The sequence below is a fragment of the Pseudomonas sp. PA15(2017) genome (assembly GCF_001945395.1).
Taxonomy (GTDB): domain Bacteria; phylum Pseudomonadota; class Gammaproteobacteria; order Pseudomonadales; family Pseudomonadaceae; genus Aquipseudomonas.
In genome coordinates, this window is the sequence record NZ_MSXV01000007.1 from 55,157 (window position 1) to 169,643 (window position 114,487).

The 114,487-nt window shown below is 63.3% G+C and carries 102 protein-coding genes and 3 pseudogenes (2 of these 105 cut by a window edge); 77 read left to right on the plus strand and 28 right to left on the minus strand.

Features of this window, described 5'->3' with window-relative positions:
* The 8 genes from BVH03_RS02395 to BVH03_RS02430 all read left to right on the plus strand — a co-directional run.
* Positions 1-2,163, plus strand: partial view of a chemotaxis protein CheA gene (locus tag BVH03_RS02395; RefSeq protein ID WP_075959704.1) — the 3' portion only. It extends 105 nt beyond the left edge of the window; only the last 2,163 of its 2,268 coding nucleotides appear in the window; its start codon lies beyond the left edge, outside the window; its stop codon occupies positions 2,161-2,163.
* Positions 2,164-2,205: 42 nt separating this feature from the next.
* Positions 2,206-3,324, plus strand: a complete 1,119-nt coding sequence (locus BVH03_RS02400; protein WP_075959705.1) for a chemotaxis response regulator protein-glutamate methylesterase — start codon at positions 2,206-2,208, stop codon at positions 3,322-3,324.
* Positions 3,324-4,064, plus strand: coding sequence for a flagellar motor protein (locus BVH03_RS02405; protein WP_075959707.1), 741 nt, complete (start codon positions 3,324-3,326; stop codon positions 4,062-4,064). The genes BVH03_RS02400 and BVH03_RS02405 overlap by 1 nt, the downstream gene beginning before the upstream one ends.
* A gap of 2 nt (positions 4,065-4,066) precedes the next feature.
* On the plus strand, positions 4,067-4,951 hold the full coding sequence (motD, locus tag BVH03_RS02410) for a flagellar motor protein MotD (RefSeq protein ID WP_075959708.1): 885 nt from the start codon (positions 4,067-4,069) through the stop codon (positions 4,949-4,951).
* Between the two features lie 40 nt (positions 4,952-4,991).
* On the plus strand, positions 4,992-5,780 hold the full coding sequence (locus BVH03_RS02415) for a ParA family protein (protein ID WP_075959710.1): 789 nt from the start codon (positions 4,992-4,994) through the stop codon (positions 5,778-5,780).
* A 91-nt stretch (positions 5,781-5,871) separates the two neighbouring features.
* Positions 5,872-6,723: a CheW domain-containing protein gene (locus BVH03_RS02420; RefSeq protein WP_075959711.1), complete on the plus strand. Its 852-nt coding sequence runs from the start codon at positions 5,872-5,874 to the stop codon at positions 6,721-6,723.
* 85 nt (positions 6,724-6,808) lie between these two features.
* Positions 6,809-7,288 (plus strand): chemotaxis protein CheW, encoded by a 480-nt coding sequence (locus BVH03_RS02425; protein WP_013791056.1) that lies wholly within the window; start codon positions 6,809-6,811, stop codon positions 7,286-7,288.
* A 1-nt stretch (position 7,289) separates the two neighbouring features.
* Entirely contained in the window at positions 7,290-7,688 is a 399-nt protein-coding gene (locus BVH03_RS02430) for a DUF2802 domain-containing protein (protein ID WP_027911376.1), read from the plus strand.
* Positions 7,689-7,842: 154 nt separating this feature from the next.
* On the opposite strand, the gene BVH03_RS02435 is transcribed toward BVH03_RS02430, so the two are convergent.
* Complete coding sequence (locus BVH03_RS02435; RefSeq protein WP_075959712.1) at positions 7,843-8,184, minus strand: EscU/YscU/HrcU family type III secretion system export apparatus switch protein; 342 nt, start codon at positions 8,182-8,184, stop codon at positions 7,843-7,845.
* A complete protein-coding gene (locus tag BVH03_RS02440; RefSeq protein WP_075959714.1) occupies positions 8,181-9,728 on the minus strand; it encodes a flagellar hook-length control protein FliK in 1,548 nt (515 codons plus the stop codon). Before BVH03_RS02440 ends, BVH03_RS02435 begins: the two co-directional genes overlap by 4 nt.
* Before the next feature lie 129 nt (positions 9,729-9,857).
* On the opposite strand from BVH03_RS02440, the gene ccmA reads away from it, so the two are divergent.
* The 14 genes from ccmA to BVH03_RS02510 all read left to right on the plus strand — a co-directional run bounded on the left by ccmA (position 9,858) and on the right by BVH03_RS02510 (position 21,266).
* Positions 9,858-10,481: a cytochrome c biogenesis heme-transporting ATPase CcmA gene (gene ccmA / locus BVH03_RS02445; protein ID WP_075959716.1), complete on the plus strand. Its 624-nt coding sequence runs from the start codon at positions 9,858-9,860 to the stop codon at positions 10,479-10,481.
* Positions 10,478-11,149, plus strand: coding sequence for a heme exporter protein CcmB (ccmB, locus tag BVH03_RS02450; protein ID WP_075959717.1), 672 nt, complete (start codon positions 10,478-10,480; stop codon positions 11,147-11,149). The genes ccmA and ccmB overlap by 4 nt, the downstream gene beginning before the upstream one ends.
* 56 nt (positions 11,150-11,205) lie before the next feature.
* A complete protein-coding gene (locus BVH03_RS02455) occupies positions 11,206-11,964 on the plus strand; it encodes a heme ABC transporter permease (protein ID WP_177344884.1) in 759 nt (252 codons plus the stop codon).
* Complete coding sequence (ccmD, locus tag BVH03_RS02460) at positions 11,961-12,137, plus strand: heme exporter protein CcmD (RefSeq protein WP_075959721.1); 177 nt, start codon at positions 11,961-11,963, stop codon at positions 12,135-12,137. The genes BVH03_RS02455 and ccmD overlap by 4 nt, the downstream gene beginning before the upstream one ends.
* Positions 12,134-12,598, plus strand: coding sequence for a cytochrome c maturation protein CcmE (gene ccmE / locus BVH03_RS02465; RefSeq protein ID WP_075959723.1), 465 nt, complete (start codon positions 12,134-12,136; stop codon positions 12,596-12,598). The genes ccmD and ccmE overlap by 4 nt, the downstream gene beginning before the upstream one ends.
* Positions 12,595-14,568 carry a heme lyase CcmF/NrfE family subunit gene (locus BVH03_RS02470; protein ID WP_075959724.1) on the plus strand — a complete coding sequence of 658 codons (1,974 nt, stop codon included), beginning with the start codon at positions 12,595-12,597 and terminating at the stop codon, positions 14,566-14,568. Before ccmE ends, BVH03_RS02470 begins: the two co-directional genes overlap by 4 nt.
* Positions 14,565-15,101: a DsbE family thiol:disulfide interchange protein gene (locus tag BVH03_RS02475; protein WP_013791066.1), complete on the plus strand. Its 537-nt coding sequence runs from the start codon at positions 14,565-14,567 to the stop codon at positions 15,099-15,101. Before BVH03_RS02470 ends, BVH03_RS02475 begins: the two co-directional genes overlap by 4 nt.
* The gene (locus tag BVH03_RS02480) at positions 15,098-15,583 is read left to right on the plus strand and encodes a cytochrome c-type biogenesis protein (RefSeq protein ID WP_075959726.1); all 486 of its coding nucleotides are present in this window, start codon (positions 15,098-15,100) and stop codon (positions 15,581-15,583) included. Before BVH03_RS02475 ends, BVH03_RS02480 begins: the two co-directional genes overlap by 4 nt.
* Complete coding sequence (ccmI, locus tag BVH03_RS02485) at positions 15,580-16,791, plus strand: c-type cytochrome biogenesis protein CcmI (RefSeq protein ID WP_075959728.1); 1,212 nt, start codon at positions 15,580-15,582, stop codon at positions 16,789-16,791. The genes BVH03_RS02480 and ccmI overlap by 4 nt, the downstream gene beginning before the upstream one ends.
* Positions 16,788-17,138, plus strand: coding sequence for a hypothetical protein (locus BVH03_RS02490; protein WP_075959729.1), 351 nt, complete (start codon positions 16,788-16,790; stop codon positions 17,136-17,138). Before ccmI ends, BVH03_RS02490 begins: the two co-directional genes overlap by 4 nt.
* Before the next feature lie 211 nt (positions 17,139-17,349).
* The gene (locus tag BVH03_RS02495; RefSeq protein WP_075959730.1) at positions 17,350-18,189 is read left to right on the plus strand and encodes an IclR family transcriptional regulator C-terminal domain-containing protein; all 840 of its coding nucleotides are present in this window, start codon (positions 17,350-17,352) and stop codon (positions 18,187-18,189) included.
* Between the two features lie 206 nt (positions 18,190-18,395).
* Positions 18,396-19,223 (plus strand): SDR family oxidoreductase, encoded by an 828-nt coding sequence (locus tag BVH03_RS02500; RefSeq protein WP_075959731.1) that lies wholly within the window; start codon positions 18,396-18,398, stop codon positions 19,221-19,223.
* A 270-nt stretch (positions 19,224-19,493) separates the two neighbouring features.
* The gene (locus BVH03_RS02505; protein WP_075959732.1) at positions 19,494-20,657 is read left to right on the plus strand and encodes a CynX/NimT family MFS transporter; all 1,164 of its coding nucleotides are present in this window, start codon (positions 19,494-19,496) and stop codon (positions 20,655-20,657) included.
* A 174-nt stretch (positions 20,658-20,831) separates the two neighbouring features.
* Positions 20,832-21,266, plus strand: a complete 435-nt coding sequence (locus BVH03_RS02510; RefSeq protein ID WP_075959733.1) for a hypothetical protein — start codon at positions 20,832-20,834, stop codon at positions 21,264-21,266.
* Positions 21,267-21,328: 62 nt separating this feature from the next.
* Here BVH03_RS02510 and BVH03_RS02515 read toward each other — a convergent pair whose 3' ends face one another.
* On the minus strand, positions 21,329-21,562 hold the full coding sequence (locus BVH03_RS02515) for a YheU family protein (protein WP_075959734.1): 234 nt from the start codon (positions 21,560-21,562) through the stop codon (positions 21,329-21,331).
* 304 nt (positions 21,563-21,866) lie between these two features.
* On the opposite strand from BVH03_RS02515, the gene ihfB reads away from it, so the two are divergent.
* The 3 genes and pseudogenes from ihfB to BVH03_RS02530 all read left to right on the plus strand — a co-directional run.
* Positions 21,867-22,154 carry an integration host factor subunit beta gene (gene ihfB, locus BVH03_RS02520; protein WP_074884791.1) on the plus strand — a complete coding sequence of 96 codons (288 nt, stop codon included), beginning with the start codon at positions 21,867-21,869 and terminating at the stop codon, positions 22,152-22,154.
* A 214-nt stretch (positions 22,155-22,368) separates the two neighbouring features.
* Complete coding sequence (locus BVH03_RS02525) at positions 22,369-24,009, plus strand: methyl-accepting chemotaxis protein (RefSeq protein ID WP_075959735.1); 1,641 nt, start codon at positions 22,369-22,371, stop codon at positions 24,007-24,009.
* A 168-nt stretch (positions 24,010-24,177) separates the two neighbouring features.
* Positions 24,178-24,597, plus strand: a pseudogene (locus BVH03_RS02530) (MBL fold metallo-hydrolase RNA specificity domain-containing protein); the annotation flags it as partial.
* 122 nt (positions 24,598-24,719) lie between these two features.
* Here the strand turns inward: BVH03_RS02530 and BVH03_RS02535 are convergent.
* Entirely contained in the window at positions 24,720-27,812 is a 3,093-nt protein-coding gene (locus BVH03_RS02535) for an autotransporter domain-containing protein (RefSeq protein WP_083639982.1), read from the minus strand.
* 991 nt (positions 27,813-28,803) lie between these two features.
* Here BVH03_RS02535 and BVH03_RS02540 point away from each other — a divergent pair.
* The 10 genes from BVH03_RS02540 (at position 28,804) to BVH03_RS02585 (ending at position 40,517) form a co-directional block, all read left to right on the plus strand.
* On the plus strand, positions 28,804-30,090 hold the full coding sequence (locus BVH03_RS02540; protein WP_075959736.1) for a Wzz/FepE/Etk N-terminal domain-containing protein: 1,287 nt from the start codon (positions 28,804-28,806) through the stop codon (positions 30,088-30,090).
* A gap of 307 nt (positions 30,091-30,397) precedes the next feature.
* Positions 30,398-31,570 carry an O-antigen ligase family protein gene (locus tag BVH03_RS02545; protein ID WP_075959738.1) on the plus strand — a complete coding sequence of 391 codons (1,173 nt, stop codon included), beginning with the start codon at positions 30,398-30,400 and terminating at the stop codon, positions 31,568-31,570.
* 10 nt (positions 31,571-31,580) lie between these two features.
* Positions 31,581-32,783 carry an oligosaccharide flippase family protein gene (locus tag BVH03_RS02550; RefSeq protein WP_075959740.1) on the plus strand — a complete coding sequence of 401 codons (1,203 nt, stop codon included), beginning with the start codon at positions 31,581-31,583 and terminating at the stop codon, positions 32,781-32,783.
* Positions 32,784-33,566 (plus strand): glycosyltransferase family A protein, encoded by a 783-nt coding sequence (locus tag BVH03_RS02555; protein WP_075959741.1) that lies wholly within the window; start codon positions 32,784-32,786, stop codon positions 33,564-33,566.
* Positions 33,566-34,648, plus strand: a complete 1,083-nt coding sequence (locus BVH03_RS02560) for a glycosyltransferase (protein WP_075959743.1) — start codon at positions 33,566-33,568, stop codon at positions 34,646-34,648. Before BVH03_RS02555 ends, BVH03_RS02560 begins: the two co-directional genes overlap by 1 nt.
* Positions 34,649-34,675: 27 nt before the next feature.
* Positions 34,676-35,827, plus strand: coding sequence for a glycosyltransferase family 4 protein (locus tag BVH03_RS02565; RefSeq protein WP_075959744.1), 1,152 nt, complete (start codon positions 34,676-34,678; stop codon positions 35,825-35,827).
* A 2-nt stretch (positions 35,828-35,829) separates the two neighbouring features.
* Complete coding sequence (locus BVH03_RS02570) at positions 35,830-36,771, plus strand: UDP-glucose 4-epimerase family protein (protein WP_371915334.1); 942 nt, start codon at positions 35,830-35,832, stop codon at positions 36,769-36,771.
* Between the two features lie 46 nt (positions 36,772-36,817).
* Positions 36,818-37,831: a glycosyltransferase family 4 protein gene (locus BVH03_RS02575; RefSeq protein ID WP_256574603.1), complete on the plus strand. Its 1,014-nt coding sequence runs from the start codon at positions 36,818-36,820 to the stop codon at positions 37,829-37,831.
* On the plus strand, positions 37,828-38,403 hold the full coding sequence (locus BVH03_RS02580) for an acetyltransferase (protein ID WP_075959747.1): 576 nt from the start codon (positions 37,828-37,830) through the stop codon (positions 38,401-38,403). Before BVH03_RS02575 ends, BVH03_RS02580 begins: the two co-directional genes overlap by 4 nt.
* A gap of 185 nt (positions 38,404-38,588) precedes the next feature.
* The gene (locus BVH03_RS02585) at positions 38,589-40,517 is read left to right on the plus strand and encodes a nucleoside-diphosphate sugar epimerase/dehydratase (RefSeq protein WP_083639988.1); all 1,929 of its coding nucleotides are present in this window, start codon (positions 38,589-38,591) and stop codon (positions 40,515-40,517) included.
* Positions 40,518-40,578: 61 nt separating this feature from the next.
* On the opposite strand, the gene BVH03_RS02590 is transcribed toward BVH03_RS02585, so the two are convergent.
* From BVH03_RS02590 to mnmC, 6 genes are all read right to left on the minus strand, one after another.
* Entirely contained in the window at positions 40,579-40,845 is a 267-nt protein-coding gene (locus tag BVH03_RS02590; protein ID WP_075959749.1) for a LasR-specific antiactivator QslA, read from the minus strand.
* The gene (locus BVH03_RS02595; protein ID WP_075959750.1) at positions 40,838-41,113 is read right to left on the minus strand and encodes a hypothetical protein; all 276 of its coding nucleotides are present in this window, start codon (positions 41,111-41,113) and stop codon (positions 40,838-40,840) included. Before BVH03_RS02595 ends, BVH03_RS02590 begins: the two co-directional genes overlap by 8 nt.
* Positions 41,114-41,653: 540 nt before the next feature.
* Positions 41,654-42,844: an osmoprotectant NAGGN system M42 family peptidase gene (locus BVH03_RS02600; protein ID WP_075935000.1), complete on the minus strand. Its 1,191-nt coding sequence runs from the start codon at positions 42,842-42,844 to the stop codon at positions 41,654-41,656.
* Positions 42,845-43,108: 264 nt separating this feature from the next.
* Complete coding sequence (gene ngg / locus BVH03_RS02605; RefSeq protein ID WP_075959751.1) at positions 43,109-44,851, minus strand: N-acetylglutaminylglutamine synthetase; 1,743 nt, start codon at positions 44,849-44,851, stop codon at positions 43,109-43,111.
* Positions 44,852-44,982: 131 nt separating this feature from the next.
* A complete protein-coding gene (locus tag BVH03_RS02610) occupies positions 44,983-46,752 on the minus strand; it encodes an N-acetylglutaminylglutamine amidotransferase (RefSeq protein WP_075959752.1) in 1,770 nt (589 codons plus the stop codon).
* A gap of 326 nt (positions 46,753-47,078) precedes the next feature.
* Complete coding sequence (gene mnmC / locus BVH03_RS02615) at positions 47,079-49,037, minus strand: bifunctional tRNA (5-methylaminomethyl-2-thiouridine)(34)-methyltransferase MnmD/FAD-dependent 5-carboxymethylaminomethyl-2-thiouridine(34) oxidoreductase MnmC (protein WP_075959753.1); 1,959 nt, start codon at positions 49,035-49,037, stop codon at positions 47,079-47,081.
* A gap of 148 nt (positions 49,038-49,185) precedes the next feature.
* Between mnmC and pap the strand changes: the two genes are divergently transcribed.
* Positions 49,186-50,679 (plus strand): polyphosphate:AMP phosphotransferase, encoded by a 1,494-nt coding sequence (gene pap / locus BVH03_RS02620; RefSeq protein ID WP_075959754.1) that lies wholly within the window; start codon positions 49,186-49,188, stop codon positions 50,677-50,679.
* A 289-nt stretch (positions 50,680-50,968) separates the two neighbouring features.
* Here the strand turns inward: pap and BVH03_RS02625 are convergent, their stop codons facing one another.
* Both BVH03_RS02625 and BVH03_RS02630 read right to left on the minus strand, forming a co-directional pair.
* Entirely contained in the window at positions 50,969-51,370 is a 402-nt protein-coding gene (locus tag BVH03_RS02625; RefSeq protein WP_075959755.1) for a YbaN family protein, read from the minus strand.
* Between the two features lie 16 nt (positions 51,371-51,386).
* A complete protein-coding gene (locus BVH03_RS02630; protein WP_013791085.1) occupies positions 51,387-51,974 on the minus strand; it encodes a YecA family protein in 588 nt (195 codons plus the stop codon).
* A 237-nt stretch (positions 51,975-52,211) separates the two neighbouring features.
* Between BVH03_RS02630 and recQ the strand changes: the two genes are divergently transcribed.
* The 8 genes and pseudogenes from recQ to BVH03_RS27135 all read left to right on the plus strand — a co-directional run.
* The gene (gene recQ, locus BVH03_RS02635) at positions 52,212-54,335 is read left to right on the plus strand and encodes a DNA helicase RecQ (RefSeq protein WP_075959756.1); all 2,124 of its coding nucleotides are present in this window, start codon (positions 52,212-52,214) and stop codon (positions 54,333-54,335) included.
* A gap of 110 nt (positions 54,336-54,445) precedes the next feature.
* Positions 54,446-54,880: a MarR family transcriptional regulator gene (locus BVH03_RS02640; protein ID WP_075959757.1), complete on the plus strand. Its 435-nt coding sequence runs from the start codon at positions 54,446-54,448 to the stop codon at positions 54,878-54,880.
* Positions 54,880-56,280 (plus strand): DHA2 family efflux MFS transporter permease subunit, encoded by a 1,401-nt coding sequence (locus tag BVH03_RS02645; protein ID WP_075959758.1) that lies wholly within the window; start codon positions 54,880-54,882, stop codon positions 56,278-56,280. Before BVH03_RS02640 ends, BVH03_RS02645 begins: the two co-directional genes overlap by 1 nt.
* A 236-nt stretch (positions 56,281-56,516) precedes the next feature.
* Positions 56,517-58,625 carry a FimV/HubP family polar landmark protein gene (locus BVH03_RS02650; RefSeq protein WP_256574604.1) on the plus strand — a complete coding sequence of 703 codons (2,109 nt, stop codon included), beginning with the start codon at positions 56,517-56,519 and terminating at the stop codon, positions 58,623-58,625.
* 158 nt (positions 58,626-58,783) lie between these two features.
* Complete coding sequence (locus BVH03_RS02655) at positions 58,784-59,077, plus strand: SelT/SelW/SelH family protein (RefSeq protein WP_075959759.1); 294 nt, start codon at positions 58,784-58,786, stop codon at positions 59,075-59,077.
* Positions 59,078-59,344: 267 nt separating this feature from the next.
* The gene (locus tag BVH03_RS02660; RefSeq protein WP_075959760.1) at positions 59,345-60,169 is read left to right on the plus strand and encodes a UDP-2,3-diacylglucosamine diphosphatase; all 825 of its coding nucleotides are present in this window, start codon (positions 59,345-59,347) and stop codon (positions 60,167-60,169) included.
* On the plus strand, positions 60,166-61,209 hold the full coding sequence (locus BVH03_RS02665) for a glycosyltransferase family 1 protein (RefSeq protein ID WP_075959761.1): 1,044 nt from the start codon (positions 60,166-60,168) through the stop codon (positions 61,207-61,209). The genes BVH03_RS02660 and BVH03_RS02665 overlap by 4 nt, the downstream gene beginning before the upstream one ends.
* Positions 61,210-61,326: 117 nt before the next feature.
* Positions 61,327-61,419: pseudogene (locus tag BVH03_RS27135) on the plus strand (hypothetical protein); the annotation flags it as partial.
* Here BVH03_RS27135 and BVH03_RS02670 read toward each other — a convergent pair.
* The 3 genes and pseudogenes from BVH03_RS02670 to BVH03_RS02680 form a co-directional block, all read right to left on the minus strand.
* Positions 61,403-62,611: pseudogene (locus BVH03_RS02670) on the minus strand (adenylate/guanylate cyclase domain-containing protein); the annotation flags it as partial. The pseudogenes BVH03_RS27135 and BVH03_RS02670 sit on opposite strands and share 17 nt — an antisense overlap.
* Before the next feature lie 176 nt (positions 62,612-62,787).
* Positions 62,788-63,105, minus strand: a complete 318-nt coding sequence (locus tag BVH03_RS02675) for an Mpo1-like protein (RefSeq protein WP_075959763.1) — start codon at positions 63,103-63,105, stop codon at positions 62,788-62,790.
* A gap of 69 nt (positions 63,106-63,174) precedes the next feature.
* Complete coding sequence (locus BVH03_RS02680) at positions 63,175-64,629, minus strand: TrkH family potassium uptake protein (protein WP_075959764.1); 1,455 nt, start codon at positions 64,627-64,629, stop codon at positions 63,175-63,177.
* A 168-nt stretch (positions 64,630-64,797) separates the two neighbouring features.
* On the opposite strand from BVH03_RS02680, the gene BVH03_RS02685 reads away from it, so the two are divergent.
* Both BVH03_RS02685 and BVH03_RS02690 read left to right on the plus strand, forming a co-directional pair.
* On the plus strand, positions 64,798-65,169 hold the full coding sequence (locus BVH03_RS02685; RefSeq protein WP_075959765.1) for a YkgJ family cysteine cluster protein: 372 nt from the start codon (positions 64,798-64,800) through the stop codon (positions 65,167-65,169).
* 318 nt (positions 65,170-65,487) lie between these two features.
* Entirely contained in the window at positions 65,488-66,060 is a 573-nt protein-coding gene (locus BVH03_RS02690; protein WP_075959766.1) for an NAD(P)H nitroreductase, read from the plus strand.
* Positions 66,061-66,264: 204 nt separating this feature from the next.
* Here BVH03_RS02690 and BVH03_RS02695 read toward each other — a convergent pair whose 3' ends face one another.
* Positions 66,265-67,311, minus strand: a complete 1,047-nt coding sequence (locus BVH03_RS02695) for a LacI family DNA-binding transcriptional regulator (protein ID WP_075959767.1) — start codon at positions 67,309-67,311, stop codon at positions 66,265-66,267.
* A 286-nt stretch (positions 67,312-67,597) separates the two neighbouring features.
* On the opposite strand from BVH03_RS02695, the gene BVH03_RS02700 reads away from it, so the two are divergent.
* The 5 genes from BVH03_RS02700 (at position 67,598) to BVH03_RS02720 (ending at position 74,576) form a co-directional block, all read left to right on the plus strand.
* Positions 67,598-69,847: a TonB-dependent receptor gene (locus BVH03_RS02700; protein ID WP_083639984.1), complete on the plus strand. Its 2,250-nt coding sequence runs from the start codon at positions 67,598-67,600 to the stop codon at positions 69,845-69,847.
* Between the two features lie 92 nt (positions 69,848-69,939).
* The gene (locus tag BVH03_RS02705) at positions 69,940-71,280 is read left to right on the plus strand and encodes an LLM class flavin-dependent oxidoreductase (protein WP_075959768.1); all 1,341 of its coding nucleotides are present in this window, start codon (positions 69,940-69,942) and stop codon (positions 71,278-71,280) included.
* Positions 71,277-72,584 (plus strand): dienelactone hydrolase, encoded by a 1,308-nt coding sequence (locus BVH03_RS02710; protein WP_075959769.1) that lies wholly within the window; start codon positions 71,277-71,279, stop codon positions 72,582-72,584. The genes BVH03_RS02705 and BVH03_RS02710 overlap by 4 nt, the downstream gene beginning before the upstream one ends.
* 13 nt (positions 72,585-72,597) lie before the next feature.
* Entirely contained in the window at positions 72,598-73,641 is a 1,044-nt protein-coding gene (mgrA, locus tag BVH03_RS02715; RefSeq protein WP_075959770.1) for an L-glyceraldehyde 3-phosphate reductase, read from the plus strand.
* Positions 73,642-73,643: 2 nt separating this feature from the next.
* Complete coding sequence (locus BVH03_RS02720; protein ID WP_075959771.1) at positions 73,644-74,576, plus strand: sulfonate ABC transporter substrate-binding protein; 933 nt, start codon at positions 73,644-73,646, stop codon at positions 74,574-74,576.
* 175 nt (positions 74,577-74,751) lie between these two features.
* Here BVH03_RS02720 and BVH03_RS02725 read toward each other — a convergent pair whose 3' ends face one another.
* The 4 genes from BVH03_RS02725 to BVH03_RS02740 form a co-directional block, all read right to left on the minus strand.
* Positions 74,752-76,077: a HAMP domain-containing sensor histidine kinase gene (locus BVH03_RS02725; protein WP_075959772.1), complete on the minus strand. Its 1,326-nt coding sequence runs from the start codon at positions 76,075-76,077 to the stop codon at positions 74,752-74,754.
* A gap of 94 nt (positions 76,078-76,171) precedes the next feature.
* The gene (locus BVH03_RS02730; protein WP_075959773.1) at positions 76,172-76,582 is read right to left on the minus strand and encodes a Spy/CpxP family protein refolding chaperone; all 411 of its coding nucleotides are present in this window, start codon (positions 76,580-76,582) and stop codon (positions 76,172-76,174) included.
* A 133-nt stretch (positions 76,583-76,715) separates the two neighbouring features.
* Complete coding sequence (locus tag BVH03_RS02735) at positions 76,716-77,399, minus strand: response regulator transcription factor (protein ID WP_075959774.1); 684 nt, start codon at positions 77,397-77,399, stop codon at positions 76,716-76,718.
* 21 nt (positions 77,400-77,420) lie between these two features.
* On the minus strand, positions 77,421-77,720 hold the full coding sequence (locus BVH03_RS02740; RefSeq protein ID WP_075959775.1) for a YciI family protein: 300 nt from the start codon (positions 77,718-77,720) through the stop codon (positions 77,421-77,423).
* A 115-nt stretch (positions 77,721-77,835) separates the two neighbouring features.
* Here BVH03_RS02740 and BVH03_RS02745 point away from each other — a divergent pair, with 115 nt between their 5' ends.
* The 6 genes from BVH03_RS02745 (at position 77,836) to rluB (ending at position 82,539) form a co-directional block, all read left to right on the plus strand.
* A complete protein-coding gene (locus BVH03_RS02745) occupies positions 77,836-78,699 on the plus strand; it encodes a PHP domain-containing protein (RefSeq protein ID WP_075959776.1) in 864 nt (287 codons plus the stop codon).
* A 12-nt stretch (positions 78,700-78,711) separates the two neighbouring features.
* The gene (locus BVH03_RS02750) at positions 78,712-79,338 is read left to right on the plus strand and encodes an L-threonylcarbamoyladenylate synthase (protein ID WP_075959777.1); all 627 of its coding nucleotides are present in this window, start codon (positions 78,712-78,714) and stop codon (positions 79,336-79,338) included.
* 120 nt (positions 79,339-79,458) lie between these two features.
* Positions 79,459-80,190, plus strand: coding sequence for a ScpA family protein (locus BVH03_RS02755; RefSeq protein ID WP_168175594.1), 732 nt, complete (start codon positions 79,459-79,461; stop codon positions 80,188-80,190).
* 46 nt (positions 80,191-80,236) lie between these two features.
* A complete protein-coding gene (gene scpB / locus BVH03_RS02760) occupies positions 80,237-81,067 on the plus strand; it encodes an SMC-Scp complex subunit ScpB (protein ID WP_075959841.1) in 831 nt (276 codons plus the stop codon).
* A complete protein-coding gene (locus BVH03_RS02765) occupies positions 81,064-81,243 on the plus strand; it encodes a DUF1289 domain-containing protein (RefSeq protein WP_075959779.1) in 180 nt (59 codons plus the stop codon). The genes scpB and BVH03_RS02765 overlap by 4 nt, the downstream gene beginning before the upstream one ends.
* Positions 81,244-81,384: 141 nt before the next feature.
* Positions 81,385-82,539, plus strand: coding sequence for a 23S rRNA pseudouridine(2605) synthase RluB (rluB, locus tag BVH03_RS02770; RefSeq protein WP_075959780.1), 1,155 nt, complete (start codon positions 81,385-81,387; stop codon positions 82,537-82,539).
* Between the two features lie 190 nt (positions 82,540-82,729).
* Here rluB and BVH03_RS02775 read toward each other — a convergent pair whose 3' ends face one another.
* The 6 genes from BVH03_RS02775 to hpxX form a co-directional block, all read right to left on the minus strand.
* Positions 82,730-83,653, minus strand: coding sequence for a GGDEF domain-containing protein (locus BVH03_RS02775; RefSeq protein WP_075959781.1), 924 nt, complete (start codon positions 83,651-83,653; stop codon positions 82,730-82,732).
* A 249-nt stretch (positions 83,654-83,902) separates the two neighbouring features.
* Complete coding sequence (locus tag BVH03_RS02780) at positions 83,903-84,643, minus strand: YciK family oxidoreductase (RefSeq protein ID WP_075959782.1); 741 nt, start codon at positions 84,641-84,643, stop codon at positions 83,903-83,905.
* A 121-nt stretch (positions 84,644-84,764) separates the two neighbouring features.
* Positions 84,765-85,436, minus strand: coding sequence for an N-acetylmuramic acid 6-phosphate phosphatase MupP (gene mupP, locus BVH03_RS02785; protein WP_075959783.1), 672 nt, complete (start codon positions 85,434-85,436; stop codon positions 84,765-84,767).
* Between the two features lie 146 nt (positions 85,437-85,582).
* Entirely contained in the window at positions 85,583-85,966 is a 384-nt protein-coding gene (hpxZ, locus tag BVH03_RS02790) for an oxalurate catabolism protein HpxZ (RefSeq protein WP_075959784.1), read from the minus strand.
* Positions 85,967-85,970: 4 nt separating this feature from the next.
* A complete protein-coding gene (locus tag BVH03_RS02795; RefSeq protein ID WP_075959785.1) occupies positions 85,971-87,365 on the minus strand; it encodes an AtzE family amidohydrolase in 1,395 nt (464 codons plus the stop codon).
* A complete protein-coding gene (gene hpxX / locus BVH03_RS02800; protein WP_075959786.1) occupies positions 87,362-87,550 on the minus strand; it encodes an oxalurate catabolism protein HpxX in 189 nt (62 codons plus the stop codon). The genes BVH03_RS02795 and hpxX overlap by 4 nt, the downstream gene beginning before the upstream one ends.
* Positions 87,551-87,680: 130 nt before the next feature.
* Here hpxX and BVH03_RS02805 point away from each other — a divergent pair, with 130 nt between their 5' ends.
* The 7 genes from BVH03_RS02805 to hpxK all read left to right on the plus strand — a co-directional run bounded on the left by BVH03_RS02805 (position 87,681) and on the right by hpxK (position 94,132).
* Positions 87,681-88,520: a MurR/RpiR family transcriptional regulator gene (locus BVH03_RS02805; protein ID WP_075959787.1), complete on the plus strand. Its 840-nt coding sequence runs from the start codon at positions 87,681-87,683 to the stop codon at positions 88,518-88,520.
* A gap of 233 nt (positions 88,521-88,753) precedes the next feature.
* Positions 88,754-89,566, plus strand: coding sequence for a transporter substrate-binding domain-containing protein (locus tag BVH03_RS02810; protein ID WP_371915331.1), 813 nt, complete (start codon positions 88,754-88,756; stop codon positions 89,564-89,566).
* A 10-nt stretch (positions 89,567-89,576) separates the two neighbouring features.
* On the plus strand, positions 89,577-90,242 hold the full coding sequence (locus BVH03_RS02815) for an amino acid ABC transporter permease (protein ID WP_027905147.1): 666 nt from the start codon (positions 89,577-89,579) through the stop codon (positions 90,240-90,242).
* Positions 90,242-90,898 (plus strand): amino acid ABC transporter permease, encoded by a 657-nt coding sequence (locus BVH03_RS02820; protein WP_027905148.1) that lies wholly within the window; start codon positions 90,242-90,244, stop codon positions 90,896-90,898. The genes BVH03_RS02815 and BVH03_RS02820 overlap by 1 nt, the downstream gene beginning before the upstream one ends.
* Complete coding sequence (locus tag BVH03_RS02825; RefSeq protein ID WP_075959788.1) at positions 90,879-91,616, plus strand: amino acid ABC transporter ATP-binding protein; 738 nt, start codon at positions 90,879-90,881, stop codon at positions 91,614-91,616. The genes BVH03_RS02820 and BVH03_RS02825 overlap by 20 nt, the downstream gene beginning before the upstream one ends.
* Positions 91,617-91,640: 24 nt before the next feature.
* On the plus strand, positions 91,641-92,873 hold the full coding sequence (locus tag BVH03_RS26605; protein WP_075959789.1) for an alanine--glyoxylate aminotransferase family protein: 1,233 nt from the start codon (positions 91,641-91,643) through the stop codon (positions 92,871-92,873).
* Positions 92,873-94,132: an allantoate amidohydrolase gene (hpxK, locus tag BVH03_RS02835; RefSeq protein WP_075959790.1), complete on the plus strand. Its 1,260-nt coding sequence runs from the start codon at positions 92,873-92,875 to the stop codon at positions 94,130-94,132. The genes BVH03_RS26605 and hpxK overlap by 1 nt, the downstream gene beginning before the upstream one ends.
* A gap of 16 nt (positions 94,133-94,148) precedes the next feature.
* Here the strand turns inward: hpxK and ubiG are convergent, their stop codons facing one another.
* On the minus strand, positions 94,149-94,847 hold the full coding sequence (ubiG, locus tag BVH03_RS02840) for a bifunctional 2-polyprenyl-6-hydroxyphenol methylase/3-demethylubiquinol 3-O-methyltransferase UbiG (RefSeq protein ID WP_070886264.1): 699 nt from the start codon (positions 94,845-94,847) through the stop codon (positions 94,149-94,151).
* 368 nt (positions 94,848-95,215) lie between these two features.
* Positions 95,216-96,535 (minus strand): TRZ/ATZ family hydrolase, encoded by a 1,320-nt coding sequence (locus tag BVH03_RS02845; RefSeq protein ID WP_075959791.1) that lies wholly within the window; start codon positions 96,533-96,535, stop codon positions 95,216-95,218.
* 123 nt (positions 96,536-96,658) lie between these two features.
* Here BVH03_RS02845 and BVH03_RS02850 point away from each other — a divergent pair, with 123 nt between their 5' ends.
* The 13 genes from BVH03_RS02850 to BVH03_RS02910 form a co-directional block, all read left to right on the plus strand.
* Entirely contained in the window at positions 96,659-97,729 is a 1,071-nt protein-coding gene (locus BVH03_RS02850) for a s-methyl-5-thioribose-1-phosphate isomerase (protein WP_075959792.1), read from the plus strand.
* 224 nt (positions 97,730-97,953) lie between these two features.
* Complete coding sequence (gene gyrA / locus BVH03_RS02855) at positions 97,954-100,761, plus strand: DNA gyrase subunit A (protein WP_075959793.1); 2,808 nt, start codon at positions 97,954-97,956, stop codon at positions 100,759-100,761.
* Between the two features lie 85 nt (positions 100,762-100,846).
* On the plus strand, positions 100,847-101,932 hold the full coding sequence (gene serC / locus BVH03_RS02860; RefSeq protein ID WP_075959794.1) for a 3-phosphoserine/phosphohydroxythreonine transaminase: 1,086 nt from the start codon (positions 100,847-100,849) through the stop codon (positions 101,930-101,932).
* Positions 101,932-103,041 carry a prephenate dehydratase gene (gene pheA, locus BVH03_RS02865; protein WP_070886259.1) on the plus strand — a complete coding sequence of 370 codons (1,110 nt, stop codon included), beginning with the start codon at positions 101,932-101,934 and terminating at the stop codon, positions 103,039-103,041. Before serC ends, pheA begins: the two co-directional genes overlap by 1 nt.
* 86 nt (positions 103,042-103,127) lie before the next feature.
* Positions 103,128-104,237, plus strand: a complete 1,110-nt coding sequence (gene hisC, locus BVH03_RS02870) for a histidinol-phosphate transaminase (RefSeq protein ID WP_075959795.1) — start codon at positions 103,128-103,130, stop codon at positions 104,235-104,237.
* Positions 104,234-106,474 carry a bifunctional prephenate dehydrogenase/3-phosphoshikimate 1-carboxyvinyltransferase gene (locus tag BVH03_RS02875; protein WP_075959796.1) on the plus strand — a complete coding sequence of 747 codons (2,241 nt, stop codon included), beginning with the start codon at positions 104,234-104,236 and terminating at the stop codon, positions 106,472-106,474. The genes hisC and BVH03_RS02875 overlap by 4 nt, the downstream gene beginning before the upstream one ends.
* Positions 106,471-107,160 (plus strand): (d)CMP kinase, encoded by a 690-nt coding sequence (gene cmk, locus BVH03_RS02880; RefSeq protein ID WP_075959797.1) that lies wholly within the window; start codon positions 106,471-106,473, stop codon positions 107,158-107,160. Before BVH03_RS02875 ends, cmk begins: the two co-directional genes overlap by 4 nt.
* A 138-nt stretch (positions 107,161-107,298) precedes the next feature.
* A complete protein-coding gene (rpsA, locus tag BVH03_RS02885; protein ID WP_075959798.1) occupies positions 107,299-108,984 on the plus strand; it encodes a 30S ribosomal protein S1 in 1,686 nt (561 codons plus the stop codon).
* Between the two features lie 233 nt (positions 108,985-109,217).
* Positions 109,218-110,069: a CoA transferase subunit A gene (locus BVH03_RS02890; RefSeq protein WP_075959799.1), complete on the plus strand. Its 852-nt coding sequence runs from the start codon at positions 109,218-109,220 to the stop codon at positions 110,067-110,069.
* Positions 110,069-110,851, plus strand: a complete 783-nt coding sequence (locus BVH03_RS02895) for a CoA-transferase subunit beta (protein WP_075959800.1) — start codon at positions 110,069-110,071, stop codon at positions 110,849-110,851. Before BVH03_RS02890 ends, BVH03_RS02895 begins: the two co-directional genes overlap by 1 nt.
* Entirely contained in the window at positions 110,848-112,053 is a 1,206-nt protein-coding gene (gene pcaF, locus BVH03_RS02900; RefSeq protein ID WP_075959801.1) for a 3-oxoadipyl-CoA thiolase, read from the plus strand. The genes BVH03_RS02895 and pcaF overlap by 4 nt, the downstream gene beginning before the upstream one ends.
* A gap of 396 nt (positions 112,054-112,449) precedes the next feature.
* Positions 112,450-113,763 (plus strand): MFS family transporter, encoded by a 1,314-nt coding sequence (locus BVH03_RS02905; protein WP_075959843.1) that lies wholly within the window; start codon positions 112,450-112,452, stop codon positions 113,761-113,763.
* 18 nt (positions 113,764-113,781) lie between these two features.
* Positions 113,782-114,487, plus strand: partial view of a 3-carboxy-cis,cis-muconate cycloisomerase gene (locus BVH03_RS02910; RefSeq protein WP_075959802.1) — the 5' portion only. The gene runs 659 nt beyond the window's last position; the window shows 706 of its 1,365 coding nt (coding positions 1-706); its start codon is at positions 113,782-113,784; the stop codon falls past the right edge of the window.

A 114,487-nucleotide genomic window follows, 5' to 3' on the forward strand; every position in this document is an offset into this window, starting at 1 on the left:
GACGATATGAACCTGCTCAATGCGATTTTCCGAGGTTTTCACACGGTAAAAGGTGGTGCCGGCTTCCTGCAGCTCAACGAGCTGGTGGAATGCTGCCATATTGCCGAAAACGTGTTCGACATCCTGCGCAAGGGCGAGCGTCGTGTGGATTCCGAGTTGATGGACGTCGTGCTCGAAGCACTGGACGCCGTCAACGGCATGTTCGCCGAGGTGCGCGAGCGTGTGGAGCTGACGCCTGCCTCGCCGGAGCTGCTGGCCGCGCTCGCGCGCCTGGCCGAGCCGGGTGGCGCCGAGCCTGCTGCGGCGGCCAAGCCGGAACCGGTCGCGGTAGAGCCTGTAGCGGCAGCGGTCGAGTCATTAGCAGATATCTCTGACAGCGAGTTCGAGCAATTGCTCGATGCCCTGGGCGACGAATCGCCGGCGCCGGCCAGCGCCTCGACCGACGAAATCACCGATGACGAGTTCGAGTCGTTGCTCGATCAGCTGCATGGCAAGGGTCAGTTCGCTGCGCCGGCGAGCGCGCCGGTAGCCCCGGCTGCCGAACCTGCCACCGCGGCGGCGGGCGATGAAATCACCGACGACGAATTCGAGGCGCTGCTCGATCAACTGCACGGCAAAGGCCAGTTCGCCGCGCCTGCCGTCACGCCAACTGCTGCACCGGTGGCTGCGCCAGCTGCCGAGCCGGTTGCAGCAGCGGCGCCGGGCGACGAGATCACCGACGACGAATTCGAGGCGCTGCTCGATCAACTGCACGGCAAGGGCCAATTCGTTGCTCCGGCCGTGGCGCCAGCAGCCGCTGCTGCGCCCGCCGCCAAGCCGGCTCCTGCTCCCCAGCCAGCCAAGGCCGCGCCGCCTGCAGCCAAGGCCGAACCGGCCAAAGCGGCTGCAGCGCCCGTAGCCAAACCAGAGCCCAGCAAGGCCGCGCCTGCCGCCGCCAAGGCGGAAGCCAGCAAACCGGCACCAGCGCCTGCGGCGGCTGCCGCGCCGGCCAGCGAGGCGGAAACCACCGTTCGGGTCGACACGGCTCGCCTGGACGAGATCATGAACATGGTCGGCGAGCTGGTACTGGTGCGTAACCGTCTGGTGCGCCTGGGGCTCAACAGCGGCGACGAGGCCATGTCCAAGGCCGTGTCGAACCTCGACGTGGTCACGGCCGATCTGCAGACCTCGGTCATGAAGACTCGCATGCAGCCGATCAAGAAGGTCTTTGGGCGCTTTCCGCGCCTGGTTCGCGACCTGGCCCGCCAGCTCAAGAAGGAAATCAACCTGGAACTGGTCGGCGAAGAGACCGACCTGGACAAGAACCTGGTCGAGGCTCTGGCCGATCCGTTGGTGCACTTGGTGCGCAACGCCGTCGACCACGGCGTGGAAAGCCCGGACGAGCGTGAGGCGGCCGGCAAGTCGCGTACCGGGCGAGTGGTGCTGTCCGCCGAGCAGGAAGGCGACCACATCCTGCTGATGATCACCGATGACGGCAAGGGCATGGATGCCGACGTACTGCGCAGCAAGGCCGTGGAAAAGGGCCTGCTGGACAAGGACGCGGCCGATCGCCTGACCGATCTGGAATGTTACAACCTGATCTTCGCGCCCGGCTTCTCGACCAAGACCGAGATTTCCGACGTGTCCGGCCGCGGCGTGGGCATGGACGTGGTGAAGACCAAGATTTCCCAGCTCAACGGTACGGTCAACGTGTTCTCCCAGAAGGGCCAGGGCTCGAAGATCGTCATCAAGGTGCCGCTGACCCTGGCGATCATGCCCACGCTGATGGTGATGCTGGGCAACCAGGCGTTCGCCTTCCCGCTGGTCAACGTCAACGAGATCTTCCACCTCGATCTGTCGCGTACCAACGTGGTCGATGGCCAGGAAGTGGTGATCGTGCGCGACAAGGCGCTGCCGCTGTTCTACCTCAAGCGCTGGCTGGTGAGCAGCGCGGCTCATGAAGAGCAGGGCGAAGGGCATGTGGTGATTCTCACCGTGGGTAACCAGCGCATCGGCTTCGTGGTCGACCAACTGGTCGGCCAGGAAGAGGTGGTGATCAAGCCGCTGGGCAAGATGCTGCAGGGCACGCCCGGCATGTCCGGCGCGACCATCACCGGTGATGGCCGCATCGCGCTGATCCTCGATGTGCCCAGCATGCTCAAGCGCTACGCACGGCGTCTCTGATCGTCCGCGGCACGGCGACGGTCGTGCCGCTTAGGAGTGTTTATGGTTGTCAAGGTACTGGTAGTCGATGACTCCGGTTTTTTCCGCCGCAGGGTTTCGGAAATTCTCTCGTCGGACCCCAACATCACCGTGGTCGGTACGGCCACCAACGGACGTGAGGCCATCGATCAGGCCCTGGCACTGAAGCCGGACGTGATCACCATGGATTACGAAATGCCGCTCATGGACGGCATCACTTCCGTGCGCAACATCATGCAGCGCTGCCCCACGCCGGTTCTGATGTTCTCCTCGCTCACCCACGAAGGCGCCCGGGTCACCCTGGACGCCCTGGATGCCGGTGCGGTGGACTTTCTGCCAAAGAACTTCGAAGACATCTCGCGCAATCCCGAGAAGGTCAAGCAACTGCTGTGCGAGAAGGTTCACAGCATCTCGCGCAGCAACCGCCGGGGGATCGGCACGGCGTCCCTGACGTCGCCTGCCGGCGGTAGCCTGGGCCGACCTCTGAGCACGCCTGCACCCGCGGCACGCCCGCAGCCGAGCGTCAGCCATCCGCCGGCCGAGCGGCATGCCGCCTCGTCCAGCGCGGCCCCCAAGCGCAAGGCCTACAAGCTGGTGGCGATCGGTACCTCGACCGGTGGCCCGGTGGCCCTGCAACGCGTCTTGACCCAGTTGCCGGCCAACTTTCCGACGCCCATCGTGCTCATCCAGCACATGCCGGCTGCCTTCACCAAGGCCTTCGCCGAGCGCCTGGACAAGCTCTGCAAGATCAACGTCAAGGAAGCCGAGGACGGCGATATCCTGCGCCCCGGGCTGGCCATTCTGGCGCCGGGCGGCAAGCAGATGATGATCGACGGCCGCGGCACCATCCGCATCCTGCCCGGAGACGAGCGCCTGAACTACAAGCCGTGCGTGGACATCACCTTTGGTTCCGCGGCCAAGTCTTACAACGACAAGGTGCTGGCCGTGGTATTGACCGGCATGGGCGCCGACGGCCGCGAGGGCGCGCGCCTGCTCAAGCAGGGTGGCAGCCAGGTCTGGGCTCAGGATGAAGCCAGTTGCGTGATCTACGGCATGCCCATGGCCATCGTCAAAGCCAACCTGGCCGACGCGGTCTACCCGCTCGATGATATCGGTCGCCATCTGGTCGAGGCCTGCCTCTGATGGATGTGCTGAGCCTGATCGGCGTCATTCTGGCGTTCGTCGCGATCCTTGGCGGCAACTACCTGGAAGGCGGTCATGTCTCGGCACTGCTCAACGGCCCGGCGGCCTTGATCGTGATCGGCGGAACCCTGGGAGCGGCCTTGCTGCAGACGCCCGTGGCGGTCTTCAAACGGGCGGTGAGCATCCTGCGCTGGATCTTCGTGCCGCCGCAGATCGACCTGCCCGGCGGCATCGACCGTGTGGTGAACTGGAGCACGACTGCGCGCAAGGAGGGCCTGCTGGGCCTGGAGGCGGTCGCCGATGGCGAGCCCGACCCCTATGCGCGCAAGGGGCTGCAGCTGCTGGTCGATGGCGCCGAGCCGGAGGCCATCCGCAGCATTCTCGAAGTGGACCTCTACACCCAGGAAAGCCGCGACATTCAGGCCGCCAAGTTCTTCGAGTGCATGGGCGGCTACGCGCCGACCATCGGCATCATTGGTGCGGTCATGGGGCTGATCCACGTGATGGGCAACCTGGCCGACCCCAGCCTGCTGGGCAGCGGCATTGCCGTGGCATTCGTTGCTACCATTTACGGGGTCGCCATCGCCAACCTGCTGTTGCTGCCCATCGGTAACAAGCTCAAATCGATTGCGCTGCGCCAGTCTGCGTACCGGGAGATGCTCCTGGAAGGCATCCTGTCGATCGGTGAGGGCGAAAATCCACGGTCCATCGAGCTGAAGCTGCAAGGCTTCATGAGCTGATCATGGCCCGCCGACGCCGCCACGAAGAACACGAGAACCACGAGCGCTGGCTGGTTTCCTATGCCGATTTCATCACCCTGTTGTTCGCGTTCTTCGTGGTCATGTATTCGATCTCGTCGATCAACGAAGGCAAGTACAAGATTCTCTCGGAAACCCTGACCGGCGTATTCAACCAGCCGGATCGCTCGATCAAACCGATTCCGGTCGGCGACGAGCGCCCGCGTACCACCGAGCCGGATCGTACGCTGGTCGACGAGGCGTCGCCCCAGCAGATCGCGGCGTCCACCCTGCAGAACATCGCCGACAGCATCCGCGATGCCTTTGGCGGCCTGCTGCAAAGCGATCAACTCAAAGTGCGTGGCAACGAGCTATGGATCGAGATCGAGCTGAGTTCCGGGCTGCTGTTTCCCAGCGGTGACGCACTGCCCAACGACGAGGCGTTCGAGATCATCGAAAAGATCGCCAAGATCTTGGCGCCTTATGGCAACCCGGTGCACGTCGAGGGCTTCACCGACAACCAGCCGATCAAGACGGCGCAATACCCGACCAACTGGGAGCTGTCTACGGCGCGTGCCGCGAGCATCGTGCGCATGCTGGCCATGGACGGCGTCGATCCTTCGCGCTTGGCCGCCGTGGGTTATGGCGAATTCCAGCCGGTGGCCGACAATGGCACCGCGGAGGGCAGGGCGCGTAACCGCCGTGTTGTGCTGGTGGTCTCGCGCAATCTCGATGTACGGCGTAGTGTTAGTGGTGTGGGAAGCGCTAATGCGCAGCCTGACGCGGCGCTACAGCGCGCTGGCACGCAACCTGCTACAGGGCCAACAGCACCGACGCCTGCCAACGGCGCCGTCAATTCCCCGTCGCCAGTCCGTGAAGCGGGCAACTAGTCTCGGCCGGGCCTGGCCTGTCCCCGGGAGGATGAAGATTATGAGAGTGTGGGCTGTATCGAATCAGAAAGGCGGCGTGGGTAAGACCACTTCCAGTATCGCCCTGGCGGGTCTGCTGGCCGATGCCGGCAAGCGCGTGGTGGTAGTCGATCTCGACCCCCATGGCTCGATGACCAGCTATTTCGGACACGACCCGGACACCCTGGAAAACAGCAATTTCGATCTCTTCCAGCATCAGGGCAGCGTGCCAGAGGGTTTGCCGAAGCAGTTGCTGCTGCCCACCAGCCACGAACGTATTTCCCTGCTGCCGTCGAGCACCGCGCTGGCCACTCTGGAGCGTCAGTCGCCGGGGCAGAGCGGCCTGGGTCTGGTAATCGCCAAGAGCCTGGCGCAGCTGTGGCAGGACTTCGACTATGCGGTGATCGACAGCCCGCCGTTGCTCGGCGTGCTGATGGTCAATGCGCTGGCGGCCAGCCAACAGCTGGTGATTCCCGTGCAGACCGAGTTCCTGGCGGTCAAGGGCCTGGAGCGCATGGTCAACACCCTGACCATGATCAATCGCTCGCGCAAGCAGGCGCTGCCGTACACCATCGTGCCGACGCTGTTCGACCGCCGCACCCAGGCCTCGCTGTCGACCCTGCGCTTGCTCAAGAACACCTACCCCGAGCAGCTCTGGCAGGCCTACATTCCGGTCGATACCCGCCTTCGTGACGCCAGCCGGGCAGGGCTGACGCCGTCGCAGTTCGACGGCAACAGCCGGGGCACCATCGCCTACCGCGCGCTGCTCAAACATTTGCTGGCGCAGCAGCCGGCTTCCCAGGTGGCCTGATCGTGGCAGCTGAATATTCTGCGCGAACCGGCTCAAGTCTGCCGCCCCAGCGGCCGATAGCTCATACAGATATCTTCTGCAGGTTGCCTTCATGAGTCGTTCCACTGCTACCGCAACTCGGCCCCAGCTGGCGCTGCAGTCCTACCTCGATGGGTTGCTGCAGGATGCCGCCATCGAACTCGAACAAACCCTCGAAGACAGCGCCCTCGATGATTTCGAGGCTGCCGTGCTTGAGGAGCAGGTGCGTGATGCGCAGTTGGCGCCGCGCGCCGAAGCGCCGGCGCTGACCGTGGTTCAGCCTGCCGTGGCCGAAGTGGTCAGCGAGCCGGTCGTGGAAGTGGCGCCTCCGATGGCTGATTCGGTTGCCCCGGTGGTCGTCGAACCCATTCCGATGCCGCCGGTGGTCGAGCCGGTCGCCGACGTCCATCGCCCAGCACCGCAGATCTTCTCCAGCCAGCCCGATGGCCGCCCCGACTGGGCCGAAGAGCCGTTCGAATGCCTGCTGTTCGATGTGGCCGGGCTGACCCTGGCGGTGCCACTGGTGTGCCTGGGGTCGATCTACCCGCTGGCCGGCCAGGATCTGACACCTTTGTTTGGCCAACCCGACTGGTTTCTGGGCATACTGCCATCACAGTCCGGCAACCTTAAGGTGCTCGATACCGCCCGCTGGGTGATGCCCGATCGTTATCGGGATGATTTCAAGCAGGGCCTGCAGTACGTGATTTCCGTACAGGGTTACGAGTGGGGGCTGGCGGTGCATCAGGTGAGCCGCTCGATCCGCCTCAACCCGGACGAAATCAAATGGCGCAGCCAGCGCTCGCAGCGGCCGTGGCTAGCGGGAACCGTGATCGAACACATGTGTGCGCTGCTGGACGTCGCCGCGTTGGCCGAGCTGATCGCCAGCGGCGCCACCAAGCGCATGCTCAACGGGCAGATACACTGATAACGTTCGTACGCGACAGCGTGCGATCACTTGAATAGCGGGACTCCCGCGCACCGCGACGCGCGGTCAATGACGAGGCTAGGCCATGAAGAAAAGCTCTGCACAAGGCGCTGAAGATCCGATCCTGCAGTGGGTCACCTTCCGTCTGGACAACGAGACCTACGGCATCAACGTGATGCAGGTGCAGGAAGTGCTGCGTTACACCGAGATCGCCCCGGTACCGGGCGCGCCGAGCTACGTGCTGGGGATCATCAACCTGCGCGGCAACGTGGTCACCGTCATCGACACACGCCAGCGTTTCGGCCTGGACTCCTCGGACGTCACCGACAACACCCGCATCGTCATCATCGAGGCCGACAAGCAGGTGGTGGGCATTCTGGTCGACAGCGTGGCCGAAGTCGTTTACCTGCGTCAGTCCGAGGTGGAAACCGCTCCGAACGTCGGTAACGACGAGTCGGCCAAGTTCATCCAGGGCGTGTGCAACAAGAACGGCGAGCTGCTGATCCTGGTCGAGCTGGACAAGATGATGACCGAGGAGGAGTGGTCGGAGCTGGAGAGCATCTGAGGTGCTCGAAGCCGCACTCATCGTTCTCGCCCTGGTCTGTGCCGGGCTGGTGGGTACCTGCGTCTGGCTCGCCGGGCGTTTGCGCCTGGCCAGCCAACTGCAGGCCGAACGCGATGCTCAGCGTGACCAGCGCATCCGCGAGCTGGGCAAACGCCTGGACACCTACCTGACGGGCAGCATCCGCATGGGCGAAGAGCTCCATGAGCTGCGTCGCACCGTGGCGCCGCTGCCTGACAAGCTGACCCAGATCGAACAGCGCGACCCCACCAGTCTGTCCTTCACCCAGGCCGCCCGCCTGGTCGGTATGGGCGCCAGCGCCGACGACCTCACCCAGTCCTGCGGCCTCAGCAAGGCCGAAGCGGAACTGGTCGCCAAGTTACATCAGGCGCGCCGCTCCTGAGCATTCGTTTTTTCTGCCAATCTCGCCCCTGGGTATCGCTTTGCCCGACCCAGGCTACGTGTGGAAGTCTGTTCCTAATCCAAGGGTGTGAGACGACCTGAGTCGTAGCCCGGGTTGAGCGAAGCGATACCCGCAAGAGCGATCGTCCGGCGATCTAACGCTTGCCACTCTTGCCAGCGGGCCCTTCGAGCATCAACGGCTCATCCTTCGGCTTGCCCCGTGGGTCGAAGCCGGCCGGGAACTTGCCTTTCAGGTACCAGGCGAAGGCGATGATTTCCGCGATGCAGCGGTACAGCTGCTCGGGGATCGCTTCGCCCAGCTCCAGGCGCGCGAGCAGGCGCACCAACTCGGCATTCTCGTAGATCGGCACATCATGGGCGCGGGCAATGGCGAGTATGGCTTCGGCCAGCTCGTCGTCGCCCTTGGCGCTGAGGGTGGGGGCATTCTGGCCGTCGTAGGTGAGGGCGATGGCCTGGCGTGTGGCTTTACTGCTCATGCGGTTTCATCGACCCAGCGTTGTTCCAGAGAGGTTTTCGGGCCTTGCGGCGGCGTGCCCTGGCTGCAGGCGAGTTCACCAACGGTAAGGCCGGCGGCGACCAGGCGCTCGCGCAGGTTGCCCAGCTCGCGGTCGATTAGCCCGGCGGTGCTGGCGCGTTCCGCCCACAGCTGGCTGGACAGGCTGCCTTGGGCCAGCTGCGCCTGAACCTGCAACGGCCCCAGCGGATCGAGGTCGAACGCCAGGTCGATCCGCCATAACGCTTCCTTGGGATCCTGCTTGGCGGAAGGCGCCGGCTCCTCGTGTTGAATCTTCACCTGCAGCGGCACCAGCTCGTGCTGATTGCGCATCGGTACTTCCATCTGCCAGGTGGTCAACAGCTGGCCCTCGGGGCCGACCTGGCTTTGCGAAAGGCTCGACAACTGGTGCGTCTGCAGGCGCGAAATGGCGGCCGCTGCGAGCTTGAGCAGCGCTTCCAGGTCTGCCTCTTCATCCATCGATTGCAGCAGGCGGCTGGGTAGGGGAAAGTTCATCGCCTGCTGGCGGCCGCTGCTCTGGCCAATGTTGCCCAGCATGTTGCGGGCGAAAGCCGGCAATGCCTGGGTCATGGCGCTGGCCGAGGCGGTCGCCGCTGCCAGGGGGGCAGCACCGGGCAGCAGCGGCAGCAACTGGCTGACCAGGCGCAGCAGGTTGGCCTTCATGTCGGTGCCCAGGCCGCCAGTCTGGCCGGCCAGTAGCTTGCTCTCGAGAAACAGCCCGCTGTTTTCCAGCGCCTGCATCAGGCTCTTGCCGTTGCTCATCTGCTCGCCGGTCGGCAGGCCTGCCAGCAACTTGTCGATGCTGCCTTTCAAGCCATCGGGCAGCCCACCTTGGCCACCCATGCCCTTGAGCGCAGCCATCAGCCCCTCCAGTGAGCCCTGGCGACTTTGCTGGTTGCCGAGCTGCTGCAGCAGTGCCAATTGGTCGAGGCGGCCGCTGAGGGGCAGGAAGGCCAGGGACTGGTCACCCTGCACCCGGGCGCTGAGCAGGCTGCCGGGTGGCAGGTCGAGGGTGGTTTCCAGGCTCAGGGTGTTGCCGGCCAGCCCGGTGTTGAGCAGATTGACCAGCACTTTGAAAACGGTCGCCTGGGCAACCTGTACGGGCATCGCCTCGCGGGTGACCACCTTGCCTTGCAGCAGGGTGCCAACGGGCAATTGTTCGAGGTCGATGCTGGTCAGCGGTTTGTTGCCACCGGCCAGTACGGCCAATGCCAGGCGGCTGTCGGAGAGCGCCGTGACCGCCAGCGCCGTGCCTTGGGCGAGTGGCTGTGGGCTGCTGGCCTGTACCGTCGCCTGGCGACCGCCATCCAGGTTCAGGCGCAGCATGAGCTGGAAGTTCTGCGCCACCTCCTTGGTTCCAACCACCTCGGCTTCGGCGCTTTCCCCGGCCATCATCAGGCCGTCGAGTGGCTTGAGCAGCTTCACAGCCAGGTCGGCGGCGCTCACCGCCGGTCTATTGGTGGCGGGAGGCGGTGCAATAGGACGCGATCCACTGATCTCGGTCATTAAGTCTCATACTCTGGGCCCACGCACGCTGCGGGTGAGCAGGGCGGGCATGTATACTCGCGGCCAATCCGAACGTCCGCAAGAGTATAGCGGCCGCCATCGTCTCGACTTGAACCAGGTGCCCGCGTTGTGAGCAGTCCCTTTCTCGAAGCAACTGCGCTGTCCTGCGAGCGGGACTGGCGCCTGCTGTTCGAGAACCTCGACATCAGCCTGGATGCCGGGCAGATGCTGCAGGTTTCCGGGCCCAACGGCAGCGGCAAGACCAGCCTGCTGCGCGTGCTCGCCGGTCTCATGCCGCCCACCAGCGGCACCGTGCGCCTCAATGGCCAGCCTCTCGTCAGTCGCAGCAGTGAGCTGCTGTGGATCGGCCATGCCGCGGGAATAAAGGGGCTGCTCAGCGCCGAAGAAAACCTCGCCTGGCTGTGCGCCCTGCATCGCCCGGCGAGCCGTGAACGGATCTGGCAGGCTCTGCAGGCCGTCGGGCTGCGCGGTTTCGAAGATGTGCCTTGCCACACGCTGTCCGCCGGCCAGCAACGCCGCGTAGCCCTGGCTCGGCTGTATCTGGACGGCCCGCCTTTGTGGATTCTCGACGAACCCTTTACCGCGCTGGACAAACAGGCAGTGAGCCAGCTCGAAGACCACCTGGCCGCGCATTGCCGCAGTGGCGGCCTGGTCGTGCTCACCACGCACCATTCCCTGAGCCGCGTTCCGGACGGCTATCGCGACCTTGATCTGGGACAGCATGCCGCATGAATAGCCTGTTTATGCTGCTGGTCGTGCGCGAGGCGCGGTTGCTGTGTCGCCGCCCCGCAGAGCTGGCCAATCCATTGGTGTTCTTCGCTATCGTCATCGCCCTGTTCCCGCTGGCCGTCGGGCCGCAAACGCAATTGCTGCAGAGCCTCTCGCCAGGTTTGGTGTGGGTCGCGGCGCTGCTGGCAGTGCTGCTCTCGCTCGATGGCCTGTTTCGCAGCGACTTCGAAGACGGCTCCCTGGAGCAATGGCTGCTTTCCTCGCACCCCTTGCCGGTGCTGGTGTTGGCCAAGGTCGCGGCGCACTGGTTGTTTTCCGGCCTGGCTCTGGTGCTGCTGTCGCCCTTGCTGGCATTGATGCTGGGCCTGCCGGGCCGTTGCCTGCCAGTGCTGTTGGCCTCTCTGTTGCTTGGCACGCCCATCCTTAGTTTGCTGGGCGCTATCGGCGCCGCGCTTACGGTTGGCCTCAAGCGTGGCGGGCTGCTGCTGGCGCTGCTCATTTTGCCTTTGTACATCCCGGTGCTGATTCTCGGCAGCGGGGCCTTGCAGGCGAGTCTGCAAGGGTTGCCGGTAGCCGGGCACCTGCTCTGGCTGGCCAGCCTCGCGGCGTTGACGGTAACCCTGACACCCTTCGCCATAGCCGCCGGCCTGACTATCAGCGTCAGCGAATGATTGAACGTGCTACCGAGGATGGCCGCCGGCCCTTACCTCGGAGAATGATGAGTGACCTGATGAACTGGACATGGTTTCACAAACTGGGCTCGCCCAAATGGTTCTACGAAATCAGCGGCCGCTGGCTGCCGGGGCTGGCCATTGCCGCTGCCGTGCTGCTGGCCGTGGGCGCTGTCTGGGGCTTGGCCTTCGCGCCGCCTGACTACCAGCAGGGCAATAGTTTCCGAATCATCTACATCCATGTGCCGGCGGCATTCCTGGCCCAGTCGATCTACGTGATGCTGGCGGTGGCCGGGGTGGTCGGCCTGGTGTGGAAGATGAAACTGGCCGACGTCGCCCTGCAGCAGGCTGCCCCCGTGGGCGCCTGGATGACCGCCATTGCGCTGATCACCGGCGCCGTATGGGGCAAGCCGACCTGGGGCACTTACTGGATCTGGGATGCGCGCCTGACCTCGATGCTGATCCTGCTGTTCCTGTACTTCGGCGTCATTGCCCTCGGCCAGGCGATCAGCAACCGCGACAGCGCCGCCAAGGCCTGCGCGGTGCTGGCGGTGGTCGGCGTCATCAACATCCCGATCATCAAGTACTCGGTGGAGTGGTGGAACACCCTGCACCAGCCGGCCACCTTCAGCGTCATCGAAAAACCGGCGATGCCGGTGCAGATGTGGCTGCCGCTGCTGATCATGGTGCTGGGCTTCTACTGCTTCTTCGCGGCGGTGCTGCTGATGCGCATGCGCCTCGAAGTGCTACGCCGGGAAGCGCGCAGCAGTTGGGTGAAAACCGAGATCCGCGCGCTGGTGGAGGGCAAACGATGAGCTTCGCGTCATTCGCCGATTTTCTCGCCATGGGCAACCACGGCCCCTATGTGTGGTCGGCCTACGGTATCTGCCTGGTGGTGCTGGTGCTCAACGTGCTGCTGCCGCTACGGGCCAGACGCCGCTACTTGCAGGATGAGGCGCGCCGTATGCGCCGGGAGGAGTCACGTTGAACGCCGTTCGCAAGAAGCGTCTGCTTATCGTCCTGGCGATCGTCGCTGGCGTCGGTATAGCCGTGGCGCTCGCCCTGAGCGCCCTGCAGCAGAACATCAACCTGTTCTACACCCCCACGCAGATCGCCAACGGCGAGGCGCCGGTCGATACCCGCATCCGCGCAGGCGGGCTGGTGGAGAAGGGCTCGGTAAAGCGCTCCAGCGATTCGCTTCAAACCGACTTCGTGGTCACCGATGGCGCGGCGCGGGTGACCATCCGCTTCCACGGCATCCTGCCGGATCTGTTCCGCGAGGGGCAGGGCATCGTCGCCATGGGCAAGGTCGATGACGCCGGCCTGCTGCAAGCCGATGAAGTGCTCGCCAAGCACGACGAGAACTACATGCCACCGGAGGTCAAGCAGGCCCTGGAGCAGAGCGGCATGAACAAGCATTACGAGAAAACCGGGGAGGCCGCGCGATGATTCCCGAACTCGGCCACGTGGCGATGATTCTGGCCCTGTGCCTGGCGCTGGTGCAGGCGACGCTACCGCTGATCGGCGCCTGGCGCGGCGACCGCCAGTGGATGAGCCTGGCGCAACCGGCCGCCTGGGGGCAGTTCGCCTTTCTGGCGTTCGCCTTCGCCTGCCTCACGTACTCCTTCATGGTCGATGACTTTTCCGTGGCCTACGTGGCGCAGAACTCCAACACCGCGTTGCCCTGGTACTACAAGTTCAGCGCCGTGTGGGGCGCTCACGAAGGCTCGCTGCTGCTCTGGGCCCTGATTCTCGGCGGCTGGACCTTTGCCGTGGCGGTCTTCTCGCGGCAGTTGCCCGAGGAAATGCTCGCCCGTGTGCTGGGCGTGATGGGCATCATCAGCGTCGGCTTCCTGCTGTTTCTGATCGTCACCTCCAACCCCTTCACCCGCCTGCTGCCGAACGTGCCGGCCGATGGCCGCGACCTCAATCCGCTGTTGCAGGACTTCGGCCTGATCATTCACCCGCCGATGCTGTACATGGGTTACGTAGGCTTCTCGGTGGCCTTCGCCTTCGCCATCGCCGCGTTGCTCGGCGGTAAGCTGGACGCCGCCTGGGCGCGCTGGTCGCGGCCGTGGACCATCATCGCCTGGGCCTTTCTCGGCATCGGCATCGCCCTGGGTTCCTGGTGGGCCTATTACGAGCTGGGCTGGGGCGGCTGGTGGTTCTGGGACCCGGTGGAGAACGCCTCGTTCATGCCCTGGCTGGTCGGCACGGCGCTGATCCACTCCCTGGCGGTGACCGAGAAGCGCGGCGTGTTCAAGAGCTGGACGGTGCTGCTGGCCATCGCCGCGTTCTCACTCAGCCTGCTGGGCACCTTCCTGGTACGCTCGGGTGTGCTGACTTCGGTGCATGCCTTCGCCAGCGATCCGGAGCGCGGCGTGTTCATTCTAGCCTTCCTGCTGCTGGTGGTCGGCGGTTCGTTGACCCTGTTCGCCCTGCGTGCGCCGGTGGTGCGCAGCCAGGTCGGCTTCGGCCTGTGGTCGCGGGAAACCCTGCTGCTGGCCAACAACCTGATTCTGGTAGTGGCCGCCTCGATGATCCTGCTCGGCACCCTCTATCCGCTGGTGCTCGATGCCTTGAGCGGCGCCAAACTGTCGGTCGGCCCGCCATATTTCAATGCGCTGTTCGTGCCGCTGATGGGCCTGCTGATGGCCGTGCTCGCGGTCGGCGTGCTGGTGCGCTGGAAGGATACGCCGCTGCGCTGGCTGATCGGCATGCTCATCCCGGTGCTGGTCGCCAGTGTGGCACTGGCGTTGCTGGCCAGCCTGCTATGGGGCGATTTCCACTGGGCTGTGCTCGGCGTCTGCCTGCTGGCTGCCTGGGTAACGCTGGCCGGGCTGCGCGACATCCAGGACAAGACCCGCCACAAGGGCTTTTTCAGAGGCATGGCCAGCCTGGGCCGCAGCTACTGGGGCATGCAGCTGGCGCACCTGGGGCTGGCCGTGTGCGCGCTGGGCGTGATCCTCACCAGCCTCGGCAGCTTCGAGCGAGACATGCGCATGGCGCCGGGCGAGGCGGTGGAACTGGGTGGCTATCGCTTCGTGTTCGAAGGGGCAGCGCACCATGAAGGGCCGAACTTCATTTCCGACCGCGGCACGGTGCGCATCTTCGATGGCGAAAAGCAGATCGCCGTGCTGCACCCGGAAAAGCGCCTGTACACCGTGCAGCAGTCGGTGATGACCGAAGCCGGCATCGACGCCGGGCTGACCCGTGACCTGTTCGTGGCTCTCGGTGAGCCGCTGGGGCAGGGCGCCTGGGCGGTGCGCATCCATATCAAACCCTTCGTTCGCTGGATCTGGCTGGGCGCCCTGATGATGGGCTTCGGCGGCTTTCTCGCTGCTGCCGACAAGCGCTACCGGATGAAAGTCAAAGCCCGCGTGCGTGACGCGCTGGGCCTGCAGGAGGCACGCGCATGAGACGTCTGATCTTGTTGCTACCGCTGGTGATCTTTCTCGGCGTGGCGGTGTTTCTCTACCGCGGGCTGTTTCTCGACCCGTCCGAACTGCCATCGGCGCTGATCGACAAACCTTTCCCGGCCTTCTCGCTGCCGGCGGTGGAGGGCGATCAACTGATCACCCAGCAGAACCTGCTCGGCAAACCGTCGTTGGTCAACGTCTGGGCCACCTGGTGCGTGGCCTGCAAGGTCGAGCACCCGGTGCTCAACAAGCTGGCGTCCATGGGCGTGAACATCCATGGTGTCAACTACAAGGACGACAACGCCGCCGCGCAGAAATGGCTGAGCGAATTCCATGACCCGTACCAGCTCAATATCAGCGACCCCAAGGGCACGCTGGGCCTGGATCTCGGCGTGTACGGCGCGCCGGAGACCTTCTTCGTCGATGCCAAGGGCATCATTCGCCACAAGTTCGTCGGCGTGATCGACGAGGCGATCTGGCGCGAGAAGCTGGCGCCGCTGTACCAGCAGATGGTCGACGAGGCCGGGCAATGACGCGCCTGCTTAGCGGCCTGGTTCTGCTGCTGGCGCTGGGCGGCGTCGCTCAGGCGGCCATCGACACCTACGAGTTCGCCAGCGAAGCCGAGCGCGCCCGCTACCGCCAGCTCACCGAAGAGCTGCGCTGCCCGAAGTGCCAGAACCAGAACATCGCCGATTCCGATGCGCCGATCGCCATGGACCTGCGCGCCGAGATCTACCGCATGCTCGACGCCGGTGACAGCAATGCGCAGATCATCGATTACCTGGTCGCCCGCTATGGTGATTTCGTGCTCTACAAGCCGCCGGTCAGCGGCCGCACGCTGCTGCTCTGGTATGGCCCTGCGGCGCTGTTGGTCGGCGGTTTCATCGTGCTCGCGGTGATCGTTCGCCGTCGTCGCAGGAGTGACGGGCCGGCCGCCACCGGCCTTACCCGCGAAGAACAGCAGTGTCTGGCACACCTGCTCGAACAGGCGTCTGAGGATAAGAAAGCCCCATGATCGAATTCTGGTTGTCCGCTGGCCTGCTGTGCCTGGTCGCGGTGAGTTTCCTGCTCATCCCGCTGCTGCGCGGGCGCAAGGTGCAGGCCGAGGAAGATCGCACCGCCCTGAACGTCACCCTCTATCAGGAGCGCCTGCGCGAGCTGGAGCAGCAGCATCAGGCCGGTACTCTGAATGCAGCGCAATGGCAGGCAGCCCGTGATGAAGCGGCCCGCGAGCTGCTGGCCGACACCGAGGGCAGCGACGCTCGCCAGGCGCGTCGCCTCGGCCGTGCCGTGCCGCTGCTGGCGGTGCTGCTGGTGCCCGTATTGGCCGTGTCGCTGTATATGCAGTGGGGCGCCATCGACCAGGTCGAGCAGGCGCGTACCTTCGCCGGTGAGCCGCACAGCATCGAAGAGATGACCGCGCGCCTGGAGCAGGCCGTGCAGAACAATCCCGAGTCCGCCGAGGGTTGGTATTTCCTCGGTCGCAGCTATATGGCCCAGCAACGCGCGGCGGATGCGGCCAGGGCCTTCGGGCAGGCGGTCAAGGTTGCCGGGCGCGAGCCGGAGCTGCTCGGCCAGTGGGCTCAGGCGCTGTATTTTGCTGCTGACAAGCAGTGGAGCCCGCAGCTGGATGCCCTGACCAGCGAAGCCTTGAAAGCGGACCCGGAGGAGGTGACCAGCCTGGGCCTGCTGGGTATCGCCGCCTACGAGGAGCAGCGCTTCGCGGACGCCATTGGCTACTGGGAGCGACTGGTCGCCGTGTTGCCCCCTGGCGACCCCTCTCGGCAGGCGATTGCCGGTGGTATCGAGCGCGCCCGCCAGGAACTGGGTTCGTCGGCCGAAAGTGCTGCCAGCGCCGCACCGCCACAAGCCACGGCTGGGTTGCAGGTGCGTGTCGAGTTGGCCGAGGCGCTGCGCGACAAGGTGCAGCCGGGCGACGCGGTGTTCGTCTTCGCCCGGGCCGCTTCCGGGCCGCCGATGCCGCTGGCGGCCAAGCGCCTGACGGTGGCTGACCTGCCAGTGCAGCTCAGCTTGTCCGACAGCGATGCGATGATGCCGCAACTGAAACTTTCCGCGTTCGACCAGGTTCAACTGGTAGCGCGCATTTCGCGCGCCGGCGATGCGAAAAACGGCGAGTGGATCGGCCAGGGGCAACCGGTGGCCAGCAGCACCCAGGACGTGCAACGCCTTGTCATCGATAGCCCTGACGGCACACCACCATGAACAGACTGATTTCGGCTGCCTTGGCAGCCACCTTGCTGAGCCTCGCTGGCTGTACCCTGCATAGCCCGGCGCCTGGCAAGCCCGACGGCGGCCCTTCGGCCCCTACGGGTTCACCGACGGTGAGCAAATCCCATCCCCGCTTCGCGCCGCCGCCGGGCGTCTCCAGCCACTGGAACGGCACGCTGGGCGTTTACCAGATCGACTCCGAGCGCGATACCTATTACCGCGAGCGCACCTTCTACCGCTGGCAGGACGGCTGGAGCTGGGCGGGCACTCTGCAGGGGCCCTGGGAGCCGGTCGACAGCACCGGTGTGCCGCCTGCGTTGTACCGCCACCACGCGCAGTAAGCCGTCGCAGCCCAAGCTCGCTGCATTCGCATCGATAAACCGAGCCGCCCTGGAGACTCCGTCCCAGGGCGGTTTGCTTTCTGATGCCCATTCCATGTGCTCTTAGCAGCCTGCCCCTGACCGAGCGCATGCTCTTTAGCTGTATGCTGTCTTGCGATTATCGAACCGTCGTTCGATAATCGCGCATACCATCTGGACGAGTGACAGTGCCATGCCTGAATCCCGTTCCGTGCCCAGCTCGATGGCGCCGCCGATCATCGCGTCGCCGGCCAAGCGTATCGAAGCCTTTACCGGCGATCCTAATTTCATGACCTCGCTGGCCCGGGGCCTGGCGGTCATCCATGCGTTTCAGGAGCGCAAGCGCCACCTGACCATCGCCCAGATCAGCCACCGTACCGAGATCCCCCGTGCGGCAGTGCGTCGTTGTTTGCACACGCTGATGAAGCTCGGCTACGTGACGACCGATGGGCGCGTCTACTCGCTGCTGCCCAAGGTGCTGACTTTGGGCCACGCGTATCTGTCCTCGACGCCAATGGCCGTCACCGCACAGCCGATTCTCGATCGCCTCAGCGAACAGCTGCACGAGGCCTGTTCGATGGCCACCCTGGAGGGCGACGAAATTCTCTACATCGCGCGCTCGGCGACGCCGCAGCGGCTGATCTCCGTCGACCTGAGCGTGGGCAGCCGTTTGCCGGCCTACTGCACCTCGATGGGCCGTATCCTGCTGGCCGCGCTGGATGATGCCGCGCTGGACGACTACCTGAGCCATGCGGATCTGCAGGTGAAAACCAGCCGCACCCTGCACACCCCCGAAGACCTGCGTGCCAATATCGAGGAAATCCGCCGGCAGGGCTGGGTGATCATCGACCAGGAGCTGGAAGTCAGCCTGCGCTCCATCGCCGTGCCGTTGAAGGATTCTGCCGGCCAGGTTCTGGCCGCGCTCAATGTCGGCACCCATGTGGGGCGCGTGTCGCGCCAGGAGCTGGAGAGCCGCTTCCTGCCCATCCTGCTCGAAGCCAGCCACGAACTGAGCACACGACTGTTTCAGTAGCGCTCTGAACTCCCGGGTGTCGCTACGCTCGACCCGGGCTACGTAGCAGTGATCCCAGAACCGTAGCCTGGGTTGAGCGAAGCGATACCCAGGACGCCATACCCACCCCGCGGTGCACCCATTCAACAACCTGATGATGGCTGGGCGCTGCCCGCGCCTTCGCTACACTCGGGCTGTCTTTCATTGGCCAGCAGGGCAGGTTGAGCATGAGCAATCGCATGATGATCACAGGGGCCGGCTCCGGTCTGGGGCGCGAATTGGCGCTGCGCTGGGCGCGCGAGGGCTGGCGCCTGGCGTTGTCGGACGTCAACGACGCCGGGCTGGCAGAAACCCTGCGCCTGGTGCGCGAGGCGGGCGGCGACGGCTTCACCCTGCGCTGCGACGTGCGTGACTACAGCCAGCTGACTGCCCTGGCGCAGGCCTGCGAAGAGAAATTCGGCGGCATCGACATCATCATCAACAACGCCGGCGTCGCCTCGGGCGGCTTCTTCGCCGAGCTGTCGCTCGAGGATTGGGACTGGCAGCTGTCGATCAACCTGATGGGCGTGGTCAAAGGCTGCAAGGCGTTCCTGCCGTTGCTCGAGCGTAGCCGCGGGCGCATCGTCAACATCGCCTCCATGGCGGCGCTGATGCAGGGCCCCGGCATGAGCAACTACAACGTCGCCAAGGCCGGGGTGGTGGCGCTGTCGGAAAGCCTGCTGGCCGAGCTCAAGCCGCTGCAAGTCGGCGTGCACGTGGTGTGCCCGTCGTTCTTCCAGACCAACCTGCTCGACTCGTTCCGCGGGCCGACGCCCGCCATGAAGGCCCAGGTCGGCAAATTGCTGGAAAGCTCGCCGATCAATGCCGAGTTCATCGCCGACTACATCTTCAAGGCCGTCGCCGACGGCGAGTTCATGATCCTGCCCCACGAGCAGGGCCGTCAGGCCTGGGCGCTGAAGCAGAAGAACCCGCAGCTGCTGTATGACGAGATGACCCTGATGTGCGAAAAGATGCGCGCCAAGGCTGCCGGGCAGCGCGAAGCGAAGACGCCTTGAAGCTGTTCACGAGCTTTGGGTTTTTGCGAGCTTGTATCCGGTGAATCGACTGCAAAAGCGGACATCAATGCAGCACCTGTGGGAACGGGCCATGCCCGTGATTTTTTCGCGGGCATGGTCCGCTTCCACAGATAGCGGTAATCACGGCGAATGATTGAACAGGTTCTTGGGCCATTGCACGGGACAGCATGCGGTCGCGCTTGCCCTAACCGAAGCGCACGAGTAGGGTTGCCGCCTCGGCTGAACCTGGCCACCTGATCAGGAACTCGTGTGAAACCCGTCTCCCGCGCTTTACTGCTGCTGGCCCTGGTGGCTGCAGCGGTGAACTTGCGACCCGGCATTACCTCGCTGGCGCCGCTTATCGAACGCATCGCTCAGGAGCTTTCCCTGAGCCGCGGCTTTATCAGCCTGACCACCGCACTGCCAGTGCTGTGCATGGGCCTGCTGGCGCCCCTTGCGCCCCGCCTGGCCGTGCGCTTCGGTCTCGAACGTACCATCAACCTGTGCCTGGGGGCGATCGCTCTGGCGCTAGCGCTGCGCGTGGTTGGCCACTCCAGCACGATTTTGGTCGGCAGCGCAGTACTGCTTGGCGCCGCCATCGCCATCGCCGGGCCTTTGCTGTCGGGCTTCATCAAACGTCATTTTGCGGGCCGCATGGGCCAGGTGCTGGCCTGGTACTCGCTGAGCATGGCCATTGGTGGCGCGATTGGCGTGGTGCTGACCATGCCGGTCACCCAGCTGTTCGGCGATGACTGGAGCTACGGCCTGGCGATCTGGTCGGTGCCAGCGATAGTGGCGGTTGTCATCTGGTGCTGCCTGCCCAAGCAGCAGGCCGAGCCGCTGAGCCGCGAAGACGCGTCCGCCGGCTTGCCCTGGCGCGAAGGGCGGGCGTGGTTGATCAGCGCCTATTTTGCCCTGCAGGCTGGCTTGTTCTACGCCGTGGCGACCTGGACGGTGGCGCGCTACCAGGAGGCCGGGCTGTCGGCGATGCACAGCAATACGCTGTTCAGCCTGGCCATGCTGATGGGCTTGCCGAGTTCTTTCGTTCTGCCGATGCTGGTGCAGCGCATGAACCGTTACCTGCTGATGGTCGCCTGCGGCAGCTTGACCCTGGTCAGCCTGGTGATGATCACCTTGGTGCCCAGGTTCATCCCGGAATTCTGGGCATTGACCCTTGGCTTCGGCATGAGCGGCTCCTTTGCCTTGTCGCTGCTTTTGCCCATCTACGAGGCCGGCTCGCCGTTAGCGGTCAGCCGCTGGACGGCAATGATGCTCGGCTCGGGCTACAGCGTGGCGTGCCTGAGCCCGGTGCTTAGTGGCTTGGCGCGGGATATGTCGGGAACCTACCAGGTGCCTTTCATGGTGCTGACCGGGATGGCGGTGGTGATGGTGCTGCTGGCATGGCTGATGCGTAAGGGCCCGCGCCGCCCTTAGGTGTGAATACTCGGTAGCCTGGGTAGAGCCAAGCGAAACCCGGGCGCATGGCTAACCCGTGAACCCAGGCGATTGAATCACCCCATCACTGTCCTGACTGGCCGTTCTGCCCGTGGCATTCCCCTGCATCGCGGGCTGTGATAGAAGGCTGCCAGTTTTTAGCGGAGTGCCCCCGTGGTATCGGAATCCATCGTCTACGGCAACATTCGTGACTGGCCGTCGGACAGCCCCTCGGAGAGTCGCCTGCGCCGCCTGCTCAACAGGCAGGTGCTCGATGCATTGCCGACCGGCGATGCCTGGCCATTTCTGGGGCGCGAGATGTTTGCATGCTGCCAGCAACCCGGCAGTGGTCTTTACCAGACCCAGGTCATTCATTTCGGCGCCAGTTACCAGACCATCGAGTACGAATGGAAATTGTGGGTCGCTGAGTTCGAGGCGCTGCTCAAGCGCCTCTACTGGGCCAGCGCCGTAGTGCACCTGGAGACCGAACTGAACGGTACCCATACCTTTCGCTGGGAGTCGGACTCGGAGAGCGGCCTGCACAGCCCGCAGGACGGCGCGTTGCGCGTGCGCTGCGCCTGGGAAAGGGAAGGGGGCTTGCGCGGCTAACGCGGTGACCGAAGCAGTTGCAGCAGGGCGCGGCTCCCGCTTATCAGGCGCCACGGCCAGCCTTAATCCTCCTCCAGCCATTCCTTCGGCACGTCCCGCTTGAGCGCCAACTGGCACTGCTGGCTCTCCGGGTCGAACACGATTACCGCTTCGCCTTTATCCAGCGCGCGACGTACGCGGGTTACCCGGGTATCCAGCGGTGTTTCGTCACCGTTGTCAGTGCCGTCGCGGGTGACGAAATCTTCGATCAGACGGGTAAGGGTATCTGCCTCGAGCAGATTGGCGGGGATCAGCAAGATTTTCTCCTGAGGCGCTGGCAGCCTCTGATCTCTGAATGTATAGGTTTCGTTGGACGGCGCCCGCGAGCATTTGATCACCTTTCGTGCGCCAAGCGTGCAGACCATGAGTGCCAATCACCGGCTTTGCCAACAATGCAGTGCAGTCAACGACTTACCTTCACCAGCCCGAATCGCTGGTGATCGATTCAAGACGCCAGGCACATTTTCGAAGCTGGTGATTTTTTAGGCTGTTCAAAAGCTGATCAGCGTGCTACAACCTTCCCATCGAGTGACATAGCCGCTTGAAAACGAAGGGAAAAGTATGACCAAGTCGGAGTTGATCGAAAGAATCGTCACCCACCAAGGGCAGCTTTCAAACAAAGATGTCGAGCTGGCCATCAAGACCATGCTGGAACAGATGTCCCAGGCGCTGGCGACTGGCGATCGCATCGAGATCCGCGGCTTCGGCAGTTTCTCCCTCCACTACCGCGCCCCGCGCGTGGGCCGTAACCCCAAGACGGGGCAGTCGGTACGTCTGGACGGCAAGTTCGTTCCGCACTTCAAACCCGGTAAGGAGTTGCGTGATCGGGTGAACGAAGAGGACGAGTGATCCTCTTAGGCGTCTCTACCATCTCAATTCCTTCCCCTGGCCTACTGCCGACCGCATTCATTGCGCCGTGCTGATAGCGGTACCACCAGGCCTCGCTTTTCTGAAATAAAGTTTTACATCCCTCTTCAGGCCGGTTCAGGGCTGTCGATAAGGTGGTGATGCCGCCGATTATCGGTGATGCAGCTCATCTCCATCCCTTCGTGCAGGCCTGCATATGAACTGGTTCTACGACGCCAAGATATCAACCAAGCTGTATCTTGCATTCGCGCTCTGCGCCTGTATCACCTTGATCGTTGGGATCCTCGGCAGCCAGGGAATCGGCTCGTTGTCTTCGAGCTTGCAATCGGTGTTTTCCAACAACCTCGTTTCCGTCGCAAAAACTGCCGAGGCCCGTTCCAACGCGGTTGCGCAAAGCCGCGACCTGTATCGTTTGCTGGCCGCTGCCACGGCTGGCGGCGACGCCGCCGAGCGAAGCGCCATCCTCGCCTCGATGAAGGAGAATCGTCAGACCAGCGAGCGTGCATACGCCGTGTACCGTGCCACGCCCCTGGCAGACGACGAACGCGCCGCTGGCGACCGCATGGACAAAGACTGGCCGGCCTATCAGGCGATCATCGACCGTGCAGTGGCGGCCATCGAACGTGGCGACCTGGCAGGCGCCAAGCAGTTGATGTCCGGTGAGCTGCATCAGGCCTATCGCACCGTCATCGATGAGATAGGCATCATGGTCGAGTCCAATAACCGGCAGATCGGCGAGGGCGCCCAGGCTGCGCGCGAAAGCGAGGCGGCGGCCAAGCTCAACCTTTACATCGGTATCGGTGTCGCCTTCATCGCCGCCGTTCTGCTGGGCATGTTCATCAGCCGGGCGATCAGTACACCTATCGCATCGGCCGTTCGCAACGCCGAGCGAATCGCGGGCGGCGACCTGACCAAGACCATCGAAAGCGGCCATCGAGATGAAGCTGGCCAGCTGTTGACCGCCCTTGGTGCGATGCAGAACGGCCTCAAGGGTACCATTCAACAGATCGCCAGCGCGGCCGACCAGCTGGCCTCGGCCGCCGAAGAACTCAACGCGGTGACCGAGGAGAGCAGCCGTGGGCTGACTCGTCAGAACGACGAGATCCAGCTGGCGGCTACTGCCGTTACCGAAATGAGTGCTGCAGTCGACGAAGTGGCCCGCAACGCCACCTCGACCTCCGAGGCGTCCCGGCAAACCAGCAAGGAAGCATCCAGCGGCCGTGACCAGGCGCGTGAGGCGGTCAAGGCCATTACCAGCGTGAATAATGAAATCGGCCAGTCGACCGTAATCGTCGATGAGCTGGCCGGTAGCGTGCGGGATATCGCCAAGGTGCTCGACGTCATTCGCGGCATCGCCGAGCAGACCAACCTGCTGGCGCTCAACGCGGCCATCGAAGCGGCGCGGGCGGGCGAGCAGGGCCGTGGGTTCGCCGTGGTGGCGGACGAAGTGCGGGCCCTGGCGGCGCGCACCCAAGCCTCCACAGGGGAAATCGAGGCAATGATCGCCAGCGTGCAGTCGCGCGCCGACGACGCGGTCAAGGCCATGGGCAACAGCCGCACGCTGGCCAACAGCACCCAGGAACTGGCCAAGGCAACGGGCGAATCCCTCGAACGCATCGCCCAGAACATCGCCGAGATCAACGACCGCAACATGCTGATCGCCACCGCTTCCGAGGAGCAGGCCAACGTCGCCCGAGAGGTCGATCGCAACCTGATCAATATCCAGGACCTGTCCACCCAAACCGCTGCCGGCGCCAACCAGACCAGCGCATCCAGCCAGGAGCTGTCGCGCCTGGCCGTGTCGTTCAACAACCTGGTCAGCACCTTCAAGCTATAGAGCTATCGCGGTCTTGCAGGCCAGTGGGCGGCAGCCAAGCGCAGGCTGCCGTCCGGCCCTCAAACATGGATGTGGGAGCGGGCCACGCCCGCAAACATTCTGAAACCGCACCAAGTGCCCCCTGCAGAAACCGACTGACCCCGCCTGCCCATCATCCTCGACCCACCCCTGACCAGCAGCGCCCGGCCCGCCATCGTTATCGCCGGCAACGGCATGTGCTCCAGCGGCCGCATCGTCAATTATCTGAAGGCGATGCTCGGCGACCCACGGCACGACGTGCTGTTCGTTGGCTACCAGGCCAGGGGAACGCCCGGCCATGCCATCCAGCGCTTCGGGCCGCGCAATGGCTATGTGGAGTTCGATGGCCAGCGCTATGACATCCGCGCCGCTGTGCATAGCATCGGCGGGTATTCGGCGCATGCCGATCAGGCGGGGTTGGTCGAGTTCGTGACGGGGATGGGGCAGTGGCCGAATGACATTCGGCTGGTGCATGGGGAGGTGGCGGCAAAAGCCGCACTGCAACGAGTGTTGCTGACGCGATACGCCCAAAAAGGACTATCGCTGCATTTCAATGCAGAAGGCACATAGCCTGGACGCCGCAGACATCGGCAAAGCTTTACCTTGAAAAAGCTACTCGATGAGTTCGGGCTGAATACCACTCGAGGCAAAGCTGCCCAGAGCGATCACCCAGCCCGATGCTGCATTTACGGTCAGAAGCGGACAGTCACCCCCGCATTAACCGAATGGAAGCGAGTGTCGGAGCCGAACTGCCCTTGATAGGACAGGCCAAGGTCGGTCTGCCGATTCAAGCGAAGCTTCGCGCCAACTTCGGTCAGGGCCATGTCGCGAGTTTGCGCAACGCCTTGTACTTCGAAGCTCGGACCGCCCGCAAACGACTGGTCGCTTCGCGGATCCAGATCACCATAGGCACGTCGCCATCCCAGTGAGCCGTAGACCTGCGTATCGAGGTTCGCGACACGCGTGTGGGTCGATGCGCGCAGGCCCACTGTCGAGAAGACGGTATTCTGTTTGTCGCTGGAAACATCCAGAGCGGCCGCTCCACCTTTTTCATGCAGGTCGTCGGCATCGTAGCGCACGTAGGAAAGACCGACGAAAGGCTCCAGCACCACACTGCCAACCGGCAAGCGGTAGGCTGCCTCACCGTTCGCTTGCAGCGACTGGGCGTCGCGTTTGCCGGTCAGGCGATCGCTGAATCCGGCAAACGCAACATTGCGCTCGCTCTCCAGACGGTGCCAGGTGTAACCAAGGTCGGCACTGAGGCGCAGGGCATCGATCTCGCCGCCGGTATACAGGCCCAGGTGATAGTTGTCGCTGTGGCCCTCGGCATTACGCTTGTCGGCATCGAAACTCGAGCGGCTGTAACCACCATAGACACCGCCACGCCAATCCGGGGTAAAGCTACCGTCGGCACCGAACAGCAAGCCGCCCGTGCTCTGACGCAGGCCATCGGCGCCTTTGTTACCGCTTACCTTGGTCCAGTTGCCGAATGGCTGCACCCAAGCGCCGTTTTCGCTGGGTGGCGTGCTGGGCATAAAGCTCAGGGCCATGGCTGGCAGGCGCACAGATCCGCTGTCCAGCAGATTACGCACGCGAGTCCCTACCACGCCTGACACCATCTGGCTGTTGGCAATCAGCGCGGTCGAGGTGCTGCTGAGAGAGTCGCCTGACAGCTGATCTGCTGCGTCACGCGCACTTTCGGCATCCAGAATCAGCAGGTTGTTGTAGAGGCGCAGCGATTCGCCGCTTTGCTCCAATACACTCAGTGCGCCGGCAGTATTGAACTGGTTTTCAGTCAGCATGACTGTCTGAAAGATACCCAGAGAGGGTTCTGGGGTCGGCGTTGGCGTTGGCGTCGGAGTAGGTTCAGGTGTTGGTGTTGGTTCGGGAGTAGGTGTCGGTGTCGGTGTCGGTTCGGGAGTAGGCGTCGGTGTCGGCTCTGGAGTCGGCGTCGGGGTCGGTTCGGGAGTAGGCGTCGGTGTCGGCTCTGGAGTCGGCGTCGGGGTCGGCTCAGGAGTTGGCGTCGGAGTGGGTGTCGGTGCTGTACTCTTTTGCTCGATGGTCAGATTCAGATCATTGGCAGTACGCTGCAGCCCGACGTTCAGGAACGCCGAATTGGTAAACGCCTGGGCATAAGCGGTGCCTGCAGCGGCGCCATCAACCAACCCGCCTTGAGCTGAGAGCAAGGTATAGGTTCTGCCACTCTGGTAACTCTGCGCGGAATCCAGGGCCGTCACGTTGACCTGCGTGCCACGCAGGGTAGCCGTGCCGCTCACGTTGATCCGATCTGCGCCGCCATTGCCGGCAATATCCGCGGCGTAACGCGAGCCGGCGGCCATGTCGAGGTCGCCCTGTATGGCCAACGCACCGATGGCACTTTCACCGGGCGATAACGTACCGCCGGCGGCTACTTCGGTAGTGCCCACTTGACCGACGCCGGCCAGAACGCCTCCGTCCAATACCTGGGTCGTGTTGGTATAGACCCCGAATTGATTGCGCCCCACGGTACCGTTCACCACCAGGGTGCCGTTGCCGACGTTCAACCGCGAAAGACTTTGGGTGGTAGCCGTATTGCCGCGCTGATTGACCTGGTCGACATCACCCGATAGCACCAGTCGTCCGCCGCGTACAACCACGCTACCGGCCAGCCCGGTAAGGTCGCCGCTCAGAGTGGTATTGCCGTTGAACGCATACACGCGGCCCGTTCCGCTCACGGTGTTGGCCACTTGGAGATCGGTGTCCGTGTGGTTGAACGCCAGATGCCCGTTGCTGGTGCCGAAACGGATGGCGGTTTGCGGGTCCAGCCGGCCGGCCGCCTGAGCGGCTCCGGCGGTGACGGAATCGATGTCGGTACGGGTAGGGTCGGCCACCACCGAGCCACCCACCGACAGCGTACCGCGTGTCGCACTATTGATATCGTTTATGGTGCTGATGAGGATGCCGTTGGTGGCGCTCAACTCGGCGCCGTCCGATAGTGTCAGGTACGTGCGGGTGGTGCTGGTGCCGAGTGTCATGCTCTGGGCCGCAAGGCGTGTGCCTTGTCCGGAAACAGTCACCTGATTGCTGCGGCTGCTGACGGCCGAGCTCAACAAGAGTGAATTGGTCGTCAGTACGGCACCACTTTCGAGCGTCAGATCGTTTCTGTTCCTGAAAACCCCCGCGTTGTCCCAGCGGGTTCCCGCATCGGAGAGCTTGACGACGGAGTCGATGTCTACCTGCTGGCTGTTGATCTTGCCGCCATCGTTGGCCGTTACACTCGATCGGTAGACGAATACCCCACCAGCCTCGAGGTTGACCGCGTCGACCAGGGAGTTTTGGCCGCTCACCAGCAGCTGCGCGTTCGAAAAAGCATTGGAGCGCGAACCGTTGACTTCGCCCAGATCCAGATCCCGCACCGATACCTGGCCGCCGTTTCGCACGGTCAGGTCGCCTTGACCGACGCCACCGACAACGATGGTGTTACCCAGCACGAATGGTGTGCGGGGCACCACCCAGCGTGAACCCGCGCCGTCGACCACGACACTGGCCTGGGCCGGATTGACCCCCGTGCTGGTGGGTTGACCAACAATGCTGCCACCTTCACTGGTCAAGGTTGCGCCATTGTTGATAGTCAGGCTGGAGGTGTTGCCGTCGGTTGACCGGACGTTGACCGAACCATCGATGACGCGGTTACTGCTGAAGGTTTCCTGGGCATCGGTGAGCGTGTAGTCCGCTGCCTGAGCCTCTGGAAGCAGTGCGAGCGTAATCGCAAAAGCAAGAGGGGATATTCTGAATAAGGGGTTCATAGCGGCTCCAGATACTCCATAAAGGCCACAAGGGTGGCTGCCGGCCCAGAAGGCCAAGGCGTTTCCGTTAGGCAGGTTGCTAACGACGGGAGTATCAGGAGGCGCAATCTTGGTGGGTATAGTACGCATGCACTAACGCCCGCACCCCATAGAGCTGGGAGCAAGGCAGGGGCCCTAGCACCTGCGCGAACGATGACCCCTGACGCGTCCGTGCAATCGCATCGCAAGCAGTCGAGCACTGCACGACGGGGTGTAAGGCGACATCTCGTAGCGCTGGTCAATTTCGTGACGGGGATGGAGCAGTGACCGGAGGAGATTGCCTCGGCGCGCGGCGAGGAGGGCGCCAAGGCGTCATCGATCCGAACCTTGCTAGACGCTTGCGCGCGCGGGTTGATTCTGTGCTTCACGCCACCGCGTATGCGGCGGCGGAAAAACAACGCGAAAATATGAAGATTTGTTCACATTAATGGTAGTGGATTGGCAAAGAATGGTTAGAATGCGCGCTCGATAGGGCAACGGCCTGCCCACGTCAATGCTGTTGATTTGGCATCAGGCCGATCCATTCAGTACCAGATTTTTGAAAAGTACTCCGATTGATGCGAGTCAGCGGTCATTCGGGGCGCGATGCCACAGCTTGCAATGCGTTGCAGGTTTTACAGGAGTGTAGTGAAGGCAACGATTGCCGGATCCGGTTATGAGAATGTTCAACCCAGCCCTATCGGCGCCCAGCCGCCCGTATAACGAGTGTGAACCTGCCGACGCCATTTTGAGTGGGCGGGTTTTGCTGCCGTGCCTATCAGCACTCGCGCGCTCCGGGCCTTTGTGCCACCGGCCGCTTCAACCTTTGTCTCCCCGGTCGCCCGCAGTGGCATCCTCGCCATCGGCATGACGTACCGACCTGAATTTATCATCTGCGCAGCACGCCAATGCGATCGCGTTTTTTCGTGCCTCGAATTTCTCTTGCCCGTCTTGAAACAGGATGACTGAGCCCATGTCGCAAGTCCCAACCGCCCGTTCGCAGAACGACGAAATCGATCTCGGCGAGCTAATGCGCGCACTGTGGGAGCGCAAAAAGCTGATCATCGGCGTCGCCGCCGTTGTCACGCTGTTGGCCGTTGCATATGCATTGTTGGCAACCAAGTACTACCGGACCCAGAGTATCCTGCGGCCTGTGGCGATGAACGTGCTGGATGAGCTCAACGCGTCTGGCCTTTATACACTGACGCCCGAAGAAGCGTTACAGCGAGTTGGTGCAGGTATCAGCTCCTACGAGTATCGCCTGGAGTACTTCAATGCCAACCAGGAACTGTTCGGGCCGGACGCCATGAGCGATGGGCAGACGCCTGAGCAGGCACTGAACCAGATCATTGAAGATTTCGAAATCCTCCGGCCTGCCGCCAACCGTACGGATGGAGGATTTTCCTACGTGGGCCTCGCTTACACCTATCCGTGGGGTGTGAAAGGCGCGGATATCGTCAATGGGTTGATCCAATACGTCATTCAGCAGGAGCGTGCCGCGCTGGCTGAGGATGTAGAGGTGATCATCCGTAACCGCCTGGCCAAACTGGAGCAGCGTATGACTGCCGAGCGGGCCGCGTATCAAGCGGACAAACAGGCGAAAATTGCCTCTCTTTCCGAAGCTGACGCCTTAAAACGAGCCCAGCTCGAGGACGAGCTGAATTCGTTGCGCAAGGAGCTGCGTACACGCCGTGATAACCGCATCGCTCAGCTGAACGAAGCCATCGTGATTGCCAAGTCACTGGGTATCGAAAAACCAAGCACGCCGTCTACCCTCGCCGATAGCGCGCCGGTATCCGGTTCGGGCAACGTCATTCGCACTGAAGTCAACAATCAGCAGATCCCCTTGTACTTCATGGGCACTGAGGCGCTCGAGGCAGAACGCAATGCGCTGCAAAAGCGCCGGTCGGATGAGTTCACCGAACCGCGTATTGCCGAGATTCAGGCTGATTTACAACGGCTGGAGCGAAATCGCGAAGTGGAACTGCTCAAACAGCGAGCCGATGAGGACGTATACATCGAGAACTATGCCAAGTGGAGCCAGGAAGCTGCAGAACTCAAGGGGCTGAACCTGAATTTGTCCAATCTCGACCTCGTCAGTGTAGATCGTCAAGCCGTTTATCCCCGCTCGGCGATCAAGCCGAAGCGCGCCCTGGTACTGGTGCTGGGGATTGCCCTAGGTCTCATGTTGGGCGTCTTTATCGCATTGGTTCAGGTTCTTACCAGTAATGATCGACCCAATCGCGAGCGGCGGATTTAGGCTGATGGAATTGGTGCATCTCGTATCGGTGTAATTAGGGGCAGTTACAATGTGGCGGGAAGTGGCTCGCCAGCATTACGGCATTCGAAAATGCCTTAGTCGATTTCCTTTAGGCAACTCAGATGGTAAGAGGTTGTGGTAGTGGCATTGCTGTAAGTTGTTGAGTGCATTCTGATACGCTCTTGGTAGCGGGAATACCCACGTGGCAGATGAAGATGTGTTGAGCTGCAGAACTCGCTCCTAGCTGGCAAGAACAAAAAACATAGTTGAGTAGTCGTGTTCATTACCCTAACTGGATGATTGTGGTTTGCCCTTAACTCTTTTCACCTTCGGAATCGCACTGGTTGCTTTGGGCGACCTGCGCAATGTTATCACTCCTCTAGGATACTGGTTGTTTTGGGGGCTGTGGTCTGGACTGTCTTTTATCGTCGCGCTACGGCACTGGGGTTCCAATGCCTTGATGCCAGCTGACATGAAGTATAATGCACCATTGTTGATGGTGATGTTGATGCTCTTGCTGATGATGGCATTTGCGCTGGTCAGCCTGTTAACTTCGAATATGTACAGCTTTTATCAGGCGATCAAAATATTAGCCATTTTTTGGATGGGCTATAATTTTTGCTTGCTGGGTTCATTGTGCGGTCACCGTCAGCAGGTGATCTCCGTTATTGTGGTGTTATTTGGCTGTGTGGCTTTATTTCTTCTATCTAAGTTCTTATTGGTTCGTTTTTACGTCGAGCTTGGCGATGGACGCAGTGGAACTGAAATTTTCTACCCTGGCGTAATGTGGAAAATAGGTGCACTATTTCTGCCTTTAATAATCGCCGCACGGATACAGGATGCAATCGGTAACCTCCTGTTTGTGTGTGCCTGCCTTTGCGCTGGGTTCCTAGTGTTGGTCGATGGCAGCCGGACGGCGCTGCTCTATGTGCTGGCCGTTGGCCTATGGGTATTAATTATTTACCTCAAAGGCAGCCGTTTGACGAGGCTGAAGCTGTTCGCTCTGGCCGGGTTTGCCATCGCCATCTGTGTGACTCCCTTTTATTTGATACAGTCGGAGGGTGCTGGGCTACTGGTTGTCGAACGCCTGATGGAGGGTGACCCAATCCGGATGGCCATGTTGAGCGCCGGTATCGAACATGCTATCGAGTGCTTTCCGCTGGGTTGCGGCTTCGGCACTTCGGTGGCCCATACCGGCGCCGGTACGATGGTCGTTCACAATGCCTATATCGCGGCGCTTGGTGAAATCGGAGTACTAGGGCTAACTGCGTTCGTCTGCGTCTTGCTTATCGGTATGCTCAAAGCGATAGACAGTCGATCCCCGGCAACTTTCATGGTGTTGGTTGGGGTGGTCTTTTTGTTCTCGCTCCACCCCTTCAGCACCGAAATGTCGGAGTGGGGCTGGTATTGGCTGGCCTGGGTATGGGCTGTAGCCAAGCGAGATCCAGGTCTCGAAGCTGTCGCGCAGCGCTCACTTTAAGGCGTCGATGATGTCCACCAAAAAAAATACAGTATTCAATAATGCGCTTTGGCTCAGTGTGGTTCATTTCTCGAGTTATATCATTCCCCTTCTTGAAGTACCCATTTTGGCTCGCGCTCTGGGCGCAGAGGCCTATGGCTCGGTAGTGGTTGCGATTTCGATGGCCTTGATGATGTCCATATTTGTCGAGTTCGGCTTCAACATCAGCGCCGCCAGGGCAGTGGCCTGCAAGTCGCCCAGCGAACATGGATCGATAATCGGCAACGTGCTGGCAGCGAAGTTCGTGCTGTTCCTGCTGGCCACTTGCATTGTCGCCCCGGTGGCCTGGTTCTCTGCGTTCGAGTCGACCTTGATCGCACCCGCCTTGTTGTACTTTTTTGCTTTCGCCTTCAGCCCTTTCTGGTACTTTCAGGGTGTTCAGCAAATGATATTGCCGGCGATGATCAACTTTTTTATGCGGGTTCTTAGTCTGCTGTTGATTTTTTTGATTGTGACTGAGCCAGCAGACGCCGTATTGGCGCTCTATATACTGGCGCTTTGTGGTCTGACCAATACTCTAGTGACAATGGTCATGATGTGGGTGAAGGTCACCTCTGTGACTTTCACCCTAGCCGGGCTGAGAGGCAAGCTAGCAGAAGGCTGGCACGCATTTCTATACCGTAGCTCTGGCGATATGATAGGTACCTTGTCGCCCTTGGTGCTGGGTGCAACGGCAGGCCCATATGCGGTAGGTATGTACACGCCAGCCGATAAGATAGTCAGGGCGGTCGCCTCGCTGCAGACGCCGGTGTTGATGGCGTTCTTTCCCTACCTCTCCAAGGTGATTCATGACTCCCGCCGCGAGTCCTTTTTGTTGGTTGGATCTGTTGTAGGTGCCAGCCTGGTTATCGCGCTGTCTCTGTACTTTCTGATCCCCTATGTCATCGTGCTATTCGTCGGCGAGGGATTCGCGGATGCCATCGTGCTAGCTAAATACCTGCTACTCATCATTCCGCTACGAATGTTCAATCAATCGATTGTCATGGCAGTTTTCATGCCCAGTGGCAAAGACAGGGTGGCCGGTTACCCCATGGCCCTCGCTGTGCTTTGGGTGGCATCGGCAGGTTATGTACTAGCTTCCGGTTTTGGAGCCCTAGGCATGGTCTGGGCACTGATCAGCTGCGAATTCTTTCTCGCTGTCTATTTCTTGATCCTAGCAAGGAGGCTGACTTGAATGATTACTGTGCTAACAGCAACCTACAATCGCGCGCATACGCTAACTAGACTTTACGAAAGCTTGTCGACCCAGGCTGATACGGATTTCATCTGGCTGATCGTCGATGATGGTAGTAGTGATGAAACAGCCCAATTGATCGAGAGCTTTATCGCCTCAAGCGCCATCAATATTGTCTATCTTCGTAAGGCCAATGGCGGTAAGCACTCTGCACTTAACACAGGCGTCGAGTCTTTGTCCGATGGCTGGGTATTGATTGTGGACAGCGATGACGCGCTGGCTCCCCACGCCATTGCGAACATTCGGTCAGCAATCTGCGAACAGTCATCCCGCAATTATGCGGGACTTTGCTTTCGCAAAGCATTTTTCGACGGAAAAGTCGTGGGCCGTGACGATGCATTAAGCCGCGTACGAAAGGAAATGCTTCCCGCTAAAGCAGGTGAGATTTTTCGTGGCGACCTCGCATATATGTTTCGCGTAAAGGTGATCAAAAAGTACTTGTTTCCCATTATTCCTGGCGAAAATTTTGTTCCGGAATTATATATTTGGAACAAGGTCGCCGAAGATGGCGGAGTGTTCTATTACGGTGATCTTGCCATCTACTGTTGTGAGTACTTGGAGGGCGGTTATAGTGCTGGCTTCGAATCCAACTTGCGGCGGAATCCTCTGGGTTTCCTAATTTTCTATGTTTCGCAAATTCGTCGAGAGCCCACCTGGCTTCGCAAATTAAAGTGCATAATTCGGGTCGGCCAGTGCCTGGTGTTCGCATCGAGGCGCAGCTAGTGAATATCTTATTTGTCATCACTGGTTTGGGCGTGGGGGGAGCCGAACGTCAGGTCATGGATTTGACGGGACACTTAGCGTCGCTTGGACACGACGTCACCATCATCAGCATGGTTGGCCAATGCAAGCTATCTGTGCCAGCCGATGTGTATGTGATTAATCTGGAAATGTCTAAGTCGATGGGCAGTTTGTGGCGTGGCTGTCTTAACTATTTGCGGACGGTAAAGCGTGTCCGACCTGATGTTGTACACAGCCATATGGTCCATGCGAATATCTTCGCGAGACTGCTCAGACCCTTTACGCCAGTACCTCGATTGATTTGTACCGCCCACAGCGTGAACGAGGGAGGTGCCCTTAGAATGATGGCATACCGGCTTACTGATCGCTTATGTGACATATTCACCAACGTAAGTGATGCGGCTGTAAGAGCATTCAAAGAGATGCGGGTGGCGCCTTCAACGCGCATTATCTGTGTACCCAATGCCATCGATGTCGAGCGGTTCTCGCCTCCCTCCGATAGATTAGTGCTCAAGGCCGAGTTGGGATTAGCTGGGAAAGACGCTCTCGTTTCAGTCGGGCGCCTTTGCCCTGAGAAGGACTATCCCAATCTGCTCCAGGCACTGAGTATTATCCGGGATTCTGGGCGTAATTTTCACGCCTTGATTATCGGCGATGGCCCTTCTAAAGCCGAACTTTTAGAGATGGTCGAGCAACTCGGTCTGCAGGGCCATGTTTCCTTTCTTGGCATCCGTCATGATGTTGAACGTTTCATGGGCAGCGCGGATCTGTTTGTGCTGCCATCGCGCTATGAGGGTTTCGGTTTAGTGGTGGCCGAAGCAATGGCTTGCTATGCCCCGGTTGTAGCCACTGACTGCGGGGGTGTAGCCGAGGTGATGGGGGGCTTCGGTTCCCTGGTTGAACCTGGGCGACCTACAGCCTTAGCCCGTGCCGTCCTAGCAGCCCTTGATCTATCTGAGAGCGATAGGCAGGCGCAGGTCGAGAGTGCGAGAGAGCATGTCGTTGAGCGTTTCGGCCTGGATCGAGTGGTCGAACGGTGGCTTAGCCTTTATAAGGCTGGATAATTTGTTAAATTTTTGGCGGTAAATGATATGCGGGTCGCGTTGATTGGAACTACTGCAGGGTGCGTCATTAATTTTAGGGGGGATTTGATTCGTTACCTTTCCGATCTGGGGTGCGTTGTTTACGCTTTTGCCATTGATTATGACGCCGAGACCTCACGACTAGTCGAAGAGCTGGGCGGTATCGCTGTCTCCTATAACCTTGATCGTACGGGGATCGCCCCAGTTGCTGATATTGTCAGCACGCTACGATTGGCCAAACAATTGAGGGCTTTGAAACTCGACCTGGTATTTTCGTATTTCACCAAGCCGGTGATATTTGCCACGGTTGCCGCCAAGCTGGCAGGGGTGCGACGACGAGTGGGTATGCTGGAAGGGCTAGGGCACTCCTTTACAAAAACTCCTAATGGGCCTTCTACCAGTGCTCGGCTGGTCAAGCTGATTCAACTGTGCCTGTATAGCCTTACCTTTCCTTTGCTTGAGCGATTGATCGTCCTCAATCGTGATGATGCCAAAGAGCTCTCCGCCTTCAGGTTTTTGCGTTGTCCGCAGGTCAGCGTATTGGGCGGTATAGGCGTCGATCTGACAGTGTTCGAACAAATGCCTCCGTCTGGTCAACCCACATTCATTTTTGTCGGGCGATTGTTGGCTGAAAAGGGGATATTCGAGTACGTCGGTGCTGCCAGACTCCTCAAAGCCAGATTTCCCCAAGCTGAATGTTATCTGCTTGGCGCCGAAGATAAATCCAACCCCGGTAGTTTGAGTTCGGAGCAGCTCAGCGAGTTGGTCAAAGATGGCATCGTCAATTATGTTGGCGAGGTGGACGATGTGCGTCCATGGTTGAGCAAAAGCTCGGTATTCGTATTGCCTTCCTACCGTGAGGGCGTTCCGAAAAGTACTCAGGAAGCACTGGCGACCGGACGGGCCGTGGTAACAACGGACGTCCCAGGTTGCCGGGACACTGTAGTCGATGGCGTGAATGGGTTCTTGGTCGCTCCGTGGTCTGCCCAGGCACTGTTCGAAAAAATGGTCTATTTCGTTGAGAACCCTGAGGCTATTTTTTCCATGGGTCGCGCCTCGCGAGAGCTAGCAGAAAAAAACTTTGACGTAGTCAAAATCAATGAACACCTCGGCACTCTTTTATTGGGTAGTGCGCAAAACCTAAATAGGCCGTTCAAATGATAATGTTGACAGGCGCGGCTGGGTTTGTTGGGGCAGCACTCCGGAAGAGGCTCGTATATGAGCGCCGTGCTTTGAAACTTGTGCTTCGTCGTGCAGACCCTGTTATCAGTAACGCATGTTCTGTTCATCTGGCTTCTGACTTCAGCGATGCTTCAATATGGGCGGGAGCGTTCGAGGATGTGGACGTGGTTGTTCACGGTGCGGCTCGCGTTCATGTGATGAACGACACGGCTGCCGATCCGCTCGTGGAGTTTCGCAAGGCCAATGTCGATGGCACCCTGAGCCTGGCCAAGCAGGCTGCCGCAGCGGGGGTACAGCGTTTCATCTTCATCAGTTCGATCAAGGTCAATGGTGAGGGTACTGAGCTGGGCCACCCTTACCGCGCGGATGACACGCCCGACCCTCAGGATCCCTACGGCATCTCCAAGATGGAGGCCGAACAGGGCTTGCGGGCGCTGGCAAGCGAGACCGGTATGGAAGTGGTGATCATCAGGCCGGTGCTCGTTTACGGCCCCGGCGTGAAAGCCAATTTCCGTAGCATGATGAGTTGGTTGCGCAAGGGTATCCCGCTCCCTCTGGGCGCCACGGGAAACAAACGTAGCCTGGTGGCCGTGGATAACCTGGTGGACCTCATTGTCACCTGTATCGATCACCCCGCGGCGGCCAACCAGACATTCCTGGTCAGCGATGGTGAGGATCTATCCACGACGCAACTGTTGCAGCGCATGGGCAAGGCGTTGGGCCGGCCAGCCAGGTTGTTGCCGGTTCCTGCCAGCCTGCTGCAAGCCGGCGCGGCAGTATTGGGTAAACGCGCCATTGCACAGCGGCTCTGCGGCTCCCTGCAGGTGGATATTGGTAAAACCCGTGAGCTATTGGGTTGGGCGCCGCCTGTTAGCGTCGATGATGCATTGCGCAAAACCGCCCGAGCTTTCGAGGCTGGCTGACCGGCAATACCCACCGTGATTGGTAGGGGTTAGGAGAAGTTACTTGTTGATCATCGTGTTGCTGGTCATTGCCAGCCTGTCGTGTTTGCTGACCTGGTTGTTGAGGCGTTATGCACTGGCGAGCAGCCTTATGGATATTCCCAACGCCCGTAGCTCTCACTCGATACCCACGCCGCGTGGTGGTGGCGTTGCCATCGTGCTGTGCTTTATTTTCGCAGTGCTTGGCCTGGCCATGCTTGGCCAGATAGAGAGTACCGTAGCGTTCGCCTTGTGTGGCGCGGGTGGGCTGGTGGCCGTGATCGGCTTTCTTGACGATCATGGGCACATCGCCGCCCGCTGGCGTTTGCTCGGGCATTTTGCGGCTGCCGGCTGGGCGTTGTTCTGGCTGGGCGGGCTGCCGGCGATCAGCCTGTTCGGCACCCTGGTCGATCTCGGCTGGTTTGGCCACCTGCTGGCAGCGATCTATCTGGTCTGGTTGCTCAATCTCTACAACTTCATGGATGGCATCGACGGTATCGCCAGTGTGGAGGCTATTTGCGTCTGTATCGGCGGCGCGTTGCTGTATGCCTGGCTTGGCGATACCTACGGCGCACTGCTGACCGTGTTGTCCCTGGCTGCTGCGGTGCTTGGCTTTCTGATCTGGAACTTTCCACCGGCGCGCATTTTCATGGGCGATGCCGGCAGTGGTTTCTTGGGCATTACGCTTGGCATTCTCTCGCTGCAGGCCGCAGCGGCGTCGCCTGAGCTGTTGTGGGCCTGGCTGATATTGCTCGGCGTTTTCATCGTCGACGCCACCTACACGCTGTTGCGGCGGCTGTTGCGCGGCGATCGCGTTTACGAGGCCCATAGAAGCCATGCGTATCAGTATGCCTCACGTCATTGCGGCCGCCATTTGCCCGTCACCTCGGCGGTTACCGCCATCAACCTGTTATGGCTGCTGCCTATAGCTCTGTGGGTCGGCTTCGGTGGCGTGGACGGTGCCATCGGTTTGTTGATCGCATATCTTCCGCTGGTTTCTCTGGCAGCCAGGTTCAAGGCTGGGGCATTGGAGTTAAAATGAAAAACACATTGCTGATACTGGGCGCTGGTGGGCATGGTAGGGCCGTCGCCGAAGCGGCTTTGCTCTCCGGACATTGGCAGGCCATCTGTTTTCTGGATGACCGATGGCCGGGTTTGAGCGAGCTTTACGGCATAGCAGTGGTCGGTAAACCGGACGACCTTGCCGCTCACGCCAGCGCCGGCGGTGCAGCGATCGCCGCTGTCGGCAACAATGCGTTGCGCGAACGATGGAGCCAATTGATCGAGGCTGCCGGGCTGCCTCTTGCGACGGTCATTCATCCGCGAGCCTTCGTCAGTGACGATGCCGAGGTGGGCCGCGGTGTCGCGGTAATGGCCATGGCGATGGTCGGGGTGGGTGCGGTGCTCGGGCAGGGTGCTATCGTGAACGCCAACGCAACCGTTGATCATGACGCGGTGCTGGGTGACTTCGCCCACCTGGGCGTTGGCGTACAGTTGGCGGGAGGAGTTAAGGTAGGTGCCAGGGCCTGGCTACAGGCCGGCTGCTGCGCTGGTTATCATGTTGTCGTCGAGGACGGCGCGCTGCACGCGCCTGGGACGGTTTTACAGGATTGAATAGCGCGTTCTATCTGAACATTCAGGACGTTTTGGAACTACTTGCGCTGCCAGCTTTACCCTGGCAAAAGCGCGCTCCAGGGATATGAGGTGTTGTTTTGTTGAGGTTCGCTGAGCTGCTGCGTACGCGTTTGGTACGGCTGCGCCGTCGCCAAAAACGGCTGATCCAGGTTGCCATCGACGTGATGTTGGTATGGGCTGCATTGTGGCTGGCCTTTGTCGTTCGCCTGGGGGATTTCAACGAAATCTACCCGCTTGACGGCCACCTGTGGCTCTTCGCGCTGGCGCCACTGATTTCCATCCCCCTGTTCATACGCTTTGGCATGTACCGCGCCGTGATGCGTTATTTCGGTACCGAGGCACTGATCGCCATCACCAAGGCGGTCTCTCTCTCGGCACTGATTCTGGCATTGGCGATCTATTGGCATCAGGATGCGCGGGCGGTGATTCCCCGTTCCATGGTGTTCAACTATTGGTGGTTGAGCATTATGCTGATCGGCGGGCTGCGCTTGGCCATGCGCCAGTTCTTCATGGGTCATTGGTTTGCAGCCGACCAGCCCTTCAAGTTCAGTAGCCGCGATGCGGGTGCCCCCGCAGTGGCCATCTATGGCGCTGGTTCAGCTGGCAACCAATTGGCTGCATCCCTGCGAATGGGCCGCTCGATGAGGCCTGTCGCGTTCATCGATGACGATTCGAATATTTCCAATCGAATCATCGCCGGCCTGCGCGTTTATTCACCCAAGCACATCCAGCAGATGATCGATGAAACGGGAGCCGTCGAAATATTGCTCGCACTGCCATCGGTATCCCGCACGCGCCGTCGTTCCATATTGCAATTGCTCGAAAAATACCCGCTGCACGTACGCTCGGTTCCCGGCTTCATGGATCTGGCCAGCGGCCGGGTGAAGGTCGAAGATGTGCAGGAAGTCGATATTGCCGACTTGCTCGGGCGCGATGCCGTACCTCCGCAACGCGAGTTGTTCGAGCGGTGCATTCGTGGCCAAGTGGTGATGGTAACCGGAGCTGGTGGCTCGATCGGCTCCGAGTTGTGCAGGCAGATACTTGGATCCGGCCCTAAAACGCTGCTGTTGTTCGAGCATAGCGAATTCAATCTCTACGCCATTCATGGCGAGCTGGAGCAGCGGATCCGTCGTGAGTCGCTGGCAGTGCGTCTGGTGCCGATCCTAGGCTCGGTACGTAACCAACAGCGCCAGGTCGAACTGTTGCGTGCTTGGGATGTGAATACCGTTTACCACGCTGCCGCTTATAAACATGTGCCCATGGTCGAGCACAATATCGCCGAAGGCGTACTGAATAATGTGCTGGGTTCGCTGCATACGGCCCAAGCCGCATTGAAGGCTGGTGTCGAGCATTTCGTATTGATTTCCACCGACAAGGCCGTGCGGCCCACCAACGTAATGGGCAGTACCAAGCGCCTGGCTGAAATGGTGTTGCAGGCGTTAAGCCGCGAAAGCGCCCCCGTGCTGTTTGGCGACAAGGAAGGTGTGCATCAGGTCAACAAGACCCGTTTCACCATGGTGCGTTTTGGCAATGTGCTCGGTTCTTCGGGGTCGGTGATCCCGCGGTTCTACGAGCAGATTCGCAAAGGCGGCCCGGTTACGGTTACCCATCCCAATATCACGCGTTATTTCATGACCATTCCCGAAGCGGCCCAATTGGTGATTCAGGCCGGTTCCATGGGGCAGGGCGGCGATGTGTTCGTGCTGGACATGGGGAAGCCGGTGAAGATCGCCGAGCTGGCCGAGAAGATGATCCACCTGACCGGCCTCAGTGTCTGCACCGACAGCAACCCCAGCGGTGATATCTCCATTGAGTACACGGGGCTGCGTCCGGGTGAGAAGCTTTATGAGGAGTTGCTGATTGGCGACAACGTGAGTCCGACCGAGCATCCGATGATCATGCGTGCCAATGAGGAGCATCTGCCGTGGGAGACTTTCAAAGGGACCATGGCCGATCTGCTTGGAGCTGTGGAGCAGGATGACTATGATCGGGTCCGTCAGCTGCTGCGTGCCACGGTGTGCGGTTATACCCCAGAGGGTGAAATCGTCGACTGGATGCACCAGCGCCGTGCTGCTAACAAGCCAATGGAGTAATCAATCAAGGCTTGGTCAGTGAGTAGCGATACCCACGGCTAGGTGGGTATCGCCCAAGGCTCTACGTCTTGTCCGAAAGGCTTACGCCTTGATGTAAGCGGCTCAGAAACCCCACTTCAAAGGCACGGCGTTGTATCTCCGCAGGTATCTCTTCCCGTTCGAAAATCAGGGCGGCCCATAACCAGTTTCTGCGGTTGCCGGTCAGCCAGGCCTGGACCGCTTGAACGCCCTGGTTGAAGGCGGGGCGGCAATCCTGCGCCCAGGCGATAGTCAACCCGGGGTGGCCCTGGTAGCTGGGCAGCGTGGTGGCGATGATTCCCTTATTCATGGCTGCTTCTTCCCTGAAGCTGGGACAGTGCCCTGCGGTACAGCACTACCAATTCGTCCAGCAGGTCATTGGCGGCCAGTGTTGCCAAACGTATTCGCAGCCGGTCGGTGCTGTGCTCTGCATGGCTGGTGAGATCTTCCAGTAGCTCTCGCAGTAGGGCGGCACGCAATTCGGCATCGCCTTGAGCGTTTTGGGCTTGGTAGTCGGCGGCGGGGATTGGGCTTGGGCGCCTTGGAAATGGCAGGACGCGACCTTGCGGATTAGCCATGGCACACCTCCTTCATGGAGGTTTCGACAGGTGCTGGTTGGGCAAGGAGGTGCCCTTGCATAAAAGCTGGATAGCGCATTTTCCTTATGCTCCTTGGTTTGGTTAAGGAGCCGTCACCGCCGTTGCTACGCGGGAATGGTGACGGACCGCACGGGGGTAGCAAACCGGAAACCAAGGGAACCGGCCAGGCCGAAGCCTGCCCCGTACGGCCCGCCATAGAAATGCGGTAGCACGGTAACGGGCACCGGCTAGGCAATTACGACGCACCGCGTCTTGGTTTCTCAGGTTGCTACACCCGGCCACGGTACCAACCGTGACAGCGGCACTTTAGCTTGCAGGATGGAAGGTGGCAACCGCTGAGGCGCCAGATAGAGCGGGTGACAATCACAAAGTGTCGGTAACGGGCTTCCAGTAGAGGTGGATGAGCCACCATCGCTGGAGCTGCATGTTACGAGGTGAGGAGGCCTGGGTACCGCCGTGCTTGGCCCAGGCCGGGAAACGCAACTTATCGCCGTTATCGGCTGATGGCGCTGCAGAGCTTTAACTTTCCTTCTCCCGATTCCCCACCAAACTATCAACCGTCGGCACCCGCGTCTCCGGCTCCATCTGCGCGTCATGTTCCAGCTGATGGCTGAAGCGCTCCAGCGAGCCGTTTTCCGGTTGCGCATCGCTGGCGAATACCGGTGGGCTGAGCAGGTAGGCGCCGAGCAGGCGGGAGAGGGCAGCGAGGCTGTCGATGTGTGTGCGTTCATAACCATGGGTAGCATCGCAGCCGAAGGCGATCAGCGCGGTGCGGATGTCATGGCCGGCAGTGACGGCTGATTGTGCGTCGCTGTGGTAGTAGCGGAACAGGTCGCGGCGCACCGGGATTTCGTTTTCGCTGGCCAGGCGCAGTAGTTGGCGGGACAGGTGATAGTCGTAGGGGCCGCCGGAGTCGTGCATGGCCACGCTGACGGTGTGCTCGGTGGAGCGCTGGCCGGCGGCGACCGGGGCGATGTCGATGCCCACGAACTCACTGACGTCCCAGGGCAGCGCAGCCGCCGCACCGGAGCCGACTTCTTCGGTGATGGTGAACAGTGGATGGCAGTCGATAGGCGGCTCCTGGCCGCTTTCCACCACCGCCTTCAGTGCCGCGAGCAGGGCGGCGACACCGGCCTTGTCGTCCAGGTGGCGGGCGCTGATATGGCCGCTTTCGGTGAACTCGGGCAGCGGGTCGAAGGCTACGAAATCGCCCACCGACACGCCCAGGCTTTCGCAGTCGGCGCGGCTGGCGACCAGGGCATCGAGGCGCAATTCGACGTGATCCCAGGAAATCGGCATCTGGTCCACTTCGGTATTGAAGGCGTGCCCAGAGGCCAACAGCGGCAGAACGCTGCCGCGGTAAACACCGTGGTCGCTGAACACGCTGACCCGGCTACCCTCGGCGAAGCGGCTGGACCAGCAGCCCACAGCGGTCAGGCACAGGCGACCGTTGTCCTTGATCTCACGCACCATGGCACCAATGGTGTCCAGATGCACGGAGACGGCGCGGTCCGGGCTGTCACGACGGCCCTTCAGGGTGCCACGAATGGTGCCGCGCCGGGTCATTTCGAAGGGGATGCCGATTTCCGTTAGGCGCTCGGCGACATAGCGCACGATGGTGTCGGTGAAACCGGTGGGGCTGGGAATGGCGAGCATTTCCAGCAGGACTTTTTGCATGTATTCGAGATCGGGTTCTGGAATTTGCGACATGGGCTCTCCATCTAGGACGGGGCTGGCCGCCGGGGCGTCTGTCTGCGGTGATTGCGTGACGCCTGTCGACGGACGGAAAATTGCGCTGTGTTACATCCTGACCTGTATTTGCCGATAGGGTTTCAACCCTGAGGGGCGGCGTTGTGAGGCCTTATTGCTTGGCGCCGGGCCGGCGCTCCTGCGCGCGAGCTGGGGTAACCAGAATCGCGCAGGAGCCGCGACCCGCGGCGAGTGGGGCAGCACCGCGGTACCGGCAAGCTTCAGTCAATCCCCAACGCCATGGCTCAGCGGAAACAGTAGGTCGATAAAACGTTCTGCGGTCGGCTGCGGTTCATGGTTGGCCAGGCCGGCGCGCTCGTTGGCTTCGATGAACACGTACTCGGGCTGATCCGCCGCAGGCACCAGCAGGTCAAGGCCCACCACCGGAATGTCCAGCGCACGGGCAGCTTTGACGGCGGCATCGGCGAGCGTAGGGTGCAGGATACCGGTGACGTCTTCAAGGATTCCGCCGGTGTGCAGGTTGGCGGTTTTGCGCACGGCCATGCGCTTGCCCTGGGGCAGCACGCTGTCGTAGTCGTAACCAGCGGCGTGCAAGGTGCGCAGGGTTTCGGCGTCTTTGGGGATACGGCTTTCGCCGCCGGTTGCCGCTTGGCGACGGCGGCTTTGTGCGTCGATCAGCTCGCCAATGGTATGGCGGCCATCGCCAAGGATTTCTGCTGGGCGTCGGATTGCCGCCGCCACTACTTCGAAACCGATGACCACGATGCGCAGGTCGAAGCCTTCGTGGTAGCTCTCCAGCAATACACGTTCATCGAAGGGGCGGGCACGTTCGATAGCGGCCTGCACATCGGCAGGCGTACGCAGGTCGACGGCAACCCCCTGGCCTTGCTCACCGTCCACCGGCTTGACCACCAGACTGCCATGCTCGGCCAGAAACGCCGCGTTGTCTTCGGCGCTGCCTGCCAGGCGCTGCGCGGGCAGGCTCAGGCCGGCACGGCTGAGGGTGCGGTGGGTAAGGCGCTTGTCCTGACAGAGAGTCATGGTCACGGCGCTGGTCAGGTCGGTCAGCGACTCGCGGCAGCGGATGCGTCGGCCACCCTGGCTCAGGGTGAACAGGCCGGCTTCGGCGTCGTCGATCTGCGCATCGATGCCACGACGACGGGCCTCGTCGACGATGATGCGCGCATAGGGGTTGAGCTTGTCGTCCGGCCCTGGGCCGAGGAACAGCGGCTGGTTGATGCCGTTCTTGCGCTTGATGCTGAAGGTCTGCAGTTCACGAAAGCCCAGTTTGGCGTACAGCTTCTTGGCCTGGCCGTTGTCGTGCAGCACTGACAGATCCAGGTGGCTGAGGCCGCGGCTCATGAAGTGTTCGACCAGGTGCCGCACCAGCACTTCGCCCACGCCGGGGCGGCTGCAGGCCGGGTCGACGGCCAGGCACCAGAGGCTGCTGCCCAGTTCGGGGTCCTGGTAGGCCTTCTGGTGATTGAGGCCCATCACGCTGCCGATCACTGCGCCGCTGTCTTCATCTTCAGCCAGCCAGTAGACGGGGCCACCCTGGTGGCGCGGAGTGAGCTTCTCGGGATCGAGCGGCAGCATGCCGCGGGTCTGGTACAGGCAGTTGATCGCCTGCCAGTCGGCCTCGGTTTGCGCGCGGCGCACGCGAAAGCCGCGAAAGCCGCGGCGTGCCTGGCGATAGTCGCTGAACCAAAGGCGCAATGTGTCGGAGGGGTCGAGAAACAGCTGCTGCGGGGCGTGGGCCAGCACCTGTTGCGGCGCCGCTACATAGAGTGCGATATCGCGCTCGCCGGGCTGCTCGCTGAGCAGCTCTTCAGCCAGCACTGCTGCGTCCGGAAAAGTGTGGCCGATCAGCAGACGGCCCCAGCCACAATGGACGATTTGCGGTTGGCTGATGCCGTCGCCGTGCTCCTCGGCAAACCGTGCCTGCAGGCGCTCGTAGGAGGGGGACTGGCCCCGGAGAAGGCGTTGGTTGTGGGCAGTGGCTCGCATTGAAGAATGTTCCTTTGCTTACGCATGGCCGGCATTGCCGGCTATCGGTTGGCCTGTCTGGTAACCCGCGGCGAGGCGGATACGGCCATTGCAGTTGGGAGCGGGGGAGCCGTAGCTCCCCCGATTCGTCGTTACAGGCCCTGTTCGCTCAGCCACAGGTTCAAGGCCGCCATTTGCCACAGCTTGGAGCCGCGTAGCGGCGTCAGCTGGCCCTGCGGGTCGGTAAGCAGGCGGTCGAGCATCTGCGGGTTGAAGATGCCGCGATCATGGGCCGGGTCGACCAGCAGGTCGCGTACCCAGCCCAGTGTGGCGCCTTCCAGGTGCTTGAGGCCTGGTACCGGGAAGTAGCCCTTCTTGCGGTCGATCACCTCGGACGGGATCACCTTACGGGCCGCTTCCTTGAGCACGTACTTGCCGCCTTCCGGCAGTTTGAACTGGCCGGGGATGCGCGCCGACAATTCCGCCACGCGGTAGTCAAGGAACGGCGTGCGCGCTTCGAGGCCCCAGGCCATGGTCATGTTATCGACGCGTTTGACCGGGTCGTCGACCAGCATCACCGTGCTGTCCAGGCGCAGCGCCTTGTCCACGGCGGCGGTCGCGCCTGGCTGGGCGAAGTGCTGGCGGACGAATTCGCCGGATACGTCGTCGGTCAGCCAGGCGGGTTGTACGCAGGCGGCGTATTCATCGTGCTCGCGGTCGAAGAAGGCCTTGCGATAGGCGCTGTAGGCGTCGTCCGCCCCGTCGACCAGCGGGTACCAGTGATAGCCGGCGAACAGCTCGTCGGCGCCCTGGCCGCTTTGCACCACCTTGCAGTGCTTGGCCACTTCCCGCGAGAGCAGGTAGAACGCGATGCAGTCGTGGCTGACCATCGGCTCGCTCATGGCGCGGAAGGCCGCTGGCAGCTGATCGAGAATCTCGTTCTCGCCGATGCGCAGCTGGTGGTGCTGGGTTTCGAAGCGCTTGGCGATTAGGTCCGAATACTGGAATTCGTCGCCGCGCTCGCCGCCGGCATCCTGGAAACCGATGGAGAAGGTCAGCAGGTTCTCGACGCCGGCCTCACGCAGCAGGCCGACCAGCATGCTTGAGTCGACACCGCCGGACAGCAGCACGCCGACATCAACGGCAGCGCGCTGACGGATTTCGACGGCTTCGCGCATGCTGTCGAGGGTGGCGTCGCGCCAGTCTTCGAAGGTGAAGTTGGCTTCGTCGGCGTTCGGGCCGAAGTTCAGCGTCCACCACACCTTCTGCTCGACCTTGCCGTTGGTGTCGATACGCATCCAGGTTGCTGGCGGCAGCTTCTCCACGCCGGCGAGAATGGTGCGGGGGGCGGGCACCACGGCATGGAAGTTCAAGTAATTGTTAAGCGCGATGGGGTCGAGCGTCTTGCCGATATCGCCGCCTTTCATCAGGGCAGGCAGGCTCGAGGCGAAGCGCAAACGATCCTTGGTCTTGGATAGGTACAACGGCTTGACGCCCAGGCGGTCGCGGGCGATGAACAGCTGGCCGCTATCGCGCTCCCAGATGGCGAAAGCGAACATGCCATTGAGCTTGGGCAGCAGGTCGGCGCCCCAGGCGTGATAGCCCTTGAGCAGCACCTCGGTGTCGCCACCGGAGAAGAAGCGGTAGCCGAGCCGTTCCAGCTCGCTGCGCAGTTCCGGGTAGTTGTAGATGGCGCCATTGAAGACCATCGACAGGCCGAGATCGTTATCGATCATCGGCTGGCCCGAGGCTTCTGCAAGATCCATGATCTTCAGCCGGCGATGGCCGAAGGCGACGGGGCCGCGGCTGTGGAAGCCGTGTGCGTCCGGGCCGCGAGGGGCGAGGTGGTGAGTGATGCGTTCAACGGCAGCCAGATCGGCCGGTTGGTTATCGAATCGAAGTTCGCCTGCTATTCCGCACATAGTCTATAAAGCCCGCGTATTTCCTGGGCTCTGTTCCTCCTTAACGTCAGTCCGTACCAGTGGTGTACCGGTTCTGAGTTCCAGTGCGCTCCAGGGCGCGCCGGAGACGATCGAGCAGTGAAAAAGCTGCTGCGCGCAACGGTGCGGCGCAGCAGGCTCGAGTTTTTTCGAGTCCCCATGCGCGGCGAACGTTCAATGAAATGGCCGGAAACAGGAAGGTCCCGGCTGCCCGGCAAGGCTGCAATCGCTTCGCGGGCCATGCCCGCGAATAGGCAGGCTGCTTTGTTGCAGAAAATGCGAGGTGGCAGGCGGTACGCTTAGTCCACTTACCCCTTGCGAATCAACTGCCGCAACATGAAGCGGTTGGGGTGGCAGCCTTCGGCGACGTCGATGGGGACCGGCAGCGGTTCGCCTTCCAGCCAGGCGGCGATCAGTTCGCCGGATAGCGGGGCGGTGATTAGGCCGCGGGAGCCGTGGCCGCTGTTGATGTACAGGCCTTGCTGCCAGGGGCAGGGGATCGGCGGTACCTGGCGGGCGTCGCGGGCCAGCACGGCGTAGGCGGTGGCGAACTGCTCGGCGTCGGCCAGCGGCCCGATGATCGGCAGGTAATCCGGGCTGGTGCAGCGAAAGGCGGCGCGGCCCTGCAAGGTGGCCGGGTCGAGGGTGTCAGCGTCGAGGCGCTCGGCCAGGTCGCTGGAGATTTCCCGCAGCAGATCCAGATTGCTGGCGTGCTCGGCGCTGCTTGGCGTGAGGTCGTCACTGTCGAAGTTGAAGCTGGCGCCCAGGGTGTGTTCGCCGTGTCGCACCGGCGCGACATAGCCTTCGGCGCACACCACGGTGCTCAGCCCGGTGCTGCTCGGTGACGCCGGCAATCGGCTGATCTGCCCGCGGATACGCTTGAGCGGCAGATGCGCACTCTGCCGGAAGCGCAGGGTATCCGCCGCGCTGCAGATCACCACTACCGGCGCTTCGGCCAGTATCTCCCGGCCGCTCAGCGCCTGCCATCGGCCGTCGACGTGCTCGAGTGCCAGTGCCTCCTGGTGGCACTGCAGGCGGATTGCCGGATGGTCGAGCAGCTGCGCGCACAGCGCCGGAGGATGCACCCAGCCGGCGTCAGGGTAGAACAAGCCGCCATTGGCCAGGCCGATACCTGCCTGCAATTCGGCCTGCTGGCGGTCCAGCGAGTGCAGCAGTGTGCTCGGGAAGGCGGCGGCGAGCTTGGCCTGGCGCTGGGCTGCGCGCTCGTCGAAGGCCAGTTGCAGCACGCCGCAGTCGTCCCAATCCTGGCCCTTGTGGAGGCATTCGAGCAGCCGACGGGTGTAGCCGAAGCCATCGACGATCAACCGCGACAGCGCTGTGCCATGGGCGGACAGCTTGAGGTACAAGACGCCCTGGGGGTTGCCCGAGGCTTCCTGGGCCGCCGCGCCATGGCGCTCCAGCACGGTGACCTGCCAGCCGCGTTTGGCCAGGCTGGCAGCCGTGGCGCAGCCGGCCAGCCCGGCGCCGATCACCAGGGCGCGTCGCTCGGCGTGACGATGAGCCGGCCGCGCGAACCAGGGCTTGGCTTGGCTGGAAGCCTGCCCAGTGAAGGTGCCGCACATCACTTCCCATTTCTTGCCGAGCCCGGGCACGCGCTTCATGGCAAAGCCCGCTGCGATCAGGCCACGGCGCACATAACCGGTGGATGTGAAGGTGCCCAGGGTGGTGCCTGGCGCGCTCAGCCTGGCCAGTTGCGCGAACAGCTCGGGCGTCCACATCTCGGGGTTTTTCGAGGGCGCGAAACCGTCGAGAAACCAGGCATCGATGCGTGCATCGAGCTGCGGCAGCATGGCCGGTGCGTCGCCGACAATCAGCGTCAGCACCACCCGGCCATCATCGAGCACCAGGCGCTGGAAGCCCGGGTTGAGGCAGCGATAGGCCTGGAGCAACTGCTGGCTGTAGCGCTGCAGGGATGGCCATAGCGCCAGGGCACGGCGCAGATCCGTCTCACTGAGCGGGTGTTTTTCCACGCTGACGAAATGCAGGCGTGCGCCAGCGGGTGCCTGCTCATCGAACCGCTGCCAGGCGCAAAGGAAATTCAGCCCGGTGCCAAAGCCGGTTTCGCCGATCACCAACTGCTCGCCCGGTTGCAAGGCGGCCATGCGTCGCGGCAGATCGTTGTTGGTCAAAAACACGTAGCGCGTTTCTTCCAGGCCGTTTTCCCGGGAAAAGTAGACGTCGTCATACTGGCGCGAGGAGGGCTGGCCCTGTTCGTCCCAGTCGAGTTGTGCGTATTGATCGGCCATGGTCGGGTGTCGGTAACGGGCAGGGCGGCGATTCTAGCAGGGCGAGGGCGCAGCCGTGATGCGTCGGCTTGCTAGCGTCGATCGCCGTCACTTGCGCTGGATGGTGAACGGCTCCTAGTCTGCATGCACCGTTCAGGAAGAGGTGCTTATGTTCGAGTCCGCCGAGATCGACCACGTTATCGACAAGGCCACGTTCGCCGCCGAAGAGCAGGTGCTGCGCGAGGCGTTGCTCGAAGTTCAGTACGCGCTGCGCGAGCAGGGCCGGCATGCGGTGATCATCCTGATCAATGGCATCGAGGGCGCTGGCAAGGGCGAGACGGTGAAGTTGCTCAACGAGTGGATGGACCCGCGCCTGATTCAGGTCAGCACCTTCGACCAGCAGACCGACGAGGAACTGGCCCGCCCGCCCGCTTGGCGCTACTGGCGACAACTGCCGCCCAAGGGGCGTATCGGCATTTTCTTCGGTAACTGGTACAGCCAGATGCTACAGGGCCGGGTGCATGGCGACCTCAAGAAGGATGCGCTCAACGGTGCCATCGAGGGCGCGCTGGGCCTGGAACAGATGCTCTGCAACGAAGGCACGCTGATCTTCAAGTTCTGGTTCCATCTGTCCAAGAAACAGATGCTCAAGCGGCTCGAGACGCTGCAGGACGACCCGTTGCACAGCTGGCGCCTGAGCCCGTTGGACTGGCAGCAATCGAAGACCTACGACAAGTTCGTGCGCGCCGGCGAAGACGTGCTGCGCCGCACCAGCCGTGATTACGCGCCCTGGTACATCGTGGCGGGCGCCGATGCCAATTACCGCAGCCTGACGGTCGGGCGCATCCTGCTCGAGGGCTTGCAGGCGGCGCTGCGTGATAGCGCCGAGCGGGCGCCGTTGCCACATACCACGCCGCTGATGACACGCACCGACCAGCGCAGCCTGCTCGACAGCCTGGATATGCGCCTGAGCCTTGCCAAGGCCGACTACCGCGAACAGCTGGCGCAGGAGCAGGCGCGCCTGGCGCAGCTGATGCGCGACAAGCGCATGCGCCGCCACGCGCTGGTCGCGGTGTTCGAGGGCAATGACGCGGCCGGCAAGGGCGGCGCGATTCGCCGTGTGGCGGCAGCGCTGGACCCGCGCCAATATCGCATCGTGCCGGTCGCCGCGCCGACCGAAGAGGAGCGTGCACAGCCTTATCTGTGGCGGTTCTGGCGGCACATCCCGGCACGCGGCAAGTTCACGGTGTTCGATCGCTCCTGGTACGGCCGTGTGCTGGTGGAGCGGGTGGAAGGCTTCTGCACGCCCGAGGATTGGTTGCGCGCCTATGGCGAGATCAATGATTTCGAGGAGCAGCTGAGCAACGCCGGCGTGGTGCTGGTGAAGTTCTGGCTGGCCATCGACGAGCAGACCCAGCTGCTGCGTTTTCGCGAGCGCGAGAGCAATCCGGTCAAGCGCTTCAAGATCACCGAAGAAGATTGGCGCAACCGCGAGAAGTGGCCGCTGTACCGCGAGGCGGTTGGCGACATGGTCGACCGTACCAGCACCCGCCTGGCGCCGTGGACGCTGGTCGAGGCCAACGACAAGCAATTTGCCCGGGTCAAGGTGCTGCGCACCATCAACGATGCGCTGGAGGCGGCGTTCGAGAGGGATGTGCGATAGGCGCGCTATTTGCAGCTCGAGCGCCTTACTGAAGCCCGGCCAGGGGCGTCTTGATGCGGGTCGGCAGCCATGTGGCGAAAGCGGCCTGTGAACGGAATACTTGTAGGAGGGGCTTTAGCGCCGAGCTCTTCGTTTGCCTTGATAGAAAGCTCGGGGCTAAAGCCCCTCCTACTGGTTACGCGAACGACTGCTTCTGCCTTCGAGCAACCAATGGGCCCAAGCGCTCGGATGCGCCATCGGATGTGTGACGCCACACGCGCCTTGCGGTAGAAGCGCTAGCTGTGATCGTTCAGCGGCGATCCGGCAGGGTCTTCTGCTTGAGGATGTACAGGCTGACCAATACGGCACTGGTGAGCATGAACAATCGCGCCCAGATCAGCGGCACCAGCCAGCAAGAGAGGCCAATGCTCAGCCACATCAGGCTGATGGCGTAGATCTTGGCCTTGCGTGGGATGCCTTCGCCGGCCAGGTAGTCGCGAATCCACGGACCTAGTCGCGGGTGCTCGACCAGCCACAGATAGAAGCGCTTGGAGCTGCGCATGAAACACGCCGCAGCCAGCAGCAGGAATGGGGTGGTGGGCAGCAGCGGCAGGAATATGCCGAGCACGCCCAGCGCCACGCTCAGCCAGCCGATGGTCAGCAGGCAATAGCGCAGCAGTGGGTTGCGGGTCTCGAAGGGTTCGCGCGCCAAGACGATGGCGTCGCTGTTAGTGATGGCGGGGCTTGAGCAGCGCCGGCTTCTCGTCGGGAGCGTTGCACAGCAGGAACAGGGCGGTCAGCAGCTCGGGGATCTGATCGACCATGCTGTCGACCAGGTCGCGGTCACGGGCGATTTCGGCGAATTCCGGCTGTTCGTCGAACAGGCCCGAACCGACCATGATCGGCAGCAGCAGCTCGCTGACTTCGTCTTCGGCATCGTCGAACCACACGCTCTCGCGCAGGAACACGCCTTCCATGAAACCGATGCACCAGCCGCGCAGGTCGGAGTCGTCCGGCTCGTCGCCGAGGTCGAGGTCGCACGGCACTTCCGGCTCGTCGTCGCTGGCCAGTTGACGGGCGATATGGGCCTGCAGCTGGATCAGGGTGGCTTCGATCTCGTCGCGCTCCTCGTCACTGCGATAGTGCGGTGGCTCGGAGAACAGGGCGTCGATCCACTCGCGCGGCTCGATCTTTTCCGGGCAGATGGACAGCGCCGTCAGGTAGCCATGGGCGGCGACATAGTCCAGAGCCTCTTCATGCAGATCATCAGCATCGAGAAAGGCTTGCAGGCGGGACAGTTGCTCGGCGAAGGACATCAGTGGCTACCTTGAAGAAGAAGTAAACGAGGCTGGATTCTAGCAGGCTGTTGAAAAACTATCTGCGTTGCCGTTGCCACGCCCGAAACAGGCTGCGGCGGCTTGGTCCGGCTTTTTTCAGCAAGCCTGCAAGTGCAGACCGGCTCCGCCAGCCAGAGTTGCAGGTAAAGAAAGGCTTCAAGAACGCACCTGGCGGCACAGGTGCGTATAATGCGTCGCTTGATTCGGAGACCCTACATGCTCGAGCAGGCGCAACGCATCCTCAAAGACGTATTCGGCTATGACAGCTTCCGGGGTCGCCAGGGCGCGATCATCGAGCGCGTGGCCAGCGGCGGCGATGCGCTGGTGCTGATGCCCACTGGCGGTGGCAAGTCGCTGTGTTTCCAGGTTCCGGCGCTGCTGCGTGAGGGGTTGGCGGTGGTGGTCTCGCCGCTGATCGCGCTGATGGACGATCAGGTGGCCACCCTGGAAGAGCTGGGCGTAGCGGCCGTGGCGCTGAACTCGACGCTGGAGGCCGAACAGCAGCGCGACATCGCCGCACGCATCCGTCGCGGCGAGATCAAGATGCTCTATCTCGCACCGGAGCGCCTGGTGCAGCCGCGCATGCTGGATTTCCTGCAGCAGCTGCAGATCGCCCTGTTCGCCATCGATGAAGCCCACTGCGTATCGCAATGGGGCCATGATTTCCGCCCCGAGTACCTGCAGTTGGGCCAATTGGCCGAGCTTTTCCCTCAGGTTCCGCGCATCGCCCTGACGGCCACCGCGGACATGCGCACCCGCGAGGAAATCGTCAATCGCCTGCACCTGCAGAACGCCGAGCGCTTTCTGTCGAGCTTCGACCGCCCCAACATCTTCTACCGCATCGTGCCCAAGGAGCAGCCACGCAAGCAGTTGCTGGCATTCCTGGCAGCACGCAAGGGCGATGCCGGCATCGTCTATTGCCTGTCACGCAAGAAGGTCGAAGAGGTGGCGAGCTTCCTCACCGAGCAGGGCTCTCCGGCGTTGCCCTATCACGCTGGCCTGCCCGCCGAGTTGCGCGCCTTCAACCAGAAGCGCTTTCTCAACGAGGAAGGCCTGATCATGGTGGCGACCATCGCCTTCGGCATGGGCATCGACAAGCCCAACGTGCGCTTCGTCGCGCACCTGGATCTGCCCAAGTCCCTGGAAGCCTACTACCAGGAAACCGGTCGGGCCGGGCGCGATGGCTTGCCGGCTGATGCCTGGATGGCCTACGGCCTGCAGGACATGATTTTCCTTAAGCAGATGCTCGCCAATTCCGAAGGCGACGAGCGCCATAAACGCGTGGAGCAGCACAAGCTCGACGCCATGCTGGCGCTGTGCGAGGAGACCCGCTGTCGCCGCCAGGTGCTGCTGGCCTATTTCGATGAAGAACTGCCGCAACCCTGTGGGCATTGCGACAACTGTACCGACGGCGTGCAGACCTGGGACGCCACCGAGCCGGCCCGCCAGGCGCTGTCGGCGATCTATCGCAGCGGCCAGCGTTATGGCGTCGGCCATCTGGTGGACATTCTGCTCGGCCGCGACAACGAGAAGATGCGCGGCCTCGGTCATCAGCACCTGTCGGTCTTCGGCGTGGGCAGTGCGCTCAGCGAGGGTGAATGGCGTTCGCTGTTCCGCCAGTTGGTCGCTCGCGGCCTGGCGGATGTCGACCTGGAAGGTTTTGGCGGCTTGCGGCTGTCCGACAGCTGTCGGCCGCTGCTACGCGGCGAGGTGAGCCTGCAGTTGCGCCGTGACCTCAAGCCGCAGCAGAGCGCCAAGGCCTCCGGCAGCGCCGCACGGCAGTTGGTCCGCAGTGACGAGCGCGAGCAGTGGGAAGCGCTGCGCGCGCTGCGCAAGCGCTTGGCTGAAGAGCACGCGGTGCCGCCTTATGTGATCTTCCCCGATGCCACGCTGCTGGAAATGTTGCGCAGCAAGCCGACCACCATGGCCGAGATGGCCCGCGTCAGCGGTGTCGGCGCGCGCAAGCTGGAGCGTTACGGCGAGGCCTTCCTGGAAGTGCTGGCCGGTGCCGATACACCGGCTCCGGTGGTCGATCTGCGTCACGAGCTGGTCAGCCTGGCTCGCGCCGGCATGACGCCGAGCCAGATCGCCGCTCAGCTGGGATGCAGCCTGAAAAGTGCCTACGCAATGCTCGCCGAAGCCATCGCCGAACAGCAGATTTCCTTGCAGCAGGCCCTCGATCTGCCTGAGGAGCTGCTGGGTGAAATCCAGGATGCCTTCCTCGATGGGGAGGGCGAGTTACCGTCGGTCGCCGAGGTCAGCCCGCTTTTCGCCGGCCGCCTGGAAGAGGGCGTGCTGCACTGCGTGCGCGCTGCGCTGCAGGCCGAGTTCGAAGCCTGATCGAATAGGCGACAGGGGTTTGCCTGGTTACGACGGCAACCTTGCTCTCTGCTGAAAGCTATGGTTAGCTCACTAATAATTAGTTTTTGATAATTCCAAGAGCGGCCTCCATGTCCCCATCCGAACCCCATCGTTTCGCCATGCAGGTGGCGCAATTATCCCGCGCCTGGCGCGCAGAACTCGACCGTCGCCTCGCCGGACTGGGCCTTTCCCAGGCCCGCTGGCTGGTACTGTTGCATATCGGTCGTTTCGCCGAGCTGCCGACCCAGCGTGAGCTGGCGCAGAGCGTCGGGGTAGAAGGGCCGACGCTGGCCCGGCTGCTCGACAGCCTGGAGGCTCAGGGCCTGGTGGTACGCCATGCGGTGCCGGAAGATCGCCGCGCCAAGAAAATCGCCCTGTGTCCGTCCGCCAAGCCGCTGATCGAGAAGATCGAGGCGATTTCCACGCAATTGCGCGAGGAGTTGTTCGCCGGCATCGACCAGGAAGACCTGCGCCGTTGCCAGCAAGTGCACGCACGCATTCTGGGTAACCTGGAGCGGCGTTGATGCAGGACCTGTCTCTGTTGCAGAGACGCTACGGGCCACGCTATCCGACTTACCTGCTGATCGTGCTGATGCTTGGCAGCATGGCGATGATTCTGGCTTCGACCAGCGTCAACGTCGCGCTGCCGGCGATCATGGCCGACTTTCGCATCGGCCGCCCCGTGGCCCAGTGGCTGTCCACGGGCTTTCTCGCGTCGATGACCTCCGGGCTGCTGCTTTCCGCCTGGGCCCAGGCGCGTTTCGGCGCCAGGGCCACGGCGCAGGCCGGGCTGGCCGTGTTCATCGTGACCTCGCTGCTCGCCCTGGTCGCCAGCGCGGCCTGGCAACTGATCACCTTGCGCATCATCCAGGGCTTGTGCGCCGGTATCGTCCAGCCGCTGGCCATGGTGCTGATCTTCCGGGTGTTCGCGGGCGGCGGCCGCGGCGCTGCACTGGGCGCCTATGGGCTGGGCGTGATGATCGCGCCCACCCTGGGGCCGACCATCGGCGGCTATCTGGTCGATATCTTCGGCTGGTACGCGGTGTTCTGGCTGCCCTTGCCGATGTGCTTTCTGGCCATGCTGGCCGGGCTGTTCCTGATGCCCAGCGAGCGCCAGCGCGACACGCCGTTTCTCGATCTGTGGGCGTTTGTGCTGCTCAACGTCGGCCTGTTCGCCACCCTCGGCGCCTTGGCCGAAGCCCAGCGTTTCGCCTGGGCCGAGCCACGCGTATGGGCGCCGGGCTTAGTCGGCGTGGCGGCCATCGCCGGTTTTCTGTGGCGCAGCCGCTTCAGCAGCCAGCCCCTGCTGCCGCTGGCGTTGTGGCGGCACGTCGGTTTTCGCAAGGCCAGTTGGGTGGCGCTGGCACTCGGTATGGGCCTGTACGGCACCACCTACATCATCCCACTGCACGTGCAGGCCATCGAGGGCTACAGCGCGGGCTGGGCAGGCCTGCTGCTGTTGCCGACCGGCATCGTGATGGGCATTGCCTCGTTCATGGGCGGGCGGCTGAGCGATCACCTGTCGACGGCCGTGCTGCTGGTTGCGGGCCTGCTCGCGCTGGTGGTGTCGTCGGTCGGCCTTGGCTGGCTGGAACCCGGGGCTTCCTTTGTCGTGCTGTGCTTCTGGGCCTGTGTCGGGCGGATCGGCCTCGGTATCCTGCTGCCGGCGCTGACCACTGGCGCCCTGGATGCGCTCGACCGTGAGCAGGTGCCCCACGGCGCAGGTGCGATCACCTTCGTGCGGCAACTGGGCGGGGCATTCGGGGTTAACCTTCTGACTTTTTTCCTGGAGTGGCGGCATCGCCAGGAGGGCGGTGATTTCCCTGCCGAAGTGCTGGCGTTCCAGCAGAGTTTCTGGCTGATGGGCGCGTTGTTCGCACTGACGATACTCGCGGCATGGCGCTTGCGGCCGTCACTACGTTGACGGCCATCACATTACTAGCCGTATTTCTGACTTTTTGCGTATGATGGCCAAATGCTCGACCGATATGAGCTGTACGGCTCGAGAAACTCGCAAGTCTTTGAATTATGACCGTACTCACTACTCGGTGGGACAAGGAGCGTTTGCCGAGGCAGCGCTATGCACGCCGCATATTGCAGAATCGTCGGCCCGGTTAGAGCCGCTGCAACTGTTTTCGAGCGGAGTTATCGGGAGCTTTTATGACTCATGTTCGCCACCTGCTAATCGGCCTGGCATCGAGCTCGGCGTTCTATTCGGGGCTGGCGCCTGCGCTGGGGCTGGGTGAGATCACCCTGCATTCGGCGCTCAATCAGCCGCTGAACGCTGAAATCCAGTTGCTGGCGGTGAGCGACGACATGACCGCCTCGGATATCAAGGTGGCGTTGGCGCCAGCCGATGCCTTCAACCGGGCCGGCGTCGATCGCGTCTATTTCCTCAACGATTTGCGCTTCAGCCCCTTGCTGCGTGGCGGCAAGAGCGTCGTGCGGGTGGTGTCCAACCAGCCTGTGCGCGAACCCTATCTGAACTTCATCGTCGAGTTGAAGCGCCCCGGCGGGCAGTTGCTGCGCGAGTACACGGTGCTGCTCGATCCGCCGTCTTCGTCCGCCTACAGCAGCCAGGCCGCGCCGTTGGCCGACCAGCAGTTCACGTCCTACGCGCCACCACGGCGCACGCCGATTGCCAGCCGCGGTGAGCGATACCAGGTGGCCAGCGGCGAGAGCCTGTGGACCATCGCTTCCAAGCTGCGCGTCGATGGCGACAAGTCGTCGTTGCAGGATCTGATGCTCGACATCCATGCGCTCAACCCTGATGCGTTCAGCAACGGTGATATCCATCGCCTGCGTGCTGGCGCCTCACTGCTGTTGCCCGATCACGCGCGGGTGGCCGAGGCCGCGCGGGCTCAGCCTGCCGACTCCGCCGCGCCTGCACAGCCTGCCGCACCAGCGCAGATCATTCCTGACACCGCTCCCCAACAACCTGCCGAACCGCAGGTCGAGGTGCTGGCGCAGATCCGCCGTGTCGAGGAAGAGGTTGCCAACCGCACCGCCGAGAACCTGCAGCTGCAGCAGGATCTGTTGACCGTGCAGAACCAGCTGAAGGACATGATGACGCGCATGGACGCGCGTGATCAGCAGATCGCCCAGTTGCTCGAACAACTGGCTCAGCGCCCGGCAGCTGCGCCGATCACGCCCGCTGAGCCGGCGCCACAAGCCGCCGCGCCAGGCGCTACCCCACAGCCCGCTCCGGCACCGGCCGCCACCGCGGCGCCGCCGGCTCAGGCAGAGGGTTTCTGGAGCCTTTGGAACATCCTGATGGCTGCCCTGTTGGGGTTGCTGGCGCTGCTGCTGGTGCTGTTCAAACGCAAGCGCAAAGCCGATCCACAGGTCATTGCCGAGCCGGTGATCGTCGTGCCGCCGGTGCTACAGGCGCCTGTGGCCGAGCCCGTCGAGCCCGTCGTTGCGCCGCGTGCCGCGGAGGTGGACGTACCGCCGCCGGTGCGAGCGCCGATCGTTCAACGTGCCGATACCAGCTCTACCGATCCGCTGGACGCCGCCAATATCTACCTGGCCTATGGCCGCCTGGGCGAAGCGGTATCGGTATTGCGCCAAGCGTCCGAAGCCAACCCGCAACGCCTGGATATCGGCTTCCGGCTGCTCGAGGTGCTGGCGCAAAAGGGCAATGTCGTCGTCTTCGCCGAAGAAGAAACGCGCTTGCGTCAGGCGGGCTTCGACGGTGCCCGGATCGACGCGCTCAAGGCGGGCTACCCGGCGCTGTTCGCCCAGCCAGCCGCCGATGAACTGGAGCCGCTGGGGCCGCTGGAAGACCTGACCCTGGATCTGGATGAGGTTGCGACGACAGCACCTCAGCAAAAACCCCAGGAGGACGACTTCCAGCTCAACCTCGATGACCTGTCGCTGGATGCCGACTGGGATCTGGTGAACCCCTTCGAAAACGCGGCGCGCAAGAAGCGCCCTGGTGCCGAGGCGGATACGCCGGGGGTGGCCGAAGAGATGCCAGAAGATATCTTCGGCCATGACGTGCACAGCCCGTTCGCCGGCACCATGCTGGTCGAGGAGGAGGGGCCGCAGGAGGAATGGCTGGAACTGGACGAGCTGCCGGCAGACCCGTCCGAGGACGCCGATCGTTTTGTTACCAACCACCAGAACCTCACCAAGCTCAACCTGGCGATGGCCTATATCGAACAGGATGACCTGGAAGCTGCCTGCGACATCCTCAACGAGGTGATCAACGAAGGCAACGAGCACGAGAAACAGGAAGCCCGCGAGCTGCTTGCGCGTATCGCGTAGAGGCACCGGCATCGGCGTGAGTCTCGCGCAGTAGCGCCAACCTCGGCGCGAAGCGATTGTGGCGCTGCCGCGATGCTGGTGTTCGCACCCACCATCGATCTCGCGCAAGGCAATGCTCTTCGGCGCTAAGATAGCCGTCTTAGCCGCGGAGACGACCCATGACACCTGACAAAGCCGTAGTGACCATTACCTATTGCACCCAGTGCCAATGGCTGCTGCGCGCGGCCTGGTTGGCTCAGGAGCTGCTCTCAACCTTCGCCGATGACCTGGCCAGGGTCAGCCTCGAGCCGGCCACCGGCGGCACATTCCGCATCCAGTGCAACGGCGTGGAGATCTGGGAGCGCAAGGCCGACGGCGGCTATCCCGAGGCCAAAGTGCTCAAGCAGCGGGTACGCGACCGGATCGACCCGGCCCGCGACCTGGGCCATAACGATCACCCCGCCAGAAGTTGAAACGCAGCAGCGCGGCGCCACGCCTCAGTTAGCCGTCGCCTGTGCGTGAAACCAGCACGCCTTGCTTCATGGTGGCGAGCCGACGAAAGCGCTGACATGGCGAACGCCTCGAGCGGTGGCGCCGCTTTACGCCGTGGGAGACTCTTTGCGCGCACGGGCACGTTAGTGGGCGGCCAGAACACGGTCGTCATCGAATTGCCATGTCGCGTTCACAATCACTTCACCGCGTTCGCGCAAGCTCGGCCAAAATCTGCCGGAGACTGCCCGATGAGCATCGAACCCCTGGTAAGGCCGAGCCGCAAGCAGCGGGTACGTACGCTGTGGATCTCCGACGTGCACCTGGGCACGCGCGATAGCCAGGCCGAGCACCTGGCGGCATTTCTCAAACGCTACCAGGCCGAGCGGATCTATTTGGTGGGCGACATCATCGACGGCTGGAAGCTGCGGGGCGGCATCTACTGGCCCCAGGCGCACACCAACGTGATCCGTCGCCTGCTGACCATGAGCAAGCGCGGTACCGAGGTCATCTACGTCACCGGCAACCACGACGAATTCCTGCGCCGCTACTCCACGTTGCTGCTGGGCAACATCCAACTGGTCGACGAAGCCGAGCACGTGACCGCCGATGGTCGCAAGTTGCTGGTCATTCATGGCGACCAGTTCGACGTCATCACGCGCTACCACCGCTGGCTGGCGTTTCTCGGCGACTCGGCCTACACGGTGACCCTGGTGCTCAACCGCTGGCTCAACCACTGGCGGCGCCGCTATGGCTATGGCTACTGGTCATTGTCGGCCTACCTCAAGCACAAGGTGAAGACGGCGGTGAACTTCATCAGCGACTTCGAGGAGGCGATCACCCACGAGTGCGCGCGCCGGGGGTTCAATGGCGTGGTCTGCGGGCACATCCACCATGCCGAGATCCGCAAGCTGGGTGACGTCGAGTACCTCAATTGCGGCGACTGGGTCGAGTCCTGCACGGCGCTGATCGAGCACCCGGACGGCCGCATCGAGCTCTACCGCCTGGCCGAGGAACAGCAGCGACTGGCGCAGCTTCAGGCCGACAAGGTGGCGTTCATCGAGCCGGCGGCATGAGGCTGCTGATCGTCAGTGACGCCTGGGCGCCCCAGGTCAACGGCGTGGTCACCAGCCTGCAGGCACTGGTTGGCGAGTTGCGCGAAATGGGGCACCAGGTCGAGGTGCTGTCGCCGCAGGCTTTTCGCTGCATACCGTGCCCGAGCTATGGGGAAATTCCCCTGGCCTGGAACCTGTGGCGCGTCGGCCCGGCCATCGAAGCCTTCGCACCGGACTGCGTGCATCTGGCGACCGAGGGCCCGCTGGGCTGGGCCGCCAGGCGCTGGCTACTACGCAGTGGCCTGGCGTTTTCCAGTGCAGTGCATACGCGCTTTCCCGAGTACCTGACGGCGCGCTGCAGCTGGATCGGGCTGGGCGTGGGCTATGCCTGTTTGCGCCTGTTCCACCGGCGCAGCCAGGCGGTGCTGGTCAGTACCGAGCGCTTGCGCACCGGGTTGGCCGGGCGCGGGCTCGAGCGTCTGGTGCTGTGGCGCAAGGGCGTGGATACACGGCGCTTCGCACCCAGGCCGGGGCTCGCTGCGCCGGTAAGTGCGGTCTTCCTGTATGTCGGGCGTATCGCACCGGAGAAAAACCTGCAGGCGTTTCTCGACCTGCAATTGCCGGGTGAGAAGTGGGTGGTGGGTGATGGCCCGCAACGTCCGATCCTGGAGCAGGCGTATCCGGGGGTTAAGTTCTTCGGCTATCAGCATGGCGAGGCGCTTGCTGATTTCTATCGGCGCGCCAGCGTGCTGGTGTTTCCGTCGCTTACCGACACCTACGGCCTGGTGATGCTCGAGGCCCAGGCCTGCGGTACGCCGGTGGCAGCCTTTGCCGTGGCCGGGCCGCTGGATGTGGTAGTGCCGGGCGTCACCGGCGTGCTTGGCAAGGATCTGCGTGAAGCCTGCCTCGCGGCGCTGGAACTCGACCGCGGACGCTGCGCCAGGGAGGCGGAGCGGCAGTCCTGGCGGGCATCGGCGCTGGAGTTTCTCGCCAGTCAGCCGCTGCTCAACGGCGCCCCGGCCTGTAGCGAACGCCTGGCGACCGCGGCGCGCAGCTGCTGAGCAGCCGCAGGCGTCACATGATGATCTTGTCGCGCAGCTTCTCGGCGGCCTGCTGCAGGGCCTGAATGACCCGTTCCTTGTCGAAGTTCTGGATACCGTTGGTGTCCAGGTACATGGAGAAACCGGGCAGTTCGTGCTCGACGTAACTGGAGCTGGCACCCAGGTCGCGGCGGAAGTCCACCACCTGGTAGATCTGCACCGGACGGGTGAAGCCCTTGACGTTGATCTGGCCCTTGTCGCGGCACATGATCACGTCCTTGATCAGCGAATAGGTCTCGTGGGAGATCAGGATCTCGCCGGCTTCAGCGGCGCTCTCTAGGCGGCTGGCGAGGTTCACGTCGCGGCCGATGATGGTGTAGTCCATGCGCGTATCGGCGCCGAAGTTGCCCACCGTGCAATAACCGGTGTTGAGGCCCATGCGGATCTCCAATGGCTTGGTGATGCCCTGGGCACGCCAGTGTTGGCGCAGCACCTTCATGTGCTTGCGCATGGCGATGGCCATCGACACCGCGGCCATGGCGTCCTTCTTGGCGCCCTGGCTGCTCGGGTCACCGAAGAACACCATCACGCTGTCGCCGATGAACTTGTCGATGGTGCCGCCGAACTTCATGCAGATCTTCGACATCTCGTTGAGATAGGTGTTGAGCAGATCCGTCAGGGCCTCGGCTTCCAGCTCTTCGGACAGCTCGGTGAAGCCGCGGATGTCGGAAAAGAACACCGTGAGCTTTTTGCGCTGGGTTTCCAGGCGCACGTGCTTCTTGCCGCTGAAGATCGACTCCCACACCTGTGGCGACAGGTACTTGGCCAGGCTCCTGGCCAGGCGCGCGGCCTTTTCCTGCTCACCTTTGATCTGGTTGCGCACCTGCGTCAGGCGGATGCCCTGCTGGTGCACGAAGTAGGCGGAGATGCAGATGTAGAGGGTGGTGAACGTGATGCTCACCAGGGCCACCAGCGCCGGTGTTTCCGGGGCTATGTGCAGCTCGGTGAGCGAGGCGGTGAGCAATGTGCCGCTGAACGCGACCAGCAGTGCCAGGCTCATGTCGCGCAAGCCACCGACGATCAGCGTGCTGAAGCTCAGGGTCAGCAGGAACATCAGGCTGGGCACCACGGAAAAGCCCAGCAGCGCGGCGAACGCCCCACAGTGCAGAGCATCGACGAACAGCAAGGTCATCAGGGTGCGGTGGCGATGGCCGTCGCGAAAGCGCTTGCTCAGCCAGTGCGCCAGGTGCGGATAGAGCAGTGCGTAAGGCACGATCCACAGCAGGGTGTGGCTGAACGCCTGCACGTAGGTGCCAGCCGCGACGCTGGCGGCCACGGCGAGATAGGCCAGCATGCGCGAATAATACTCGCGGGTGAGCAGTGACGGCAGGCCATTTGGAATGGTGGGAAGAGTTAGATTCATGCGCTAGCGGCGACCCCTGTTGAAAGTCCGACTGCATGACCGATCGCCAGGCTGCAAGCGGCGTGCGGACGGGGCCAGCGGAAAGTTGGGATCATATACGCTGCAAGGCCGGGCGGCAAAGGCGCAGTGCCGTGGCGCCGCCAATCCCTGTGGGGGACGGTGCACCTGGCCGCCGTTCAGAAACGAATGCGTCCGGTGAGCATGTCCTTGAGCATCACCCAGTCGCCCATCAGCGAATACAGCGGGTACTGGAAGGTGGCGGGGCGATTGCGTTCGAAGGCGAAGTGGCCGATCCAGGCAAAGCCATAGCCAATCACCGGCAGGGTCAACAGCCACAGCCATTGCCCACTGATCAGCGCGCAGCCGAGCACAACCAGCACCAGCAGGCTGCCGACATAATGCAGGCGCCGGCAGGTCGGGTGGCGGTGTTCTTCCAGGTAGTAGGGATAGAACTCGGCGAAGGAGTTGAAACGCTCACTAGGCTGGCTGCTCATCGGCGGCTTCCTGTTGTTGTTATGTCAGGAGAGTTTAGGCCGATTCCGGGTCGTCTGCAGTGGTCGGGATCAGTGGCGCCAGAACGCCGGCATCAGCAGCACCAGCACGGTGAGGATTTCCAGGCGGCCCATCAGCATGCCCAGGGTCAGCAGCCACTTGGCCATGTCCGGCAGGCTGGCGTAGGTGCCGGCCGGGCCGATGATCGGGCCCATGCCCGGGCCGACGCCGGCAACGGTGCTGGCGGCGCCGCTCAGGGCGGTGATCCAGTCCAGGCCGCAGAGGGTCAGGGCCAGGGCCAGCACGGCGATGATGATGGTGAAGAAGAACGAGAAGGTCAGGATCGAGCGAACGATGTCTTCGTCCAGGCGATGGCGGTTGTATTGCTGCTTGATCACCGCGCGCGGGTGCACCAGTTGCATCAGGTTGGCCTTGAGCAGGATGTAGGCGACCTGGAAGCGGAAGATCTTCAAGCCACCGGCGGTGGAGCCCGAGCAGCCGCCGATGAAGCCCAGGTAGAAGAACAGCATCCCGGCGAAGCCGCCCCACAGCGAGTAGTCACCCAGGGCGAAGCCGGTGGTGGTCATCACCGAGGTGGCATTCACGGCCACGTGGCGCAGGGCATCGAGCCAGTGCAGATCGGTGGTGAAGTAATACCAGGTGCCCATGCACAGCCAGACGCTCAGCAGGATGCCGAGAAAACCGCGTACCTGCTGGTCGCCCAGCACGGCGCCGAAATTGCCGCGCAGGGTCGACACGTAGAGCACGAAGGGCAGGCTGCCGAGAATCATCAGTACTACTGCGACCCAGTGCACGGCCGGCTGCGTCCATTTGGCCAAGGACAGGTCTGAGGTGGAGAACCCACCCGTGGAAATCGCCGACATGCTGTGGTTGATCGCGTCGAAGACACTCATGCCGGCCAGCCAGAAGGCCAGGCAGCCGAGCAGGCTGATGCCGAAGTAGGCCACCGCCATGTACTTGGCGACCATGTGCGAGCGCGGCATGACCTTGTCGGAGCGGTCCGAGGATTCGGTCTGGAACAGGCGCATGCCGCCGATGCGCAGCATGGGCAGAATCGCCACCGCCATGGCGATGAAGCCGATGCCGCCGAGCCAGTGCAGCATCGAGCGCCAGATCAGGATGCCCGGCGACATGTCGTCCAGGCCGATCAGCACCGTGGCGCCGGTGGCGGTGATGCCCGACATGCTTTCGAAGAAGGCATCGGTGTAGCTCATGTGCTGGGTGAACATGAACGGCAACGCGGCGAAGATGCACACCATCAGCCAGCTCGACACCGTCAGCAGGTACATGTCGCGGGGGCGCAGATGCACGTCCTGGGGCTTGCCGCGGGCGATCATGGAGAGACCGGCGATGAAGGTGGCCAGGCTCGACCAGGCGAAGGGGCTCACTTCCGTCGCGCGGTCGAAAATGAACAGCGTGAACATCGGGCCGATCATGCCGATGGCCAGGGTGATCAGAAAAATGCCATTGATGAACGCGATGAGTCGTAGGGTCGGCCAGGCCATCGGTCTTATCCGCGAAAAAGTGGCGCCATTCTACCTGCGCCGGCATTGCTGTAAACCTGTCCATACGGCCCGTGGTCAGGCGCTTTCAGGGCCTCTTTACAAGTGCCTTGCCGTGCATAGAATACGCCGCCAGGTGCCGGCCCTTGCCGGTTTCTGAGCCCGCTGATCATGTCCGAAAACAATCCCTGTCTCACGTGCGGCGCCTGCTGCGCGTATTTTCGTGTGTCCTTCTTCTGGGGCGAATGCCAATCCGCCGGTGGCAGCGTGCCGGACGAGCAGGTCATCCAGATATCTCCGCACCTGGTCGCCATGCGCGGTACCGAGACCAAGCCCGCGCGCTGTAACGCGCTGCTTGGCGACGTGGGGCAGGGCACGCGCTGCACGCAGTACGCGCAGCGCTCCAGTACCTGCCGCGACTTCGAAGCCTCCTGGGCCAATGGCGAGCATAATCCGCGCTGCGACGATGCGCGCGAGGCTTATGGCCTGCCGCCCCTGACGCCGCCGGTGCAGCCGGAGTTGTCGCCGGATCGGGTGGCCTAAGAGCCTGTTCAAAGTCTCGCGAGCTAGAGCAATGCAAGGCGAAAACAGGCGAGGACGCGGAGTTTACGAGCTGTAAATGAGCAGTCCGAGCCTGTTTTTAACGCCGCAGTGCCGACGCGCAGCAGACTTTGAACAGGTTCTAAGGGCTACCTTCAACTGCTTGATCGCCTTGACGTGTAGCCGGGTCGAGCGCAGCGACACCCGGGAAATTGCCCTGGGGAGCGCTTCGCTCACCACCAGGCTACGGGCGCGCTGTGGCCTGCGAAGCTCATGCTCGGCTGGTAGAATCCCTGGCTCTTTTTCTCTGGAGGTGAGCCGATGGATGCCCTCGATGCGCTGATCAACCGTGTTTCCGCACCGCGCCTGATCGAACCGGCGCCGAGCGCCGAGCAGCGCGAGCGCCTGTTCAAGGCGGCGCTGCGTGCGCCGGATCATGGCCAGCTACGCCCCTGGCGATTTCTCACCGTCGAGGGCGATGCCCGCCATGCGCTCGGCGAGCTGTACGCCGAGGCGATTGCCAGCAAGAACCCGCAAGCCGACGAAGAGGCGCTGACCAAGGCGCGCAACATGCCGCTGCGTGCGCCGCTGATGATCGTGGTCATCGCCCGTATCCAGGAGCACCCCAAGGTGCCGGCCCAGGAGCAGGTGCTGGCTGCCGGCTGCGCTGCCCACGGCATCTTGCTTGCCGCCTATGCCCAGGGCATCGGCGCGGTGTGGCGTACCGGCGAACTGTCCCACGACCCGGTTGTGGATGCCGGCCTGGGCCTGGCGGCCAACGAGCAGGTGATCGGCTATCTGTACCTGGGCACGCCCCAGCGCGAGTTGCGCGATGCGCCGGCCGTGAACGTCGACGAATTCGTAAGTGGCTGGAAGGGCAAGGCACAGGGCTAAGAATCTGTTCATGATCTTCGGGCCCGGGTTCGCCGATTTCGGCCGCGAATTGCGGGAGAAGGACATCGGTGCAGTGCCTGTGGGAGCGGGCGGGGACGCCTAGTGCATGCCCGCGATCTTTCGCGCGCATGGCGCGCTCCCACAGTAGATCGGCGAACTGCTTTGTAGTCGCCGCTTCAGGCGGATAAAGATCGTGAGCAGGTTCTAACTGCTTTCCCGCTCGATCAGCTCGCATTGCAGAGGCGCTGGTGCGTCGTTGGCGCTCTCCGTCAGGACGCCGAGTTTCTGCAGAATGCGTTGCGCCGCCACCTCGCCGATCTGCCGGGCTGGCGGCCTGATGGTCGTCAGGCTGGGCATCAGCATCGGCGCGAAGGCGTAATCGCCAAACCCCACTACCGCGCAGTCCTGTGGAATGAGCACACCGGCCCGGCGGCCGGCGAGCAGCCCGCCGGCAGCCAGGTTGTCATTGGCGAAGATGATTGCATCCGGGCGTTGTGCCGCGTGCATCAGGCTTTCCATGGCCTGTTTGCCCGCTTCGAAAGGTTGCAGGTTCTCGTCCGGCGCGAAAAACCACGGCTCCAGCCCTGCCGCGCGAACCGTGTCGGCATAGCCGTCGCGACGCTCCAGCGCACTGAAATCCCCAGGTACGCTGTTCTGCACGAAGGCGATGCGCCGATAGCCCTTGTCCAGTAGATAGCGTGCGGCACTGACGCCCACCTGAGCGTGCAGGAAACCCACCTGCAGCGGAGCACGATCAGGTTGGTAATCCCATACTTCCACCAGCGGGATATCGGCATCGGCGAGCATTTTCTCGGTGCCAGCGCTATGAAAATGGCTGGTGACGACCAGCGCCGCCGGTGACCAGCCCAGGAAGGCGCGCACCGCGCTCTCTTCCTGTTCCTCGCTGAAGTAGCTGGAGGCCAGCAGCAACTGATAGCCGTGGCAGGTGAGGGTGTCACTGAAGCCCTGGATGGTCTGGGCGAAGATCGGCCCCGAGATGTTCGGTATCACCATGCCAACGATGCGCCCCTTCGCCGAGGCGAGCCCGCCAGCCACCAGGTTGGGTACATAACCCATTTCCTCGACGGCCATACGGATGCGCTCGCGCAGCTCTTGCGACACCTGATCCGGTTGGTTGAAGTAACGCGAGACGGTAATCGACGACACGCCGATCCGCTCGGCAACGGTGCTCAGGGTAACGCGTCCTGCGCCACGTCTCTTGCGCGGCGAATCAGCGGGCGGGCGGGGCATGGGGCAAATCCTGGGGCAGATTCGGGCGGTCAAACATACGCCACCGTTAGCGCTAACAAAAGCTTTTTCAGCTCCAGCTTTTGACTGTATTTTTGGAATATAAAAAGCATTTTTTATTATTTGACGATCTTTTTGCGGCTCTTCACACTTTGCTCTTGTTAGCGCTAACAAGCGCGTCGCACTTCCGTCGCACGACTGCCACTCGCACGAGCGAGACCCGTATCCGACTGTGCTCAGTACGCTCGCCCTTGGCGAGCATCAATCGGTTAATCAGGCAGTGAACATCATGCACAACGCATTATTACCGGCCGCCCGCAGTGCGCGCCGAATCGGTGGTTCGATTTCCCTCAACCCCCTGGCCGTCGCCATCGCGCTCGCTTGTGGTGCTGCGCCTTCATGGGCTGCTGAGCCCTCCGAGACGGGCGTCATGGCGCTGGAGGCGGTCACCGTTACCGCAACCCGTCGTGAGCAGTCCCTGCAGGATGTGCCGGTCGCCGTGTCGGTGGTGGAGGGTGAGCAGCTCGAGCGCGACAATCGCAACAACGTCGCCAGCATCGTGCAGCAGGTGCCGACTCTGAACTACCGCAGCGGTGCTTCCAACAAGGACACCTCGCTGTTCATTCGTGGTGTCGGCACCATCACTACATCACCGGGCATCGAGCCGACCGTAGCCACCGTCATCGATGGCGTGGTGCTCGGGCGCCCTGGTCAGTCGACACTCGATCTGCTGGATCTGGAGCGCATCGAAGTGCTGCGCGGCCCACAAGGTACGCTGTTCGGCAAGAATGCTTCGGCGGGTGTGCTGAACATCATTTCCAAGGACATCACCGAGGAAACCCGTGGCTATGTGGATTACTCGCACTTCGGTGGTGGCAACGAGAACCGCCTGCGCTTCGGCATCGGCGGGCGCCTGACCGATACCTTGAAAGGCTCGCTGAGCACCTTGCTGGGCAGGTACGACGGTAACGTGAAGAACGAGTTCAACGGTGACGACGTCAACGGCTATGACCGCAAGGGCGCGCGGGGCAAGCTGGTATTCGAGCCCAACGACGAACTCAAGGTGACCCTGATCGGTGACTACACCCAGGGCAAGGACAGCATCCCCAACGGCGTACTGACCAGAACCAGCGCCGCCTTTGGCGCCGCGGTGGGCAACAGCTACACGCCAAGCGACCACAACCGCAGCATCAACAGCGACATGAACACCCGCGTCGACGATCGCAATCACGGCCTTTCCGCCCAGGTCGACTGGTCGCTCGGTGACTACACCCTGACGTCGATCACTGCCTGGCGCGGTTGGAGCAATACCCAGTACCAGGATGGCGACCGCCTGGCTGGAATCTTTCCCGGGGCGCCGCGCTCGCACGATAAAGGTCAGGTGGATTACAACCAGTATTCGCAGGAAGTGCGCCTGGCATCGCCCAAGGGCGAATTCAACGAATACGTGCTCGGTGCGTTCTACATGCATGGCAAGAGCGAAGAGACCTACCAGCGCGAGGTCACGCCGGTCTCGCTGGTGACCGAGCGCGGCCGCGCCGACTACCAGGCGAGCAATGACAGCTTCGCGCTGTTCGGCGAGAACACCTTCAATTTCACCGATGATTTTCGCGGCATCCTCGGTCTGCGTTGGACCCACGACGACCTGCACTACAAGCACCAGCGCGTGGTCACGGCCGCCGCCGCCGGCATCCAGCCTAACTATTCCAGCAAGGGGTCGGTGGACGAGGACGGCTTCACCGGCCGAGCCGGTTTGCAGTACGACATCAACGACAACCTGGCCAGCTACGTGACCTATTCGCGAGGCTACAAAGGTCCGGCCTATAACGTGTTCTTCAACATGCAGGCCCGCGACACGGATCCGTTGAAGCCGGAAACGTCCAATTCCTGGGAGGCAGGCCTGAAGAGCACGGCCTTCGATGATCGCCTCACGGCCAATCTGGCGGTGTTCCACACCGAGTATGACAACTACCAGGCCAACTTCTATGACGTGGTCGCCGGCACGGTGGTGACCCGCCTGATCAATGCCGGTAGCGTGACCACTCAGGGCGTGGAGCTGGACGCAGCCTTCCAGGTCACTCACCAGTTCAAACTCTCTGGAGCGCTGGCCTATACCCGGGCGCGTATCGACGACTTCAGTTGCCCGGCAAACGCCGCCGCCAACTGCGATGTCAACGGCAAGCCGCTGCCCTTCAGCCCGGACTGGAAAACGTATGTTCGCGCCGACTACAGCATCCCGCTGGATAACGGCCTGGACATCGAATTGAGCACCGACTACGCCTGGCAGGATCAGGTGCAGTACAGCCTCGACCAGAACCAGAACACCGTGCAGGGCGCCTATGGCATCTGGAACGCCAGCATCGCCCTGGCCGACTACAGTGACGGCTGGCGTGTGGCCCTGTTGGCCAAGAACCTGACCGACAAGAGTTATTCCAACGGCTTGGCCTACAGCGGTTATCCGAACCTGAATTACGCGTCGCGCTCGGTGCCGCGTGATGACCAGCGCTACTTTGGCGTGCAGGTGCGCAAGGATTTCTGATCCACGGCAGCCAAGCGTGCCCCTGCGTGTGCAATCCGCCCGAGCCGATAGAGAGCGGCAGGGCGGTCAAGTTTTCATCCAGGTGACTCATCATGACTCGATCCACCCGCCAGCTCAGCCTCGGCACCTTTCTCATGGCCACCGGGCACCATGTGGCCGCCTGGCGTCACCCCGACGTGCCGGCTGATCCGCTGGATTTCTCGGTTTACAAGCGCACCGCGCAGATCGCCGAGGCAGCCTGTTTCGACGCGCTGTTCGTGGCCGACAGCGTGGCTGCACCGACGGACGCCATCGCCAGCCGCATGCCACGCTCGGCGCATTTCGAACCGTTGACGCTGCTCTCGGCGCTGAGCGCGGTGACCGAGCGCATCGGATTGATCAGCACCGTGACCACCAGCTACAACGAGCCCTATCACGTGGCCCGCAAGTTCGCTTCCCTCGACCAGCTGTCCGGTGGGCGTGCGGGCTGGAACCTGGTGACCTCGGACGCCGCCGCCGAGGCTTACAATTTCGGCCGCGACGCGCATATCTCCCACGCCGAGCGCTATGCCCGTGCGCGGGAGTTCCATGAAGTGGTCACCGGCCTGTGGGACAGCTGGGCGGACGACGCCTTCCTGCATGACAAGGCCAGCGGCCAGTTCTTCGACCCCGCCAAACTGCACGTGCTCGACCACCACGGTGAGCACTTCAAGGTACGTGGGCCGCTGAACGTCGCCCGCTCGCCCCAGGGTAGGCCGGTGGTCGTTCAGGCAGGCTCTTCGCAAACCGGTCGGCAGCTCGCCGCAGAGACTGCCGAGGTGGTGTTCACGGCGCAAACCTCGCTGGCCAAGGCCCAGGCGTTCTATGCCGATCTCAAGGGCCGCCTGCACGCCTTCGGGCGCAGCGAGGATTCGCTGAAGATCATGCCCGGCGTGTTCGTGGTGGTTGGTCAGAGCGAAGGTGAAGCCCGCGAGAAATTCGAGCGTTTCCAGGAACTGGTCGAGCCCGCAGTCGGCATCGCGTTGTTAGGGCGCATGCTGGGCAATTTCGATCTGTCCGGCTACCCGGCCGACGGTCCGCTGCCAGAGCTGCCGCTGACCGAAAATGGCCAGCAAAGCCGGCAGAAACTGCTGACCGAACTGGCCGGGGCGGAGAACCTGAGCCTGGCGCAACTGGGCCGGCGTATCGCTGGTGGGCGTGGGCATTACAGCCTGATCGGCACGCCCATGCAGATCGCCGACGAACTGCAGGCCTGGTTCGAGGAGCGCGGCGCCGACGGCTTCAACGTGCTGGTACCGCACCTGCCGGCCGGTCTGGAAGATTTCGCCACCCAGGTGGTGCCCGAGTTGCAGCGCCGCGGGCTATTCCGCCACGAGTACCAGGGCCGCACGCTGCGCGATCATCTGGGCCTGAGGGCACCGCAGAACCGTTTCTTCACCCAGGAAAATCGATGAAATTCGTCCTTGCCTGTCTGTTGGCCTTCGGGGTTCCCGGCAGCGCGTTCGCGCTGTATGGCGACGCCCGCCCCGACGCCCCCGAGCTTGCCGCGCGCGGCGAGCATCCTGTGGGAGTACGTACCCTTGAGCTGGTAAACCGCGATCAACTCGACGTGCTGGCCATCGATGCCAAGAATCCAGTGCCGCGTTACGAGCGCAGGCTGCGTCTGGAAATCTGGTACCCGGCGCAATTGGCGGTCGGAAAACAGGAGTTGACCACTTACCGCGACGTGCTGGGTGCTGGTGCCGACGACCCCACGCGGCCCAACACGCCGTTCGAGTTCCAGGGCCGGGCCTTGCGTGACGCACCGGCGAACGTGGGCCGCTATCCGCTGGTCATCGTCTCCCACGGCTACCCGGGCTCGCGCCTGCAGATGAGCTACCTGACCGAGCACCTGGCCTCCCACGGCTACGTGGTGGCAGCCATCGACCACCCGGAGTCCACACGCGCGGACAAGGCGGGGTTTGCCAGCACGCTGCTCAATCGTCCGCTGGACGATCTGTTCGTTCTCGAACAACTAAACGTCATCAGCGAGGCCGGCAGTGGCAGCTTTCTGGCCGGGCGCGTGGACGCGCAGCGCACCGCTTTGCTGGGTTACTCCATGGGTGGCTACGGCGCATTGAATGCCGCAGGCGCCGGAGTCAGCGCGGTGGCCAGCAGCCTGGTGCCGGGCAAGGCGCTCGAACAACGACGTGCCGGCAACCCCGTCTACGAAAGTGGTCGAGACCCACGAATCAAGGCGTTGGTGCTATTTGCGCCCTGGGGCGGGCGGCAGGGCATCTTCGAGCCAACCGGTCTGGCTGGCCTGCGCGTGCCGAGCCTGTTCGTCGTCGGTGATCAGGATGACGTCTCCGGTTATCGCGACGGTATCCGGCGCCTGGTGGACGGCGCGGTGAATGCCGAACGTTATCTGCTGGTCTATCAGAATGCCCGCCATAACGTGGCGCCGAATCCACCACCGCCTGCCGCCAGCAGTCATCCTGACGATTTTTCCGCCTATGCCGAACCGGTGTGGGACAGCGCGCGGCTCAACAACATCAACCAGCATTTCGTGCTGGCGTTTCTCGACCAGCAGCTCAAGGGGCTGGATAGAAAGGCCTATCTTGATCTGACGCCGCTGGCCGCCGACGGCAAATGGTTGGTGGACGACGAAGGTCGCCAGCAGACCGACCACAGCTACTGGCATGGCTTCAAGAATCGCAGTGCCGTGGGCCTCGAGTGGTACCACCAGCCCGCCGCGCAACCTGCATCGACACCCTGATGGAGAACCTCTGATGACCTACATCGCCAACCCGCAGCGCTATGAGCGTGTGCCTTACCGCCGCGTGGGCCGCAGTGGCCTGGTGTTGCCGGCCCTGTCGCTGGGCCTGTGGCACAACTTCGGTGACGCCACGCCCATCGACACCCAGCGTGCGCTGCTGCGTACGGCGTTCGATCTGGGGATCAATCACTTCGATCTGGCCAACAACTATGGGCCACCCTACGGCAGCGCCGAGCGCAATTTCGGCCGTCTGTTGCGCGAGGATTTCCGCCAGTACCGTGATGAATTGATCATCTCCACCAAAGCCGGCTGGGACATGTGGCCTGGCCCCTACGGCCAGGGCGGCAGCTCGCGCAAATACCTGATTGCCAGCCTCGACCAGAGCCTGCAGCGCATGGGGGTGGACTACGTCGACATCTTCTATTCGCACCGCTTCGACCCGCACACGCCGCTGGAAGAAACCGCTGGAGCCCTGGCCAGCATCGTCGAGCAGGGCAAAGCGCTGTACATCGGCATCTCCTCTTATTCGGCGGGCAAAACCCGGGAAATCGCCACACTGTTGCGGGCGCGCAACGTGCCGCTGTTGATCCACCAACCGGCCTACAACCTGTTCAATCGCTGGATCGAGAAGGATCTGCTGACGGCGACCGAGGAGGAGGGCGCCGGGGTGATCGTGTTTACCGCGCTGGCCCAGGGGCTGCTCAGTGACAAGTACCTCGATGGCATTCCCGCGGACGCTCGGGTCAACCGCCCGGGTGGCGCGTCACTGCGGCCCGAGCATCTGTCCGACGACAACATCGCCCGCGCCCGCGCCCTCAACGAAATCGCCCAACGTCGCGGCCAGAGCCTGGCGCAGCTGGCGCTCGCCTGGACCCTGCGCGATGCGCGGGTCACCTCGGCGCTGATCGGCGCGAGCAAGCCGCAGCAGATCATCGAGAACGTCGCAGCGTTAGACAACCTGGCGTTCAGCGCCGAGGAACTGGCGGAGATCGACCGTTACGCCGTCGAGGGCGGCATCAACCTCTGGGAAAAACCGTCGACCGACTGGCAGGAGTGAGCATGAAAGGTATCAAGTTAGCGGTGACGGCACTGGCGCTGGTCGGCCTTATGCAGGGCGCCCACGCCGACCCGCAGACTTTACGCATTGGTTACCAGAAAGGCTCGATCAGCCTGGTGTTGGCCAAGGAACACGGCATGCTGGAAAAGCGTTTTGCCGGCACCAAGGTTCAGTGGATCGAGTTCCCCGCGGGCCCGCAGATGCTCGAAGCGCTGAATATCGGCAGCCTGGACATAGGCGCCACGGGTGATATCCCACCGATCTTCGCCCAGGCCGCAGGTGCCGATCTGCTGTACATCGCCGCCGAGCCGCCCAAGCCCCAGGCCGAAGTGATTCTGGTGCCGAAAGACAGTCTTGTTCACTCCGTGACAGAACTGAAAGGTCGTAAGGTCGCCCTGCAGAAGGGCTCCAGCGCCCACAACTTGTTGCTGCGCGCACTGCAGCGTGAAGGCCTGAGCTTTGCCGATATCCAGCCGATCTACCTGGCGCCGTCCGACGCCCGTGCCGCCTTCGAGAGCGGCAGCGTAGATGCCTGGGCCATCTGGGATCCGTTCTATTCGGCCATCGATCTGGAAGGCAAGGCGCGTCTGCTGGCCAATGGCGAAGGGTTGGGCTTTATCGGCCCGTTCTTCCTGGCTGCGCGGCCCTATGCCGAAGCCAACCCGGCATTCATTCCGCAACTGCTGGAAGAACTCGGCCGCGCCGAGGCACTGACCCGTGATGACAAGGCGGCCAGCATCAGCCTGCTGTCACGCTTCATGGGTCTGCCCGAGGCGGTGATCGAGCGCACCTTCAGCCATCGCCCGCCATCGCCGCCTATCCCGGTCAGTGACGAAATAGTCGCGGCCCAGCAGCGCACCGCCGACCTGTTTCTGGATAACCGCCTGCTGCCCAAGCGCGTCGATGTGCGCAGCGCTGTGTGGAAGCCTTTTTAAACGCCTCGCTGGTGTGGCGGTAGGAGGTAGAAACGGACATCGTTGCTTCACCTGTGGGAACGGGCGGGGACACCCAGTCCATGCCCGTGATTTTTCGCGGGCATGACCCGCCCCCACAGATAGTTACCAGTCCATCCCACGGGAACGATCGACCGCTCCCGCCACCAAGCAGGCGTTAAACCGCCGTCTCCAGCGGCAAGATCAATTTGGCGCTGAAACCGCCGTCTGGGTGGTTGTCCAGTTGCAAGCGACCGCCATGACGTTCTGCTGCGCGGCGGGTGATGGCCAGGCCGAGGCCGTGGCCGGCAGCGCTCTGGCCGGGGGCGCGGAAGAACGGTTCGCCGAGTTGTATCAGGTACTGCTCGGCAACGCCGGGGCCGTGGTCGCGGACCTCCAGGTACACCTCGTCGGTGCGACGAACGAAATTCAGCTCGATAGGCTGTCCCTCGGGGCTGAAGCGCAGGGCGTTGCGCAGCAGGTTGTCCAGCGCCCGTTCGAGCATGTCTGGCCAGCCGGTCAGGTGCATGCCCGGCTGCAGGCTGACATCCAACTGCTGTTCGGGATGGCTGAGCTTGACGTCCTCGCGCAGTTTGCTGGCCAGTTGTGCCAGGTCGATGCTCTGTGCCGAACCCGGCTCTGCATCAAGGCGGGCGAGGGCGAGGATCTCGCTGATCAGGTCTTCGAGGCGATCGCACTCGCGGGCCAGCCGTGGCCAGAGTTCTTCGCGTTCGGCCGGCTCGGCGCGCTCGGCCAAGGCCAGGGCGATGCGCAGGCGGGCCAGGGGCGAGCGCAGTTCGTGGGACACGTCACGCAGCAGCTGGCGCTGGCTGCCGATCAGGTCCTGCAGGCGCGCGCCCATGCGGTTGAAATCGTTGGCCAGCACGCCCAGCTCGTCGCGCCGGCTGGCCAGCCGCGCCAGGCTGTTCTGCTGGTAGGCGGTTTGCCCCAGGTCATGCACTGCGCCGCGCAAGCGGTCCAGTGGACGGGTGATCGACAGGGTCAGCAGTAGGCTGAACAAGGTCAGCACCACCAATGCGATGCCCAGGGCGCTGAGCGGCCACAGCAGGCTGCCGCGGTGCCAGGCGTCCAGTTCGGGGTGCGGAATGCGGTAGATGAACAGGTAGGTTTCACCACTCACCGGGCTGGTGTAGTCGGTGGTCAGACGCCGCCAGGGTAGGTGCTTGTCGCCCCTGTTGCGCTCTTCGAAGGCCGCGGCACGGGGCGGGAAGGTGCCGCGAACCGCCGGCTGGCCGGCTTCGGTCAGCACCTGAGTGTCGATGCGAAAGCGCCGTTTACGCTGTTCCAGCACGTCCTGGGCGGCGCGTGGGCCGTCTTTCTCGAAGACCTGAACCCACTCGGCCGGCAGGTCCTCGAGGCCCGGATGCTGGTTGAGGATCCAGGTGTCCTGATTGAGGGCGCGCCCGAGCAGCATGGAAAGGCCTGCGACCAGGGCGATCGCCAACCAGAAACTGCCGAGAATCCGCCAGAACAATGAGCGCACGAGAAGCTCCTCAAACGACAAAAGCCTGCGCCAGGTGAATGGCGCAGGCGGGTGTGGGGCTGGCCGCGATCACGGCCAGCAACAGACGCCAGGGTCAGCCAGCTTTCTTGTGCTCGGCTTTCCAGGCTTCGAAGGCTTCGCGGTCGGCTTTGCGTTCTTTCATCTTGGCAACCTGCTCGTCGAAGGTCTTCTGCTGCTCGGGCGTCAGCACGGCGCGGATGGCGCTTTGCTGCTTGTCGCGGGACGCCTTGCGCTCGCTTTGCAGAGCCTTCTTGTCAGCCTCGGGCAGTTTGTCCAGATAGCGTTGGGTCAGTTCGCGATCGTTCTTGCGCTGTTCGCCCATCAGTTTGTGAACCTGGCGTTGCTGCTCCTTGCTCAGGTCCAGCTCATGGAACATGCGAGGGCCGGGGCCCGGGCCGCCTGGGCGGTGATCGCCACCGGGGGCGGCCATGGCCAGGGTCGGCAGGGTCATGGCGAGGAGCAGGGCGGTGATGGTCTTGCGCATGGTGTATCTCCTTGTCTCGAAACCGGCCAGTTGCCGGATGTGCCCAGATTAGGGCTTTCAAGGTAAGGCGCAGTCAGCCAAGGTAAAGGCAGGGTAAAGAGCGCTGTCGCTGTGTAAAGCGGCAGGGTATGCATCAAGGCGCGTAGTAATAGCCGCGCCCACGCAGGGCGACCACGCGCGGACGACCATCGGGGTGCGGGCCGATCTTCTTGCGCAGGTTGCTGACGTGCATGTCCAGGCTGCGGTCGTAGAGGGTCAGCTTGCGGCCCAGGGCCAGTTGGGCGAGCGCCTGCTTGTCGACCGGCTCGCCCGGCTGCTTGAGCAGCGCCTCGAGCACCCGGCTTTCGGACAGGGTCAGGACGATTTCCTGGCCCTCTGCGCCCAGCGCCGCCACGCCGCGGGCCGGGCTGAAACGCAGGTCGCCCAGCTCGATCTGGCCGGACGTGGCCGGCGGCAGACTGCGCCGCAGCACGGCGCGCAGGCGGGCGGTCAGCTCGCGGGGGTCGCAGGGCTTGGCCAGGTAATCGTCGGCGCCCAGTTCCAGGCCGAGGATTCGGTCCAGGGGTTCGCCGCGGGCTGAAAGCATCAGCACCGGCAGGTCGGGGTGCTCGCCGCGCAATTGCTTGAGCAGCTCCAGGCCGCTGCCGTCGGGCAGCATCACGTCCAGCACCATGGCGTCAGGGGCGCTCTGTGCCAAGGCCTGGCGCGCGCCCTGGCCATCGTGGCAGGCAGTGACCTGAAACCCTTCCTGGGTCAGCCAACTGGCCAGCAGGTCACAGAGTTCGACGTCGTCGTCGATCAGCAGCAGCTCACTCATGGCGGCGATGACGATTGCCGATCACGGCAGTACGTGCTTGAAAGGTTTGACCACGACGCTGGCGTAGACGCCGGTGGTGCGGAATGGGTCGGCGTTGGCCCAGGTCTCGGCGGCTTCCAGCGATTCGAATTCGGCGACGATCAGGCTGCCGCTGAAGCCCGCCGGGCCCGGGTCGTTGCTGTCGATGGCCGGGTTGGGGCCGGCCAGTACCAGGCGGCCTTCGCTTTTCAGTTGTTCCAGGCGAGCCAGGTGCGCGGGGCGAACGGAGAGGCGAAGCTCGAGGGAGTTTTCCACGTCGGTGGCGATGATGGCGTAAAGCATGTCGATCCTTGTGGGTGAGCCGCGAGAAAAGAGGCGAGAGAACAGCGCGAGAGCGGGCAAGAATCTGCCGGCCACGGCATAATAACAAACATGAATCGTCGGGAAAGCGCCCCTTATGCAGGTTGATCTTCATTGCCACAGCACCGCCTCGGATGGCGCCCTGCCGCCTGCCGAGGTGGTCGCGCGGGCACACGGGCGCGGCGTCACCCTGCTGGCGCTGACCGACCACGACACCCTCGAAGGGCTCGATGAGGCCCGCGCTGCGGCGAGCGAGCTGGGCGTGCAACTGGTCAATGGTATCGAGCTGTCCTGTACCTGGGGCGGCGCGACCATCCATGTGCTGGGCTATGCCTTCGACAGCGACGCGCCGGCCTTGCGCCAGGCCATCGCCGACCTGCACCAGGGGCGCTGGCTGCGTGCCGAGGAGATTTCCCGGCGCCTGGCGCTCAAGGGCATGGAGGGCGCGCTGGAAGGTGCGCGGGCCATTCAGCAGGCCCAGGGTGAAAGCGGCAATGCGCCGGCGCGTCCGCATTTCGCGGAATTTCTGGTCCGTGGTGGCTTCGTCAAGGACCGCGCCGACGCCTTTCGCAAATGGCTGGGCTCCGGCAAGCTCGGCGACGTCAAGCAGCATTGGCCGACGTTAGATGAAACGCTCGAGACGCTGCGCCAGTCCAACGCATGGATCAGCCTTGCCCACCCCTGGCAGTACGACTTCACGCGCAGCAAGCGCCGCAAGCTGGTGGCAGCATTCGCCGCGGCGGGCGGTCACTCGCTGGAAGTCGTCAACGGCATGCAGCCGGCCGAGCAGGTCGGTGGCCTGGCGATCCTGGCGCGAGAGTTCGGCCTGCTGGCCAGTGTCGGCAGCGATTTTCACGCGCCAGGCGACTGGTCGGAGCTGGGTTTGTACCGGCCGCTGCCCGATGACCTTTCCCCGTTATGGACGCGTTTCGGCTGCGCGCCCTCGTACGAAGCCGTTTGAGAGTTGCTAGCCATGAGCCAGTTTTTTCAGATTCACCCGGAAAGTCCCCAGGCCCGTCTGATCAAGCAGGCGGTCGACATCGTCCGCAACGGTGGCGTGGTGGTCTATCCCACCGACTCGTCCTATGCGGTGGGCTGCCAGATGGGCGCCAAGAACGCCATGGAGCGCATCCGGCGCCTGCGTCAGCTCGATGACAAGCACAATTTCACCCTGGTGTGCCGCGACCTGTCGCAGCTCAGCACCTTCGCCAAGGTCGACACCGCCGCCTTTCGACTGCTGAAGAACCACACGCCGGGGCCGTATACCTTCATTCTCAACGCCACCCGCGAAGTGCCGCGCATGCTGCTGCACCCCAAGCGCCGCACCATCGGTCTGCGGGTGCCCAGCCATCCCATCTCCGCGGCATTGCTCGAGGAGCTTGGCGAGCCGATGATGAGCGTCAGCTTGATCCTGCCCGGCGAAGACCTGCCGATGAGCGACCCCTACGAGATGCGCCAGATGCTCGAGCATCAGGTGGACCTGATCATCGACGGTGGCTTCGGCGGCCTTGAGGCCTCCACGGTGATCGGCCTGGTGGACGACGAGCCCGAGGTGATCCGCGTCGGCTGCGGCGACCCATCGCCTTTCGAGTCGCGCTGATCGATGTCGGCCGAGACCATCGACAGCCGGGCCGGCGCCCAGCAGGAGCTGCCATTCGCCATGGTCTATGGCGAGGCGCTCACCGAGCTGCCCGTCGACCTGTACATTCCGCCGGACGCCCTGGAGGTATTCCTCGAGGCCTTCGAAGGCCCGCTGGATCTGCTGCTCTACCTGATCCGCAAGCAGAACATCGACGTGCTGGACATCCCGGTAGCGGAGATCACCCGCCAGTACATGGGCTACGTCGAGCTGATGCACACCGTGCGCCTGGAGCTGGCCGCCGAGTACCTGGTGATGGCGGCCATGCTCGCCGAGATCAAGTCGCGCATGCTGCTGCCGCGCTCGGCCGAGGCCGAAGAAGAGGAAGACGACCCGCGCGCCGAGCTGATTCGCCGCCTGCTCGAATACGAGCGCTTCAAGGCCGCCGCCGAGGGCATCGATGCCCTGCCACGGGTGGGCCGCGACCTCACCGTGCCGCGCGTCGAGGCGCCGCAGGCTAGGGCGCGCAAGCTGCTGCCCACGGTGGAGCTACAGGAACTGCTGGTGTCGATGGCCGAGGTGTTGCGCCGCGCCGACATGTTCGAAAGCCACCAGGTCAGCCGTGAGGCGCTGTCCACCCGCGAGCGCATGAGCGAAGTGCTCGAGCGGCTCAAGGGCGGGGTTTTTGTGCCGTTCGTCGAGCTGTTCACTGCGGAGGAAGGTCGCCTCGGCGTGGTGGTGACCTTCATGGCGATTCTCGAGCTGGTCAAGGAATCGCTGGTCGAGCTGGTGCAGAACGAGGCGTTTGCCGCTGTGCATGTGCGTCTGCGCGTGGCAGGCGTGGAGGAAGAGGGCGAGAGCGCGTTCGAATGAACTGCTAGACTCGCCGCTTTTGCGGCTGCGCGCGGTACGTCCCACCATGAACCTGTCCGATCCCAAGCAACTCTCCACCTTGCTCGAGGGCCTGCTGCTGGCCTCCGGCAAGCCGCTGTCGCTCGAGCGGATCATGGAATTGTTCGAGGAAGCCGAGCGCCCCGAGGCCGATGTGTTTCGCAAGGCGCTGGCGATCCTCGGTGGCAGCTGCAAGGGCCGCGCCTTCGAGCTCAAGGAAGTGGCCTCCGGCTACCGCCTGCAGGTTCGCGACAGCTTCTCGCCCTGGGTCGGCCGTTTGTGGGAAGAGCGCCCGCAGCGCTATTCACGGGCCATGCTCGAGACCCTGGCGCTGATCGCCTACCGCCAGCCCATCACCCGCGGCGAGATCGAGGAGATTCGCGGCGTGGCGGTGAACAGCCAGATCGTCAAGACCCTGCAGGAGCGCGAGTGGATTCGCGTGGTCGGCTACCGCGACGTGCCCGGCCGGCCGGCCATGTTCGCCACCACCAAGGGCTTTCTTGATCACTTCAACCTGAAGAATCTCGACGAGCTGCCGCCTTTGGCCGCGCTGCGCGAGCTGGAGCCCGAGCCAGTGCTGGCCCAGGACGACGATGACCCGGTGGTGCCACAGAGCTTGCAGGCGCGCGCCGATCTGGCCCTGGCGGATGACGACGCCGAGCCCGAAACCGACGCCCAGGCCAATGCCGAGACCAGCTTCGGCTCGCTGCTGGCCGAGCTTGACGCCATGGAGCAGGGCCTGAAAACCGACTTCGACGATCTGGCGCGCGCCGGCGATGAGTCGAACCATGGGGCGCCGGAAACGGTCTCTAACGCTGCGGATGACCCGTCCACCAGCGAGCGCAAAGAAACTTCATGAAAGACCCCTGCATCAGCGTCTGCAAATTCGATGACGGCATCTGCCTCGGTTGCGGGCGCAGCAAGGCGGAAATCAAGACCTGGAAGAAGCTCGACAAGGCCGAACAGCGCCTGGTCGCCGCCGAGGCGGACATGCGCCTGCTGGCCATGGGCTCGAAGGCACGTCGCAAACGCTAGCCGCCGACCGGCGGTCAGGCGCTAGACCGCTCGCCAGCTATGCTCTGCTGCCAGGTGCGTGTCGCGCCTGATCCGCGTATGATGCGCGCCCCTTCGACGACTTGATCGTCCCATCACCAGAAAACACCGGGAGGTGCCCAGATGAGTGAAACCGAAGAATACAGCCCCGCTGGCGAAAAACTGCAGAAGGTCCTGGCGCGCATGGGCCTGGCCTCGCGCCGCGAAATCGAATCCTGGATCACCGCTGGCCGTGTCAAGGTCAACGGCAACGACGCCAGCCTCGGCCAGCGTGTCGACCTGCATGACGCCATCTCCGTGGACGGCCGTTTGTTGCGTCGCGAAGAGGCGACGGAAACCGTGCGTCGCGTGCTGATCTACAACAAGCCCGACGGCGAGATCTGTACCCGCGACGACCCGGAAGGCCGTCCGACCGTGTTCGACCGCCTGCCGCGCCCGAAAGAGGGCCGCTGGATCAATATCGGCCGTCTGGACATCAACACCACCGGCCTGTTGATGTTCACCACCGACGGCGAGCTGGCCAACCGTCTGATGCACCCGTCCTACCAGATGGACCGTGAATACGCCGTGCGCGTACGCGGCGAGGTGGACGAGGAGATGATCGAGCGCCTCAAGGCGGGCGTGATGCTCGAGGACGGCCCGGCCAAGTTCACCGACATCAAGGAAGCGCCAGGTGGTGAGGGTTTCAACCACTGGTACCACTGCGTGGTCATGGAAGGTCGCAACCGCGAAGTACGCCGTTTGTGGGAATCCCAGGGCTTGGTGGTCAGCCGCCTGAAGCGCGTGCGCTTCGGCCCGGTGTTCATGACCTCGGATCTGCCGATGGGCCGCTGGCGCGAAATGGGCCAGCGCGAAGTCGATATCCTCAGCGAAGAAGTCGGCCTCAAGCCGGTCGCCTTGCCGGAGATGAAGGAAAAGACCCGCGACAAGCTCGACCGCCTGCAGCGCAAGGCCGCCAAGCCGGTCGGCCGCGGTGAGCGCCCGGGGCGCGCTTTGCGTCCGGCCAATGGCGGCCCTGCGCAGGGCTCCGGTCGTGGCAGCCGTGCGGAGCAGAGCGAGCGTCCGAGCCGTGCACCGCGCTCGCCGGCTGGGGAGTCGGCCCGCGGTACGCCGGTTGCCGAGCGCCCGCGTGATGTCGGCAAGAAGCCCGGCAAACCGCGTGGCGAATCCGCTGAGCGTGCGCCGCGCCAGCCGGCCGGTGGCGATAATCGCCGCAGCCGCCCGGCAGGCGATGGCCAGCGTCCGGGTTCCGGTCGCGGCAGTCGCAAGCCGCAGTGAAGCGCTGAAGTTTGGCGTAAGCGCAGGGCAACCCCTCGGCAGGTGCGCGCGCAGACCAGTCCTTTAGCCGCGATATTCTGCAAGGGCTCGCGGCTGAAGCCGCTCCTACGCGTGCCGTGCCAGCAGTGCCGAAAAAAGGGCCCCAATCCTCACGGATGGGGCCCTTTTCAATGGGCGGCGATCAGGGTTTTCAGCCTGCCATGGCCAGGCAGTTGCGGCCGCTGCGTTTGGCGCTGTACAGCGCCTTGTCCGCGCGGTTGAGCAAGCCGTCCGCGGACTCGCCAAGTTCCAGGTTGGCACAGCCCAGGCTGATGGACATTTTCACTGGGCGGCCCTGTACCACGCACTGCAGGCCCAGTACCGCTTCGCGCAGACGCTCGCCGACCTGCCTGGCTCCTTCGCCTGGAGTGCCGGACAACAGCACCAGAAACTCTTCGCCGCCATAGCGGAACACCATGTCGATGTTGCGTAGCTGATCCTTGATGGTGGTGGCGACGGCCTTCAGCACTTCGTCGCCGGCGCTGTGGCCGTGCTCATCGTTGATGCTTTTGAAGTGATCGATGTCCAGCATCAGCAGCGACAGCGGCTGGCCGTTGCGACGCGCCAGTTCGATCTCGCGGCCCAGCACCTGATCCATGGCGATGCGGTTGCCGGTGTTGGTCAGCGGGTCGCGCAGCGCGCTCTGGATCGCCACGCGGTAAAGCAGAGCATTGCGCAGCGGATACATGAGGCTGGCCAGCAGGGATTCGAGCTGCGCCAGTTCGTGATCGGAAAAGCGCTGACGCCGCCGGAAAGTCAACTCACCCAGGTACTCGTTCTCGTGGCTGAGGCGGTAGGTCGCCGAGTGATTGGCCTGTTGGCCGTAATCCAGACGCAGGTCGCTGCTCGAGTGCTGATAGCCCAGCGAGTCCACCGGAACCAGGTGCTGCAGTTCGCGGAAGAAGGTAGCGAGGATGCGCTCGGCGTCCAGGCTGGTCTGCAATTGCAGGCCGAGACGCTGGCGCAGCTGCGCCAGGCTGACCGGACGGGTCTGCTCCTTGCGCGGCAAGAGGCCGAGACGCTGCACTTTGGCAGCGTCGAAATCGATGGTGTTTTTCTGGCTGGGTGGGACCATTTTTGTGAACCTCTGGCGCTTCGTTGCAGCTTGCAAGCTACAGAGCTAATTTCGTGCCAGTCTTTTAGGGCCATTTAAAAGCCTTGAGGTTCAACAGGTTGCAGCTAATCGATAGCGGCAGAGGGCCATTGATGGCAATACGCCGCCAGAATCGCGGCAAGCATTTGCCGCTTCGAAAAGGCGTCGCGACAATTTAATGTCGCGGCGCCGATCATGGCTGGAGAGGACGATAAGGCCAGGTGGCGACGACTACTGGGCGTCGAATGCCTGGCCGTTGATGCCTTGGCTGTCCGGCCCCATCAGGTACAGGTAGACCGGCATGATGGCCTCCGGCGTCGGTCGGGTCTGCGGGTCCTCGCCAGGATAAGCCTGGGCGCGCATGTCGGTGCGGGTGCCGCCCGGGTTGACGCTGTTGGCACGAATCGCGGTGATGCCCTCGATTTCGTCGGCCATCACCTGCATCAGTCCTTCGGTGGCGAACTTGGACACCGCATAGGCGCCCCAATAGGCGCGGCCCTTGCGGCCGACGCTGCTGGAGGTGAACACCACCGAGGCATCGGCAGACAGCTTGAGCAGCGGCAGCAGCGTGCTGGTCAGCATGAACATGGCGTTGACGTTGACCTGCATGACGCGCATGAAATTGTCGCCGGACAGCTGTTCCAACGGCGTACGCGGGCCAATGATCGAGGCGTTGTGGAGCAGGCCGTCGAGCTTGCCGAAGGCTTTCTCGACCGTCGCCGCCAGCTCGTCGTACTGATGCGGCAGGGCGGTTTCCAGGTCGAACGGAATCACCACCGGCTGTGGGTGGCCCGCCTGCTCGATGGCGTCATAGGTACGCGCCAGGTTCTCCTCGTTCTTGCCCAACAGCAGCACGGTGGCGCCGTGGGCCGCATAGGTGCGCGCTGCGGCGGCGCCGATCCCGCGGCCGGCGCCGGTCACCAGGATCACGCGATCCTTGAGCAGGTCGGGGCGGGCGCTGTAATCGAACATGGCAACAGTCCTCTGGTTTTCGAAGGGGTGAACAGAATGGGGCCCGCCGACAAGGCGGCGGGCTCATTTTAGGCGGGGGTGCTCAGCGCTTGCTGATCGGCGTCATGACGGAGGCAACGATTCAGCAGCCGCACAGCGCCTGATCGAGCACCTTGCGCAGTTCCAGCGGATGGTCGACGACCACGTCGGCGCCCCAGTGACGGGGATTGTCGTCGGGGTGGATGTAGCCGTAGGTGACCGCCGCGGTCTTGGTGCCGGCGTCGCGGCCGGACTCGATGTCGCGCAGGTCGTCGCCGACGAACAGCACGCTGGCCGGGTCAAGCTTGAGGGTCGAGCAGGCCAGGATCATCGGCTCCGGATCGGGCTTGCTGCGGGTCACGTGATCCGGGCAGATCAGGATCGAGGAGCGCTCGGCCAGGCCCAGGCGCTGCATGATCGGCTCGGCGAAACGCAGCGGCTTGTTGGTCACCACGCCCCAGATCAGCTTGGCCCGTTCGATTTCCTCGAGCAGCGCCTCGATGCCTTCGTAGGGGCGGGTCAGCACTGCGCAGTGATCCTGGTAGCGCTCCAGAAACTCCAGGCGCAAGGCTTCGAAGTCCGGGCTCATCGGGTCGATGTCGAAGGCGTTGAGGATCATCGCCCGGGCGCCGCCGGAGACGTGATCGCGAATCAGCTTCTCCGCTACCGGCGGCAGGCCGCGTTCGGCGCGCATGACCTGGCAGATGGCGATAAAGTCCGGCGCGCTGTCGAGCAGCGTGCCATCCATGTCGAAAAGAACCGCGCGCAAGCGCATCAGGCCTCCTTGGGATTCGAGTCATAGCGTTGGCATGTGCCCACATTGGCGTAGGCAAATGGCGTAGGCCGCATGTTGCCAGTTTCCGTTGCCGATTGGGGCGGCGTTCTCCCACTGTATGTCACTTTGTCGCAGCGTGCAGCCGCTCAGCTCATCAGGCTTACCTGGGCGGCGACGATGCGCCATTGACCATCCAGCTTCACCCAGCTCTGCTGCTGGCGGCCGATGCGCTCGCTGCCCGCGCGGGTGAATTCGGTGCTGCACACCGCGAAGTTCTCGCCGTAGGTGGTGATGACCGTGTTGTGCAATTCGCGGTGCAGGCCGGCGGTTGGTCGCGCGGCGCGAAAGGCGCGGATCTCGTCGATGCCATAGAGGTTTTCGGAGGCGCCGAGGCGCACGGTGCGCGGGTCGTGCCAGAACAGCTCGTCGAGCACGGCGATATCGTTGCTGACCAACGCCCGTTCGTAGCGCTGGAAGGCCGCGGTGACTTCAGCGTGCACGGCGGGCAGGTCTATCTGTTCAGGGCTCATGCATTCACTCCAGGTTCACGGCTTGGGCTTGCGCGATGCCCAGGCGCTCCAGCGCTGCGGCCGCGCGCAGGCAGGCGTCTTCGCGGAAGGGCGCGGCGATCAGTTGCACGCCGATCGGCAGGCCGGCGGCGGTACGCAGCGGCACGCTGACCACCGGCAGGCCAAGGAAGGAAATCGGCTGCGCCAGCATGCCCATGCTGGCGCGGGTCGGCAGATCGACGCCGTTGATACGCAGGGTCGCCTGGCCGATAGGTGTCGCGCTGGTGGGCGTCGCCGGGGCGATCAGCACGTCGATATCGTTGAACAGCGGCAGTACCTGGTTCTGGAAATGCCGCCGGAAACGCTGCGCCTGAACGTACCAGGCGGCGGGAATCATCGCGCCGGCCAGCAGACGTTCGCGCGACAGCGGCTCGAACACCTCCGGTGAGCTGCGCAGTGCCGGCAGGTAGGCATTGCCGCCCTCGCTGGCGCTGATGATGAACGCCGAGGTGCGGGCCAGTTCGGCGTCGGCCAGGGTGACCTCCTCGCTGGCGTTCAGGGCCTTGGCGGCCCGGGCCACGGCGTCACGGGCGCTGTCGTCGCACCACTGCTGGAAGTAGCCGCCCAGCACGCCGACGCGCAGGCCACCCAGATCCTGCTCGAGAAGCTCCGATACGGCTTGCGGCGGCTGGCTGGCCTGGAAACCGTCCGCCGGATCATGGCCCTGCAGTGCGTCGTAGACGGCGGCAAGGTCGGCGGTGCTGCGCGCCAGCGGCCCGATATGGTCGAGGCTGCCCACGAACGGATGCGAGCCGCTGCGCGACAGCCTGCCAAAGGTGGGCTTGAGGCCGAAGATTCCGCAGAGCGAGGCGGGCACGCGAATGGAGCCGTTGGTGTCGCTGCCCAGGGAGAAGTTCACCAGGCCGGCTGCGACCGCCGCTGCCGAGCCGCCGGAGGAGCCACCGGCGATGCGTGACAGGTCGTGGGGGTTGCGGGTCGCGCCGAAGTGGGTGTTTTCCGTGGTGAACCCGTAGGCGTAGGCATCCATGTTCAGCATCCCCGAGAGCAGGGCGCCGCTGGCGGACAGCTGGCGCACGGCCCAGGCGTCGGCCTGTGCGGCCGGTCGGTTCTGAAACAGCTGGGCGCCGGCCAGGGTCGGAAAGCCGGCGACGTCGAACAGGTTCTTCGCCCCATAGGGCACCGCCGCCAGGGCGGGCAGGGGCGAGCCTTCGTGGCGCAGGCGGTCCAGCCGCTCGGCTTCCTCGCGCATGCGCTGGTGGGTGATCTGCGTCCAGGCATTGATTGCCGGGTTATGGCGGTCGATGGCCGCCAGGCTGTGCTCGGTGATTTCTCGTGCGCTGAGCTCGCCCGCTGCCAGGGCCGTTCGGATTTCGTCGATGGAGAGCAGGGCGGGATTCATGCGTGGTAAACCCCCGCGACTTCCAGTCGATCATCGAGCGCAAAGGCCATCAGTGGTTCGGCCATGGCGGCGATGCGGCTGAACTGAGTGAGCAGCTCCTGACGCCGCGCGTCGTCCAGCTCCAGGGCCAGAACCTGTTCCATCTGGGCGACATAGGCGGCCCAGTCGGGCGTGATCGGTGGCATGGTGGTCTCCTTGCGAAGTGACGGCTCTAGGCCACGAGTGCGGTGGAATGAATTGCCGCGGGGCGATTTCAGCAGGTGGGCAGTTTCTATATCATCGGTCGAATGAAACGAAAGTTACAAGGCGCCTTCCATGACTCGACTCGATGAACGTCTGCGCAGCCACTATGCACAGCTCGCGCCACAGGAGCAGCGCATCGCTGACTTCGTGCTCGATCATTACGATGATCTGGTCAGCTACAACAGCGCCGAGCTGGCGCGGCTCGCCGGGGTCTCCAAGGCCACCGTGAGCCGGTTGTTCAAGCGCCTGGGCTACGAGAAATACAAGGACATGCGCGATGAGCAGCGCAGCCTGCGCCAGAGCGGCATGCCGGTGGCTGACAACCGTGACGTGGTGCAGGGCAACACCTTGCTGGCCCGCCATTACAAACAGGAAATGGCCAACCTCACCCAGTGGGTCAATGCCATCGAGGCCGAGTCGTTCGGCGAGGTGGTTCGGGCGCTGGGCAACAGCAGGCGCGTCTTCGTCGTGGGCCTGCGCAACGCTTTTCCCGTGGCGCTGCACATGCGCCAGCAACTGCTGCAGGTGCGCAGTGCGGTGCAGGTGCTGCCCCAGCCAGGGCAGACGCTGGCCGAGGAGCTGGTCGACCTGACGGCCGACGATCTGGTGGTGGTGTTCGGGTTCAGGCGCCGCCCGCGAATCATCCGCCCGCTCCTGCAAGCCCTGCAGGCCCAGCAGGTACCGACCCTGGTGATCTGCGAGCCGCAGGCCCAGGGCGTCATCGCGCTCGCCAGCTGGCACCTGTGCGCGCCGCTGGATAGCGTGTCGGCATTCGACAGTTATTCCAGCGCCAACAGCCTGATCAACCTGCTGGTCAACGCACTGCTGCACGAGCGATTGACCGAGGGGCGTCAACGCATTCACCAGATCGCCGGGCTCTACGGCCAACTGGACGAATTGGAACAGCGTTAGTGCGCCTTTGTGGTGCGAAGCAGTATGAGGGCGCCAGATGGCGCCCTTTTTTGTGGCGTTCTATGCATGTGTTTCGCCTCTTTATCGTGCTCATTAAGCGGTAGCACTCCCTCGCAATGTCCTCGATGGTTGGCTTGCCGGGCCGGTCTGGCAGGCGTTGCCCGGAAAAAGCATGGCCAGAAAATGCGCTGGCACGTTGGTTGCAAATTTGAAAATAACGAATCTTTCGTTTCATGACTGACGATGATGGGGTGAAGCCGATGAAGAAGGGATTGATCGCATTACTGACCGCTGGGCTGCTGCTGACCCAGGCAACCACTGTGCTGGCGGACCAGCTGCAAGAGATCGAAAAACGCGGGGTGATCCGCATCGCCGTACCGCAGGATTTCCCGCCGTTTGGCTCGGTGGGCACGGACCTGCAACCCCAGGGCTACGACATCGACATGGCCAAGTACCTGGCCAAGGAGATGAAACTTAAATTGCAGCTGGTGCCGGTCACCAGCGCCAACCGGGTGCCGTACCTGCAGACCGACAAGGTCGACCTGGTGATCTCCAGCCTGGGCAAGAACGCCGAGCGTGAGCAGGTGATCGATTTCAGCGCCGCGTACGCGCCGTTCTTCCTTGGTGTGTTCGGTGCCAAGGACGCCGCCCTGGCGAAGGCCGACGAGCTGGTCGGCAAGTCGATTGGCGTGACCCGCGGCGCCGTGGAAGACATGGTGCTCACCGAGGTGGCGCCGAAGGGGGCTGAGGTCAAGCGCTACGAGGACAACAACACCACGCTGTCGGCCTATCTGTCCGGGCAGGTGGAGTTCGTCGCCACCGGCAACCTGGTGGTCGCGGCCATCGAGCGCCAGAACGCGGCCCGTGCTCCGGTGGCCAAGTTCATGCTCAAGGATTCGCCGTGCTACATCGGCCTACGCAAGGGTGAGGCGGCGCTGAAAGCCAAGGTCGATGCACTGATCGAACAGGCCAAGGCAGACGGCACGCTCAACGGCCTTTCCGAGCAATGGCTGAAGGCACCACTGCCCGAGAACCTGGGCGCGTAAGGGCTGATCGATGATGGCGCAGCTGAACTTTTCCGCTCTATGGCCCTACTGGCCGGAGCTGCTGTCCGGTCTCTGGGTGACCATTCAGCTCACGGTGATGGCGACCGTGGGCGGCGTGGGCCTGGGCATTCTCGGTGCGGCCCTGCGCAGCGGCCGGCCGAGCGTGCTGAGCCGCCTGTGGGGCGTCTACGTCGAGCTGATTCGCAACACGCCGTTCGTGGTGCAGCTATTCTTCATCGTCTTCGGCCTGCCCAACCTGGGTGTGAAGCTGACGGCGGGCGAGGCGGCGCTGCTGGCCATGCTGATCAACCTGGGCGCCTACAGCACCGAGATCATCCGCGCCGGCATCCAGGTCACGCCCCGTGGCCAGTGGGAGGCCGGTCGCGTGCTGGGCCTGAGCCGCACGCAGACTTTCGTGCGTGTGGTGCTGCCGCCATCGCTCAAGCGCATTTATCCGGCGCTGGTCAGCCAGTGCATCATCGTCATGCTCGGTTCCTCGGTGGTTTCCCAGGTTTCCCACGAGGAGCTGACCTTCGCGGCCAACCTGATCCAGTCACGCACCTTCCTGAGTTTCGAGGTTTACCTGGTGACCACGCTGATGTACCTGGCGCTGTCCATCGCCATGCGCCAGCTGCTGTTGGCGGCCGGCCGCAAGTGGTTTGGAGAGCAGCCATGATGACCACCTTCACCGACTGGGACATCCTGCGCAATCTGCTCCTGGCTGCGCGCTGGACCGTTCTGCTGTCTCTGACCGCATTCATCGGCGGCACCCTGGTGGCCATTCCCCTGGTGATGGCGCGGCTGTCCAAGCGCGCCTGGCCGCACTGGCTGATTCGCGGCTATACCGAACTGTTCCAGGGGACGCCGCTGCTCATGCAGCTGTTCCTGGCATTCTTCGGCGTGGCCCTGCTGGGCATCGACGTGTCGCCCTGGACGGCCGCCTCGCTGGCGCTGACCTTCTACACCAGCGCGTTTCTGGTGGATATCTGGCACGGCAGCATCCGCGCGCTGCCCCGCGGTCAGTGGGAAGCCTGTCGCTGCCTGGGGCTGGATGTCGGGCAGACGCTGTTTCGCGTCATCCTGCCCCAGGCGCTGCGCATCGGCATCGCGCCTACCGTGGGCTTCGCCGTCCAGGTGATCAAGGGCACCGCGCTGGCGTCGATCATCGGTTTCGTCGAGCTGACCAAGGCCGGCACCATCCTCAACAACGTCACCTACGAGCCATTCAAGGTGTTCGGTCTGGTGGCGCTGGGCTACTTCCTGATGTGTTATCCGCTGTCGCGTTACAGCCAGTATCTGGAGAAGAAATTCAATGCCGCTCATCACCATTGATCAGGTACAGAAGTACTACGGCGACAACCACGTGCTCAAAGGCGTCGATCTCGATATCGAGGTGGGCGAGGTGGTGTCGATCATCGGCCGCAGCGGCTCGGGCAAGAGCACCTTGCTGCGCTGCATCAATGGCCTGGAGGGCTATCAGGACGGCAGCATCAAGCTCGGCGGCATGACCGTCACCGACCGCGATTCCCAGGCGCGGGAAATCAGCCGCTCGGTGGGCATGGTGTTCCAGAGCTTCAACCTGTTCCCGCACATGACCGCCCGTGAGAACGTCATGCTGGCGCCGCGTCGCGTGCTTAAGAAGAGCGAGGCCGAGTGCCGTGAGCTGGCGGCACGCATGCTCGAGAAAGTGGGCCTCGGTGATCGCCTGGACTATTACCCGGCGAGCCTTTCCGGCGGCCAGCAGCAGCGCGTCGCCATCGCCCGTGCGCTGGCCATGTCGCCCAAGGTGCTGCTGTGCGACGAAATCACTTCGGCGCTGGACCCGGAGCTGGTCGGCGAGGTGCTCAAGGTGCTCGAACAATTGGCCAAGGAGGGCATGACCCTGATCCTGGTTACCCACGAAATGAATTTCGCCCAGGAAGTGGGTGACCGCGTGGTGTTCATGCATCAGGGCCGCGTGTGGGAACAAGGCCCCAGCCGCGAGCTGTTCGCCAACCCACAGAGCGCCGAACTCAAGCAATTCATCTCGTCCGTACGCGGACTGAACTGAGCTTCACCAGAGCGAGAAAACCAGATGAACACGACTTTCCTGCCCGTCAATCCGCCCCAGCGCCTGCTCATGGGCCCCGGCCCGATCAATGCCGACCCGCGGGTGCTGCGCGCCATGTCCAGCCAGTTGATCGGCCAGTACGACCCGGCCATGACCGGCTACATGAACGAAGTGATGGCCCTCTATCGCGGCGTGTTCCGCAGCGCCAATGCCGCCACCTTGCTGGTCGACGGCACCTCGCGCGCCGGCATCGAGGCCATCCTGGTGTCGGCGATTCGCCCGGGTGACAGGGTGCTGGTGCCGGTATTCGGTCGTTTCGGCCATCTGCTCTGCGAAATTGCCCGACGCTGCCGCGCCGAGGTGCACAGCATCGAGGTGCCGTGGGGCGAAGTGTTCAGCGCGCAGCAGATCGAGGATGCCATCAAGCAGGTCAAGCCGCGCCTGCTGCTCACCGTGCAGGGCGACACCTCGACCACCCTGCTGCAGCCGCTGGCCGAGCTGGGCGAAATTTGCCGCCGCCACGGCGTGCTGTTCTACACCGACGCCACCGCCTCCCTGGGCGGTAACGCCCTGGAAGCCGACGCCTGGGGGCTGGATGCGGTCTCCGCCGGCCTGCAGAAATGCCTGGGCGGGCCATCCGGCACCGCGCCGATCACCCTGAGCGCGGCGATGGTCGAGGTGATCCGCCGCCGCGCCCACGTCGAGGCCGGCATCCGCACCGAGGCCCATCGCGACGGTGAGGACGAGATGATCTACTCCAACTATTTCGACCTCGGCATGATCCTCGACTACTGGGGGCCCGAGCGCCTCAACCACCACACCGAAGCCACCTCGGCGCTGTTCGGCGCCCGCGAATGCGCGCGGGTGCTGCTCGAAGAAGGCCTGGACGCCGCCATCGCCCGCCACAAGCTGCACGGCGATGCGCTGCTCAAGGGCATTCAGGGTATGGGCCTGGAGACCTTCGGCAATCTCGAGCACAAGATGAACAACGTGCTGGGCGTGGTGATTCCGGAAGGTGTGCATGGCGAGCAGGTGCGCCAGATACTGCTGCAGGACTTCGGTATCGAGATCGGCACCTCCTTCGGGCCGCTGGCCGGCAAGATCTGGCGCATCGGCACCATGGGCTACAACGCCCGCAAGGACTGCGTGATGCAAACCCTCACCGCCCTGGAGGCGGTGCTCAACCGCCTCGGCCTGCGCACCACCCAGGGCGCGGCCCTGCAGGCGGCCTGGGATCACTACGGCGAGCGCTGCTGATGGGGGCCCGGGACCATCGACAGGCCGCGGCGCGGGTCATGGCGCGCTGCGACGAACTGGCGGCGATCAGCGAGTCCGCCGAGGGCCTGACCCGGGTGTACCTGTCGCCCGAGCACCAACGCGCCAATGCCCTGGTGGGCGAGTGGATGCAAGCGGCCGGCATGCGCACCTGGCAGGATGCCGTCGGTAATATCTGTGGCCGTTACGAAGGCCAGCGTGCTGGTGCCCAGGCGCTGCTGCTCGGCTCGCACCTGGACACCGTGCGCAATGCCGGCCGCTACGACGGCATGCTCGGGGTGATCGCCGCCATCGAAGTGGTACAGCGTTTTCACGACCTCGGCATACGCCTGCCGCTGGCCATCGAGATCGTCGGCTTCGCCGACGAGGAGGGCACGCGCTTCGGCATCACCCTGCTGGGCAGCCGCGGCCTGACCGGCAGTTGGCCGCAGGAGTGGCTCGCCCAGGCCGACGCGGATGGCGTCAGCGTCGCCCAGGCGATGGCAGCCTGGGGGCTCGATGGGGAGGCTATCGCCAGCGCCGCCCGTCCGGCCGGGGATTTCGCAGCCTATCTGGAGCTGCATATCGAGCAGGGCCCGTGCCTGGAGCGTGAGGCGCTGGCGCTGGGCGTGGTCACGGCCATCAATGGCGCGCGCCGGCTCAACTGCCGTTTCGTCGGTCAGGCCGGGCATGCCGGCACGGTGCCGATGAGTCATCGCCAGGACGCCCTGGCCGCCGCCGCGCAGTGGATGGTGGCGATCGAGACCCGGACCCGGCAGCATGGCCCGCAACTGGTGGCCACCGTGGGCTGCCTGCAGTGCCATCCGGGGGCAGTGAACGTCATTCCGGGGGAGGTCGAATTGACCCTGGATGTCCGTGGTCCCGAGGATCGCGCCCTGGCCGAACTGCTCGATGACCTGCTTGGCGAGGGCGAGGCCATCGCCCGGCAGCGTGGGCTACGCTTCGCTGCCAGCCAGTATTACGGCATTTGCGCGACCCGCTGCGACGCCGCCATGCAGGCGTCGCTGGCGCAGGTATTGAATGAGGTGCAGGGGCGCAGCCTGTCGCTGCCCAGTGGCGCCGGCCATGATGCCATCGCCATGGCCGAGTGCTGGCCGGTCGGCATGCTGTTCGTGCGTTGTGCAGGTGGCATCAGCCATAACCCGGCGGAGGCGGTTGCAGTCGAGGATGTGGGCCTGGCGGTCGACGCCTACGCGCGCTGGGTGCAGGCGCTGGCCGAGAGGCCGCTTGTGGCGGCCTGAGGGAGGCGGTCAGCGCTCAATCGGCCTTGCGGGTGTGCACCATGTAGTTGACGTCGACGTCGTTGGCCAGCTTGTAGTGCTTGGTCAGCGGGTTGTAGGTCAGGCCGATGATGTCCTTGACCTCCAGGCCGGCCTGGCGGCTCCAGGCCCCCAGCTCGGATGGGCGGATGAACTTCTTGAAATCGTGGGTGCCGCGCGGCAGCAAGCGCAGGATGTACTCGGCGCCGATCACCGCGAACAGGTAGGCCTTGGGGTTGCGGTTGATGGTGGAGAAGAACACCTGGCCGCCGGGTTTGACCAGCTTGTGGCAGGCACGAATCACCGAGGACGGATCCGGTACGTGTTCGAGCATTTCCAGGCAGGTGACCACGTCGAACTGGCCGGGCATTTCTTCGGCCATGGCTTCGGCGGTGATCTGCCGGTAATCCACTTCCACGCCCGACTCAAGCTGGTGCAGGCGGGCCACGGCCAGCGGCGCCTCACCCATGTCGATACCGGTCACGCTGGCACCGCGCTGGGCCATGGCCTCGCTGAGAATGCCGCCGCCGCAGCCGACGTCGAGCACCTTCTTGCCGGCCAGCCCGGCGCGCTCGTCGATCCAGTTGACGCGCAGCGGATTGATCTCGTGCAGCGGCTTGAACTCGCTCTCCTTGTCCCACCAGCGATGGGCGAGGGCTTCGAATTTGGCGATTTCAGCGTGGTCGACGTTGCTCATGGTTTTCCCTGAATAAAGCGAATGCGTATGACAGGACGCGCAGGGCGTCCATGTTGCCAGCTCTGCGCGGCGCGTTGCTGGCCTGTAATGTGTGACAGTTTGCCGTACTTCTTGATCAATGTGCCGGACGCCCGGCAATCGGACGCCGTAAAAACTACCTGCGTTGTCATCACTGCGTTAAAAACAGGCTGGATTGCCAGCCCAGTCGGAAAGCCGCTTGCGGCTAACGCGCTTCAGCGCGGCCCGAAGGGCGAGCGAAGCGAGTAATGCTCATTTACAGTACGTAAAGTCGAGCGCGACCCCGGCCGCTTTCTCGCCTGTTTTTGCGGGGCCGCCCCGGTCTTGTGCTGACGGCCTCGGCAACGTTTTTATCGGTGTCCTATCTTCGCGCCCCACTGTTGCGTATTGGCGATGATTCGCGCTTCGTCCAGGCGCGTCAGGCGGCCTTCGTTGAGCAGCGGCTTGCCGGCCACCCAGAGGTGCTCCACGCAGTGCCGCGAGGTGGCATAGATCAGCTGGGAAACCGGATCGTACACCGGCTGCTGGGCGAGGCCGCGCAGGTCGAAGGCGACGATGTCGGCGGCCTTGCCCAGCTCCAGCGAGCCGATCTCGCCTTCCAGGCCCAAGGCACGGGCGCCGTTGAGGGTCGCCATGCGCAACGCGCGGTGGGCATCCAGCGCGCTGGCCGAGCCGGCCACGGCCTTGGCCAGCAGGGCGGCCGTGCGGGTTTCGCCGAGCAGATCGAGGTCGTTGTTGCTGGCTGCGCCGTCGGTGCCGATGGCCACGTTGACGCCGGCCTGCCAGAGTTTCTCGACCGGGCAGAAGCCGCTGGCCAGCTTGAGGTTGGATTCCGGGCAGTGGATCACGCTGCTGTTGGTGGCCACCAGCAGGGCGATGTCTTCGTCGTCGATCTGCGTCATGTGCACGGCCTGGAAGCGCGGGCCCAGCAGGCCCAGGCGGTTCAGCCGCGCCAGCGGGCGCTCGCCGTGGTGCTCCAGGCTCTGTTGCACTTCGAAGGCGGTTTCATGGACGTGCATGTGGATGCCGGCGTCCACTTCCTCGGCGAGGATGCGCAGTTTTTCCAGGTTGGCATCGCTGACCGTGTAGGGCGCATGGGGGCCGAAGGCGACGCTGATGCGCGGGTGGTGCTTCATGTCGTCGAACAGCGTCACGCCCTTGCGCAGCGCCTCGTCGGCATCCCGGGCGCCGGGGATGGCGAAGTCCAGCACCGGAATGCTGATCTGCGCGCGCATGCCGCTGGCGTGTACCCGCTCGCAGGCCATCTCGGGAAAGAAGTACATGTCGGCGAAGCAGCTGATGCCGCTCTTTATCTGTTCGGCGATGGCCAGCTCGGTGCCGTCCTGCACGAACTGCTCATCGACCCACTTGGCTTCCGCCGGCCAGATGTGTTTCTCCAGCCAGGTCATCAGCGGCAGGTCATCGGCCAGGCCACGGAACAGGGTCATGGCGGCATGCCCGTGGGCATTGACCAAGCCGGGGGTCAGCAGGCGGCCTGGCAGTTCGCGAATTTCCGTCGCACCCTGGCGCAGGGCCTCGGCGCGTGGGGCGATCAGGGCGATGCGGCCATCGCGGATGCCCAGGCCATGCTCGTGGAGCACCACGCCGGCAGGCTCGACCGGTACCAGCCAGGTGGGCAGCAATAAGAGGTCGAGCGGGGCGTCGGCCATGGGTGGGTTCCGTGAGCGAAAACGCTGAGTCTATAGAGGAATGCCGCGGTCTTGAAGGTGCGCGGCGTGCGGCCGGTTGCTTGCCCGGCGTATACTGGCCGGCTTTCTAGGATGGAGTAGGTGATGCGCGAGCGTTTGCTGGCTGCCGAACAGGTCGTGGGGTTCGTCTGGCGCGAGGGGGCGCTGCACGTGCTCGATCAGCGCCGCTTGCCCGGCGAGCAGGTCTGGCACGCCTGTCACTCGGTAGCGGCGGTGGCCGCCATGCTGGCCGAGGGTGCGCTGCCGGGCGTTGCCGCGCAGGTGATCTGCAGTGGTTATGGGTTGGTGCTGGGCGCCCGACAGCGCGCGGACGAGGGCGCCGACTGGCGCGCCGGGCTGCAGGTCGATATCGACGCCTTGTGCGCAGCCGGCTTGCCGTTCGAGGAAGGCGAACGCCTGCTGGCCCGCATGCAGCAGCGCCTGGCGACCCTCAAGCCTGGCACCCAGGCCTTGGCCGTGCTGGAGGATGAAGCCGGCGGCGCACACCTGCGTGATCGCGAAGCCAATCTGGCCATGGCCCAGCTGGGTGTGGAGCTGATCCGCGGCTTCCAGGGCAACCTGCAGAACCTGCTGAGCATCGGCAATGCTGGCGCGATGGCTGGCGGTGGCATCGGTACGGCCCTCGGCGTGATGCGCGCGGCGCAGCTCGAAGGGTTGCTGGAACGCTGCTACCTGGGTGAAAGCCGGCCGTTCCTGCAGGGCGCACGCCTGGCTGCCTGGGAGCTGCATCAGGAAGGTATCGCCGTGGCGTTGAGCGCCGATGCGGCGCTCGCCCATGTCATGAAGGAGCGCGGCATTACCTGGGCCATCGTCGGCGCCGAGCGGATCGCCGCCAATGGCGACGTGCTGGGCGTGATCGGCACCTATCAGCTGGCCGTGGCGGCCATGCACCATGGCGTGCGGCTGATGGTGGTGGCGCCGAGCGCGGTCATCGACCTGCAGCAGGACAGCGGTGAGGAGAGTTTTCACGACCTCGGCCACGGCCCGCTGGCCTATTCGCCCCGCGAGCGCATCAAGGGCGTCGACCACGTGGCGCCGCGCCATGACGTGACCCCCGCCGATCTGGTGGATTTTCTGGTCACCGAGCGTGGGGTGGTCGAGCGCCCGGATGCCGCCAAGCTCAGCCAGCTGATGTGTCGCAAGCGGCTGCATTGAGCGCCTGGCTACATGAGCTGCGGGGATAGGTGCAGGGCGCGCTTTGTGGTAAGCTCCGGCAGTTTTCAGGGGCACCGCCTGCGGCTGCCGTCACTGCTCGAATGCATGACATAACGTATTGATTTGTCGTGAGTCGTCGCTGGCCTGATGCCATCGCGACGCGCTTCGCCAGGCTCCAGATGAGCCGGGCGGAGTTTCATCAGAAAAAAGGAATCAGGCTACTCATGGGCGAACTGGCCAAAGAAATCCTCCCGGTCAACATCGAAGATGAACTGAAACAGTCGTACCTCGACTACGCCATGAGCGTGATCGTCGGGCGTGCCTTGCCGGATGCGCGCGACGGCCTCAAGCCCGTGCATCGCCGGGTGCTGTTCGCCATGAGCGAGCTGGGCAACGACTGGAACAAGCCCTACAAGAAATCCGCCCGTGTGGTCGGTGACGTGATCGGTAAATATCACCCGCACGGTGATACCGCCGTCTACGACACCATCGTACGGATGGCGCAGCCATTCTCGCTGCGCTACCTGCTGGTCGACGGCCAGGGCAACTTCGGTTCGGTGGACGGCGACAACGCCGCGGCCATGCGATACACCGAAGTGCGCATGACCAAGCTGGCGCACGAGCTGTTGGCCGACCTGCACAAGGAAACCGTCGACTGGGTGCCCAACTACGACGGTACCGAGCAGATCCCGGCGGTCATGCCGACCAAGATCCCCAACCTGCTGGTCAACGGTTCCAGCGGTATCGCCGTGGGCATGGCCACCAACATCCCGCCGCACAACCTGGGCGAAGTGATCGATGGCTGCCTGGCGCTGATCGACAACCCGGAGCTGACCGTCGATGAGCTGATGCAGTACATCCCCGGGCCGGACTTCCCGACCGCGGGCATCATCAACGGCCGCGCCGGTATCGTCGAAGCCTACCGCACCGGCCGTGGGCGGATCTACATCCGTGCCCGCGCCGAAGTCGAAGACATCGACAAGGTCGGCGGTCGCCAGCAGATCGTCGTCACCGAGCTGCCGTACCAGCTGAACAAGGCCCGCCTGATCGAGAAGATCGCCGAGCTGGTCAAGGAGAAGAAGCTCGAAGGCATCACCGAGCTGCGCGACGAGTCCGACAAGGACGGCATGCGCGTGGTCATCGAGCTGCGCCGCGGCGAAGTGCCCGAGGTGATCCTCAACAACCTGTACGCCCAGACCCAGATGCAGAGCGTGTTCGGCATCAACGTGGTGGCGCTGATCGACGGCCAGCCGAAGATCCTCAACCTCAAGGACATGCTCGATGCCTTCATCCTGCACCGTCGTGAGGTGGTCACTCGCCGTACCGTATTCGAACTGCGCAAGGCCCGTGAGCGTGGCCACATCCTCGAAGGTCAGGCGGTCGCGCTCTCCAACATCGACCCGGTCATCGCCCTGATCAAGGCCTCGCCGACGCCGTCCGAAGCCAAGGAAGCGCTGATTTCCACCGCCTGGGAATCCACCGCCGTGGAAGCCATGGTCGAGCGCGCCGGTGCCGATTCCTGCCGCCCGGAAGGTCTCGATGCGCAATACGGCCTGCGCGACGGCAAGTACTACCTGTCGCCGGAACAGGCCCAGGCGATCCTCGACCTGCGCCTGCATCGCCTGACCGGCCTGGAGCACGAGAAGCTGCTGGCCGAGTATCAGGAGATCCTCAACCAGATCGGCGAGCTGATCCGCATCCTGACCAGCGCCGTGCGCCTGATGGAAGTGATTCGCGAGGAGATGGAAGCGGTCAAGGCCGAGTTCGGCGACAAGCGTCGTACCGAAATTCTCGATTCGCGTCTGGACCTGACCCTGGGTGACATGATCCCGGAAGAAGAGCGCGTGGTGACCATCTCCCACGGCGGCTACGCCAAGACCCAGCCGCTGACCGCCTACCAGGCCCAGCGCCGCGGCGGCAAGGGCAAATCGGCCACCGGCATCAAGGACGAGGATTACATCGCCCACCTGCTGGTCGCCAACAGCCACGCCACGCTGCTGCTGTTCTCCAGCAAGGGCAAGGTGTACTGGCTGAAAACCTACGAAATTCCCGAAGCGTCCCGTGCCGCCCGCGGCCGCCCATTGGTCAACCTGCTGCCGCTGGAAGAGGGTGAATACATCACCACCATGCTGCAGATCGACCTCGAAGCCCTGCAGCAGCAGGCCGGCGCCGATGACGTGGACGACAGCGACGACGCCGTGCTCGAAGGCGAGATCGTCGAAGCCGAGGAAGTGGTCGAAGCCGCCGAGGTCGAGGAAGTCGAAGGCGAGACCGCCGAGCTGGTGGCCGAGCCGACTGGCGCCTACATCTTCATGGCCACCGCCTCCGGTACCGTGAAGAAAACCCCGCTGGTGCAGTTCAGCCGCCCGCGTTCCAACGGCCTGATCGCCCTGAAACTGAAGGAAGGCGACACCCTGATCGCCGCCGCCATCACCGACGGTGCCAAGGAAGTCATGCTGTTCTCCAGCGCCGGCAAGGTGATCCGTTTCGCCGAGAGCGTGGTGCGCGTCATGGGCCGTGGTGCCCGTGGTATCCGCGGCATGCGTATCGGCAAGGATCAGCGCCTGATCTCCATGCTGATTCCCGAGTCCGGCGCGCAGATCCTCACTGCCTCCGAGCGTGGCTTCGGCAAGCGTACCGCGCTGTCCAAGTTCCCGCGTCGCGGCCGCGGCGGCCAGGGCGTGATCGGCATGATCACCAAGGAGCGTAACGGCCCGCTGATCGGCGCCATCCAAGTGCAGGACGGCGAGGAGATCATGCTGATTTCCGACCAGGGCACCCTGGTACGTACCCGTGTCGACGAAGTGTCCAGTTCCGGCCGTAACACCCAGGGCGTGACCCTGATCAAGCTGGCCAAGGACGAGAAACTGGTTGGCCTGGAGCGCGTGCAGGAGCCGTCCGAGGAGGACATCGAGGAAGCGCTGGACGAAGAGGGCAATCTGATCGTTGTCGCCGAAACCGATGAAGCGGTTGCTGGCGACGAGCCGGCAGCAGAAGGTGACGAGCCAGCAGCAGAAGATCGCGACGCCTAACCGCGCCGCTCTGCCTGCCGTGTTATGGCACTGCAGGCAGCATTTCGCCAGATAGATGTAGCAAACAGTCAAGCGAGAGTGAATTGTGAGCAAGCGAGCCTTTAACTTCTGCGCCGGCCCGGCCGCGCTTCCCGAAGCCGTTCTGCAGCGTGCCCAGGCCGAGTTGCTCGACTGGCAGGGCAAGGGCCTTTCCGTCATGGAAATGAGCCATCGTGGCGACGACTACGTGGCCATCGCCGAAAAGGCCGAGCAGGACCTGCGCGACCTGCTGAGCATTCCCTCCGACTACAAGGTGCTGTTCCTGCAGGGCGGGGCGAGCCAGCAGTTCGCCGAGATTCCGCTCAACCTGCTGCCCGAAGACGGCACCGCCGACTATATCGATACTGGCATCTGGTCGAAGAAGAGCATCGAAGAGGCGCGCCGCTACGGCAACGTCAATGTCGCTGCCAGCGCCAAGCCTTACGATTACTTCGCCATTCCCGGGCAGAACGAGTGGCAGTTGTCGGAAGACGCCGCCTATCTGCACTACGCCAGCAACGAAACCATCGGCGGCCTGCAGTTCGACTGGATCCCCGAGACCGGCGACGTACCGCTGGTGGTCGACATGTCCTCGGACATCCTGTCCCGTGAAGTGGACATCTCCAAGTTCGGCCTGATCTACGCTGGCGCCCAGAAGAACATCGGCCCCAGCGGCCTGGTGGTGGCGATCATTCGCGAAGACCTGCTCGGTCGTGCGCGCAGCAGTTGCCCGACCATGCTCAATTACAAGATCGCCGCCGATAATGGCTCGATGTACAACACCCCGGCGACCTTCAGCTGGTACTTGTCCGGCCTGGTCTTCGAGTGGCTGAAGGAGCAGGGCGGGGTTGCCGCCATGGAGCAGCGCAACAAGGCCAAGAAGGACCTGCTGTACAAGACCATCGACGCCAGCGAGTTCTACAGCAACCCGATCGCCAAGAACGCCCGCTCGTGGATGAACGTGCCGTTCCGCCTGGCTGACGAGCGCCTCGACAAGCCGTTCCTGGCTGGCGCCGACGCCCGCGGCCTGCTCAACCTCAAGGGTCACCGTTCGGTTGGCGGCATGCGCGCCTCCATCTATAACGCCGTGGGCCTGGATGCGGTCGAGGCGCTGGTCGCCTACATGGCGGAGTTCGAGAAGGAGCACGCCTGATGAGCAACGACGCCAACACCGACCAGGCGCTGCAGGCCCTGCGCCTGCGCATCGACAGCCTGGACGAGAAGATCCTCGAGCTGATCAGCGACCGTGCGCGCTGCGCCGAAGAAGTGGCGCGGGTGAAGATGGCGACCCTGGCCGAAGGCGAGGTGCCGGTGTTCTACCGCCCCGAGCGTGAGGCGCAGGTGCTCAAGCGGGTGATGGAGCGCAACCGCGGGCCATTGGGCAACGAGGACATGGCGCGGCTGTTCCGCGAGATCATGTCGTCCTGCCTGGCCCTGGAGAACCCCCTCAAGGTCGCTTACCTCGGCCCGGAGGGCACCTTCTCCCAGGCGGCGGCAATGAAGCATTTCGGTCACGCGGTGATCAGCCAGCCCATGGCGGCGATCGACGAAGTGTTCCGCGAGGTGGTGGCCGGCGCCGTCAATTTCGGCGTGGTGCCGGTGGAGAACTCTACCGAGGGTGCGGTCAACCACACCCTGGACAGCTTCCTCGAGCACGATCTGGTGATTTGCGGCGAAGTGGAGCTGCGCATCCACCATCACCTGCTGGTCGGTGATGCCACCAAGACCGACCGCATCACCCGCATCTACTCCCACGCCCAGTCCCTGGCCCAGTGCCGCAAGTGGCTGGACGCCCATTACCCGAACGTCGAGCGCGTGGCAGTTTCCAGCAACGCCGATGCGGCGCGCCGGGTGAAGAGCGAGTGGAACTCGGCGGCGATTGCCGGCGACATGGCCGCCAACCTGTACGACCTGACCCGCCTGGCCGAGAAGATCGAGGATCGCCCGGACAACTCCACGCGCTTTCTGATCATCGGCAATCAGGAAGTGCCGCCCACCGGCGATGACAAGACCTCGGTGATCGTTTCGATGCGCAACAAACCCGGTGCCCTGCACGAGCTGCTGGTGCCGTTCCACCAGAACGGCATCGACCTGACCCGCATCGAAACCCGCCCGTCGCGCAGCGGCAAGTGGACCTACGCCTTCTTCATCGACTTCGTCGGCCATCACCGCGACCCGCTGATCAAGGACGTGCTGGAAAAAATCAATGGGGAAGCCGTGGCGCTCAAGGTGCTGGGCTCCTATCCCAAGGCAGTACTTTAATTTGTGGCTACAGGCTACAGGTTGCAGGCTACAGGCGACGATCGGCTTGTACCCGCAGCCTGAGGCCTGCAGCCTGAGGCCTGTTTATGTCCTGTGATTTCATTGCCCTGGCCCAGCCAGGCGTACAGAAACTGTCCCCCTACGTGCCAGGCAAGCCGGTCGACGAGTTGGCCCGCGAGCTGAACATGGACCCGGCCAGCATCGTCAAGCTGGCCAGCAACGAGAACCCGCTGGGCCCGAGCCCCAAGGCGCTGGCGGCAATCCGCGCCGAGCTGGACGAGCTGACTCGCTACCCGGATGGCAATGGCTTCGCCCTGAAGACCCTGCTGGCCGAGCGCTGCGGCGTGACCACTGCCCAGGTCACCCTGGGCAACGGCTCCAACGACATCCTCGAGCTGGTTGCCCGCGCGTACCTGGCGCATGGCCTGAACGCCGTCTTCAGCGCACACGCGTTTGCCGTCTACCCGATCGCTACCCAGGCCGTCGGTGCCCAGGCCAAGGTCGTTCCAGCGGTGAACTTTGGCCATGACCTGCCAGCCATGCTGGCGGCCATCGATGCCAATACCCGGGTGGTGTTCATTGCCAACCCCAACAACCCGACCGGCACCTGGTTCGGCAAACAGGCACTGGGTGATTTTCTCGCCGCCGTGCCGGAAAACGTGTTGGTGGTGCTGGATGAGGCCTATATCGAATACGCCGACGGCGACGAGCTGCCAGACGGCCTGGATTACCTGGCCGCTCACCCCAACCTGCTGGTCTCGCGCACCTTCTCCAAGGCCTACGGCCTGGCCTCGCTGCGCGTCGGCTACGGCCTGAGCCGACCGGACGTGGCCGACGTACTGAACCGCGTCCGCCAGCCGTTCAACGTCAACAGTTTCGCCCTGGCGGCGGCCTGCGCGGCGTTCGACGATACCGAGTACCTGGCGCGCAGCCGCGAGATCAACAGCGCCGGCATGCTGCAGCTGCAGGAAGGTTGCCGTGAGCTGGGCCTGAGCTGGATTCCGTCGAAAGCCAACTTCCTGGCCATTGACTTCGGTCGTGATACCGCGGCGATCAACAGGGGCCTGCTGCGCGAAGGCGTGATCGTGCGCCCGGTCGCCGGCTACGGCATGCCCAACCACCTGCGCGTTTCCATCGGCCTGCCGGCCGAGAACGCCCGCTTCCTGGAAGCGCTGCGCCAGGTGCTGAACGCGTGATCGAACGCCATGCACCTGTGAAACCGCTGGTCGAGCGCCTGGTCGTCGTCGGCCTGGGGCTGATCGGCGGCTCCTTCGCCAAGGGCCTGCGCGCCCGCGGCGTGTGCCGTGAAGTGGTGGGCGTCGACCTGGATGAGCCGTCGCGGCGCCTGGCCGTCGAGCTTGGCGTCGTCGACCGCTGCGAAGAGGTACTGGCCACCGCCTGTCAGGGCGCCGACGTGATCATGCTGGCCGTGCCTATCCTGGCCATGGAGCGCGTGCTCGGCGAATTGGCCAAGCTGGATCTGGGCGATGCCATCCTTACCGATGCCGGCAGCGCCAAGGGCAACGTGGTGCGCGCTGCCGATGCGGTGTTCGGCGGCGTGCCGGCGCGGTTCGTGCCGGGCCACCCGATTGCCGGCTCCGAGCAGAGCGGGGTGGAAGCAGCCAATGGCGAGCTGTTCAAACGCCACAAGGTGATTCTCACGCCGCTGGCGCAGACCGACGCCCTGGCCCTGCGGCGCGTCGACCAGTTGTGGCGCGAGCTGGGTGCCGATGTCGAGCACATGCAGGTCGAGCACCACGACCAGGTCCTCGCGGCCACCAGCCACTTGCCCCATCTGCTGGCCTTCGGCCTGGTCGACTCGCTGGCCAAACGCAACGAAAACCTGGAGATTTTCCGCTACGCCGCCGGCGGCTTCCGCGATTTCACGAGAATCGCCGGCAGCGACCCGGTCATGTGGCACGACATTTTTCTCGCCAATCGCGAGGCCGTGCTGCGTACCTTGGATGTATTTCGCGACGACCTCGACGCCTTGCGCGACGCGGTCGACGCAGGGGACGGGCATCATCTGCTGGGCGTGTTCACCCGCGCCCGCGTGGCCCGCGAACATTTCAGCAAAATACTGGCCCGCCGGGCCTATGTGGACGCTATGCACTCGAACGATTTGATTTTCCTGGCAAATCCTGGCGGCAAGGTCGCCGGCCGCATCCGCGTACCGGGCGACAAGTCCATCTCGCACCGCTCGATCATGCTCGGCTCGCTGGCCGAGGGCACGACCGAGGTCGAAGGTTTTCTGGAGGGCGAAGATGCCCTGGCGACCCTGCAGGCCTTTCGCGACATGGGCGTGGTCATCGAGGGCCCGCACCATGGCCGCGTGACCATCCATGGCGTCGGCTTGCACGGCTTGAAGCCGCCACCCGGCCCGATCTACGTCGGCAACTCCGGCACCTCGATGCGTCTGCTCTCCGGCCTGCTGGCTGGCCAGCCGTTCGACGTGACCATGACAGGCGACGCCTCGCTGTCCAAGCGCCCGATGAACCGCGTGGCCAACCCGCTGCGGGAAATGGGCGCCGTGGTCGAGACCGGCCCGGACGGCCGTCCGCCGTTGACCATCCGTGGCGGCAGCAAGCTCAAGGCGTTGACCTACACCCTGCCGATGGCCAGTGCCCAGGTGAAATCCTGCCTGCTGCTGGCTGGCCTGTACGCCGAAGGCGTGACCACCGTGACCGAGCCGGCGCCGACCCGCGACCACACCGAGCGCATGCTGCGTGGCTTCGGTTACGCGGTTCAGTCCAACGGCCCGGCGGCCTCCCTGCAGGCTGGCGGCAAGCTGACCGCCACCCGCATCGAAGTGCCGGCGGACATTTCTTCGGCGGCGTTCTTCCTGGTCGCGGCGTCCATTGCCGAAGGTTCCGACCTGCTGCTCGAGCACGTCGGCATCAACCCGACCCGTATCGGCGTGATCGAGATCCTGCGCCTGATGGGCGGCGACATCGGCCTGGAAAACCAGCGTGAAGTCGGCGGTGAGCCGGTGGCCGACCTGCGCGTGCGTGGCGCCAAGCTCAAGGGCATCGAGATTCCCGAGGCGCTGGTACCGCTGGCCATCGACGAATTTCCGGTGCTGTTCGTCGCCGCGGTCTGCGCCGAAGGGCGTACCGTGCTGCGCGGCGCCGAAGAGCTGCGGGTCAAGGAGTCCGACCGCATTCAGGTGATGGCCGACGGCCTCACCAGCCTGGGCGTGAAAGTCGAGCCGACGGCGGACGGCATCATCATCGACGGCGGCCAGGCTATCGGCGGCGGCGAGGTGTACAGCCACGGTGATCACCGCATCGCCATGGCCTTCAGCGTCGCCTCGCTGCGCGCCACCGCGCCGATCCGCATCCACGACTGCGCCAACGTCGCCACCTCGTTCCCCAACTTCCTGGCCCTGGCCGAACAGGTGGGTATGCGTGTCGCCGTGGAGGGCAAGCAATGAGTCTGAATGCACCGGTCATCACCATCGACGGGCCAAGCGGCTCGGGCAAGGGCACCGTTGCCGGCCTGTTGGCCAAGCAACTGGGCTGGAACCTGCTGGACTCCGGTGCGCTGTACCGCCTCCTGGCGTTCTGCGCCGGCAACCACGGTGTCGATCTGGCCAACGAGGACTCGCTGAAACTGCTGGCTGCGCATCTGGACGTGCAGTTCCTCGCTGCCAGCGATGGCAAGCCGCAGCGCATCATCCTCGAGGGCGAGGAGGTGACCGACGCCATCCGCAACGAGCAGGTCGGCGCCGGGGCGTCCCAGGTCGCCGCACTGCCAGCGGTGCGTGAAGCCCTGCTGCAGCGCCAGCGTGCGTTTCGCGAGGCGCCGGGCCTGGTGGCCGATGGCCGCGACATGGGCACGGTGGTGTTCAGCGATGCGCCGCTCAAGGTTTTCCTGACCGCCAGCGCCGAGGAGCGGGCCAATCGACGTTACCTGCAGTTGAAGGCCAAGGGCGATGATGTTACTCTCGCGAGTCTTCTCGATGAGATTCGGGCGCGCGACGAGCGCGATACCCAGCGCGCAGTGGCTCCGCTCAAGCCGGCAGCCGATGCGATCCAGCTGGATTCCACCGAATTGTCCATCGAGCAGGTGCTGGAAAGAATCCTGAGCGAAGTCGCCAATCGCGACCTCGCCGGTTGAAAAGAGCCAGTTCCGGCTCGCAAGGGAGGCATACGGGAGACCAGTCCCAGTCCCGTAGGCCTCTTTTTAAATGAATAAACCCGCATAGTCTGGAATGCGGAGCAGGGCGAATCCCCGCCCGACCCAACAGGAATCAACATGAGCGAAAGCTTTGCAGAACTTTTTGAAGAAAGCCTGAAGTCCCTCGACATGCAGCCGGGTGCCATCATCACCGGCATCGTGGTCGACATCGACGGCGACTGGGTTACCGTTCACGCTGGCCTGAAGTCCGAGGGCGTCATCCCTCTGGAGCAGTTCTTCAACGAACAAGGCGAGCTGACCATCAAGGTCGGTGACGAAGTACACGTAGCGCTGGACGCGGTCGAAGACGGCTTCGGTGAAACCAAGCTGTCCCGCGAAAAAGCCAAGCGCGCCGAGTGCTGGATCGTTCTGGAAGCAGCTTTCGCCGCTGAGGAAGTGGTCAAGGGCGTTATCAACGGTAAGGTTAAAGGCGGCTTCACTGTCGACGTTAACGGCATCCGTGCGTTCCTGCCAGGTTCCTTGGTCGATGTCCGTCCGGTGCGTGATACCACTCACCTGGAAGGCAAAGAGCTGGAATTCAAGGTCATCAAGCTCGATCAGAAGCGCAACAACGTTGTCGTTTCCCGTCGTAGCGTCCTGGAAGCCGAAAACAGTGCCGAGCGCGAAGCGCTGCTGGAATCGCTGCAGGAAGGCCAACAGGTCAAGGGTATCGTCAAGAACCTCACCGACTACGGCGCATTCGTGGATCTGGGTGGCGTCGACGGCCTGCTGCACATCACCGACATGGCCTGGAAGCGTATCAAGCACCCGTCCGAGATCGTCAACGTTGGTGACGAGATCGATGTCAAGGTTCTGAAGTACGATCGTGAGCGTAACCGTGTTTCCCTGGGCCTGAAGCAACTGGGCGAAGACCCATGGGTTGCCATCAAGGCTCGTTACCCGGAAAGCACCCGCGTCATGGCGCGCGTGACCAACCTGACCGACTACGGCTGCTTCGCAGAGCTGGAAGAAGGCGTGGAAGGCCTGGTACACGTTTCCGAAATGGACTGGACCAACAAGAATATCCACCCGTCGAAAGTCGTTCAGGTTGGCGACGAAGTGGAAGTCATGGTTCTGGACATCGACGAAGAGCGTCGTCGTATCTCCCTGGGTATCAAACAGTGCAAGACCAACCCGTGGGAAGACTTCTCCGGTCAGTTCAACAAGGGTGACAAGATCTCCGGCACCATCAAGTCGATCACCGATTTCGGTATCTTCATTGGTCTGGACGGCGGCATCGACGGCCTGGTTCACCTGTCCGACATCTCCTGGAACGAAGTTGGCGAAGAAGCCGTACGTCGCTTCAAGAAGGGCGACGAGCTGGAAACCGTCATCCTGTCGGTCGACCCGGAGCGTGAGCGCATCTCCCTGGGCATCAAGCAACTGGAAGAAGATCCGTTCTCCGACTACGTTGCTGTCAACGACAAAGGCACCATTGTTCGCGGTACCGTGAAGGAAGTTGACGCCAAAGGCGCCATCATCACTCTGGCCGACGGCATCGAAGCCACTCTGAAAGCCTCCGAAATCAGCCGTGACCGCGTTGAAGACGCGCGCAACGTTCTGAAAGAAGGCGAAGAAGTTGAGGCCAAGATCATCAGCGTCGATCGCAAGAGCCGCGTGATCAGCCTGTCCGTCAAGTCGAAAGACGTTGAAGAAGAGAAAGAAGCCATTCAGAGCCTGCGCAACAAGCCAGAAGCTGCTGAAAGCACCGGTCCGACCACCATTGGTGATCTGATTCGTGCACAGATGGAAAACCAGAACTAAGTTCGTGTGATCCACAAAAAAGGGCGACTTCGGTCGCCCTTTTTCATGCCTGTAGAAAATGATTTTTGGTTCACCGGACGGGCAAACTGCCAGGTCTTATGATTGAAAAGTGATGTTCGATTATCGAACATATAAGCGATTATCGGATTGTTAGCTGACTATTGGGTGAGTACCTTGTGACCATACGGCGCAGCTGCCGGCCCAGCATCCAGAGCAACAAGACGAGAACGACCATGGCTGAGATTCTCTCCCTGCGCGAAGCGGTCGAACGCTTCGTTCACGACGGCGACACCGTTGCCCTCGAAGGCTTCACCCACCTGATCCCGACCGCTGCCTCCTTTGAGTTGATCCGTCAGAACAAGAAGGATCTGACCCTGGTGCGCATGACGCCCGACCTGGTCTATGACTTGCTGATCGGTGCCGGTTGCGCCAAGAAGCTGGTCTTCTCCTGGGGCGGTAACCCCGGTGTCGGCTCGCTGCATCGCCTGCGCGACGCGGTCGAGAAACACTGGCCGCACAAGCTGCAAATCAGCGAGCACAGCCACGCCGCCATGGCCAATGCCTACGTGTCCGGCGCCTCCAACCTGCCATTCGCGGTGCTGCGCGGCTATCAGGGTTCGGACCTGGTCAAGGTCAACCCGGACATCAAGTTCATCGAATGCCCGTTCACCGGCGAGGAGCTGGCCGCGGTGCCCAGCGTGCGTCCGGACGTCACCGTGATCCACGCCCAGAAGGCCGACCGCAAGGGCAACGTGCTGATCCAGGGCATCCTTGGCGTGCAGAAGGAAGCCGCACTGGCGGCCAAGCGTTGCATCGTCACCGTCGAGGAAATCGTCGACGACCTGCAGGCGCCGATGAACGCCTGCGTGCTGCCGACCTGGGCCATCACCGCGGTCTGCGTGGTGCCCGGGGGCGCCTACCCGTCCTACGCCCACGGTTACTACGAGCGCGACAACCGCTTCTACCAAGCCTGGGACCCGATTGCCCGCGATCGTGAAACCTTCACCGCCTGGATCGACGAATATATCCGTGGCACCGAGGATTTTGCGCAATACCAGGCGAAGGTTAACGGGGAGGCCAAGTGATGAGCGACTTCAACACCAATGAAATGATGACCGTGGCCGCCGCACGCCGCCTCGGCAATGGCAGCGTGTGCTTCGTCGGCATCGGCCTGCCGTCCAAGGCCGCCAACCTGGCGCGCCTGACCCATGCCCCGGAAGTGGTGCTGATCTATGAATCCGGCCCGATCGGTGCCAAGCCGAGCGTGCTGCCGCTGTCCATCGGTGACGGCGAGCTGGCGGAAACCGCCGACACCGTGGTGCCGACCGGCGAGATATTCCGCTACTGGCTGCAGGGCGGGCGCATCGACGTCGGCTTCCTCGGCGCCGCCCAGGTCGACAAGTTCGGCAACATCAACACCACCGTGATCGGCGACTACCACGCGCCGAAAGTGCGTCTGCCAGGCGCCGGTGGCGCGCCGGAGATTGCCGGCAGCGCCAAGAAAGTGCTGATCATCCTCAAGCAGGGGCATCGCACCTTCGTCGACAAGCTGGCGTTCATCACCTCGGTCGGCCACGGCGAGGGTGGCGACCATCGCAAGCGTCTCGGCCTGCCGGGCGACGGCCCGGTGGCGATTATCACCGACCTGTGCATCATGGAGCCGGAAGCCGACAGCAACGAATTCATCGTCACTTCGCTGCACCCAGGCGTGACCCGTGAGCAGGTGATCGAGAACACCGGCTGGCAGATCCGTTTCGCCGACAACGTGACCACCACCGAGGCGCCGAAAGCTGAGGAACTGGCTGCGCTGCGTGACCTGGAAGCGCGCACTGCCGAGGCCCACGGCCAGAAGGGAGGTGACGAATGAGCCGCGAGGTATTCATCTGTGACGCCATCCGCACGCCGATTGGTCGCCTCAATGGCGCACTGTCCGCAGTACGTGCCGACGACCTGGCGGCGATCCCGCTCAAGGCCTTGATCGAGCGTAACCCGCAAGTCGATTGGTCAGCGGTCGATGAGGTTTTCATGGGCTGCGCCAACCAGTCCGGCGAGGACAACCGCAACGTGGCGCGGATGGCGCTGCTGCTCGCCGGGTTGCCGGAAACCGTGCCGGGCGTGACCCTCAATCGCCTGTGCGCCTCGGGTATGGAAGCGGTTGGCGCTGCGTTCCGCGCCATCGCCTCGGGCGAAATGGAGCTGGCCATTGCTGCCGGCGTCGAGTCGATGACCCGCGCGCCCTACGTGATGGGCAAGGCCGACAGTGCCTACGGCCGCGCGCAGAAGCTGGAAGACACCACCCTGGGCTGGCGCTTCGTCAACCCGGCGATGAAGGAGCAGTACGGCGTCGACCCGATGCCGGTCACCGGTGACAACGTTGCCGAGGACTACGGCGTCAGCCGCGCCGACCAGGACGCCTTCGGGCTGCGCAGCCAGCAGCGTGCAGCGGCGGCCCAGGAAGCCGGTTACTACGCCGAGGAAATCGTCCCGGTGGTGATCAAGACCAGGAAGGGCGAGGTCGTCGTCGACCGTGACGAGCACCCGCGTGCCGACACCACCGCCGAAGGCCTGGCCAAGCTCAAGCCGGTCAACGGTGCGGACAAGACCGTCACCGCGGGCAACGCTTCGGGTCTCAACGATGGCGCCTCGGCGATGATCCTGGCCTCGGCCGAAGCGGTACAGAAGTACGGCCTCAAGCCGCGCGCCAAGGTACTGGGTATGGCCAGCGGTGGTGTTGCTCCGCGCATCATGGGCGTCGGCCCGGTGTCGGCGGTACGCAAGCTGCTGACCCGCCTGAACCTGGGCATCGATGCCTTCGACGTGATCGAGTTGAACGAGGCCTTCGCGGCCCAAGGCCTGGCGGTCACCCGTGACCTCGGATTGGCGGACGACAGCCCCAGGGTCAATCCGAACGGTGGTGCCATCGCCCTCGGCCATCCGTTGGGCATGAGCGGCAACCGCCTGGTGCTGACCGCCGTGCATCATCTGGAGAAAACCGGCGGCAAGCTCGGTCTGGCGACCATGTGCGTTGGTGTGGGGCAGGGGCTGGCGTTGGCTATCGAGCGGGTTTAGGGGCTGCTTGCACGGTGACGAAGCTGCCTGTCGTAGAGTGGACAACGCTCTTATTGTCCATCGCTGCGATTGCGAGACGGTGGACGGATAAAGCGCCGGCTACGCGCCCCGGTCCATCCTACGGCACTCGACCCATCTACGGTTTGATGGCCGGCCGCGTACTTTGTTGGAGGGCGCCATGTGCCCGATTCACGGGCATGGACTAGGCGTCCCCGACCGCTCCCATAGGGGCTTGTTTGAATCCAGCAACTCTCTTCAAGTTTCGTTTGTCCTCACCCGTTCACGGTCCACGACACCCTGTTCTGGCGAGGATGGGCGACTGAAAATGACGAATCATTTGGTTACATGTAGGGTCGGAGTAGGGACGGTTCCGTTTTCTACCAGTGAGTATCCATGATGAGTACTGAAGCCAGCGCGGCGTACGAAGCCCCCAACTACAGCCCGCAAGAGCGTCGCAAGCGTATCTTCGCCATCGTCGGTGCCTCGTCGGGCAACCTGGTCGAATGGTTCGACTTCTACGTGTACGCCTTCTGTGCGATCTACTTCGCGCCGGCCTTCTTTCCTTCCGACGATCCCACCGTGCAATTGCTCAACACCGCAGGCGTCTTCGCGGCCGGCTTTCTGATGCGGCCAATTGGTGGCTGGGTGTTTGGCCGCGTCGCGGACAAGTATGGCCGCAAGGTCTCGATGATGATCTCGGTGCTGATGATGTGCCTGGGCTCGCTGGCCATCGCCTGCATGCCCACCTACAGCAGCATCGGCACCCTGGCGCCCGTGCTGCTGCTACTGGCGCGCCTGTTCCAGGGCCTCTCGGTGGGCGGCGAGTACGGTACCACGGCCACCTATATGAGCGAAGTGGCGCTCAAGGGGCAGCGCGGCTTCTTCGCTTCCTTCCAGTACGTCACTCTGATCGGCGGCCAGTTGCTGGCGGTGCTGGTGGTGGTGATCCTGCAGCAGGCGCTCAGTGAAGACGAGCTGCGTGCGTGGGGCTGGCGCATTCCGTTCGTGATCGGCGCGATGGCAGCGGTGGTGGCGTTCTATCTGCGCCGTTCGCTGGATGAAACGGCCAAAGAGGACCAGATTGGCAACAAGGAATCGGGCAGCATCGCCTACCTGTTCAAGCACCACAAGGCCGCGTTCTTCACCGTGCTGGGTTACACCGCTGGTGGCTCGTTGATCTTCTATACCTTCACCACCTACATGCAGAAGTACCTGGTCAACTCGGCCGGTATGAGCGCCAAGGCCGCGAGCGGCATCATGACCGCCGCGCTGTTCCTGTTCATGGTCATGCAGCCATTGTTCGGTGCGCTGTCCGACCGTATCGGCCGCCGCACCTCGATGCTCTGGTTCGGCGCGCTGGGGGCGATCTGCACCTGGCCGATCCTCGCCTTGCTGCATACCGTGCAAAGCCCGGTGATGGCGTTCCTGCTGATCATCGCGGCACTGGCCATCGTCAGCCTGTACACCTCGATCAGCGGCCTGGTGAAGGCCGAGATGTTCCCGCCGGAGGTGCGTGCCCTGGGCGTCGGCCTGGCTTATGCGGTGGCCAACGCACTGTTCGGCGGGTCGGCCGAATACGTCGCCCTGGGGCTGAAATCCATCGGCATGGAACAGACCTTCTATTGGTACGTATCAGGCATGATGGTGCTGGCCTTTCTGGTCAGCCTGCGCCTGCCACGCCAGGCCAGTTACCTGCACCACGATCATTGACCACGGAGTGTTCGCTGTATGAGTTCAAGGCCTGCTAGCCAGCTGTTCGATGCCTACTTCACGGGCGCGCCGATGCGCCAGGTGTTCAGCGACCAGGGTCGTGTGCAGGGCATGCTCGACTTCGAGGCGGCGCTGGCTCGGGCCGAAGCGGCGGCTGGGGTGATCCCCCAGGCGGTGGTCGCCGATATCGAGGCGGCTTGCCTCGCCGAACTCTACGATTTCGACGCGCTGGCCATCGCCATCGGCAGCGCCGGCAACTCGGCGATTCCGCTGGTCAAGGCGTTGGGCAAACGCATCGCGGCGAGCAACCCTGAGGCCGAACGCCACGTGCATCTGGGCGCCACCAGTCAGGACGCCATGGACAGCGGCCTGGTGCTGCAGCTGCGTGCGGCCATCGCGCTGCTGGAGAAGGATCTGGACGCGCTGAGCCGGCAGCTGGCCACGCAGGCCCAGCGTCATGCGACAACGCCCATGGCCGGGCGCACCTGGCTGCAGCACGCCACGCCGGTGACCCTGGGTATGAAGATCGCCGGCTGGCTGGGCGCCATCGATCGCCATCGCCAGCGCCTCGACGAAATCAAACCGCGCCTGCTGTGCCTGCAGTTCGGCGGCGCTTCGGGCAGTCTGGCCGCATTGGGCGACAAGGCCTGGGCGGTGACCGGTGCGCTGGCTGCGGAGCTGGACCTGCAACTGCCCGAGCAGCCCTGGCACACCCAGCGTGATC

Excerpts from the sequence above, each read along its gene's own strand:
- mgrA (WP_075959770.1), top strand. The coding sequence starts at position 72,598 with ATGACCTACATCGCCAACCCGCAGCGCTATGAGCGTGTGCCTTACCGC.
- BVH03_RS02585 (WP_083639988.1), top strand. The coding sequence starts at position 38,589 with ATGTTGGTATGGGCTGCATTGTGGCTGGCCTTTGTCGTTCGCCTGGGG.
- BVH03_RS02740 (WP_075959775.1), bottom strand. The coding sequence starts at position 77,720 with ATGCTTTACGCCATCATCGCCACCGACGTGGAAAACTCCCTCGAGCTT.
- BVH03_RS02415 (WP_075959710.1), top strand. The coding sequence starts at position 4,992 with ATGAGAGTGTGGGCTGTATCGAATCAGAAAGGCGGCGTGGGTAAGACC.
- hpxX (WP_075959786.1), bottom strand. The coding sequence starts at position 87,550 with ATGCCACCGATCACGCCCGACTGGGCCGCCTATGTCGCCCAGATGGAA.
- ccmB (WP_075959717.1), top strand. The coding sequence starts at position 10,478 with ATGAATAGCCTGTTTATGCTGCTGGTCGTGCGCGAGGCGCGGTTGCTG.
- BVH03_RS02475 (WP_013791066.1), top strand. The coding sequence starts at position 14,565 with ATGAGACGTCTGATCTTGTTGCTACCGCTGGTGATCTTTCTCGGCGTG.
- BVH03_RS02650 (WP_256574604.1), top strand. The coding sequence starts at position 56,517 with ATGACTCATGTTCGCCACCTGCTAATCGGCCTGGCATCGAGCTCGGCG.
- BVH03_RS02795 (WP_075959785.1), bottom strand. The coding sequence starts at position 87,365 with ATGAATCCCGCCCTGCTCTCCATCGACGAAATCCGAACGGCCCTGGCA.
- recQ (WP_075959756.1), top strand. The coding sequence starts at position 52,212 with ATGCTCGAGCAGGCGCAACGCATCCTCAAAGACGTATTCGGCTATGAC.
- BVH03_RS02480 (WP_075959726.1), top strand. The coding sequence starts at position 15,098 with ATGACGCGCCTGCTTAGCGGCCTGGTTCTGCTGCTGGCGCTGGGCGGC.
- BVH03_RS02825 (WP_075959788.1), top strand. The coding sequence starts at position 90,879 with ATGCCGCTCATCACCATTGATCAGGTACAGAAGTACTACGGCGACAAC.
- BVH03_RS02540 (WP_075959736.1), top strand. The coding sequence starts at position 28,804 with ATGTCGCAAGTCCCAACCGCCCGTTCGCAGAACGACGAAATCGATCTC.
- BVH03_RS02500 (WP_075959731.1), top strand. The coding sequence starts at position 18,396 with ATGAGCAATCGCATGATGATCACAGGGGCCGGCTCCGGTCTGGGGCGC.
- BVH03_RS02440 (WP_075959714.1), bottom strand. The coding sequence starts at position 9,728 with ATGACCGAGATCAGTGGATCGCGTCCTATTGCACCGCCTCCCGCCACC.
- pap (WP_075959754.1), top strand. The coding sequence starts at position 49,186 with ATGTTCGAGTCCGCCGAGATCGACCACGTTATCGACAAGGCCACGTTC.
- pheA (WP_070886259.1), top strand. The coding sequence starts at position 101,932 with ATGAGCAACGACGCCAACACCGACCAGGCGCTGCAGGCCCTGCGCCTG.
- BVH03_RS02470 (WP_075959724.1), top strand. The coding sequence starts at position 12,595 with ATGATTCCCGAACTCGGCCACGTGGCGATGATTCTGGCCCTGTGCCTG.
- BVH03_RS02535 (WP_083639982.1), bottom strand. The coding sequence starts at position 27,812 with ATGAACCCCTTATTCAGAATATCCCCTCTTGCTTTTGCGATTACGCTC.
- BVH03_RS02675 (WP_075959763.1), bottom strand. The coding sequence starts at position 63,105 with ATGAGCAGCCAGCCTAGTGAGCGTTTCAACTCCTTCGCCGAGTTCTAT.
- BVH03_RS02765 (WP_075959779.1), top strand. The coding sequence starts at position 81,064 with ATGAAAGACCCCTGCATCAGCGTCTGCAAATTCGATGACGGCATCTGC.
- hisC (WP_075959795.1), top strand. The coding sequence starts at position 103,128 with ATGTCCTGTGATTTCATTGCCCTGGCCCAGCCAGGCGTACAGAAACTG.
- BVH03_RS02705 (WP_075959768.1), top strand. The coding sequence starts at position 69,940 with ATGACTCGATCCACCCGCCAGCTCAGCCTCGGCACCTTTCTCATGGCC.
- mupP (WP_075959783.1), bottom strand. The coding sequence starts at position 85,436 with ATGCGCTTGCGCGCGGTTCTTTTCGACATGGATGGCACGCTGCTCGAC.
- BVH03_RS02565 (WP_075959744.1), top strand. The coding sequence starts at position 34,676 with ATGCGGGTCGCGTTGATTGGAACTACTGCAGGGTGCGTCATTAATTTT.
- BVH03_RS02730 (WP_075959773.1), bottom strand. The coding sequence starts at position 76,582 with ATGCGCAAGACCATCACCGCCCTGCTCCTCGCCATGACCCTGCCGACC.
- BVH03_RS02665 (WP_075959761.1), top strand. The coding sequence starts at position 60,166 with ATGAGGCTGCTGATCGTCAGTGACGCCTGGGCGCCCCAGGTCAACGGC.
- pcaF (WP_075959801.1), top strand. The coding sequence starts at position 110,848 with ATGAGCCGCGAGGTATTCATCTGTGACGCCATCCGCACGCCGATTGGT.
- BVH03_RS02640 (WP_075959757.1), top strand. The coding sequence starts at position 54,446 with ATGTCCCCATCCGAACCCCATCGTTTCGCCATGCAGGTGGCGCAATTA.
- rluB (WP_075959780.1), top strand. The coding sequence starts at position 81,385 with ATGAGTGAAACCGAAGAATACAGCCCCGCTGGCGAAAAACTGCAGAAG.
- BVH03_RS02495 (WP_075959730.1), top strand. The coding sequence starts at position 17,350 with ATGCCTGAATCCCGTTCCGTGCCCAGCTCGATGGCGCCGCCGATCATC.
- BVH03_RS02810 (WP_371915331.1), top strand. The coding sequence starts at position 88,754 with ATGACTGACGATGATGGGGTGAAGCCGATGAAGAAGGGATTGATCGCA.
- BVH03_RS02600 (WP_075935000.1), bottom strand. The coding sequence starts at position 42,844 with ATGTCGCAAATTCCAGAACCCGATCTCGAATACATGCAAAAAGTCCTG.
- BVH03_RS02420 (WP_075959711.1), top strand. The coding sequence starts at position 5,872 with ATGAGTCGTTCCACTGCTACCGCAACTCGGCCCCAGCTGGCGCTGCAG.
- scpB (WP_075959841.1), top strand. The coding sequence starts at position 80,237 with ATGAACCTGTCCGATCCCAAGCAACTCTCCACCTTGCTCGAGGGCCTG.
- ngg (WP_075959751.1), bottom strand. The coding sequence starts at position 44,851 with ATGCGAGCCACTGCCCACAACCAACGCCTTCTCCGGGGCCAGTCCCCC.
- BVH03_RS02590 (WP_075959749.1), bottom strand. The coding sequence starts at position 40,845 with ATGAATAAGGGAATCATCGCCACCACGCTGCCCAGCTACCAGGGCCAC.
- BVH03_RS02550 (WP_075959740.1), top strand. The coding sequence starts at position 31,581 with ATGTCCACCAAAAAAAATACAGTATTCAATAATGCGCTTTGGCTCAGT.
- BVH03_RS02525 (WP_075959735.1), top strand. The coding sequence starts at position 22,369 with ATGAACTGGTTCTACGACGCCAAGATATCAACCAAGCTGTATCTTGCA.
- BVH03_RS02685 (WP_075959765.1), top strand. The coding sequence starts at position 64,798 with ATGTCCGAAAACAATCCCTGTCTCACGTGCGGCGCCTGCTGCGCGTAT.
- BVH03_RS02845 (WP_075959791.1), bottom strand. The coding sequence starts at position 96,535 with ATGGCCGACGCCCCGCTCGACCTCTTATTGCTGCCCACCTGGCTGGTA.
- BVH03_RS02595 (WP_075959750.1), bottom strand. The coding sequence starts at position 41,113 with ATGGCTAATCCGCAAGGTCGCGTCCTGCCATTTCCAAGGCGCCCAAGC.
- BVH03_RS02775 (WP_075959781.1), bottom strand. The coding sequence starts at position 83,653 with ATGGTCCCACCCAGCCAGAAAAACACCATCGATTTCGACGCTGCCAAA.
- BVH03_RS02850 (WP_075959792.1), top strand. The coding sequence starts at position 96,659 with ATGCGCGAGCGTTTGCTGGCTGCCGAACAGGTCGTGGGGTTCGTCTGG.
- BVH03_RS02690 (WP_075959766.1), top strand. The coding sequence starts at position 65,488 with ATGGATGCCCTCGATGCGCTGATCAACCGTGTTTCCGCACCGCGCCTG.
- BVH03_RS02820 (WP_027905148.1), top strand. The coding sequence starts at position 90,242 with ATGACCACCTTCACCGACTGGGACATCCTGCGCAATCTGCTCCTGGCT.
- BVH03_RS02490 (WP_075959729.1), top strand. The coding sequence starts at position 16,788 with ATGAACAGACTGATTTCGGCTGCCTTGGCAGCCACCTTGCTGAGCCTC.
- BVH03_RS02695 (WP_075959767.1), bottom strand. The coding sequence starts at position 67,311 with ATGCCCCGCCCGCCCGCTGATTCGCCGCGCAAGAGACGTGGCGCAGGA.
- gyrA (WP_075959793.1), top strand. The coding sequence starts at position 97,954 with ATGGGCGAACTGGCCAAAGAAATCCTCCCGGTCAACATCGAAGATGAA.
- hpxK (WP_075959790.1), top strand. The coding sequence starts at position 92,873 with ATGGGGGCCCGGGACCATCGACAGGCCGCGGCGCGGGTCATGGCGCGC.
- rpsA (WP_075959798.1), top strand. The coding sequence starts at position 107,299 with ATGAGCGAAAGCTTTGCAGAACTTTTTGAAGAAAGCCTGAAGTCCCTC.
- BVH03_RS26605 (WP_075959789.1), top strand. The coding sequence starts at position 91,641 with ATGAACACGACTTTCCTGCCCGTCAATCCGCCCCAGCGCCTGCTCATG.
- BVH03_RS02405 (WP_075959707.1), top strand. The coding sequence starts at position 3,324 with ATGGATGTGCTGAGCCTGATCGGCGTCATTCTGGCGTTCGTCGCGATC.
- BVH03_RS02720 (WP_075959771.1), top strand. The coding sequence starts at position 73,644 with ATGAAAGGTATCAAGTTAGCGGTGACGGCACTGGCGCTGGTCGGCCTT.
- BVH03_RS02815 (WP_027905147.1), top strand. The coding sequence starts at position 89,577 with ATGATGGCGCAGCTGAACTTTTCCGCTCTATGGCCCTACTGGCCGGAG.
- BVH03_RS02905 (WP_075959843.1), top strand. The coding sequence starts at position 112,450 with ATGAGTACTGAAGCCAGCGCGGCGTACGAAGCCCCCAACTACAGCCCG.
- ccmD (WP_075959721.1), top strand. The coding sequence starts at position 11,961 with ATGAGCTTCGCGTCATTCGCCGATTTTCTCGCCATGGGCAACCACGGC.
- ihfB (WP_074884791.1), top strand. The coding sequence starts at position 21,867 with ATGACCAAGTCGGAGTTGATCGAAAGAATCGTCACCCACCAAGGGCAG.
- mnmC (WP_075959753.1), bottom strand. The coding sequence starts at position 49,037 with ATGGCCGATCAATACGCACAACTCGACTGGGACGAACAGGGCCAGCCC.
- BVH03_RS02735 (WP_075959774.1), bottom strand. The coding sequence starts at position 77,399 with ATGAGTGAGCTGCTGCTGATCGACGACGACGTCGAACTCTGTGACCTG.
- BVH03_RS02700 (WP_083639984.1), top strand. The coding sequence starts at position 67,598 with ATGCACAACGCATTATTACCGGCCGCCCGCAGTGCGCGCCGAATCGGT.
- BVH03_RS02745 (WP_075959776.1), top strand. The coding sequence starts at position 77,836 with ATGCAGGTTGATCTTCATTGCCACAGCACCGCCTCGGATGGCGCCCTG.
- ccmI (WP_075959728.1), top strand. The coding sequence starts at position 15,580 with ATGATCGAATTCTGGTTGTCCGCTGGCCTGCTGTGCCTGGTCGCGGTG.
- BVH03_RS02655 (WP_075959759.1), top strand. The coding sequence starts at position 58,784 with ATGACACCTGACAAAGCCGTAGTGACCATTACCTATTGCACCCAGTGC.
- BVH03_RS02570 (WP_371915334.1), top strand. The coding sequence starts at position 35,830 with ATGTTGACAGGCGCGGCTGGGTTTGTTGGGGCAGCACTCCGGAAGAGG.
- BVH03_RS02425 (WP_013791056.1), top strand. The coding sequence starts at position 6,809 with ATGAAGAAAAGCTCTGCACAAGGCGCTGAAGATCCGATCCTGCAGTGG.
- BVH03_RS02580 (WP_075959747.1), top strand. The coding sequence starts at position 37,828 with ATGAAAAACACATTGCTGATACTGGGCGCTGGTGGGCATGGTAGGGCC.
- cmk (WP_075959797.1), top strand. The coding sequence starts at position 106,471 with ATGAGTCTGAATGCACCGGTCATCACCATCGACGGGCCAAGCGGCTCG.
- BVH03_RS02780 (WP_075959782.1), bottom strand. The coding sequence starts at position 84,643 with ATGTTCGATTACAGCGCCCGCCCCGACCTGCTCAAGGATCGCGTGATC.
- hpxZ (WP_075959784.1), bottom strand. The coding sequence starts at position 85,966 with ATGAGCCCTGAACAGATAGACCTGCCCGCCGTGCACGCTGAAGTCACC.
- BVH03_RS02710 (WP_075959769.1), top strand. The coding sequence starts at position 71,277 with ATGAAATTCGTCCTTGCCTGTCTGTTGGCCTTCGGGGTTCCCGGCAGC.
- BVH03_RS02555 (WP_075959741.1), top strand. The coding sequence starts at position 32,784 with ATGATTACTGTGCTAACAGCAACCTACAATCGCGCGCATACGCTAACT.
- BVH03_RS02805 (WP_075959787.1), top strand. The coding sequence starts at position 87,681 with ATGACTCGACTCGATGAACGTCTGCGCAGCCACTATGCACAGCTCGCG.
- ubiG (WP_070886264.1), bottom strand. The coding sequence starts at position 94,847 with ATGAGCAACGTCGACCACGCTGAAATCGCCAAATTCGAAGCCCTCGCC.
- BVH03_RS02750 (WP_075959777.1), top strand. The coding sequence starts at position 78,712 with ATGAGCCAGTTTTTTCAGATTCACCCGGAAAGTCCCCAGGCCCGTCTG.
- BVH03_RS02895 (WP_075959800.1), top strand. The coding sequence starts at position 110,069 with ATGAGCGACTTCAACACCAATGAAATGATGACCGTGGCCGCCGCACGC.
- BVH03_RS02435 (WP_075959712.1), bottom strand. The coding sequence starts at position 8,184 with ATGAGCAGTAAAGCCACACGCCAGGCCATCGCCCTCACCTACGACGGC.
- BVH03_RS02610 (WP_075959752.1), bottom strand. The coding sequence starts at position 46,752 with ATGTGCGGAATAGCAGGCGAACTTCGATTCGATAACCAACCGGCCGAT.
- BVH03_RS02660 (WP_075959760.1), top strand. The coding sequence starts at position 59,345 with ATGAGCATCGAACCCCTGGTAAGGCCGAGCCGCAAGCAGCGGGTACGT.
- BVH03_RS02400 (WP_075959705.1), top strand. The coding sequence starts at position 2,206 with ATGGTTGTCAAGGTACTGGTAGTCGATGACTCCGGTTTTTTCCGCCGC.
- BVH03_RS02890 (WP_075959799.1), top strand. The coding sequence starts at position 109,218 with ATGGCTGAGATTCTCTCCCTGCGCGAAGCGGTCGAACGCTTCGTTCAC.
- BVH03_RS02680 (WP_075959764.1), bottom strand. The coding sequence starts at position 64,629 with ATGGCCTGGCCGACCCTACGACTCATCGCGTTCATCAATGGCATTTTT.
- BVH03_RS02630 (WP_013791085.1), bottom strand. The coding sequence starts at position 51,974 with ATGTCCTTCGCCGAGCAACTGTCCCGCCTGCAAGCCTTTCTCGATGCT.
- BVH03_RS02645 (WP_075959758.1), top strand. The coding sequence starts at position 54,880 with ATGCAGGACCTGTCTCTGTTGCAGAGACGCTACGGGCCACGCTATCCG.
- motD (WP_075959708.1), top strand. The coding sequence starts at position 4,067 with ATGGCCCGCCGACGCCGCCACGAAGAACACGAGAACCACGAGCGCTGG.